Below are 115,343 nucleotides of genomic sequence, written 5' to 3' on the forward strand. Positions count from 1 at the left end.
CCTTTCAAGTGACCTTTCTCAGTTCCATCAAAGCAGCACACAATTCTATAATCGTCTTCCATTTTGTGAAATCGTTTCAAGTAAAATCATCGAATGGGATGAAGCAACAGATCGTAAATTGTTTGGTGATAATCCTGATAGTGAAGGTTATTTCTCTCATATGATTGAGAAAATGAATCTTCGTTTTACAGTTAGAGTGCTTCAAGAACAATTAATAACAGTAGACACAGCCTTTGCACCTACTGATAGCCCTGATGATTTTTAATCATCTTCAATGTAACTAGATTTATATAGTTATGGGCAACATTACCACTGCTTTTTATTGAAGCGTGTGTGATGTTGCCTATTATTCATTACTAAGTTCATTACAGTATTCATTGTAGTTGATAAACACAAATCGGTTAACTGTACATATATTAACAAATAGAATGAAATAGGAAGGTGAGATGAACTTGAATAAACCTCCGTTAATTTCCATTATCCTTCCTGCTAAAAATGAAGGAAAAAACATTAAAACAACTCTTCAATCATTATTCTCGGTTCAAACAGGATATCCTCTTGAGGTAATCATAATTGACGATGGTTCCGAGGACCATTCTATAGCCGGAATTTCCACATATCTTAAAAAGGAAAACGTTAAATTTTATCAAACAGAGGGAATTGGACCTTCAAGAGCAAGAAATTTGGGAGCTTTCCATGCATCAGGTTCGTATTTCATATTTTGTGACGCTCATTTATTATTTGAAAATTGGTGGATCGATCAGTTAATTCAGCCATTGGTCAATAATGATACAGATGTTGTAGCTCCAGCAATAGCGGATATTCGTGATCCAAAACGGATTGGATACGGTCAAACCTTGGATGAGTATTTAAGGGTTGTATGGAATAAAAAGCAGCCCCACCTGTTTTATTCCCCCATTATTCCCGGTGGGTGTTTTGCTATCTCAAAAAAGGTTTTCAACCAAGTCGGCGGCTTTGAAACCGGCTTTCGAAAATGGGGGCATGAAGACGTCGAACTCTCCATTAAACTATGGCTTTTTGGTTTTCGGTGTTCAGTATTACCCAATGTAACGGTCCAACATTTATTTAGAAGCAAGCACCCTTATATCGTTCGAACATATGATGTGCAGTACAATCAATTAAGGATGGCTCACCTACATTTTAACGATTCCAGAATAAAAAAAATAAAACATTTCATCAGAGATTCTAAACAATTGAAACACATTGTTGAGCAGCTCTTGAAAGAAGGAATCCAGGAACAAAGAGAAGAATACCTTGAAAAACGCATGCATGATGACGATTGGTATTTCAATAAATTCAGGATTGATTTCTAATATCAGCTTTAATCCCTTTATTCTGTTTGGTGAAAAATGACAGAATAAAGGGATTTTTATATGAAACTATATATGTATTATATGAAAACTCTTTCTATATTCATCCCCTATCTCATAAATAAAACCCCGGTACATCACCGGGGTTTCACTATTTGGATGTTACTTAGCATTTAATGAAGCTTTGATTCTATCCATGATTGTCATTGGCTCATCGGCAAAATCTTCATCTTCAAATCCATCAGCCATTGGTGTTCCAGTTGGGTATGGCGTGTCTCTAAATCTCTCTTGAGTTTGCAGTAGCTTGAACCATAGATTAATATCCATTTTTTCGGTGATCTTGTTAAAGCGATTAAATCTATCAAAGTCTTTAGACAAGTCTAGTTCAAATACATCTGCATATACTAATTTACACTCAATTGGCTCATTGAAGAATTCATATGTGAACGAACCAGTTTTACAGCGGTCAGAGCTGTGCATATCGTCTGCTAAGAACTTAAATTCAGCATTATCTGAGCTTTTTTGGCTCTTATGCTGATCGACATACTCAAAAATCTTAACATCATCGCTGCAAGTAAACGGTACATCAACGCTGTAGTCACGCACATAACCACTGCATGCATCTACATATTGAATATTTTTGTGAACGACTCCGGTTACATATACTTTTACTTTATCCAGGCTGTATGGATGTTTGATCACTTCGCATTGCTTCAATGATACATTTTTCTTGATTACCTTTACTTCTCTTGCCGGTGTAGGAAGATTAATGTTAGCTTCAACATTTGCTTGTAATTTTACATGAGATAATACTACCGGGACATCAATAGTAAGGGGAGGGATGTCAAAGCCTTTTGCTTCACAAGAAACGCTTATCGGTTTTACTTTGTCACATTGTGGTGCTGGTGGGCAGCCTTTTGTGTTGTGGCATCCTGTGTTTTTCTTCATTTATTTCACTCCTTGAATTTTTTTGTCAATGCAATTACGTTTGAAAACTACCGATCAAACATAATTACCCTTGACTACTATACTCTATGAATAAATCTTGAAATGGAATGGACTAGTGTCGATGGACTATAGCATATTTTTACATTTTTATGTGATTAATCAGGTGAATGATTACTTAATGCACATCAGAGAGATGATCCCTTTAAAATCCTATGCAGAATACATAATGAAATTACACAATGAATGTCCATACGTCCTTTTAGTCCTTTTAGCGTGACATATATCAATAACCAACATTCATTTAGGCCCTTCTTCAACATCTCAGAAGAATCTATTTTTAATGTCAACACGACTACCGGACAAGAGCCCTTTTATACTTTAATTAAGGATAATAGGCTGTATTATCAATCAAAAACATTGGAGATACGTATGATATTTTATGAAAAGACCAAAAAGGAGAGATTTCAAATGAGTTATCAAAAATCTTATTATGATAAAGATTACGACAAACAGTCTTTCAAAGATTGCTACAAATCCAATAAACATTATGAAAACTGTGTCGAGGAAGTTTTGGAAGCCATTTTAGAGGCGCAAAACAAAGTGAAGGAAAATCATGATTGTTGTAAATCTTCCTGTAAGGATTCCATTGATGAATTGCTGCACGAAAAAAAACCACCCAAAAAAAATACAATCCCATTTATACTCTATTGTGGATGTGAACCGTTCAAAGGCACAGGGGTGACGACCTATTCTTGTCATTCTAAGAAAAAGAAATTCAAGTGTGTGGAATCTTTTATCTTTAAAATCAAAGACCTTGACAAGGGCTGTGCCGTTCTTGAACTGCTGACTTTCAAAACTGATCACAAATATCATGAATCCGATGGAAAACATGAAGGGAAGGATTTACACTCTGTTTGTTCTCAAATCGATCATAAGTGTGTTAGCGATCTAGTTGAAACAGGTATATGTATAAATGTAGACCTTTCTTGTTTTTGTGCGATTTCATGTTTACCCCCAGTCCATTTCAAAAAATGCTAGTGTGATATATCTAAATTGGAACTGAATCATAATGGAAACAGGTGAACATTAGACATGTTCACCTCCATATCAAGACTATCCCCCAAAAGCTTCAAGAAGATCTTCTATTTCTTCCATATTCCACTCATCAGCTTCCTCTTGATGGCGGCCAGGAGTATAGTCTTTACTTTTTTCTTTTTGCATAAAAGATTCGTCTCGTATCATTTTTTTGATATTTGTCAGTTCTTTGAGTATTTCATTTGTTTGATCATTTTTCAAATGCTTTGAGTGAAAATAATGGTTTAGAGCCGAAAATAGTAAATGGCTTAATGTATTATTGGCGGTATGATACTCAATTTGACTTTGTATATAATCTGACACTGTAAGAGTATCCCCGGTCTTCACTTCAATAAAGTTGTCTGGAATCGTGATGCTCGTTTTATTCGTGTAGTCGGTGTATATTTCTGACATATACATCCCTCACTAACTTTTTGTGTATACAAGTTCTTCTGTATTTTTTTTCCTTAATTGATTCATCTTGGCTAACACATTCAAACCAAGTACATTTAATTTTTCCATATCTTCCGGAAAGTATAGTTCGATCGGTCGCCCTCTTTCAGCCCATCTCACTGCAGCTTCCTGTATTTGTCTCTGTGCGAGTTTCGCTGCACCCCCTACAGCGATATAGCGGACAGCACCTTTAATTTCACTGGAACTGTTGCGTATTCGGTCAAAATGCTCAAGGTATTTGATCGCCATTAACTTTAATTGCGGGATGATGTATTTGCTTATATCCTTCCTTACTCCTGCAAATGGTTCTACATACCACTCTGAAGGTCCGGCTGCAAGTTTCTCTTCAAGCTCGGCACGGGAATCAAATTTATACAATTCATTTTTACTTACTTTCTGGATGATATTATCCAGGAATGAATTTATACCGAATGGCTCACCTTCTACTGAAGCAACCGGTTTATTATTTTTTATTCCGACGAAATCTACCGAGTCCCCCCCTAAATCACCTATGATGATTCCCTTGGCAGAATCCTTCACCAGGGTTTCATCTTTGATACCGAGAGATTCCTGGTCCCGGGTCATCCCCAGGTAAGCACATGCTCCCTCTGCCCCAATGATGACATCTTCAATATGAAGCTTCACGACTATTTCTTTAGGCTCTTGTATTCCAGGCGCCTTATGAAGGATTATGGTGTGAGTGCCGATCAGACGGTTCCTCAGTAATTCTTTTTTTTCTTTATATTGTGTTGTCGGTAAAGATACAGCCAGCTGTTGGACCTTGTATTCGATTTCCGTGTTATCCTGCTCGGTTAGAATAGCGTGATAGGCTGCAATACCAAACAACAATGTATACGTTCTGACTTCATCCACCTTTTGATTATTAAAAGAGGTCAGGCTCACATTTTTTTGTCTTGTTGCAGACTTACCAATATAAAAAATTTCACGTTTATCAATAAAGGCCGGGCTTTTCACTTCTACAATTAAGTTATCCTCAAGTTCTACATCTTCTTCATCATAAGGCTTTTCATAAAATTCTTCATCGAATAAGGCAATGGCATTAGGCATTTGATATTCAGATATTTCCCCTTGCTGAGTGGCTAATACTTTATACCAGCTGTTACCTATATCAACCGCAAGAAAGTTATTTCGTTCCATAAAATCATCCTCCTCTTGTAGAAGTTTATGATTAAGAGGTCACAGTCTGTGCAAGTACTTTTTCATATTTATATATCTTTACTCTTTACAGATTACAATCACCGCTCATCGGACTCATCGTTACGAACCTTCAGCCTGCTTATTACAATATACTTCAAATAAGTACTTATTGATTCTCCAAACAAAAGCATAGCTTATTCACTCTGGTTCTCCATCTATTTGTAGTCTGCAAAAGCTCATAAAGAAGACAAAGCGTTTAGGTAAAAGTCTAATTTCCTGTAATTTTCCGTGATAAACGCCCAAACAATGCTCCACTTCCAGCATAGGATGCAATTATCTTGTGTTAGGAGGAAAGCCCAATGTCTGAAACAAATAAAAACCATGACTGTCATGTAACATCCAAATTAAATGAATGTGAATCTTATCCTCACCATCCACATGTTTCTTTAGGAAAGGTGATTTCAAAAATACCTGTAGTTCTAGCAGAACTAAAGCTTCAGCTGAATTTAGATGCCACGATCCATTTTCCAGAACCTGTACTTGAAATTAAAGATATAAAAAAACAAGTGAAATTGACTCAATGCCGCTTATTACTGCCTTCAAATAAGCTTTTCGTAAAAGGTTTCGTCCGAAAAAATATTCAATATGCCAGCCCATGTAACGATATTGACCAAAGCTCATCATGTTCAATATCTTCTGACTTGCATTCGTATACTGTAGATATCCCATTTGACTGTGTCACTGAAATTAAGAAATACTGTTCACTGCCTGTTATGCCTCAAGTAAATAATCGTCAAGAATTCGATTTTCTCGTTTCCAAATCATTACCTTCAGGCTATCCGGAGAGAGATGAGCTCCTTACAAGTGATCTTTCACAATATCATCAGGAAAGCAGTCAATACTACAATGAGCTTCCTTTCTGCGAGTTAATCTCCAGTAAAATAATTGAATGGGATGAAGCTGTGGATCGACTACCCCTGCCAAATTCTGCTCCACTTGGAGAAGGATATTTTACTACTATGGAAGAAAAAATGGTTCTGGATCTTTGCATAAAGGTTTTACAGCAACAACAAGTATGTATTTCATCCAGGCATCACGAGGATGATTGTGACTGATTCCTGATACCCTTTTTTCACAATACAAATTTCAAAAGTAAGGAGGGATTGGAGAGGATGCTTTCAAAGCAATGCCTTTCAAGGGAAAAATGAAAAACAGCCAACCAAACCTTTCGGGATTTTACCGATTTCATGGAAGAAATGACATTCATCAAGCTGGCAAATTTGAACATGATCACTCCTTCCCAAAGATGAACCAGACTGATAACTTACAAATGGATCATAAAAATACGACAAGAGAAAGTGATTCAAGAAACAAATTGGAAAGTACTGACACCTTCACCTCTCGTGAAGACCTGACCAAACCCAAACCTGTGCTGTTCCCACCCCCAAAGGTTCGGGATCATGCAGTATCCACAAATAAGATAAGAAGTGATCTAAGTGACCATGAACTGAATCCAGTCGTATTTAACGAAGCAGATGATGACGATGTTAATCTGAGGAATGAAGAACAGGAGTTGGAGCAAAGTAAGCGAATATCAAATCTTGCAAATGATTTTTATTCCTTGCTTGAAGACTCCTCTCCAATCCAGGAAAAAGATGAATCCATTGAAGAACCATCTAACCTGAATTTAGAACTTCCTGAATCCACACTTTTGATAAATCCAGGGGAAGAGGGAAATCCCATTCCTTCAAAAACGGAATTATTAAGGGAATTCCATTCGATGTTAGAGGATAAAGATTCATTGATTACTATGGATCATATTTCCCCAGTGGATAACCATCCAGATCAGGATGAAATCGTGTCTCCCATTGAAAACATAGATGTACCCAATAAGCGGAAGCATGATTTTAAGGATGAAGGGAAATATTCAGATGAGAAAGCTGCCTTGATAGATGAAATATCCTCGTTACTAAACTCTTACAATACAGAAGAATATAGCGAGAACCATTTTGAAAGGAATATTGAATTAAAAGATGAAAAAGGAATTGGTCAGTCAGATGAACGTCATTATGCTAAGAAAAAGTCAGTACTTGAAAAAGATGACTTACATGATGCTGGAGAAGAATCTGATTCAAAGCCAAACGCTCACACCGGCAAATTTGACGATTCATCTTGGGAAAAGTCAGAGGTAGAGAGTATAAATTCGAAAGATGACTTTCATTTCTTGAGTGATTTTTATGAAGATGACGAGGATGAATCAGAAAATCCTGGACTCACTTTAGACGAAGACAATACTATTGAACTTCAGGATGACTCTATAATGGCTGAACTACCCCAAGATCAAGACCATGAGGAGAAGTATAAAGAACCAAATTTAATTGATCAAGACTTGGATCACGGCGATTTTAATACAGGAGCTGACTTCACAACTGAACCTGAGAGTGAAGGAGATGGAGACTCAGACACAGATTATTCACCCTCTGCAGATGAATTCACCAACCTATTAATCGAAAATTTCTGTAAAAAAGAACAAAGCAGTGAACCTGAGGTGGGTGAGGACTTATTAACTGAGTCGTATGAATACTTACCTTCACTTGAAGAAGAAATTGTAGAAGCTAACCCTGAAGAGAATAGAAAATGTAAGAAACCCGGATCCCTTCTTTTAGCCAAACTTCCCGTATACCTCTCTACCACTAAGGTGGAGTTCACCTTTACTGATTCAATTGACTTACTATGGCCGGTAGCAGAAATTCTCAAGACGAATTGGTCCCTTTTCTCATTAGAGGCTAAAGTACTTCTTCCCCATTCACATGTATTTATAAAAGCACTGCTTATCGCGGAAATCGAGTATGTATGTGAAAATTTATCGAATACAATTCATTGCATTAAGGTGCCTATACATCTGGAGAAAGTGATGAATATCCCTTGGGAATCCTCCTTACCTGAATTACCTAATGAATATAAAAAAGAATATCTGTTCACTTCTCCGGGTGAAAACTGGATCACTTTCCACCATGAAACTTATAAAAGCACTGCTGAACCCATCAATCATACTAAAAGGAACGTTCATATAATCGCACACAACGAAATAGATTCCAGTCTGGAAAATACTACAATCCAGTTGCAGGGTACCGCAGATGTAACCATTGACTTTTATCAGAAGCAATATGTCCAGATTAAAGGGTCCGATTCAACTGATTAAGGGAAATGGGTCTGTCATGATATTTTTCATCAAAATGATTTCAAACAGGTTTAAGGACTATCGTCATAAAAACCCGAAAAAGGGGCCCTTCATAAGGGTCCCTTTTTCGTAAATTGAAGGATCGTTATTTTTTTACATAAATTCTTTCACTAATTCATCGAATTTGCTTTCATCCAGTTTTAAATCATGAGTGCTTAGGGGCTCTTCGGAATAGCCTGCGACAAGATCCTGATAAGATGGCTGTTCTTTATTTTGATAAATCAAACCTGTCACAAGGCCATCTTTCTCCATGAGTGTATTCATCGCTTGTCCTCGGTTAGAAGGATCATACCCTTCTACATCCGCAAGTTTTGTCAGATTCTCCTTGAACCAGTCGTACGTATTGATCTTATTGTAAGTGACGCAAGGACTGAATACGTTAATCAAGGAAAAACCTTTATGATTCAGCCCGGCTTCAATTAATGCTGTCAGCTCTTTCAAGTCAGACGAGAAGCTTTGGGCAACAAAGGTTGCTCCTGCAGTGAGTGCCATCTCCATTGGTGCAAGGGCCGGCTCGATCGATCCCTGGGGAGTAGACTTCGTTTTGAACCCGGAGGATGAACGTGGGGACGTTTGTCCTTTTGTTAATCCGTAAATCTGATTGTCCATGACGATGTATGTCACATCGACATTCCGACGGATCGCATGGATCGTATGTCCGAGTCCGATGGCAAATCCATCACCATCCCCTCCTGAAGCGATGACCGTCAAATCTTTGTTTGCCATCTTTAATCCTTGGGCAATCGGAAGGGACCGTCCATGGATTCCGTGGAAACCGTAAGAATTGATGTATCCGGATATACGTCCTGAACATCCGATCCCTGAAACGACCGCTAACTGTTCCGGATCCAGACCCACGTTGGCAGATGCCCGTTGAATCGCTGCTTGTACCGAGAAGTCTCCACACCCAGGACACCAGTTTGGTTTAACATTATTTCTGAAGTCTTTGAAGGTAGCCATGGATCAATTCAACTCCTTACATCTTGAATGGATTTCATTCGGCAAGTATGGTGTACCATCATACTTTGTCACTTTAACGATTTTATTCCCATAACCTACATTCATTTTGATAATGTTGGCTAATTGACCGGTAGCATTATTCTCGATCACGACCACTTTCTTCGCAGATTGCATTAACGGTTCCAATTCAGCTGCCGGGAAGGGATGGATCAAACGGACATGGGCATGGTTCACCTTTAATCCATCAGATTCCAAGCGACCCATCGCTTCTTCAATCACTCCTCGTGTTGAGTTGAATCCGACTAATAATAAGTCAGCCTCTTCATGAGGTGCATGGGTGTGAATCGGATTCTGAAATTTGATTTTCTCAAGTTTACGCATACGTTTATCCATCTGTGCTTGTCTATTCACAGGAGACTCAGATGGCTTTCCTGTTTCATCATGCTCAACTCCTGTTACATGATGAATACCATTTATCATCCCTGGGATGACGCGGGGCGATACCCCATCTTCTGTCACTTCGTAACGCTTATAATATTTCTTAGGCTCCAATTCTTCCAGTTCCGATTCATTTGCTGCAAGCTTTCCTCTGCGTATCTCCACTTTACTGTAATCAAGGGGCTCCACGGTTTGTTTCCCTAATGAAAGTTGAAGGTCGGAAAGTATGATGACCGGGCATTGATATTCTTCCGCCAGGTTGAAGGCTTCAACGGTATCATAGAAGGCTTCCTGAACGGTGCTTGGAGCCAGGACAATCTTAGGGATCTCACCATGTGTACCGTAAATCATCGCCATCAGGTCGGACTGTTCCTGTTTTGTCGGCAGACCCGTCGATGGCCCCCCGCGCTGCGTATCCACGACTACAAGGGGCTGTTCAGTCATTCCGGATAGTCCTATCGCTTCCATCATCAGTGACAAGCCTGGTCCGGCTGAAGCAGTGAACGAACGGATCCCTCCGTAGTTGGCTCCGATTGCCATCGTGGCCGCTGCTATCTCATCCTCGGTTTGAATGACGGTCCCACCAACCATTGGCAGTTTCTTAATGAGGTACTCCATGATTTCAGATGCCGGTGTGATCGGGTATGCCGCCATCAACCGAACACCGCCCGAGAGTGCACCAAGGGCAATGGCGTCATTACCGATCATGAACATGCGTTTGTTCCCGTCTGCTTCTTTCAGCTGCAGGGAACCGACTTTGTCTCCGAGTTCTGCCTTCATCGCCCCGAATCCCTGCTTAATGGCTTCCATGTTTTTCTCTACGACCGTATCACCTTTGCGACCGAAAATCTCTTCTACTACTTCCTTGAATACATCCGGATCGAGATTAAGAACGGCACAGGTCGCACCTACTGCCACCATGTTCTTCATGAGGGAAGTTCCCAGTTCCGTCGCTAATTGAGTGAAAGGAACGATATAAAGGGAAGCATCAGTATCCTCAGGCTTTACAGGCTTGAACTTCTCATCGGCTATGATCACACCATCGCTATGTAATTCCTTATAGTTCACATCAATCGTTTCCTGGTCAAAAGCGACCAGAATATCCAAATCGTCCGCAATCGCGCGTACTTGCGTAGTGCTTACACGAATTTTATTGTTTGTATGTCCCCCTTTAATCCGGGAGGAGAAATGGCGGTAACCATATAAGAAATACCCCAGGCGATTAAGGGCCATGGAAAAGATTTCACCTGTACTTTCAATCCCTTCACCCTGCTGGCCGCCGACTTTCCATGAAAGCTGTTCCTTCATTTATTACACCCCTTCAATCTTTTTTTGCAACATCTATCACTGATGCACGTTATCATCATTAGGTTCAATCATCTATTACTGTTGCATTCTTTTCATATCTTTCACTCTATCAGTTTATCACTTTTCTATATAAATCACTACTGTATTGAAGAGATTATGGGTATCTGCAAGCTCATCTTCACACAAATAAACCATTAAAGGTTTTCCCTTTAATGGCTTGGTCCTTTGATCACTGGGGAAATCTTTCGAAGAAGTTTTCAAATAGGAATCTCCTCACTTGCTTCTCAGTATAGTAGCGCAGAAGCGTATTGATTAAGTTGTCATAGTGACTGTACGTGGAAAGTCCCTGAACGGTATCTGTTATACCGTCAAAATCGGAGCCGAACCCGATATGGTTTTCCCCACCCAAACTGCATATATGTTCGATATGCCTGATGACATCGGATATCCCGGCTGTGCCTTTTTTATTTAAAAAAGGGGGCACAAAGGTGATTCCCATCACACTATCTTTCTTGATCATTGCTTGGATTTGATCATTTTTCAGATTTCGTGGATTGGGACAGATCGAATAGGCATTTGAATGGGAAGCAACCGGGTGATCAGCCGCTTCAATCACTTCCCAGAATGCATTTTCACATAGATGGGAAACATCAGTCCACAGTCCTTTACTGTTCAGGAATGAGACGATCTCGCGGCCGAAGTTGGTCAATCCCCCACCTCTTGGTTCAAGGGCACCATCCGCAGCAGCATTCGCCCAGTTCCACGTCAAACCGACGGAACGGACCCCCAGCCTGTACAGGATCTCAAGCTTCGTCAGATCCTCTTCCACTGCTTCTGCTCCTTCAAGTGTGAGCATCGCCCCTATCTCATCTTCTGAAAGGCGTTCTATATCCTTTTTGGAGGTGATGAATTTCAGCTTGGGGTTCGGATCAAGAATCTGTTGATGAAACAAGTTCACCATTTCAAGCGCTGCTTGGAAACGTTGTCCCGGCTTCAAGTACGATGGGATATAAATCGCAAACAGCTGTACCTTACTGCTGCTATGAAGAAGTTGAGGATATGTAATATGCAGACCGTTCTTTGATTGAAATGCTTTCTTACCCGGATCCAGGTACAGCTTCATCAAAACATCACAATGTGCGTCAAATATCATGAATGTCCTTCCTTTCCGTCCGTTATGAGAATATGTATGCTTTGTAATAGTATAAAGGCTGTCCACTAAAGAGTCCCCTTTAATGAACAGCCTATCGTTTATTATCTTGGTTCCACGATTAACTTTATCGCCGTACGTTCTTCTCCATCGATCAAAATATCCGTAAAGGCCGGGATGCATATTAAATCTAAACCACTGGGAGCCACAAATCCCCTTGCAATGGCAACAGCTTTAACAGCTTGATTTAAAGCCCCTGCACCGATTGCTTGAATCTCAGCTCCTCCTCTCTCACGAAGAACACCGGCGAGTGCACCAGCTACAGAATTAGGATTAGATTTTGCTGAAACTTTTAATATTTCCATTCCTTTTCCTCCTTGTCATTTCCCCCATACCGTATGTCCGTGGTAAAGAACAAACTTGGTATAAATGATTCCACTGATACTATATTCAGGAAATGGACAATTCATTCCGGTAACACCGAAAAAGGAAGGAAAACATTTAATATTCTGCCATGAACGGATGGTCCTCGTTGATTAAGATACGCTCAATTTTTTTCGCTTTTCCCGTTTTTTGATCGATATCAATTAAACAGGCACTCAAGATTTTACGGCCTGTTTTCGGTACTTCAAAACGCACAGGCAAGCTTGTCTGAAACCTTCTCAGCACAGAGTCCTTACTCATACCCAGTACCTCGTCATATGGTCCGGTCATCCCGACATCGCACATAAAGGCTGTCCCATTCGGGAGAATGCGGTTGTCTGCCGTTTGTACGTGCGTATGGGTTCCAATCACCGCCGACACACGGCCATCCAGGAACCAACCAACCGCCTGCTTCTCGCTAGTTGCCTCCGCATGAAAATCAACGAAGATAATGGATGTTCTCTTCTTCGCTTCGTCAACAAGCTCATCTAATGCCTTAAACGGATCATCCAGAGGGGGCATAAAGGTTCTTCCTTGTGCGTTGATGACCGCAACCTCTTTCCCGTACACTTCGGCAAACACCAATCCGCTTCCCGGCGTCCCTTCAGGAAAATTGGCTGGTCGTACCATTTGCTTAGAAGAATCGATGAAATTAAAGATATCTTTATTATCCCATGTGTGATTTCCCAAGGTAACCATATTGGCACCATCTTGTAAAAATTGTTTATATATTTTCTCCGTGATCCCTCTACCTGATGCCGCATTCTCGCCATTCACGATCGTAAAATCAGGTGAATGCTTCTTCTTTAGTTTAGGCAGGTATTCTGTGATCATTTCCCGGCCCATAGAACCGACAACATCTCCAACAAATAATATTTTCATGAAAATTCCCTTCTCTATATGTATTCAGTCTTGTCGTTATTGTATCACAAATAACTTCGAGTCTATTCATCCTTTCGTGCGAGTCTTATAAACGATAAAAAAAGCTGACTCGAAAAGGGATATCCCTTTTCGAGTCAACCTCTTATTTCGCGTATTCGACGGCCCTTGTTTCACGGATGACCGTTACTTTAATATGGCCTGGATAGTCCAGTTCATCTTCAATCCGCTTTCGGATATCCCTTGCCAAACGGTGGGATTCCAGATCATCAATGGCTTCAGGTCTTACCATGATACGGACTTCACGGCCCGCCTGGATCGCGAAGGATTTCTCAACGCCTTCATAAGACTCAGAGATTTCCTCAAGCTTCTCCAGTCGACGGATATAGTTCTCAAGCGTCTCACTTCTTGCTCCTGGCCTTGCAGCGGACAATGCATCAGCTGCTGCAACAAGGACCGCAATAATGGACGTTGGTTCTGTATCTCCGTGGTGTGAAGCGATACTGTTGACGACCACAGGGTGCTCTTTGTATTTTGTAGCAAGTTCCACACCAATTTCCACGTGGCTTCCTTCAACTTCATGGTCAATCGCTTTTCCGATGTCATGAAGTAATCCGGCACGTTTGGCAAGTCTTTCGTCCTCCCCAAGCTCTGCTGCGAGTAATCCTGAAAGATACGCCACTTCCATTGAGTGTTTCAGGACGTTTTGACCGTAACTTGTACGGTATTTTAAACGTCCCAGGATCTTGATTAAATCCGGGTGAAGACCATGAACGCCAACTTCAAAGGTTGTCTGTTCACCGATTTCACGGATATATTCATCCACTTCACGTCGGGATTTATCCACCATCTCTTCAATTCGCGCAGGGTGGATACGTCCATCCTGAACTAATTTCTCTAATGCAATTCGAGCCGTTTCTCTACGAATCGGATCAAAACCAGAAAGAATAACCGCTTCAGGAGTATCGTCAATAATCAGATCAATTCCTGTAAGTGTTTCCAGCGTACGAATGTTACGTCCTTCTCGCCCAATAATTCGACCTTTCATCTCATCATTCGGTAGATTCACAACACTAACCGTTGTTTCAGCCACATGTTCTGCAGCACAACGCTGAATAGCCAGTGAAAGGACTTCTTTCGCCTTCTTATCTGCATCTTCTTTCGCACGGGTTTCATGCTCTCTGACCATAATGGCGATATCATGGGAGAGTTCATTTTCAACGCGGTCAAGAATGATTCCTTTCGCTTCATCACGAGTCAAGCTCGAGATACGCTCAAGCTCTGTTTGCTGTGATCGTACCATCTCGTCCACTTTGCTTTCCATCTCTTCAATATGTTGTTGTCTCTCGTTAAGAGTCCCCTCTTTTCTCTCGAGTAAGCCTTCACGCTTATCAAGCGTTTCATCTTTCCGATCGAGGTTTTCCTCTTTTTGCATCAAACGATTTTCTTGTTTTTGCAATTCATTTCTTCGTTCACGAAGGTCATTTTCCATTTCAGTGCGAAGTTTATGATTTTCATCCTTTGCTTCCAAGAGTGCTTCTTTCTTCAGAGCATCTGCCTCGCGCTTCGCATCTTCTAAAATCTGCTCCGCTGAACCTTTAGCACCAGCAATCTTTGCTTCAGCAATGGACTTACGAATTAGGTATCCAACAACTACACCGACGATTAGGCCAAGCAAAATGAAGATGATTGTAATAGGTTGCATTATTTCACCTCCTCTTGCTATGAACTGTCATGTTTTTTTACATGTCGGCTTGTACATTGCTCACTTGAACAAAATATACAGCGCTAGGCTTTCAAATATTCATTCGAAAAATTTGTAAAATATACATGTTAATTTTAAATCTCTGAAAATTTATTGTCAAGGGGTTGAGCCCTCTATCACTAGATTTCTCAAGGGTTTTTTTGCAATCGACAATAATTGACACCGTCACAATGGGAATTACGAATACATTTTCTTCAAAACCATTTTTTAAATTTTTTTATCCTGTCGGAAGTCCAACTGAAAAAGCCGACTGGGTTAAACTGATTGCACCCCATATTTGAAAAAGGGGATTGTTACTATTTTCCACCAATATGTTCATCGTCATACATAATAAAGAGAAGCAAACCAAATCATGGCTGCTTCTCTATCCCACCTAATCTTCTAAAAGACTTAATTCACCTTGATCATCTGTTTCGGCACGGCCAGTATCCAATCCGTAATGTTCACGGATCTTAAGCATGATTTCGTTGCGGACCTCAGGGTTTTCTTTAAGGAAGATCTTCGCATTTTCACGACCTTGACCCAGACGCTCTTCGTTATAAGAGTACCAGGCGCCACTTTTTTGAACAATGTCCAGTTCAGATCCAAGATCGACGATTTCCCCTTCTTTGGAAATCCCTTCTCCGTACATGATATCGACTTCAGCAACACGGAAAGGTGGAGCCACCTTATTTTTCACGACTTTTATCTTCGTTTTGTTCCCTACCATTTCATTTCCCTGCTTGAGGGTTTCAGCACGACGGACTTCTAAACGGACAGAAGAATAGAACTTCAGTGCGCGTCCACCTGGAGTCGTTTCGGGATTACCGAACATGACCCCGACCTTTTCACGGATTTGGTTAATGAAGATCGCAATGGTCTTCGATTTGTTGATGGCACCGGAAAGTTTACGGAGAGCCTGTGACATTAGACGGGCTTGAAGACCTACGTGAGCATCTCCCATCTCCCCTTCGATTTCTGCTTTCGGTACAAGGGCCGCAACAGAGTCGACAACGATCGCATCCACTGCACCGCTACGCACAAGTGCTTCAGCGATTTCCAATGCCTGCTCACCTGTATCCGGCTGGGAAAGTAATAATTCATCTATGTTTACTCCAAGCTTTTGAGCATATTCAGGGTCAAGTGCATGCTCTGCATCGATGAAGGCTGCCTGCCCGCCTTGAGCCTGTACCTCTGCAATCGCATGAAGTGCCACTGTTGTTTTACCGGATGATTCGGGACCATATACTTCAATGATCCTGCCACGAGGATATCCGCCTATTCCAAGAGCAGCGTCAAGTGCAAGTGAACCACTTGGACATGTCACTACGTTTCTATCTGTTTTCTCCCCAAGCTTCATGATTGAGCCTTTACCAAACTGCTTTTCTATTTGTTTTAACGCCATATCTAAGGCTGCTTTACGATCGCTCACAAATCTTCCTCCTTTGAATATAGAACTTGAAATCGACAACTTATTAGCTTGTCTCAAATCCAACCTATCTATACTATAAACGTTTTTATGATAGAAAACAAGAAAAAAATCGAACATTCATTCGGTTTTTTTCTAAGGATGTGCCGAAGTGAATATTCTCGTTAACAGGAGCAAAATGGAAGCTGCCGGAGCATTCATGAAATCAGGGGGGAAGACTGTATGCATCAGGAAATAGTAAAAGCTGCCTTCTCCAGAAAGAAGACAGCTCATTCATAGTCTAGCTCAATTCCTTGATCAAATAATGCCAACCGTACTTCGCCGTTCTCATGCGGTTCCCATTCCGGCCGCCGCCAAGACTCAACCGGAACGCCTTGGTCGTTCCATCCTTCATAGACAAGCCGATCCAGACTGTACCGGCAGGCTGACCGTCAAGTGAATCGGGTCCGGCCACACCTGTAAAGCTGATCCCGATGTCGGTAGAAAAGAGCTCCCTTACGTTTTCCGCCAGTTCCCGGGCGCACTGCTCACTGACTGCCGTTTGCTGTGTCAACGTGCTTTCTTTAACGGATAAAATCTTCTTCTTGACCTCATCCTGATAACAGACCACCCCACCACTCAAAATCGCTGATGCCCCGGGTATCGATGTCAATTGAGCCTGAAACAGGCCTCCTGTTAGACTTTCTGCACAAGACAGGGTCAACCCTTTCTCTTTAACCAGATTGAACCCCACTTCAACCAGTGAATCCTGATTGTAGCCGTAGAAGTATTCCCCGACCGTACTAAGTATTTCCTCTTCCACCGAATCCAGCAGCGACATGGCAACCTCCCTGGACTCGTGCTTAGCCGTAAGTCTCAAGGTCACTTCCCCGTCTCCTGCCAGAGGGGCGATGGTTGGATTGGTTTGTTTATCGATCAACTCTTCTAATTCCGTTTCAAGCTGTGCTTCCCCGATTCCGAAGAAGCGAAGGACCCGTGAATAGATGACTTCCTTCTTCTTCATTAAATTTAAGACCGCCTGTTTTCCGTGCTTCTCGAACATCGGCCTCATTTCAGATGGCGGACCTGGAAGCAGCATGTAGGCTTTGCCATCCTTTTTCAATAACATCCCCGGAGCCATACCGTGTTCGTTCTTCAATACCTGTGCGCCCGTTAGAATGAGGGCCTGCTTTTCATTATTCGGTGTCATTTCACGATTGACTTGTTGAAAATAGCTCTTTATCGATACCAATGCATCCTGGTCCATACTGAGTGTCGTCCCTAATGCATTCGCAATCGTTTCTTTAGTCAAATCATCCTTCGTGGGTCCAAGCCCTCCTGTAAAGATCAATAAGTCCGCCCGTTTCTTTGCCACGTCAATGGCATCCAGTAAACGAGCAGGGTTATCCCCCACGCTTGTGTGATAATACACATCGACACCCATGTCGGCTAATTGCCCGGATATGAATTGAGCATTGGAATTGACGATTTGCCCAAGCAGCAACTCGGAACCAACCGCAATGATTTCTGCATTCATCATGATTCCCCCCTAAATGTAGTGAAAAGAAGGGGATGATTCATATTGAATCAATCCCCTGGTGCCCACTGTTATTTCGAATTTATAAATGCTTTTTTATTATGTTTAAAGTAGTCCCAACCTGACCAAATCGTAAAGAACATAGCCACCCAAAGAGCGATCGTCGCAAATGGAAGGTTGATCAATTCGAAAATGGCATTGTGGAGAAGCAGCGCTGAAATCGCAATGATTTGTGCCCATGTCTTGATCTTACCAAGTTGCCCTGCTGCAACCACTTCCCCTTCGCCTGCCAAAACAAGACGAAGTCCCGTTACGGCAAACTCACGACTGATGATGATGATCACGATCCATGAAGGCGCAAGGCCCAGCTCAACCAATACGATTAATGCAGCTGAAACAAGCAGTTTATCTGCTAACGGATCGAGGAATTTCCCTAGATTCGTCACAAGATCCAACTTCCTTGCATAGTACCCGTCGATCCAATCCGTCGTTGCCGCTATGATGAAAATCAAGGCTCCTACAAAATGTTTGACCGGCATTTCAGCCCCAAGAAACATCATCTCCCCCCAGTTTAAGGGTGCAAGCATGATGATTAAAAATAATGGAATTAGAAATATCCTTGATACAGTAATTTTATTAGGTAAGTTCACCTTTCTACCTCCAATGCTTAAAAAACACGTATTACCAATAGTATGTAAGAAAAAGGAGTTATTAAAACTCCCCTTCAGTCAATTATTGTGCCGTTTGCCCTTCGTAATTGATGATGATATCCTGCCTGACGACTTCAGTTGCAGAGATCTTATACTCAAGCGATTTCCCGTTCACGGTTATATCAGTATTCGATGCATCTCCTATAACAAGATAAGCCTGTTTATCTGAAGATAAGTCAAAGTCCTTTTTATTTCCCTGCTTTAGTAATCCTTCAAACAACACTTCATCCTTGCTGTTAAACACTTTTACCCAGGTGTCTCCCTTTGCAGACAATTGAAGCTTAAACTCTTCTGCATCTTTTAGTTGATACGTCGTTTTATAGCCTGATGAATCCACTGCTTCTAAAGACTGTTCAGGCTTATCTTCTTTCTTTTGATCTTCTTCCGCTTGTTGTTCATCTGAAGGTTTGGCTTCATCAGACTGTTTCTTGTCGTCTGCTGCTTCTTCCTCAGGCTGATCGCCTTCTGCACTCTTATTCTCATCCACATCCACCTGAGTCCGATTTTCCGATGGATTGCCCTCAGATGCCTTGTCCCCTACTCTTCCCTGCCAAAACACCCATAAAGCAATCAGTGCGCCTATGACAAATAAAGCGATTAGCAGCTTCGGGAGAAAGTCAAATACCTTCGTTGAACTTTCCGAAACACTCTTCCGGGACTGAACCCTTGAAAGGGAAACCGGGATTTCATCTTCATAGGTCGTAGGGATCTCTTCCTTATATTCATCAAAAATCACTTCTGGAGGAAGTCCAACCGCTTCACAATATTGCTTGATGAATGCTCGGACATAGAATTTACCCGGCATTGCATCATAATTTCCTTCTTCAATCCCAACCAAATAGCGTTTTTGAATTTTCGTTATCCTTTGTAGATCATCGAGGCTGTATTCTTTCGCCTCACGGGCTTCCTTTAAACGATTTCCTAATTCCGTCACCACTTAACACCTTCCAATATTAAAAATCAAAACCTCCAAAATCGGAATTTTGAAATAGATTATTTTGTTCAACTAATTCGTATGTAATTTCTTCATCAGGATCGTTTCTAAGTTCAATGATATAGTCAAAATCCTCGAGGGAATATTCAGAGTTTTGAACGAAAACATCAGGATGTTCGATGACTTTCACTGCAGGTAATCTCATGATTTCCCTTACAAGCTGCCAATGCTTCTCACTTGCACGGCGAGTCGATACGATTCCATCGATGATGAATAGATTTTCTGAAGAGTACTCGTCTTCGATCAACTTGCTCCTGATTGTCTGTTTTAATAAGGTGGAGGATACGAACAGCCATTTCTTATTGGCACATACACTTGATGCCACGATGGATTCTGTTTTCCCAACACGGGGCATTCCCCTGATCCCAACAAGCTTATGTCCTTCCTGCTTAAATAATTCAGCCAGAAAATCAACTAATAATCCCAGCTCATCCCGAACGAACCGGAATGTTTTCTTGTCGTCGGCATCCCGCTGGATATAGCGGCCGTGACGAACGGCAAGGCGATCCCTTAATTTCGGTTCTCTGAGCTTTGTCACATTGATCGTATCCATGGTTTGCAAAATGGATTCAAGCCTTGCGATCTGTTCTTCATTATTGGCGAGAAGGAGCATCCCCCTTCTTCCCTCATCCACACCATTTATCGTCACTATATTAATAGATAGCATACCTAATAACGAGGAAATATCACCTAAGAGGCCTGGACGATTCTTCTGGATTTCATATTCTAAATACCATTCTTTGCGTTCCATCGCTTACCTCCTGATAAAACTGTGACATCCCGTTTCGATAAAATTTGACATAATTCGAAAAGTTATTTAAACATCTAGGTATTATAATAAATGATTTTCAGGTAATAGAAAAGCAAAACCTACATAAATATGTACAATTTCTCGTTTTATACCTGTCGAGGTGTTTATTAGAAGCGATTAAATTTATTCTGCCATTTCGGATCCTTGTTGCATAAGAATCCTTGTATTAGAAAAAGGAGAGGGAAATCCCTCTCCTTAACGAGTACCATTGTTGTTAACAAGCTTAACCATCATGTTTGCGATGGCATGTTGCTCTTCGGGAGACGCGACAGACCATAAATCCGCTAATACCTTCTCCTGATCGTTCTTAGCTTCAACTTGATTCGCTAAGTAATCACCGATTTGGTAAGCCAAGTCATTTACCGTTTCATGTTCCATGCCGCCGTGCTCTGCCTGGTGAAGACGGTCCCCTAAAAAGTTTTTCCAATCAGACCAGTTATCTAATACAGACATTTGTCATGACCTCCTTTATTGAAATACAACCTTAGTTTGTATCCCGGAGAAAAAATTATGCGTCATAATCATTCGACTGAAAAAAGTTTTTCATGTATGCCATCCACCATTGACTGAAAGGGTCTGTCCGGTGATGTAAGCTGACCTCGATGAAAGAAGGAACTGAATGGAGTCAGCAATCTCAGCCGCTTGGGCAAAACGCCCCATAGGGATCTCTTCCCGGATAGCCTGTTTATCTTCTTCAGTAAAAGAAGACATCATAGACGTATCAACAGCCCCGGGAGCAATGGCATTTACCCTTACACCGCTTAATGCAAGCTCTTTACTTAATGATTTCACAAATGCCAATTGAGCGCCTTTGACAGTAGAATAAACCACCTCGCAGGCACCGCCTATCTGTCCCCAAATCGAACTTACCATGATAATGGAACCTTTTCGGAAGATCAACTTCGGAAGCAGTCTTTGAATAAGAAGTAAGGGACTTTTGACGTGAAGATTGATCATATGATCCATTTCCTCCTCGGAATGATCCTGAAACAGTCCCCATTTAGAGTTCCCACTGCAATAGATGACCGCATCGAGTTGAAATATACTATCCACAAGACTTCCCACTTCTTTTGGTATGGCAAGATTTGCACGGATCGGGATCGCCTCCACCCCTAATTTCTCAATGCTATGTACTAATTCTTTCATTTTCTCCTCATTGGAGTGGTAGTGCAAGTAGACATTCCACCCCTCTTCTGCCAAACTGAGGGCCGCACTGCTCCCAATTCCACCTGATGCACCGGTAATTAATGCATATTTCATCCGTTTCACTCCAAACTTTTAGTACATAAAGAGAGGAACCACCCTTAAAAAGGATAGCTCCCCACATGTCATGATTTAGGTACGACCTGACACACAGTGAATCGTTCTTCACTGATGATGGACTCAGCCACTGCCTGGATATCTTCATATTTCAAAGATTCAAGTGTCGGTACCACTTCAAATAAATCCATTTCATTAAACGCATACCGGGTGAATTGGTTCGCGATATACTCAGGGGAGTTAATCGCCCGTAAAAATGCACCGATCTTCTTCTTCTTCGTCCTCTCAAGCCCTTCTTCTGTAAAAAGGGATTCCTGTTTAGCTTTCAGAAGAAGGGACTGTACCTTCTCAGCAAGCTCATCAGGCTTCTCTGTGTCTCCACCCACGGTGAGGAAACCGAAGCCGTTTTCCTGAGTGTAATCATAATGGAATGTCTCATCAATCAAGCCATCATTGTACAGTTCCGAATAATACGTTGAACTCTTACCGAACAACATATCCAGGAAAACATTCATGGATAGCTCTTGTGTAAGCATTTCCTGCCCTTGCTGCTGTGGTTCAGGAGCTTTCAGTCCCACTAAGCATTTGGGGCTTTGTACGTTCATCTTGAGAACCTGTTTTTTCTCCGCAACCGTCTCTGGTTCATCCTCGAATTTGCGCTTGATCTCAGGCATTTTTTCATAATCTTTCTTCTCCTGATTCGAACGGATCTGATTCATGATTTGATCCGGATCCACCGAGCCCACCACAAACAAGAGCATATTGCTCGGGTGGTAGAATGTATTGTAGCACTGGTACAGCATATCTTTCGTGATCGGGGTAATGGATTCGATTGTTCCGGCAATATCGATTTTCACAGGGTGGTTTTTGTACATATTCTGGATCACCCCGAAGTATAGCCGCCAATCCGGATTATCATCATACATGGTGATTTCCTGCCCGATGATGCCTTTTTCTTTTTCCACCGTTTTTTCTGTAAAGTACGGCTCTTGAACGAAGTCGATAAGGGTTTCTAAATTTCGTTCTACATTGGTTGTACTTGAGAACAGATAAGCTGTCCGCGTGAAAGAGGTGAAGGCATTAGCCGATGCACCCTGGCGACTGAATTGTTGGAATACGTCCCCATCTTCTTTTTCAAACAGTTTATGTTCTAAAAAATGGGCGATGCCATCAGGCACTTTGACAAATTCTTTTTCATCAAGGGGCTTGAAATGATTGTCGATGCTTCCATATTGCGTCGTAAAAGTGGCATACGTCTTATTGAAACCCTTCTTGGGGAGGATGTATACGTCCAGTCCATTTGACATTTTTTCATAATACAAATTTTCTTGTAATTGATCGAAGGAAATTTTCTTCATCTTTATCCCTCCATTCCTGTTAGAAAGTAGATCGTATCAAGTTCAACTTTATTTGCAGCTTTCACGATGTCTTCTTTGGTTGTTTTCTCAATTTCATCAAGCCAATGTTTCAAGTCGATTTCTTCATGTGCTACAGCATTATGATAGAGAACCTCGACCAGCCCTCTTGATGTATCGATGGTTTCTAGAAGCTGGTTGCGGATGACCGCTTTCGTTTGGTCGATTTCCCCGTCTGTGAAATCTCCATCCTTCATTGCTTGCAGCTGTTCATTGATGATTCCCACCGCTTGATCATATTTCTCAAATTCAATTCCCGACATCACCATCAATAATCCTTTATGGCTCTCAATCCGGCTTGCAGCGTAGTACGCCAGGCTCGCTTTCTCCCTGACATTGATGAACAATTTAGAATGGGAGAAACCGCCGAATATTCCATTGAATACTTGAAGAGCAAAGTAATCCTCATCACCGTATTTAGTGTGGGTACGGTACCCCATATTGAGCTTCCCTTGCTTCACATCCTGCTTTTCTTTAACAACGTTTTCTTTCTCTTTTCGCTTCACATGGGAACCATCCACCACTTGAGGAGTGCGTTCCTTTAAATCAAGAAGCCGGTCACAGAGGCTTTCAACTTCCGTAACGTCTACATCTCCGATCACATAAAGGTCAAACTGATCTTCCGACATCACTTTTTGGTAGTATTCATACAGGCTTTCCGCTGTAATGGAAGCCACCTCTTCACTGACACCGTTTACATGAAGCGCGAACCGTTCACCTTTACACATTTCTTCCACAAGTCGTGAATTGGCATAACGCATTTTATCGTCATAGACTGCCTGAATTCTGACCTTTTGGTTCCGCTTTTCTTTTTCGACCGTCTTTTTGTCGAATTCATTATTTTCAACATGGGGGTTCTTAAGGACATCCGCCAGGAATTCGATTCCTTTTTGAAGCAAAGGCTCAGAATCCTTTAGAAACTTTTCGTTGGCGATTTCAACCGACATACTGACCACATGGTACTCACCTTTTTTCCCCAAGTCCACAAAAAAGTTCGCTCCATATAACTCATCCAGATAGGAACGTAATTCCGTTGTGCTCGGATAGGTTTTTGTACTGCTCTGCATGACGTGGGGCAGTAATCCGCGTAATGTGACTGTTTCAGGATCCAGTGGTGCTTTCATTTTTAATACGAGGCTGTTGGTTTTATACTTATCCGTTTGAACGATATGTAGCGTGTACCCATGTTTCTTCTTGACTATTTCGTTTATGGCTGTCATCGTACCGTCCTCCTTAGTTCCATACTTCCATCATTTTGTACCAAATAGTATAAACACCCTTATTGTGCGGTATTTATGTATAACTATACATGTAGTGAGAGATTGATTTCAAGCATCTTCCTCTATTGGAAAAATACCCATTCAAGTAAACTAATATATGCTTCAGGATTTTCCATTATGTTTCAGTGAGGTACTTCCTTGAAATCCCCTGATTACACCATAAAAAAAGGATATCCCGGCGTTCGGGATATCCTTCTGTTTTTTCATCTGGTTTATTAACGGTTTCCTTTGATGTACGGAGTACCTAAAGCTTTCGGTGCATCTGCACGTCCGATGAACCCTGTAAGAGCAAGGATCGTTAACACATAAGGTGCTATCAATAGGAAGACGCTTGGAATATTCTCAAATAACGGAATACTTGATCCGATGATACTTAAACTTTGGGCGAAGCCGAAGAACAGGGCCGCTCCCATCGCTCCAAGTGGATGCCATTTACCGAAGATCAAGGCTGCAAGGGCCATGAACCCTTGTCCACTGATTGTAGCATGACTGAAGTCAGAGGAAATGGCCTGTGCATATACTCCTCCGCCGACACCTGCAAAAGCACCGGAAATGATGACGCCGATATAGCGCATTTTCGTCACATTGATTCCCATCGTATCTGCAGCCATAGGATGCTCCCCTACAGAACGCAATCTAAGACCGAACGGGGTTTTGAACATTATGAACCAAACAATGAAAGATACAAGAATCGCAACGAATGGCGGCCAGTATGTGTTGGAAAAGAAGATATCTCCAATGACCGGGATTTTGTGAAGTAAAGGAACATCGACCTTCCCGAATCCTTCAGAGATGATATCCGTTTGACCCTTTCCATAGATACGTTTGACTAAGAACAGAGTCAACCCGACAGCGAGCAGGTTGATGGCTACACCTGATACAACCTGGTCAGCCCTGAATGTGATGGAAGCAACGGCATGCAGGATAGCAAGCAGTCCCCCCATCACCATGGCCACAATCAGCGCGACCCAAGGAGTCGCTGCACCGAAAGTATCTGCAAAAGCAAGGTTGAATACAATGCTTGAGAAAGCACCGATGACCATAAGGCCTTCGAGTCCGATATTTACTACACCTGAACGCTCTGAGAACGCCCCTCCCAAAGCAGTGAAAATAAGTGGTGTTGCCCAAAGCAATGTTGATGGGATGAGGATTGTCAAAATATCAATAAAACCCACTTATTTCACCCCCTTTTTACTAAATCGTTGAATCAGATAACGGATCATATAACCAGATGCTACAAAGAAAATGATAAGGGCAATGATAATATCTACCAGTTCATTTGGAATCCCTGCATCGAGAGGCATATTCAGTGCCCCTACTTTAAGTCCTCCAAATAGAAGGGCGGCGAACACAACTCCGATGGCCGCATTCCCACCAAGAAGGGCTACAGCGATCCCATCGAATCCGACACCTGTAAATCCTCCCTTGATTGAAGCATAGCCGAATGTGCCAAGCCCTTCCATCGCTCCTGCAAGGCCAGCAAACGCTCCAGAGATGACCATGGAAAGGATGATGTTCCCATTCACGTTCATACCGGCATATTGCGAAGCATGCTGGTTGAATCCTACAGAACGCAGCTCATATCCACGCGTTGTCTTTTCAAGCAGGAACCACATGATGAAGACACATGCAAGGGCGATGAAAATCCCCCAGTGCAATCGGGAGAAATCTGTCAAACTTTCAAAGAAAGGAGATTTCAATGAAGCTGTATCCGCAATCATATCTGTACGATCTTTACGGTCCGTAATGACATCACGGATAATGGCATTTGTTACATGAAGTGCAATATAGTTCATCATGATCGTGACAATGACTTCATGTACGCGGAATTTCGCTTTCAGAAGTCCAGGAATAAAGCCCCATAGCGCCCCTGCCAATGCTGCCGCAATGATGGCAAGGGGCAGATGGATCAGCTTAGGTAAATCATCAAAGGCAACCCCTACCCATACAGCTGCAAGCCAGCCCACAATCAATTGACCTTCCACACCGATGTTAAAGAGACCCGTTCTAAAAGCAAAGGCAACAGCCAGTCCTGCTAAAATGTATGGTGTCACTTGACGGATCGTTTCTCCTACATAATAGATCTCCCCGAAGATCCCATTCCATAATGCAGCGTATCCTGCAATCGGGTCATACCCGCTCACAAGCATGATGATCGTTCCGACAATGATACCTAAAAGGACTGAGATTACAGGGATTAATATATTTGTTAAGCGGTTAGACATGTGATTTCCCTCCCGTTTCCTTCCTCTTCGAACCAGCCATTAAAAGTCCAAGTTCTTGTTCGGTTGTTTCCCTCGGATTAACAATCGCCACAATTTGACCTTCGTAGATAACGGCGATACGGTCACTGACATTCATGATTTCATCGAGTTCAAATGAAAGTAGAAGAACCGCTTTTCCATTGTCTCTTTGTTCGATCAGACGCTTATGGATAAACTCGATCGCCCCTACATCAAGACCCCTGGTCGGCTGGGCAGCAATCAATAGATCCGGATCCCGGTCAACCTCACGGCCGATGATCGCTTTTTGCTGATTTCCCCCGGATAAAGCACGGGCAAGGGTGAATTCTGATGGAGTCCTCACATCAAATTCCGCTATCAATTTTCTTGCCTGATTGTAAATATTTTTATAACTAAGTACCCCTTTGTTGGAATACGGCTTCTGGTAATAGGTCTGAAGAACCATGTTTTCCCCGATAGGAAAATCAAGCACGAGGCCATGCTTATGTCTATCTTGAGGAATATGACCTACACCCGATTCATAGATTTTACGGGGTTTCATGTTCGCTATTTCTTTACCATTCAGTTTGACTGAACCACTGTCGACTTTATGAAGACCTGTAATGGCCTCAATCAACTCACTCTGTCCGTTTCCATCCACACCGGCTATACCAAGGATCTCTCCTGCTTTCACTTCAAGGTTCAAGCCTTTCACAACAGGGACATTCCGATGGTCTTTAACATTCAAATCACGGATCTCCAATACATTTTCCCCAGGGGTGGCTTCTACCTTCTCCGTCGTGAACGTAACTTCACGTCCCACCATCAGACTGGCAAGATGATTTGGATCCGTTTCAGTAACTTTTACGGTGCCAATCCCTTTCCCTTTTCTGATAACGGTTACATTATCACACACTTCCATGATTTCTTTCAGTTTATGGGTGATGAGAATGATGGACTTACCTTCTTTGATCAGGGTTTTCATGATTTGAATGAGCTCTTTGATTTCCTGAGGAGTCAATACAGCAGTCGGCTCATCGAAAATCAGGATTTCCGCTCCACGATAAAGTGTCTTTAATATTTCCACACGTTGCTGCATACCTACTGAAATTTCAGAAATCTTAGCATTAGGATCTACTTTCAGACCATATCGTTCAGAAATATCGAGAATATCTTTTTCAGCTTTTTTAATATCCACTGTTGCCCCGGATTTCGGCTCTCTTCCGAGAATGATATTTTCCGTTACAGTGAATGTATCGACGAGCATGAAATGCTGATGAACCATCCCGATTCCAAGATCATTGGCTATGTTTGGATTGGTAATATTCACTTTTTGCCCTTTCACACGGATTTCTCCCTGTTCAGGCTGGTACAAGCCGAATAAAACATTCATTAATGTCGACTTACCGGCTCCATTTTCACCAAGAAGCGCATGAATTTCACCTTTTTTGAGCTGGAGGGTAATGTTGTCATTTGCTACGATGCCTGGAAATTCTTTACGAATATTCAGCATCTCGATTACGTAATCCATTGCTATTCACTCCTTGCATAGACTAGGGATATTTATCTAGTAGTTAGAGGTCAGACCTTAACGCGCCAGAAAAAAAGGGGTTTCCCCGAATAAAAATCTAAATGAAAGATAGAAATGTTCTATACTTCAATTAAATTTCTATTAATATATGAATCATTTATTTTAAGAGGATGAGGGGCCAGATTTCCCTGGCCACCTCTAGTCCCTCATATTACATTAGTTAGCTGAGAAAGCTTCCGCGTCCTTAATCGTTTCAGGAACGGTTACTTCACCGCTAGTGATCTTTTCTTTCCATTCATCTACTTTTTTCATGACTTCATCTTTGTTGGAAAGCTCGGAATTCAGTTCAGCAAGCCCAACGCCGTCTTCTTTAAGACCGTAAAGGATTTGCTCTCCACCTGGGAAGTTTCCTTCTTTTGCTTTAGTGGAAAGATCCACTACTGCGTTGTCAACGCGTTTTAATGCAGAAGTAAGGATGATGTTGTGATCTCCTACTTTACCTTCAGCAGATTGATCAGAGTCTACACCGATTGCCCAAAGTTCACGTGAAGGATCTTTTTCTTTCAGGTCGCGTGCTTCTTTGAATAATCCATTACCCGTTCCACCAGCTGCGTGGAAGATCACATCTACATCTTGAGTGTACATTTTCGAAGCGATTGTTTGACCAAGTTCAGCTTTATCGAAAGCACCTGCATAATCTGCTACGATTTCTGCATCAGGGTTAACTGCTTTGACACCAGCGATGAAACCTGAATGGAAACGTTCGATTACCGGAATTTCCATACCGCCGATGAATCCGATTTTGTTCGTTTTAGTCGCAAGTCCTGCAGTAACACCAGCAAGGAAAGAAGCTTCCTGCTCCTTGAACATGATGCTTGCAACGTTTGGTTGATCTACAACAGCATCAACGATTGCAAAGTGTGAATCTTTTTGTTGTTTTGCAATTTCAGTGATCGCACCTTCCATAAGGAAGCCGATACCATATACTAAGTCAAAGTCTTGACGAGCTAATTTGTTTAAGTTCGTAGCATAGTCAGCATCAGATTGAGACTGTAAGTAGTCAAAACCATTTTTACCTTTTTCCAGACCATTTTCCTTACCGAATGCTTTTAACCCTTCCCAAGCCGATTGGTTGAACGATTTGTCATCCACTCCGCCGACATCTGTCACCATTGCTACTGTAAATTGATCTTCTTTGTTACCTTCACCACTAGATGCACCTTCTTTGTCCTCGCTTGTTCCACAAGCACCTAATAATGTACCTGCTGCCAGAACAAATGACAACGCTAAACCAAATTTACGTTTTTTCACCTAGAGTACCCCCTATTATTGTAATAAATTAGTAGTAAGATGGATTGCTGTTATACGCGCTTTCTTAATACCTGGAAGCTAAATTTGTCTGATCGGAAATAGTTTACGGAATACAGGATCGGTTCATCGTTTTCATCAAAGTGCATTTGCTTTAAAACGAGTAATGCCGTTTCCGGTTCACAATTTAGAATAGGGGAGATTTTATCGTGATACCCCATGGGTTCTATTTGTGCCACCGCATGAGTGATTCTCTTATTCTCCCGTTTTTCTAAAACGGTGAAAATAGAATTATCCTCATGGGTGAAATTCCTCGGCATGATCTTTTCCGGAATTTTGTCCACACAATATACAACCGGTTCTCCATTTGCAGTACGAACCCTCTCGATCAGTATCACGTCGTCCTCTTCATTGCACGTAAACCTCTTCGCATCATCCTCAGTAGCTTCTTGAGTTGTTGAGCTTAAGAAAATGGTCCCTGGCTCCATACCAGCCTGCTTAATCATGTTCGTTACACTGTTGAGCTGCTCGATACCGGAAGTAAAGAGCGGCTTGGCGTTTACAAATGTACCTACACCATGACGTCGTACGATGACACTTTCTTCCTCAAGAATTCTGAGAGCTTCCCTAAGAGTAGCCCTACTTACACCTAATTGTTTTGAAAGATCGAATTCAGAGGGGAGTTTCTCTTTTTCTTTGTATACTCCCGCTTCGATGTCTCTCTTCAAACGGTCAATTACTTGTAAGTATAAATGCCGATTGTCTGTTTTTATTGTCACTGGAACCACCACCAAATTTTCTCAAGACATCAGACCTCTGATGTATATCTTTCCTACTAATCGAAAATACTATAACACTTTTCTTTTGATAAATAAATAGCATTGTGTGATTTTGTCGAAAAAAATGATTAGAATGACAATTTAAAATCCTTTTCTGTAAAAAAATAGATAAATACACTGAATGAATGGGTTTTCATGGGATATATTAACTGTTTTTTTACAATCATACTGTTTTCCGTTATCGATCTTTACATGAACTCAACAAAGTCATGACGTTTGTAAACGCTTTTAATAGTATAACACATTCGTGGATAAATCAGGATCTCTTTCATAAAACCGGATACAAAAGGGGTTTTCACTTCATTTTCTATATAAAAAAAGGTGTGTCCCCCCCACTCAAACCGAATAGGGTAACACACCTTTCGTTATGAACTTTGCTCTTCTGACGGTTTACCGACCAAGACAGTTCGCGGCTTACTGCCCTCATATGGGCCAACCACTCCCCTTACTTCCATTTCATCAATCAATCTGGCAGCTCTTGTATAGCCGATCCTGAATCTTCTTTGGAGCATGGAAACGGAGGCTGTCTGCATTTCTGCAATCAACTGGACGGCATCGTTGTATAATTCGTCTTCCACTTCTCCTGTCTTCTCATCCTCCTGCACTTCATCTGGAATCATTTCCTCCTGATATTGTGCCTTTTGTTGAGAGATGACAAAATCAACGATCTCTTCGACTTCTTCATCTGATAGAAAAGCTCCCTGAACCCTCGTTGGTTTAGAGGCCCCTACAGGCATGAAGAGCATATCTCCCCGACCCAGCAGCTTTTCAGCCCCGCCGGAATCCAAAATCGTTCTGGAGTCGGTCTGGGAGGATACAGCAAAGGCGATCCTTGATGGAATATTCGCTTTAATGACCCCTGTGATGACATCCACTGATGGACGCTGCGTCGCTATGATAAGGTGGATCCCGGCAGCACGTGCCATCTGGGCAAGCCTGGTGATGGCGTCCTCCACGTCACTGGAGGCCACCATCATGAGATCCGCCAGCTCGTCTACAATGACCACAATGTATGGAAGAAGAGGCTGCTTATCTTCGTTCTCGATATTTTGTCTCTTAACGTAGTCGTTATATCCTTCAATATTCCTTGTACCCGTATGGGAGAAAAGCTCATACCTGCGTTCCATTTCACTTACGACCTTCTTCAATGCTTGAGAGGCTTTCTTTGCATCTGTTACAACAGGTGCAAGGAGATGGGGGACGCCATTATAAACATTCAGTTCCACCATTTTCGGATCGATCATCATAAGCTTCACTTCATGGGGCTTTGCCCTCATGAGGATACTTGTAATGATGCCATTGATACACACACTCTTCCCGCTACCGGTCGCCCCCGCCACCAGTAAGTGAGGCATTTTATTCAGTTCGGCGAGTACCGCTTCACCTGTTATATCACGCCCCAGGCCAATTTGCAGTTTGGCATCGGGTTTATTATGTTCCTTCGCTTCTAGTACCTCGCGCAGGGACACCATCGCCACTTCCGAGTTTGGAACCTCGATACCAATCGCGGATTTACCCGGAATCGGAGCTTCAATCCGGATATCCTTCGCTGCCAGTGCAAGAGCGAGGTCATCACTCAGGTTGACGATACGGCTAACTTTCACCCCTACATCGGGATGCACTTCATATTTCGTGACGGCCGGACCCAGATGGACCTGTGTCACTTTTGCCTTTACGCCGAAGCTTTGAAACGTCCTTTCGAGCTTTGCGGCGTTGGCATGGATCAATTGATATTCGTTACTCTGATCAGTCTTTTTAGGGCTCTTTAATAATGCAATGGAAGGAAGTTTATAATCTTTATTTTCCACCTCAGTGAAAGTGATTGGCGGAGCATCCGCTTCTCCTTCTGAATCGGGCTTATCCTCTGGTCCAGTCACCTCTTTTTCATTACCTATTACAGCTCCTGTAGATGCGGAGTCTTCTTTAGTCTGCACGCCGTAAGCACGCTCTGCAAAATTCGAGATGATTGGTTCCCGTGTTTCTTCTTCCTCGGGAAGCATCGGTTCAGCCGGTTCTTCTTTTTTCACCGGGGCATCCTGCTTCTTCTTTTCCCTTATTTCTTTTTTCTTTGATTGCTCTTCTTTCCAGTCACTCATATCCTGTTTGAAGGCTGACCATTGTCCACTCATGAATTCACCGAAACGTTTCCCGGCCCTTCCCAGGACATCGCCTATTGACTTGCCCGTCACTAAAATGATGCCGATCATGATGAAGGTCGCACTTACGATCCTGGCTCCCTGGGAATCGAAAAGGAAGTAGGAAACCGCGAACAGTAGACTCCCTATCATTCCTCCCCCAAGATCCGAGGTGCTGGTTTCACCGCTGACATCCATCCAATACAAATCCCATGTATTCATGATGACACTCGGATTATCAAATGACCCACCATTCGATAAAAGGTCAAATAACTTCACATGACTTAAGAGGAGAAAGCTTGCAATGATGATATAAACCCCTACCAGTCTGCGGCTGAATAACATGGGGACCTCCCGTTTAATCATGAGGTAGCCCGCTACATACAGCATCCAAAGAAGGGCGATCATGTACCATTCCCCAAGGAAGAAGCGGTAAAAATATACCAGTGCTTTCCCGACCGCTCCAAGCTCTATGATGGAAATTAAGCTTAATGCGGCCAGGATCAGTCCGATGATCTCATATTTAATCGTCTGTTTTAACGTCGAACCGGTTTGAGAACGTTTCTTTCTTTTTTTCCGTTTTGCCAATCCATTCACCTAAATTCTATTGAAGTCTATCCTAGTTATGTACAGAAAGATGAAGAAAGGGCTGACCCTTTGGGGCAATATGTGTGCCTAAGGTGTCAGACCCTTCCCGTGAACTTAACGTATCAGTATATTGTCTTCCAGTAATATTATAGCATAACCACTATTTCGGGAAAATCCTCTTTCTCACTTAATTGTTGATAAATTCCCCCGGGCATATGTGATCATTTAAGTAATGTGCGGGATCACTGCTCATGACCCTGATAATCCGATATTTGTTTTCCTCCTGCTGAACGAGAAGAGGTACGCCCTGATAATCCATCATCATTTGACCGCTGAATTCACTTCCATCTGTTGGAAACACAAGATCATTGGGAACCACTGTATATAGGATCATTGAACCAGCCCCTCTTGTTGATCAGCCTGTTTTTTCATCTCTATCAATTCATTGATCTTTCTGATTGCCTTTCCGATACCGCCGATTCCATCAATCAATCCGTACTCCACTGCATCATCCCCCACCACATTCGTACCTATATCCCTGGTGAGATTTCCTTTTGCAAACATGAGATCTTTGAAGTCCTCTTCTGTGATATTGCTGTGCTTGGTGACAAAGCTGACCACCCGCTCCTGCATTTTATCCAGATATTCAAATGTTTGCGGCACCCCGATGACCAAACCGGTTAATCGAACGGGGTGAATCGTCATGGTAGCCGTGCTCGCAATGAAAGAGAAGTCACATGATACAGCGATAGGCACTCCGATGCTGTGTCCTCCCCCGAGAACGACGGATACGGTAGGCTTAGATAAAGAGGCGATCATTTCGGAAATCGCTAATCCCGCTTCTACATCTCCGCCAACCGTATTCAGGATCACAACCAGCCCTTCAATTTTAGGGTTTTGCTCAATGGCCACAAGCTGAGGGATGACGTGTTCATACTTAGTTGTCTTATTTTGGGGCGGAAGCTGCATATGCCCTTCTATCTGCCCTACAATCGTCAGGCAATGGATATTTGAGTCTTGAGAAAGCTGTGGAACATTGGTTTGACCTAACTGCTGAATCTTTTCCATTAAACCGGATGGCTTGTCTTTTTGATCATCTTGTTCCTTATTCGGCTCGTCCTGCATATGTTCACGATTTTGTTCCATGAAAACATCTCCTTTTCATTCCCATTCTCTTGTTATTATTTTAATATGGGAGTGTTTTCATACTTCATTCTTCGGGTTCAAATAAATAAGAGGCTATTTGTTGGTCACAAATAGCCTCACATTTTACACTTCCATGATGATCGGTAGAATCATCGGTCTTCTTCGCGTTTTGTTGAATAGATAATAATTGAGTTGATCCCGGATATCCTGCTTGATGGTTGTCCATTCAAAGGATCCTTTTTGCAGATAGGAATGGACCACATCTGTCACGATTCCCCCTGCGCCTTCGATCAATTCCTCTGACTCCCTTACATAAACGAAGCCCCGTGAGATGATTTCCGGCCCCGATACGATGGATTTGGATCTTCTGTTTATGGTGACGACCACCGTGAATACACCGTCTTCAGATAATAATTTTCGATCACGAAGAACGATGTTTCCAACGTCCCCGACACCGATGCCATCAATCAAGACATTCCCTGCCTGTACCCGGCCGCTCATCCTCATCTTACCGTCCTTGTATTGAAGGACATCTCCCTTATCCATAATGAAAATCTGCTTATAAGGAAGTCCGGTATCATGTGCCAACTGGGTATGGGCGACAAGCATCTTGTATTCACCCTGAATGGGAATAAAGTATTTAGGCTTCATGATATTCAACATGAACTTCAAGTCTTCCTGACTTCCATGACCTGAAACATGAACCTTTTTATTGGCGGTCAATACATTGGCACCGGCTCTATACAGCATGTCGATCGTTCTTCCCACAATTACTTCCATGCCCGGAGACGGTGTGGCCGTAATGAGGACGGTGTCTCCATCTTCAATGTTTACGAGGCGATGGGATCGCTTGGACATTCGTTGAAGCGCCTCAAACGGTTCGCCCTGTGTACCAGTCGCGATGATGAGGATTTCATCCTTTGGATGATCACCAATCTCATCTATTCCGATGATCATTTCATCCCGTACATGAAGATACCCGAGTTTCAAGGCTACATCATACACTCTTTTCAAACTCTTCCCTACCACGGCCACTTTTCGATTATTCTGCTCTGCTGCATCAAATACTTGCTGAAGTCTGATCAGGTTCGAAGCGAAGCATGCGACAATCACCCTGCCTGATGCCGTACGCAAGGCGTCCGTGATATGTTGTTCGATGACTCCTTCCGATGTTGTATATCCCGGTCTCTCTGCCTCTTTACTGTCAGACAAGAGACAAAGGACCCCCTGCTCACCGATTTGCGCCATCTTGCCTAAATCGGGCCGGTAAAGATGTTTAGCGGATTGATCGAATTTGAATTCTCCAGTATGGACGATGACTCCTTCGGATGTATGTATGCAAACACCCACTGAATCGGGAATACTGTGTGTCGTTTTAAAAAACGTAACATTCACTCCATCAAAGGTCAGATAGCTATCAGAGTGAACCGTATAGAATTTCACATCTTCCCTGACATTTTCATCCTTCAGACGCGCCTTTACAAGGGCATTTGTCAGGCGAGTACCATAAACAGGCGCTTTGATCTTACTGAGAACGTACGGTATCGCACCGATGCTGTCTTCATGTCCGTGGGTCAAAAAGATCCCTTTTACCCGCTCTTTATTTTCAATCAAATATTGAATGTCGGGGATGACGATATCGATCCCGAGCATTTCATTCTCTGGAAACATCAGCCCTGCGTCGATCACGAATATTTCATGATCCACTTCAATCACGTACATGTTCTTACCGATTTCTCCCACTCCCCCGAGAGGGATCACCTTAATACTTTCATTCTTTATCTTACTCACCATTATGTCCTCCTATGCTGTTCCTTCCCCGATCTTCAATCAGTTATATCCATTATACTTGATACCATTTTGGGAGTACAACCAATTTTATCCTCCCTCATCAAGATTAGGAAAAAGACTGCAATCATTTCTACTACGTTACTATTTCGATACCGCAGGACTAAATCCTTCTTCTTTGGAGTAATAATATCTCTTTTAAGTGAAAGGAAAGGATCGTCTTTATTGAATGCTGCCCTTCTCGATCTTATTGCTTGTTATTAGCGGGTAGTGGTTGATTTTCCGCTCCACCGCGGGTCGTGAAACGACAAAAGACTGCGAAGGTCAAGGCTTCGCAGTCTTTTGGTTTTTTGAAGGTGGTTGATTTTATGATAAACCTTCGATGAGTTGGGACAGTTTTGCTCTTTCCACTTCTGTGAGAGGGATGAGTGGCAGGCGCACCGAGCCGACATCAAGGCCTTTCATCTGGAGTGCAGTTTTGACCGGGGTCGGGTTCGGGCTCGTGAACAGTCCTTTCATGATCGGAAGGAGCCTTTGATGCAGCTGTGCTGCATGTGCAAGGTTTCCACTTGAAAAGGCCGAGATCATCTCCTGCATTTCATTTCCGACCACATGGGAAGCCACAGACACGATTCCCGTCCCGCCGATGGATAATACCGGCAACGTGAGTCCGTCATCTCCACTATATAACATAAAATCGTCAGACGTATGAGAAATGATTTCAGTCATACTATCCAAATCCCCACTTGCTTCTTTTACGGCAACAATGTTCTCGACCTTTGAAAGCCGGATGATTGTTTCAGGCGATACATTGACGCTTGATCTTCCCGGAATATTATACAGCATGACGGGTAAATCAGTTGATTCTGCAATCACCTTAAAATGCTGATACATCCCTTCCTGGCTGGGCTTATTATAATACGGGGCCACAAGCATGATGGCGTCCACGCCTGCTTCTGCAGCCTTTTTTGTAAGCTCGATTGATGCATGAGTGTTATTGCTTCCCGTACCGGCAATGACAGGGATTCTTCCATCCACCACTTTCACGACATGTCGGAATAGGGCAACCTTTTCCTCTTTCGTTAAAGTAGGAGATTCCCCAGTGGTACCGGCTACTACTAACGAATCCGATCCATTGTCGATCAGATACTGAATTAATTGCGTCGTTTTAGTAAAATCAATATTTCCTTTACGGTCAAATGGCGTAACCATCGCCGTAGAAACGCGGCCAAAATTCAATCTAGTCACTCTCCTCGTAAGTTTATCCCACTCTGAATGTAGCATTTCTCTCTTGTAATTGAAACGTATCATGAAGTGCATTAACGGCTTGGATCAAGTCCATTTCTTTCACCAATACCCATATGGTCGTATGACTATCCGCTGACTGCAGTATGCGGATCCCTTCGTCGGAAAGGGATGAAACAATGGCAGAGGTGACACCCGGGACCCCGGTCATTCCCGCTCCCACTACTGAAATCTTCGCACACTCCGATTCCACGATGGGGTTATGTCCTAACTTTCTTAAAACTTTTATTGCATCATCGGCTACTGATGATCCCACGGTGTAGACTACGCCTCTTGGAGAGATGTTAATAAAGTCAACACTTATTCCCTCTTTGGCCATAGCCTTGAAAACTTGAGCCTGAAGATCGTATTCATCTTCCTTGGCGAATACTTTAATTTGGGTGAGGTTGGATACATGGGCAATCCCTGTGACAGGATGACTCCTGAACTCTTTATGTGCCTTTGTATTTTCCAGAGTCGTCACAAGAGTGCCTTCACCATTTGAGTAAGTTGAACGAATCCGAATCGGAACATTCGAATTCATGGCAATCTCGACCGCCCTCGGATGGATCACCTTGGCTCCCTGGTACGCCATATTGCATACTTCATTATACGAAACAACGGTGATGGGTCTTGCCTTTGTTGAAATACGTGGATCGGCGGTCATGACTCCTTCCACATCTGTAAAAATATCAATGTAGTCCGCTCTTAAAGCGACACCGAGAGCCGAGGCCGAGGTATCGCTCCCCCCCCTGCCGATGGTTGTCACATCCCCGTCTTTCGTTGCTCCCTGAAAGCCTGCAACCACCACGGCATCATGATACTCCAGTTCTTTAACCAATCGGCTGCATTTCATCTCGATGATCTTTGCATTGTTAAAATCATTATTTGTCCTGAACCCGGCTTGAGCGCCTGTCAGGGCTGTGGACCGGATACCATGCTCAAGAAGCATATTAGAAAATACCAGGCTCGATATGATTTCTCCACAGGACAAAAGAAGGTCCTGTTCCCGCTTACTGATTGAAGTGTTTCTGCCACCGATTAAGGATAAAAGGGAATCTGTTGCGTACGGTTCACCTTTTCTTCCCATGGCAGAAACGACTACCACCACTTTATAACCTTTATGAATCGCTTGTTTCGTATGGGCAATTGCCTTCAGGCGACTTGCTTCGTCACGTACCGAAGTTCCACCAAATTTTTGAACGATCACTTTCATGACTACACCTCATTGTCATATGTTCAAGAGGTATCTGGAAAACGGGTAGTGGATTTATACAAATATTCAGCTGGAATGATCCCTCTTCATTACTTAATTAGACCAAGCTTCATTAAACTTTCTGCGATTTGAACTGAGTTCCAAGCCGCTCCCTTCAGTAAGTTGTCAGACACAACCCACATATGGAAGCCTTTGTCTTCATCAAGATCTTTACGCACCCGACCTACAAACACATCCGGTTTTCCAACAGCATGGGCAGGCATCGGATATATTTGTTCTTCAGGGATGTCCTCAAGCGTTACCCCTGGTGCTTCCCGGAGAAGTTCATGGATATCTTTCACTGAAACAGATTCCTTCTCAATCTCAATATATACACTTTCGGAGTGACCTGTTACAACTGGTAATCTGACACATGTCGCAGATACCTTTAACGAAGGCATATGCATGATCTTTTTCGTTTCATTGATCATTTTCATTTCTTCAAAAGTAAAGCCGTTGTCCTGAAATTTATCAATTTGAGGAATGGCATTATAAGCAATTTGATAATGTTTTTTGTCCCCTTTGACTGGTAACACACCAGGCTCAAATGATTCACCGGATAAAATCGCCTGTGATTGGGCGTGAAGTTCATCAATCGCAACGGCACCTGCGCCTGACACAGCTTGATAAGTAGATACGATCACTTTCCCCAGGCCATATTGTTTACGGATGGGCTCCAGTGCGGCAACCATTTGAATCGTCGAGCAGTTAGGATTGGCAATAATTCCATTATGATTCTTAATATCCTCTTCATTCACTTCCGGTACAACAAGTGGTACATCCGGATCCATACGGTACGCACTTGTATTGTCCACAACAACTGCCCCGCGTTTTACGGCTTCAGGAGCAAGAAGTTTGGATACACTTCCACCTGCACTGAATAATGCGATATCGACACCTTCAAAGCTTTCAGGTTTCGCTTCTTCAACCGTCCATTCTTTCCCTTTAAATATAACAGTGGAACCAGCAGAGCGTGCTGATGATAATAAGGTCAATTGCTTTATTGGAAAATCCCTTTTTTCTAATGTTTGAAGCATTTGCTGTCCTACGGCACCGGTGGCACCGACAACAGCTACATGTAATCCCGTTGTATTCAAAATCTTCTCTCCTTCCAACCATTCAGTATTTTCATAGTACAATAGGTAAAATCATTTAGTCTATTACTATAATAAAGAATATTTTAACATAAACAATTATTCGACAATAGGAATTTTTTATTTATGTGTTCGTTCATTTCAGGGTACCAGTTTCTACATGCATGAAAAGAAGGTCATCTGAAATACCCCAAGGTGATGACCTTCTTCATGGATTAATCTAAATATCTTTCGATGACGACTGGTTGAAGCTGTCTTCCTTCCATGGCCGCTTCGATGGTTTCCTGAATTAACGTCATTCTGGCAACCATCGATTTCGGTTTACTGTCAGGGGCATCCTGCCCGAAAGGTATAAAATAAATATCTTTCGTCGAAATTAATCTCATCAGATTCACACCATTCAATCCAAGAGCATCATTTGTGGAAATACCGAGCACTACAGGGCGATGGTTGCGAATAGTCGCTTTGGCGGCCATCAACACTGGGGAATCGGTCATGGCATTGGCAAACTTACTCATTGAATTTCCTGTAAGAGGGGCAATCACCATGCAATCCAGCGGTATCTTTGGCCCAAGTGGTTCTGCTTTGACGATTGAATCAATCACTTTATGACCTGTAACATCTTCGATCCGCTTGATCCAATCTTCTCCTTTGCCGAATCTTGTTTCAGTATTCATAACGGTCGATGTCACAATCGGCATGACTTCCGCTCCATTATTCACTAAGCGCTCTATTTCCGGGAATACGGCATCATACGTACAATGAGACCCTGTAAGACCAAACCCGATACGTTTTCCTTTCACACTCATGATGAACTCTCCTTTCCTGAATCAAAATCTTCCTCTAATAATTGACAAAGAACATTCGCCAGGATCTGCCCTGCTGTTTTCGGTGCTACGATTCCCGGAAGCCCCGGGGCTAATAATGCTTTGATGCCCCGTTTTTCTGCATAACGGAAATCGGTACCGCCAGGCTTAGAAGCCAGATCGATAATTAATGTATGGGCTGGCATTTTGGCTATGACAGCAGCCTTCACTATATGCACGGGAATTGTGTTAATACAAATATCACAATTCACAACCTCTTTTTCCAAGTCATCCAAGTGGAATGGCACTAACCCCATTTCGGTCACACGGGCAAGATGCTCACTTTTGCGCACTCCAACCTTGACCCTCCCGCCTAAATGGTGAAACGTTCTAGCTACACTCATACCCACTCTCCCGAGACCCAATATGACAATATCAGATCCATGTATGGTAAAGTCTGTATGTTGAATAGCCATCATAATCGTTCCCTCTACTGTAGGAATGGAATTATAGATGGCAACGTCGTCTCTTTCAAACAACTGAACAAGTTTACGGTTCGTTGAAGACATGATTTGATCCAAGTACGCATTACTAATTCCTGAATAGATCGTACAGTGCTCTGGCGTTTCAGCTACAATTTCTTCTGTTAACATGATTTTCTCATTGGAAAAAATCGTATCTATTTCTCCTTGTAGATTCGTGCCGGGTACAGGTAAGATAATGGCATCCATCATCGAAAAATCCACTTCATCAAGTTTTTCCTTCGTAGCCCCTGTAAAGGCATGATCTAGTTGTTCAAAACCTACGAGTGATATTTTGGCATCCAACTCCGTAAGCTTCCGAATAATCTCAAGTTGACGAGCATCTCCGCCTAGAACTGCGATCTGCATTCCGGTCAGCATCACTGATTTCACCTACTTTTTACATAATCGCTATTCTAAATCCCTTTTCACTTCAACAGTGTATGTTGCACACACCCAATGGGTGAGAAGAAAAGCGGCAAATTACGGGGGTCAAAAAGAGGACAAAAAAAAACGGGTTAAGACCCGTTTTCATTTTGCAGCACTGATTCAGTTAGTCTTCAGATACTTCCAGAATGATCATGTCTGCCCCGATCGTCCTGATCTGATGCCAGGGCACCCGTATTTCTCCCCCTTGCTTTCTCAGCCATTTCCCGGTCGGTATGATAAGTGCATTGATGCTGCCTGACTTATCATTGAATTCAAGATCGGTCTGCCCTAAAATGCCCAGCCGTTCCGCTTTTTTATAATCGACGATTTCTTTCCCGCTTAATTCGCTTAATCTCATATCGGTGTCCCCCTAAAAAAGCTCTGTAGTACAATGTATACACTGTCCACATTTTTTAGAAGATAAAATTTCCCCATTACAAACCATGAAAAAAGCAGACCCTTCAGTCTGCTTTTACGTTCATTTTTTCATATTTTGAGGTAAGTTGCCGTCAGGGCTGATGAGTGCTGAAGCATAATCATCCGTAAAGATGTCCAGGGCCAACCGATTGACTTTATCCATGGTCACACCATCAATTTCCTCGACGATTTCATCCAGGGTCCGGTGTCGTTTCAACAGTAATTCATTCTTTCCGTTTCTGCTCATGCGGCTATTGGTGCTCTCCAGGCTCAGCATGAGGTTCCCTTTTAATTGCTCTTTGCTGTTAAGCAATTCTTTAGATGTAATTCCTTCTGCTTTAAGGGCTTGGAGTGTACTGTTTATGGTATCGAATAATTGATCTAACTGATTTGCCCCCGTGCCTCCATAGATGGTCACCATTCCGCTATCTTCATAAGCGGAGTGATAAGAAAAGACAGAGTAGGCAAGTCCTCTCTGTTCTCGCACTTCTTGAAACAGGCGGGATGACATACTGCCTCCCAACACGTTATTTAATACGATTAAGTTGTAAATGTCCGGATGACCGATCTCGAGGCCATCGAAACCCAGGCATAAGTGCGCTTGTTCAGTGTCTTTCTTACGCGCAAGTTTATTGTTATGAAAAACAGGCTTGAGCCGATCTTCAGGTCCTTTTCCGCCTTCATATGAACCGAATAACTTTTCAACCTCTTTAATGAAAGTTTCATCTACATTTCCTGCAACGGATACCACGACTTGATCTGGAGTATACATTTCATGCATGTATTCCTTTAATTTAGCCTGATTGAATGAGTTCAGTGTGTCTTCCGTTCCAAGGATCGGATACCCTAGCGGATGCTCTTCATAAATTGCCTTACTGAGTAAATCGTGAACGATATCATCAGGGGTGTCTTCATACATTTTAATTTCTTCATACACCACATTTTTTTCTTTATTCATTTCTTCTTCAACATATGTGGAGTTAAAGAACATGTCTGAAAGTGTATGTAGTGCATAATCCGCATGATTGTCCAATACTTTCGCATAATAGCACGTGTACTCTTTCGAAGTAAAAGCGTTGACCTGCCCCCCGATGCTGTCAAAGGACTCTGCTATTTCACGCGCTGTCTTGGTCTTTGTCCCTTTAAAGAACATATGTTCCAAAAAGTGGGAAATTCCATTGTTTTGTTCCGTTTCATTACGTGAGCCGGTTCCAATCCAGACCCCTATCGCTACGGAGCGAACGTGTGGAATTTCTTCCAACACGATTCGCAGTCCATTTTGGCATGTATATTTCTTAACCAAGAAATTTCCTCCTATTCATGATGCAAAGTTACTGCTTCTTCTTACTATTTCCTTGTTGTGACGAATTATCGGCGTCTTCTATAATTCGCTCTTCTTTTACCAGGCTGGAGATCGTACCGAGTCTCAAATTCTTTTCTTTTATTTGAAGGATCAGTGTATTTAATGAATTGGCTGTAGAGGCTGTAGGATGCATGAGAATGATTGCCCCTTTGTGCATCTTACCCATTACACGGTCGATCAGCACATGAGGCTCAGGCTTCTGCCAATCAATCGTATCCACACTCCACATGATTGTCCTCATATGCATTTCATCTGCAATATTCACAACTTCATCACGGTAGCTTCCACTCGGTGGAGCAAACCATTTCACTTTCTCCCCTGTCGTGACCTCGATGATCTCATTTGTCTTTTTCAGTTCTTCTCTCACCTTGGCCGTTTCCAATGTCTTCATATCGGGATGTGAATAGGAATGATTCCCCACCTCATGTCCGGCATCGACAATCATTTGTGCCAAGTCCGGGTTATTCTTCACCCATCTCCCCTCTAGAAAGAACGTAGCATATACCTGGTGTTTTTTCAAAGTTGCAAGCATATCAGGGATGTATTCATTCCCCCATGCCACGTTGATAATAAAGGACACCATCGGTTTATCAGGGTTTCCCCGATAAACAGGGGAGGCAGGCAGATCGGGCAAATGTTTTTCGGGTGAGATTTGTTTGTAAACCAGTTTATCTTCATCAAACGATTTTTCTTTCTTCATATTTTGCAATGACGCCTCTACATCCACTTTTAAGCCATTATATCCTGGTGTAGCTTTCCAAACTGTATCTATCACAGCATCCTGTGCCGGGACCTCTCTCAATTTAGCTTCCTCTTTTATTTTACGGGTCAAGTCAGTTGGCTCGCTTATCCCATTCACTTCCAAGGCGTCTTGCTTTAAGCCCGTCACATATTGATTTGATAAAGGATTTTCTACCGCTACTAAAGTCAGAATAGCAATTAGACCCATTCCAATCAAGTATTTTTTTTCCATCCCTGTCCACCTTCCTTCTCCTACATGCATATGAAGGAAAAAGGGTTAGTAGAACATTGAGGCTTAGACCCGTTCAACAGAAAAAAAGCCGTCCCGGAGGAGAGTTTGCTCCTTACAGGACAGCCTGCCAATCGTAAAGATTAACCTTGGTTTTGTTCTTCCTTTTCACGCTGTTCCTTAAGAACCGCTTTTCTTGATAAGTTGACTCTTCCTTGATTGTCGATATCAAGAACCTTCACAAGGATTTCATCACCGATCGCCACTACGTCTTCCACCTTACGGATACGTTCTTCGGCAAGCTCTGAAATATGAACCAGACCATCTTTACCACTGAAGATCTCTACAAATGCCCCGAATTTCTCGATTCGTTTCACTTTACCAAGATACATCTGTCCGGCTTCCACTTCTCTGACGATATCTTCAATCGTTTTCTTCGCCACTTTATTCATCTCTTCATCAGTGGAAGAAATGAAGATCGTACCATCCTGCTCGATATCAATCTTGACGCCTGTTTCATCAATGATCTTATTGATTTGTTTCCCGCTTGGTCCGATAACATCACGGATCTTATCAGGATTGATATGCATCGTCAGGATTTTTGGTGCATATTGAGAAAGGCTCGTTCTTGACTCACCGATGGTCGCTAACATGCTATCAAGAATCTGCATTCTTCCCTTTTTCGCTTGTTGAAGGGCTTCTTCAAGGATCTCGCGTGAAAGCCCGTCAATTTTAATATCCATTTGAAGGGCGGTCACTCCTTTTGAAGTACCTGCCACTTTAAAGTCCATGTCACCCAGATGATCTTCCATACCTTGAATATCCGTCAAGATGGAATAATTTTCACCGGATTTGATCAGACCCATGGCAATTCCTGCTACAGGTGCCTTGATCGGAACACCGGCATCCATCATCGCTAATGTACTTGCACAAATACTTGCTTGAGAAGTTGAACCGTTTGATTCAAGCACCTCAGAAACAAGACGGATTGTATAAGGGAAGTCCTTTTCATTTGGAATGATTGGATCAAGGGCCTTTTCTCCCAGTGCTCCATGTCCGATTTCACGACGGCCCGGTCCTCTGATCGGTCCTGTTTCCCCTACACTGAATTGAGGGAAATTGTAATGGTGCATGAATCGTTTTGATTCTTCGATTCCTAAACCATCGAGAACCTGAACATCGCCTAAAGCACCCAGCGTACAAATGCTTAGCGCTTGAGTCTGTCCACGAGTGAATAATCCTGAACCGTGTGTTCTTGGCAATAAACCGACCTCTGATGACAGTGGACGGATTTCATCTACTTTACGACCATCCGGACGTACTTTATCTTCTGTGATCAAGCGGCGGACTTCATTTTTCACAAGTTTGTCCAATACTTTTTTCACTTGCTTCAATGTGGCTTCATCCGCTTCTTTCTCTTCTTCATAGACAGCCATCACTTTATCCTTTACCGCTTTGATGGCTTGTTCCCGTGCATGCTTTTCCTGAACCTGGATAGCCGGGATCAGTTCGCTTTCACATAATGAACGGACTTCTGCTTCAACATCCTGATCGAGTTCAACCAGTTGAATATCCAATTTCTCTTTACCGACTTTAGCGACGATTTCCTCTTGGAAAGCGACTAAACGCTTGATTTCTTCGTGACCGAACATGATCGCCTCAAGCATTGTTTCTTCCGGAACCTCATCTGCACCGGCTTCTACCATGTTGATGGCATCTTTCGTACCGGCTACGGATAAATGGATCTCACTCTTCTCTAATTCCTCGACTGATGGGTTGATGATGAACTTTCCATCAACAAGTCCAACAATGACTCCGGCAATCGGACCTTCAAATGGGATATCCGAAACAGAAAGAGCAAGTGAAGATCCAAACATTGCTGCCATTTCAGATGAACAGTTTTGGTCTACACTCATCACAATGCTGATTACTTGAACTTCATTACGGAATCCATCTGCGAATAATGGACGGATCGGGCGGTCGATTAAACGGCTGGCAAGGATCGCCTTTTCACTCGGGCGACCTTCACGCTTAATGAAACCTCCCGGGATTTTACCTACTGCATATAATCTTTCTTCATAGTTGACCGTTAATGGAAAGAAATCCAAAGGTTTTGGCTCTTTTGAAGCTGTAGCACTGCTAAGTACCGCGGTATCTCCATAACGTACCATTACCGCTCCATTCGCCTGTTTGGCAAATTGTCCAACTTCGACCGTTAATTCTCTTCCGGCCCAATCGATGGAAAAGGTTTGTTTAGTTTGTTCCATAAAGTGTACCCCTCTCTTTATATATCACAAAAGGTTCGGACTGTACCCAACCCGGATAAATACTGTAAATAATCTATATCATGCACATCTGCGCTGTTATATTCGTTTGATTGTATCCCTACTGACTATGTAAATACAGGATGTTGTCTTAAAGCGGATGCCTGGACCCAAGCCCGTGGCCACCACTCTATGTACATATTATGTATTTTAGACAAAAACGATAAAAATGAATACGTTAAATGGTGAAAATGTATAAAAAGAAGTGGAGGATCATACAAAGATTTCCACTTATGAAAGCTAAAGAAAAAGCGGGACATAATCCCGCTTCCTTTGTCTGTTTATCGACGTAAACCTAATTTGTTAATTAACTCACGGTAGCGTTGTACATCTTTCTTACGTAGGTAAGATAATAGATTACGACGGTGACCTACCATTTTAAGAAGACCGCGACGAGAGTGGTGATCTTTCTTGTGAACGCGTAAGTGATCGTTCAGATTGTTAATTTCTTCAGTTAGGACAGCAATTTGAACTTCTGGAGATCCAGTATCGTTCTCATGTACTTTGTATTCACTGATAAGTTCGTTTTTACGCTCTTTAGTGATAGCCATCCTTTTCACCTCCTAATAATTTCTTTCAAATCCCCTGTTACTGAGCAGCCGTTGGTGAATCGTGATGCCAAGCAAAGGTTCATTTCATACGCTATTTAGAATACTACTCTTTTTAATAAAAATCAAGGGTAATCCTCAAATTTTCGTAAAGTAGTCTATCGCGAGGTCCTTATCTTTCTGGATTTGAGAGATTAGTTCCTCTATTCCTGAAAACTTCTGTTCGTCCCTGATTCTATCATACCATTCAATGAAAACTTCTTCCCCATAGATGGAAGTGTGAAAATCAAAAAGATGGACTTCGATTGTGAGGGAGTAGTCATCCGGGTTTTTAAAGGTCGGCTTATACCCGATATTGCATACCCCATTGAACCATTGATCATGAATCTTCATTTTGACCGCATAGACACCTACCCTAGGCGTTAGATAGTCATCAGAGAGTTCGATATTAGCTGTAGGGAATCCGATTTTCCTTCCTCTTTTATCCCCGTGTATGACCGTTCCCTTCATTTTGAACGGTCGGCCAAGGAGCTTGTGCACACGGCTTACATCGCCTTCTTTCAGACTTTCCCTGATCAGCGTGGAACTCACCTTCATATCCATGTCATCGTCAGTCAGCTTGGAAATGGTCGTAGAGGTGAACATATCCCGGGAATGGAATGGCAGGGTTTCCATCGTTCCCTTACCAAGTCTTCCATATGAATAATCATACCCTGCCACCACATGTTTCACGTTAAGCCCGATAATATATTGATCAACGAAGTCCTGCGGGATCAGACTTGCAAATTCTGATGTGAAACGGACAATGAATAAATAATCCACACCAAGTTCCTTTATGATTTCTTTCTTATCTTCCAAAGGTGTTATGTAGTGTATATGCTTATGTTTGTGCCCGAGCACTACAGAGGGATGAGGATCAAATGTCATGACTGCGCTGCAAATGTCCTTCTCCTTCGCTTCTTCTACTGCTGCCCTGATCACCCTTTGATGTCCTCTGTGCACTCCATCGAAATATCCAAGAGCCATCACTAGGGGCGGGAGATCATTCTTACTAATTGAATGTGGATGATGTACAGTTATTACTTTCACAGTATTTCACCTTTTTCACTAGTCGTTGAAAAGCACTTTGACAGGCTTGATAATCCCAGGCTTGTCCGGATGCCGCTGATAGATGGCAATGGCCTTACCTTGATACTCCATCACTGCCTCGGGGCCTTCTGGCCAAACCTCAGGCTCTTCTAAGCGTGCTCCATTCTTCACTTTCTCTGCTAATGTATCACTAATTGTCATTTTCGGCAAATGAGAAAGCCCCAGTTCCGGTGGAAGAAGAAGACCTAGAGGATCATGATCGTGGACGTATTCCTGTATCTGTTCGAAAGTGAAACAGTCTTCTTCTCGAAAGCTCGAAGATTGAGTACGTGTAAGAGCGGACATGTGGGCCGGGAAACCAAGTCTATTACCGATTTCGACAGCAAGGGTCCTGACATACGTGCCTTTACCACAGACGACTTCAAAAGAGAATGACGGAGCATCATGGTTCAACACATCCCAATCCTCCAATAGTCGAAGTTTATGGATCTGTACCTTCCGTGAGGGTCTTTCCACCTCTATCCCCTGCCTTGCATACTCATATAAACGTTTTCCATTCACTTTGACTGCTGAAAACATCGGTGGTATCTGGGTGATCTCTCCGGTCATACTCTGAAGGATTTCCTCAACTTCCGTTCTCGTTATCACCCGGTCTACTTTCTTTTCCTCTACCTTCTCTCCCCATGCATCTTCGGTTGTAGTGGAAAATCCGATTGTGACTTCCCCTTCATAGGTCTTTCCGGATGCCGTAATATACTCCGCTATCTTCGTTGCTCTTCCTATGCAAATGGGCAGGACTCCTGAGACTTCAGGATCCAATGTTCCGGTATGGCCTACCTTTTTCGTTTTGAGGAGTTTTCTCAATTTAAAGACACAATCATGGGACGTCATTCCCCGTGGCTTCCATAAGGGCAGGATTCCATTCATCTGTATTACCTCCAGTATGTATTGTGGGATGTTTCATTATGGAAAACATAAAGGGCTGATCCATGGGAATTGTACTTCCGTCCGGATCAGCCCTTACACATTACTCTTTTGTATCTTTAGACTCTTCTGGTTCATCTTGAACTTTTCTTAATAAAGATTCAATATGATTACCATAATCAATCGATTCATCAAACTCAAAAATAATTTCAGGTGTTTTGCGCAGGCGGATCCTCTGTCCCACTTCAGAACGGATGAATCCTTTTGCCTTCGCGAGGCCCTTAAGAGTGTTTTCTCTCTGGTCTTCCCCACCTAGAACGGTAATATACACTTTTGCCTGTTGTAAGTCCCCGGATACTTGTACGTCTGTAACCGTTACAAAGCCAATGCGTGGATCCTTTATTTTTCGTCCGATAATATCGCTGAGCTCTTTCTTCATTTGCTCGCTAACACGATTCGCACGATGGCTCATCAATATCACCTCTTATATTTCGTTAATGGTTATACGTTGAGACATAAGCCGTTCATAACGACTCGACTTGGGTTTCAAGCCGTTCCCACTCAGGAAAAGAATCCATGAATTTCAATGCATGTTCGATCTCTCTTTCACTCGCTGCTTTGGAGGAAGCGACGGCGACGATGGCGATCCTGGTCCGCTGCCAAACATCCTGATGCCCGATTTCAGCAACGGATACATTGAATTTTTGTTTAAGGCGGGACATGATCCTCTGCAGGACAGCCCGCTTTTCTTTTAATGAGTGAGAGTCATGAATCATGCACTCACATTCAACATATGTGATCATTTACGTGTGATTTCCTCCATGATGAAGGCTTCGATGACGTCGCCTTCCTTCACATCATTAAAGTTCTTAATCGTAATACCACATTCGTACCCTCTGGCTACGTCTTTTGCATCATCCTTAAAGCGCTTAAGGGCATCGAGTTCGCCTTCAAAGATAACGATTCCGTCACGGATGAGACGAACTCCGCTATCGCGAGAAATCTTACCTTCTGTTACATAGCTTCCCGCAATCGTACCAACTTTAGACACCTTAAATGTTTGACGGACTTCTGCCTGACCAATGATTTTCTCTTCAAACTCAGGATCAAGCATCCCCTGCATAGCAGCTTCGATTTCTTCCATGACCTTATAGATGATACGGTGTAAACGAATTTCCACACCTTCTGCTTCGGCCGTACGTTTTGCATTGACATCAGGTCGCACATTGAAGCCGATCACAATGGCATTTGAAGCAGACGCCAGTGTAATATCCGATTCATTGATCGCACCCACGCCTGTGTGGATGATACGGATATTGACACCTTCCACTTCAATCTTCATTAACGAAGCGGCGAGTGCCTCAACGGACCCTTGGACGTCCGCTTTCAGCACAAGGTTAAGGTCCTTCATTTCTCCCTGTTTCATTTGTTCGAACAGGTTCTCAAGGCTCACCTTGGACTTCTCTCCACGCTGTGCCTGAAGCGCTTGGGATGCACGTGCTTCCCCGACGGAGCGAGCGGTTTTCTCGTCTTCGAATACGACGAAACGATCCCCTGCTTGTGGAACATCATTCAACCCTGTGATTTCAACAGGAGCAGATGGACCGGCTTCTTTCACACGGCGGCCAAGGTCATTGACCATAGCACGGACACGCCCGAATGTATTACCTACTACAATTGGATCCCCTACTTTTAACGTTCCATTTTGAACGAGTAAAGTCGCAACTGAGCCACGGCCTTTGTCCAATTGAGCTTCAATGACTGTTCCTTGTGCAAGACGATCCGGATTTGCTTTAAGCTCTTCCACTTCACTTACAAGAACGATCATTTCAAGTAGGTTGTCGATCCCTTCACCAGATAATGCAGATAATGGAACGAAGATTGTGTCTCCACCCCATGCTTCAGGAACCAATTCATACTCTGTGAGCTCCTGCATTACACGATCCGGGTTGGCAGCTTCTTTATCCATTTTATTGACAGCGATGATGATCGGAACTTCAGCCGCTTTCGCATGATTGATTGCTTCAACCGTTTGAGGCATCACACCGTCATCGGCAGCTACTACAATGATAGCAATGTCCGTTACCTTGGCACCGCGTGCACGCATAGTCGTGAAGGCAGCATGCCCAGGAGTATCAAGGAAAGTGATTTTCTTTCCGTCCACTTCTACTTGGTAAGCCCCGATATGCTGGGTGATTCCGCCAGCTTCGCCTGCTGTCACTTTCGTGTTGCGGATTGAGTCAAGAAGCGTTGTTTTACCATGATCGACGTGACCCATGATGGTTACGACAGATGGACGTTCCACTGTTTGCTCTTCTGTATCTTCAGTGAAATACACTTCAAGATCCGTAGCATCTACCTTAATCTCTTCTTCCACTTCCACTCCGTATTCCCCAGCAATCAATTCAATCGAATCTTTATCCAGTTCCTGATTGATGGTTGCCATGACACCAAGCATGAACAGTTTTTTGATGATTTCAGATGGTTCTTTATGAAGCTTTTTGGCAAGTTCTGAAACCGTCAGTGATTCTGAGAATGTGATCTTTGATGGAAGCTCTTTTTTCTTCGCAGGCGTTTGCTGTTGTGGAGCCTGTTTGAAATTTTTATTCTGCTTATTATTTTGTTTGTTGTTTCTGTTTTTGTTGTTGTTGTTATTATTATTGAAGACCTTCTTCTCCTTTGATTGGTTCTGTTGATCGTGTTTTTTTCCTTCACGGCTTTTCGGTGCTGTCTTTACTTTCTCCTTGTTGGGAGCTTCTTCTGACTTCGCACTTGTTTTCGAATCTTTTTGGGCTGTTTTATTCCCCTGCCCTTTAGAATCACCTTTGTACATTGCGTCTAATTTCGTTACTGCGTCGTCTTCTATAGTTGCCATATGGTTTGATACCTCAATATTCAGTTGCTTTAATTTTTCGATCACATCTTTGCTTGAAACATTGTATTTTTTCGCATATTCATATACACGCATCTTGCTCATATGTTCACCCCCACTGAGATTCATCGAGCAGTTCGGATAATTTCCTGGCAAAGCCTGCATCCATGATGGCCACGACTACCCTGGCCTCTTTTCCGATGGCTTGACCTAAATCATGCCTGTTTTCCACTAAGCATACCGGGACATGATACGATTTACATTTGTCCGTGATTTTCTTGTTTGTATTAGCAGAAGCATCTTTGGAAAGAATGACAAGTTTCGCTCGTCCACTACGAACTTCTTTAATAACAAGCTCTTCACCTGAAATAATCTTACGTGCCCGATTCGCCAATCCTAAAAGTGACATCCAACGATTTTGATTCATACGCTAAACGTTACTCCTTTTCCACAAGGCTAATCAATTCATCGTAAAGAGATTCATCTATTTTCGCTTGTAATTGATTGGCTAAAGTATTTTTCTTTTTAGCTTGTAAAATGACGTCTTTATCCTTTGAGAGATAAGCCCCACGACCCGATTTCTTTCCCGTCGGATCGATGGAAACCTCCCCTTCTTTCGATCTTACAATACGTATCATTTCTTTTTTCGGTTTCATTTCACCCGTTGCCACACATTTGCGCAACGGGATCTTTTTATTTACACCCATCTTACCCACCTCTTAATCTTGATTTTCGAAATCAATATTTAAAGGCTCGTTGTCATACTCTTCCTCTTCATCCTGAGGCAAAAAGGCCTCTTCGCGAGGATATAGCCCTAGTTCGCGGGCATCTGTTTCACTCTTGATATCAATCTTCCAGTTTGTCAATTTAGCTGCAAGGCGAGCATTTTGACCACGTTTACCGATTGCAAGTGAAAGCTGATAGTCGGGAACCACGACTCTGGTTGCTTTGTCTTCTTCATTCACCTGGACATCCAATACTTTGGATGGACTCAAGGCATTGGCTACAAACGTCACAGGGTCCTCTGACCACTGGACGATATCGATCTTCTCGCCCTTTAATTCATTGACGATTGCCTGAACGCGCGCTCCTTTGGTTCCGACACATGCACCTACCGGATCGACTTCAGGATTTTCCGCATGCACGGAAATCTTAGAGCGGTCACCGGCTTCACGGGCAACTGATTTGATTTCCACTGTTCCGTCAAAGATTTCCGGAACCTCGATTTCAAATAATCGCTTTAATAATCCAGGGTGAGTTCTTGAAACAAAGATCTGAGGACCTTTTGTCGTCTTCTCCACCTTGGTGATGAATACTTTGATCCGGTCATGAGGTTTGTAAGTTTCGTTAGGCATTTGCTCACTCACCGGTAAGAGGGCTTCGATCTTCCCTAAAGCCACATAGATGAAACGATTATCCTGACGTTGAACGATACCTGTCATGATATCCTCTTCACGGTCCACAAACTCGGAATAGATGATTCCTCTCTCTGCTTCCCTCACTCGCTGAGTCACAACCTGCTTGGCTGTCTGAGCTGCGATCCGGCCAAAATCTTTTGGCGTCACTTCAAGTTCCACAACGTCCCCGACTTCATAGCTTGGATTGATTTCTGCGGCATCTTCAACTGAAATCTCAAGGCGGGAATCAAATACTTCATCCACGACTTCCTTCCGGGCGAAGACTCTCATCGTACCCGTATCAAGGTTAAGGTCTACACGGACATTCTGTGCTTGGTTAAAATTTCGCTTGTAAGCTGACACCAGGGCCGCTTCGATTGCTTCTATGATGACATCTCTTGCAATGCCTTTCTCTTTCTCTAAAACAGTAAGAGCATCTAATAACTGAGTGCTCATGGTGGTTTCATCCCCCTTTATAATGCGGTTAGTTCCTATGAAAATGTAACAGCCAAACGTGCGATGGCTATCTTATCTGTTGGAATTTCAACCTTCTTTTTTCGAGTCTTAATGGTTACTTCCAATGATAACTGGTCTGAAGTATAGGAAAGAAGTGTCCCTTCGAAGGCTTTTTCGCCGTTCAACGGCTCATACGTTTTTACATAAACGTTTTTGCCTATGGCTTTCTCGAAGTCCTTGTCTTTCTTTAAAGGACGTTCAGCCCCCGGTGAAGAAACTTCTAAAAAGTAATTATGAGGAATTGGGTCAATTTCATCTAACTTTTCACTAAGTCTTTCACTTACTATTCCGCATTCTTCAATGTCAACACCTGAATCTTTGTCGATGAATACACGAAGAAACCAATTGGATCCTTCTTTTACATATTCCATGTCGATGAGTTCCAAAGACATGTCATCTAAGATTGGTGTTACAATTTCTTCTACAAGTGTGGTTATTTTGCTCATACTTACCTCCTGGTCTATAGGAAAATCTTGCACCAAGACTAGAAATGATAGTTCAAAAAATCTCCATGTAATAACGAAAGAGTGGGGTGCGACCCCACTCTTCTACCTTTAGAGCTATCTTTAGTATTTCCAATAAAAATATACCATAATCAACATTTTTATGCAAACAATTCCCGTGATAGCGGTCTTAGAACAGGGATAATTGGTTCTTATCCGGCAAAGCTTCCAGGCAGCCGTGATTATCCAGATACTCAATGATGGTCTTTGAAACACGGCCCCTTTGCTGCAGGTCTTCCTTCGATAGAAATTCCCCATCCCCTCTTGCATTCACAATATTGATGGCAGCATTGGTACCAAGCCCCGGGATAGAGTTGAACGGCGGAATCAATGTGTCTCCATCGATCACAAATTCGGCTGCCTCTGAACGATACAGGTCTACTTTCTGGAACTTATAGCCCCGTTCGCACATTTCAAGGGCCAATTCCAGGACCGTTAACGTATTCTTTTCTTTCGGAGAGGCATCGAGGCCTTTACCATTGATTTCCTCGATCTTGGCTCTGACCGCCTGTGATCCCCTTACCATCGCTTCGATATCGAAATCCTCTGCACGGACGGTAAAGTAAGCGGCATAGTACAGGAGTGCATGATGCACTTTAAAGTATGCAATCCGTACAGCCATCAATACATAAGCGGCAGCATGGGCTTTCGGGAACATATACTTGATCTTCAAGCAGGAATCGATATACCAGTCAGGTACTCCGTTCTTCTTCATCTCTTCCACCCATTCATCCTGGAGGCCTTTTCCTTTACGCACAAATTCCATGATTTTAAAGGCAAGGGAAGGCTCAAGTCCTTGATAGATTAGATACACCATAATATCATCACGACAACCGATTACTTCGCTCAGATTACAGATGTTGTTATGGATGAGCTCTTGTGCATTTCCAAGCCACACATCGGTACCATGGGAAAGGCCTGAAATTTGGACCAGCTCGGAGAACGTTGTCGGTTTTGTATCCTCTAGCATCTGCCGGACGAATCTCGTACCGAATTCAGGGATTCCGAGTGTCCCGGTCTTACACATGATTTGATCTTCAGTCACACCAAGGGATTCAGTACCGCTGAAAATTTTCATTACCTCAGGGTCGTCTGTTGGAATCGTCTTGGGATCGATCCCGGATAAATCCTGAAGCATGCGGATGACGGTCGGGTCATCATGTCCCAGAATATCCAGCTTCAAGAGATTATCATGGATGGAGTGGAAGTCAAAATGCGTCGTTTTCCATTCCGAACCCGAATCGTCAGCCGGAAACTGTATCGGTGAGAAATCATAGATATCCATATAATCCGGTACTACGATGATCCCCCCTGGATGCTGTCCGGTCGTTCTCTTCACACCGGTGCATCCACTGACCAATCGATCAATTTCCGCCCCCCGGATTTGAAGCTGATTGTCATTCGCGTACCCTTTCACATACCCGTAGGCGGTCTTTTCCGCTACTGTACCGATTGTACCTGCCCGATACACATTATCCTCACCGAACAGAACCTTTGTGTAGTTGTGGGCATTCGGCTGATACTCCCCTGAGAAGTTCAGATCGATATCCGGAACCTTGTCCCCTTTAAATCCAAGGAAGGTTTCAAAAGGAATGTCGTGCCCGTCTTTTCTATAAGGAACGCCGCAATCAGGGCAGTCCTTATTTGGCAGGTCGAATCCTGATCCCACCGATCCATCATCAAAGAACTCGGACTTCTTGCAGGACGGACAAACATAATGAGGAGGCAGTGGATTCACTTCCGTGATTTCCGTCATCGTCGCTACAAAAGAAGACCCCACCGATCCACGTGAACCGACCAGATATCCGTCATCCAAAGATTTCTTCACCAGCTTATGCGAAATTAAATAGATGACAGCGAAACCATGTCCGATGATACTCTTTAATTCTTTTTCAATTCTGGCTTCGACGATCTCTGGAAGCTCTTCTCCGTAGATGCTCTTCGCCATGGCATAGCTCATCCGGCGCATTTCTTCGTCTGCACCTTCAATCTTCGGCGTATAGAGGTCATCTCTGATCGGTTTGATGACGTCTACCATATCGGCGATCTTATTGGTATTATCGACAACGATCTCTTTAGCCGTATCTTTCCCGAGGAAGGAGAAGGCATCCAGCATTTCATTCGTTGTTCTGAAGTGAACGTCAGGGAGCTCATGGCGGTTAAGCGGGTTGGCTCCTCCCTGTGATCCAACGAGAATCTTCCTATAAATCTTATCTGTCTCATTTAAATAATGGACATTTCCTGTAGCCACTACAGGCTTATCCAGCTTTTTGCCAAGTTCGACGATATTTCCGATGATATCTTCAAGGTTCTTCTCGCTCTGTACAAGGTCTAATTCGATTAAATGCTGATATACCGCTTTCGGATGAACTTCGAGATAATCATAGAATTGAGCCGTTTCCTCGACTTCTTCTTTACCTTTCTGCATCATCCCTTCGAAAACTTCCCCTTTATCACAACCGGATCCGACCAGGATCCCCGTACGGTACTTCTGCAGTTGGGATCGAGGGATTCTTGGAACGCGGAAGAAATAATTCATATGAGATATGGAGACAAGCTTATACAGATTTTTCAATCCTTCTTCCGTCTGGGCAATCAATGTACAGTGATACGGCCTTGATCGCTTATAGGCATCGCCTTTTCCCATATAGTCATTGAATTGATTATGATTCGTGATCCCCTTTTCCACGGCGTCTTTCAGCATTTTAAGCAACAGGTACCCGGTCGTTTCTGCATCATAGATCGCTCTGTGATGCTGGGTCAATTCGATATCGAATTTCTTGGCTAATGTATTCAGCCTGTGATTTTTAAACTGTGGATATAGAAGTCTTCCCAGCTCCAGTGTGTCAATGACGGGATTGGTTGCCTTCTGGATACCGGCTTTTTGATAGCCGGCATTCAAGAAGCCCATATCGAATGATGCATTATGGGCGACCAGGATATCATCCCCCACCCATTTATGATATTTGTGAAGGACGTCATTTATCTCTGGAGCCGTCTGTACCATGTCATCGGTAATCCCCGTTAATTCGATCGTTGTAGCAGATAACGGATGATGAGGATTGGCGAATGACTCGAATTTATCAATGACCTCTCCATCCTTTATTTTCACCGCTGCGAGTTCTATGATGGTGTCGTATACAGCGGAAAGTCCGGTCGTTTCCACGTCAAATACAATATAGGTGCTGTCTTCAAGTGGAAGGTCCCTGTCATTATAGGCGATCGGTACACCGTCATCGACAAGGTTCGCTTCCACTCCGTAAAGAAGTTTAATATCGTTTTTCTTACTTGCGTTGTAAGCTTCAGGGAATGACTGTGCCACTGCATGATCGGTTATCGCAACCGCTTTATGCCCCCATCTCTTCGCCTGGGCGACCAGGCTTGCCACTGAAGAAACAGCATCCATTTGACTCATTGGGGTATGCATATGAAGCTCTACTCTTTTTTCATCTGCAGGGGCGGTGTCGAGTCTTAGAACCGGCTTGATTTCATTTACATCATTGGCAATCATCACGAGGTCGCGTACAAAGGTATCGTTTTGAATGCTTCCACGGCAGCGGACCCACATCCCTTTTTTCATATTGTTCATAACCGCTGCGTCCTCTTTATCCCTGGAGAACATCTTGACCAGGATAGAGCTTGAGTAATCGGTCACTTTAAAGGTAAGCAGGGTACGTCCGCTTCTGAGTTCCCTTGTCTCACAATCGAACACATACCCTTCAATAGCGATACGACGCTCCTCATCATAAATTTCTTCAATTTTGCGGAAGTCGGCATCGTCTTTAATTGTAAGACCGAGCATGAATGGTCCGCTTGGTGCATCACTTGCACCCTCTTTTTCGGCTTTTTCCATTTCAATTAGAGCCTGTTTCGCTCTTTCCTGGTCCTCTTTCAGCTTTTCTTCCAAAAATTTCTCATACTCATTGCTCTGTTCCTCAACCTGACTTACCTCTGCATCCAGGACCAACTTGGGAAAACCGAAGTTTTCAAATGTCGAGGTGATCATCTCACCATATTTTCTTTTCAGCTGAGTAGCTTCTGTATCATTCGAAGCCTGAACGATGATTTTGTTTCCATTGATCTTAGGCTTTTGAGTATTTAATAATTTTAATAAGGGCGGAGATATTCCCTGGATCTCCTTCACACAGTCCTGCCAGTAATCCAAGATATGCTGATCCGTCACATTGGGATTCAACACTTTAATCGTATAGCCCACATTTGCGATATGTTTAAAGGATGTTTGAAGTGCAATGGAAAATTTACTCCACACGTTACAAGGGATGATTTCTTCAAACGTGAAATGAAAATGCCATTTCTTTTCCTTTCGGTATACAGCCAATTTTTCAATCTCAGCGTGCCTGAAATACTGAACAAAGGCATCCTCCGTTAAGCCTAACTGTTGAAGCAACAGTTGAAACCTTTCTCTTTTGCCCAGGGGCTTTTCTTCCATAGTCGTTTTCCCCCATTTCTACTCGTATATCATTTTGTTTACAGAATAAAAAGGGCTGACAGCAAAAGGATTGCCTCCTTTAAAGTCGAGCCCTTTTTAGATTTAAAAATCAAGAAAGAGTTTTGAATAGTTCTTGCAGCTTGGATGACAGTTCATCTTTATGAACCTCGAACATTTCTCCGGTTTTTCTTACCTTTACTTCAACAATTCCCTCTCCCGCTTTCTTCCCGACCGTTATGCGGATAGGAAGGCCTATCAGATCTGAATCAGCAAATTTCACTCCTGGACGTTCAGCTCGATCATCCATTAATACATCATATCTGTTTTCTTTGAAAGAGTCATATAATTCGTTTGCAAGTGCCGCTTGTGCTTCATCCTTCATATTAATCGGGATTAAATGAAGATCATATGGAGAGAGATTCGTTGGCCATAGTAGACCTTTATCATCATTGAATTGCTCTGCCACGGCAGCAAGTGTACGGGAAACTCCGATTCCATAACAGCCCATGATGATGGATTGAGACCGGCCATTTTCATCCAGGAATGAGCTTCCCAGAGCGTCGGAATATTTCGTTCCCAGTTTGAAAACATGTCCTACTTCAATCCCTTTTGCGAAGACAATCGTGCCGTTTCCGTCCGGTGAAGGATCCCCTTCCTGAATGAAACGGAGATCTGCATAACTGGATACCTCAAAATCACGTTCAGGGTTTACATTTTTGAAATGATACCCTTCTTCATTGGCACCTGTTACCCCATTGCGAATGTATTTGACTGCCTGGTCCGCTACGATCTTCACGCCTGGTGCAGAAGGACCGATCGAACCAATTTCGCATCCCGTGATTTCTTTCGTTTCCTCGGCTGAAGCTAATTCGACCACATCGGCACTTAAAAGATTCTTCACTTTGATATCATTAATTTCGTGATCACCACGGGACAACACCAATACGTACTCATCGTCGACTTTAAATAAAAGCGATTTAATGCATTGATCCTTTTCGACAGATAAGAAGGTGGCCACTTCTTCAATGGACTTACTCTCCGGTGTTGAAACCTTTTCTAATGGGAGCATCTCTTCGGATGATGTGGTGTATGAATCCGAGACTTCTGCCATTTCGATATTCGCTGCATAATCCGATGAATCAGAGTAGGCAATCGTATCTTCTCCAACGTCTGATAACACCATGAACTCATGTGTATCCTTACCACCCATGGCACCGGAATCAGCGATGACCGCCCTGAAATTCAAGCCGAAGCGACTGAAGATGTTAGAGTAGGCTTGAAACAATGCGTTGTATGTTTCGTCCAGGCTTTCAAATGAAGAATGGAAGGAGTATGCATCCTTCATGATGAACTCTCTTCCCCTTAAAAGACCAAAACGCGGACGTTTTTCATCCCGGAATTTCGTTTGGATCTGATACATGGTGAGGGGAAGGCGCTTGTAAGATTTGATTTCGTCCCTTACTAAGCTTGTTATGACTTCCTCATGAGTGGCTCCAAGGGCAAACTCCCGATCATGACGATCATTCATTCTCATCAATTCCGGTCCATATGTGCCCCAACGACCGGATTCCTTCCAAAGCTCGGATGGTTGAAGTGCTGGCATAAGCATTTCAACAGCACCGGCCGCATCCAGTTCTTCACGGATGACCTCTTCTACTTTTTTCAATACTTTTTTTCCTAGCGGTAAAAAGCTGTATATACCACTTGCATTTTGTCTGATGTACCCTGCACGCAAGAGAAGCTGATGACTCTTGATTTCTGCATCAGCAGGCGTTTCTCTCAGCGTAGGGATGAATGTATTTTGCTGCTTCATTTACTAGCACCTCAGTTACCCTATATATTATTTATGTAGTGTAGGAATTTCCTTCTCACTATTTTAACTTAAATCAACAGGCAGTGACACCCTCATTTTTTGATTACTGAGGGAGAAACTGCCTGCTTTGTTTAATAGGATTGATTTAAAAGCGGTTTTATAATTCTGTTACTTTAAAGCAGCGAGTAGAGGTTGATTTCCACTCCAGGTGCTCGCTTTCCGNNCTTCCGCTCCAATCAACTTTAAAGGTTAAACTTATTACTATTTACAACCAAAATCCTTAAATATGACATCTTTTGAAAGTGTACAATGCAGAATTCACTTTTTTTCATATTATAAGACTCTATAATGACAGCCTAATAATTAGGTAAGCGTAACTGCCCAGACTCCATTTGGTCTGAGCATGGTCCACCAGCTGAACAGGCATCCTACACTTCCAATACAAATTAATAAATCTGCTCAGTACATCCATTAAAGGAAAACTACTTTTATAAGAAAAATCTTTGTATGTCATTCCATGTGACGACGAGCATGAGGACCATGAGGAGGGCAAATCCGACGAAGTGGACCATGCCTTCCATTTGTCGATCCACAGGCTTTCCTCTTACCGCTTCCACGGCGAAGAATAGAAGTCTTCCTCCATCAAGTGCTGGGATCGGTAATAGATTCATGATTCCCAGGTTGATGCTAAGGATGGCTGCCCATCGCATTAAATAGTATATTCCCGATTTCGCCACTACATCTGTTGACTGATAGATCCCGACAGGTCCCGATAGGGCATCGATGGAAAATTCTCCCGACACCAGCTTTCCTAGTAATACAAAAATCATTTTGGTCCATTCGTAGGTTTGCTGGGCGCTGTTCGATACGACTTTGAGCGGTGACTTCTCCACAGGACTGTGGACCCCGATGATTCCAATTTCTTCCCCTTCGATTTCCTGAGGCTTCGGTGTAACAGGAATCTCAGCATTCGAGCCATTACGGTCGACATTGAATCGAAGCTCATCCCCCGGATGCTTCTGGATGATCGTCACGATATCATCCCAAGTGGAAATTTCTTTCCCGTCGATGCTCAGGACGACGTCATTCTTTTGGAGCCCTGCCTCTTTCGCTGCCCCGTCTTCTGTCAATTCACCAAGGACAGGATCGTTTGTCGGAACACCTTGTAACAGGCCGACAAGGATAAAGATGAAGAAGGCCAGAATAAAATTAAATAACGGACCGGCAAAGATGGCCAGCGCCCTTTGGGGGAGGGACTTGGAAGCGAATTGTCGATCCCATGGGGCTATCTGGGTTTCTACGCCATCTTCAATGAATACAGCGTCCCTTGAAATAGAGAAGGTTTTTAAGTCTTCCCCGTCTTCCTCATATCCACGGATATGCAGTTTATGTTCAAGGTCTGCTTCTTCTACTTCAACGACACGGATATTCGGATAGCGATCTTTGTTATTCAAGACAATTTTCACAATCTTCTCGTTCTGGTCCAGTACAAGACCCACACGATGCCCTGCCTTGAGTTCCACCATTTCCGGATCTTCCCCTGCCATTCGTACAAATCCCCCGAGAGGCAATAAGCGAATGGTGTAGGTTGTCTCATTCTTCTTATAAGAAAACACTTTAGGACCGAATCCTATGGCAAATTCGCGGCACAGAATGCCGGCACGTTTGGCGAAAATCAAATGCCCCAGCTCGTGAAAAAATACTAAAGCACCGAAAATAACAATAAAGGCAATCACCGTTTGCAAATAAAAAACCACCTTTTTAATAACCTGTTGATAACAGATTTAAATGTTAAAGTATACACGCAAAAAACATGTCCACTATCATTCTACGTTTCAGATACTGTAAACATGCGCAGTTCCTTCCCTACACCCAGCTCGAAACGAGTCTTCGGGTCTGCCTGTCTATTTCATGTATGGTTTCGAGATCAGGTCTATGTATAACCTGGTGGGCACTCATAGCCTTCTCAATATATGTTTCAATATCGAGGAAGGATATTTTATTATCCAGGAACAGGGCAACGCTCGCTTCATTTGCAGCATTTAAGACCGTCGTCATACTGCCACCGATCCGTCCTGCTTCATAGGCGAAAGCGAGACACCGAAAGCGATTCAGGTCCATTTCTTCAAAATGAAGCTTTCCGATTTCGACCAAATCCAGTCTCTTTCCCTTTCTCTGAAGTCTGTCAGGAAACGTCAGGGCATATTGGATCGGCACACGCATATCCGGTGTGCCCAGCTGTGCCATGACAGAAGAGTCGTGGAATTGTATCATCGAGTGGATGATGCTTTCTCTATGCTGTACGACGTCTATTTGATCGTAAGGAATATCAAATAACCAATGAGCCTCGATGACCTCCAGTCCTTTGTTCATCATGGAGGCTGAGTCGATGGTGATCTTCGCCCCCATTGACCAGTTTGGATGATTCAACGCTTCATGTACCGTCACTCCAACCAATTCATCCCTTGTCCGGTCCCTGAAACTGCCACCTGATGCCGTAATGATCAACTTTTCGATATTCTTTTCCTTTTCACCTTGAAGTGCCTGGAAAATGGCGGAATGTTCACTGTCAACGGGCAGCAGTGGCGTCCCTTTTTCCCTTGCCGCTTCCATTACAAGGTGGCCGGCTGTCACCAAAGTTTCCTTATTGGCAATCGCAATCGTTTTCCCTGCCTCAATGGCTTGTAGTGTAGGGTATAAACCGACACTGCCAAGTACTGCATTCACGAGGACGTCTGCATCCTGGTGACACGCTACTTCCACAAGGCCTTCTTCCCCATGGAGAACCTTCACCTTGGAAGGGAATTCCCTGGATAATGCATCAGCATCTTCCTTGTGCTGAACAGAAACGAGCCGGGGACTGAATTCCATGATCATCTTTCTGGCTTCTTGTATATTTTTGCCAACAGACATGGCCGTTAGTTTGAATTCTTCTGGATGCTCCCGGATCACATCCAGGGTCTGAATCCCAATCGAACCCGTAGCACCCATCAAGCTGATTTTCTTCAACTGCCTCACACCTCCCAATTGAAACCTTTCACTTTTATCAGTCTACGTTATAACAAAAAGTGAAGAAGGGGTAATACGAATAGTAAACTATCGAATCGATCAAGCATACCACCGTGTCCTGGCAGTAAATGTCCTGAATCCTTCACTTTATAATGTCTCTTTAAGGCAGATTCCACTAAATCCCCTACTTGTCCAAAGACAGAAAGAATGGCCGTCACGATAACAAGCTTAGGGATGGACATTTCAAGGTCTGTGAAAAACGTCATGATGACTCCGACTATGACGGCACAAACAATGCCTCCAACGAAGCCTTCTATAGTTTTATTCGGACTGATTTCAGGCCAGAGCTTCTTTTTCCCCATTGCCCTGCCGATAAAATAAGCACCGGAATCAGTTGCCCAAATGATAAATAACGCATAAAAGACAAACTGTACGCCTTCTTCCAGTCTGATTTCCATGAAGTAATAGAAACCGATCCCAACATATAAAACACTTAATAGTGAATACGCCACATCATCGTAATTAAAACGATTCTTTGTCGCCACCGTATACGTTAAAAATAATAACACGGCCAGAAATGCCAACTCAATCTTGGAGTAACCGAAATCTGCTATGATCCCGATTGTTTCCGTCGGAATGAGGAACACCCATAAAAGAGCGAGGGATAGTAAGCCCGGAATGGTAAAAATCCATTGCCCCCTCATCTTCAATGCTTCATATAAACTGATAGAAGCGATCAGATACATCAGAATGATGAATGGTGTTTCACCAAAAATGATGATTGGTAAAAATATTGCTGCCGCTACCACTGCGGTAATGATTCTTTGTTTCATCAGGATTCCTCGCTTTGTAACCCACCAAATCTTCTTGAACGACCTTGATATGCTTCTATGGCTTCCGTTAAATGTTCCTTGCCGAAATCCGGCCATAGTACATCTGTAAAAAAGAACTCCGTATAGGCCAATTGCCAAAGCATAAAGTTACTTAAACGGATTTCTCCACTCGTTCGAATAAGCAGGTCTGGATCTTTTAAATCTTTTGTCATCAAATAATTTGAAAATACTTCTTCATTTATTTCGTTCTCATCTAGTATTCCATTCTGCACATCTTTTAAGACATGTTTCATGGAATCGATAATTTCTGACCGGCTGCCATAATTCAAAGCAAAGTTCAGGATAAGCCCGTCATTATGCTTTGTCGCTTCCATGGCCTTTGTAACGGCTGCCTTCGTATGATTTGGCAAGGCATCCGGTGAACCCATCATTTTCACTTGTACATTTTCTTCAACTAATTCAGGAAGAAACGTGCCTAAAAATTCCTCTGGCAATTTCATAAGAAACTCGACTTCCATTTTAGGGCGTTTCCAGTTCTCTGTCGAAAAAGCATATAAGGTCAAGGCTTCGAGTCCCAGTTCATTTGCCAATTTGGTGATCCTCCGAACGCACTTCATGCCTTCATGATGTCCGGCCACCCTTGGCAAAGCCCTCTTTTTGGCCCATCGCCCATTACCATCCATAATGATTGCTATATGACCCGGAATCGGGTGTTTGAGTAGTTCTTGAAATCGACCATCCACTTCCTCTGAAGTTTGTTGTCGTTTCCATTGCTTAAGCTTGTTTAGCATAAAAAATCCTCCACCAACAATCCAAAAAATATTTGCCCTTACTATCATATCAAAAAACAGGGAAGATATCTTTAAGAAAATAGATTATGTATATCCATATAAGCATTTGAACATTTCGGTCTGGTCGTTCGCCCCGTCCCGAAAAGACCAAAACGTTCTATCAGAGAAAAGGAAAACGATTTTGGGTTAAAGTAGAGCGTTCCTGTCCATAAACAAAAACAAAGGGACCGGCCCATAAGGAATATGAGTTCACTTATTGGCCAGCCCCTTAGGATTCGTTTATGAAAGATTAAACTTCCAGCATTTCTTGTTCTTTATCTTTTGCGATGTTATCGATCTTGACGATGCTTTCGTCGGTTGCTTTTTGAACATCATCAGAGTATCCACGAAGATCATCTTCAGTGATGTCGCCGTTTTTCTCTTTTTTCTTAAGTTCATCGTTGGCATCGCGGCGGATATTCCGGATGGCGACCTTGGCATCTTCGGCTTCTTTTTTCACAAGCTTTACAAGTTCCTTACGGCGCTCTTCCGTTAAAGCAGGTACGACGATACGGATGATATTCCCATCACTTGTCGGCGTGATCCCAAGATCTGACTTCATGATCGCCTTTTCAATATCTCCCAAAGCCGATTTGTCGTAAGGCTGTATGACAAGCATGCGGGCTTCAGGAATCGAAATACCTGCTAATTGATTGACCGGTGTCGGTGCACCATAGTAATCAACATTGATCTTATCCAGCAGTGATGCGTTAGCTCTACCCGCGCGGATACTTGCTAACTCACGAGAAAATGTTTGAATGGCTTTTGTCATTCTTTCCTTTGCATTTGCAATGATCGTACTTGGCATTATGATTTCCCCCTAACGATTGTACCAATATTTTCACCAGTGATGGCTCTCTTGATATTCCCATCCTCCATAATAGAGAATACAATAAGTGGAATATCATTGTCCATACATAGAGAAGACGCTGTTGAATCCATTACAGCTAAACCTTCTTTCAGAACATCTAAATAGGAAAGTTCTTCATATTTAACAGCCGTTTCATCCTTCTTAGGATCTGCTGAGTATACACCATCTACGTTGTTCTTAGCCATAAGGATCACTTCTGCCTCGATTTCAGCCGCCCGGAGCGCTGCCGTCGTATCTGTCGAGAAGTAAGGATTACCGGTACCTGCTGCAAAAATCACAACACGCTTCTTCTCTAAGTGACGGATCGCTCTGCGTCTGATATAAGGCTCTGCCACCTGACGCATATCAATCGATGTTTGAACCCTTGTCTCGATACCCAACTGTTCAAGGCTGTCTTGAAGGGCCAAAGAGTTCATAACGGTAGCAAGCATGCCCATGTAGTCTGCAGATGCACGATCCATCCCCATTTCACTACCTATCTTACCACGCCAGATATTACCTCCGCCAACGACAACTGCCACCTCAACATCAAGTTCAGCAATTTCTTTTACTTCTTCTGCTACATTTTTAATGACAGTAGGGTTGATTCCGAAGCCATCATCACCCGCTAATGCTTCTCCACTAAGTTTCAGAACGACACGTTTATATTTTGGAACGCTCATGGGAACCTCCATAAAATAGAATTTTTCTTGAAAAATAGGGAACACGCTAGGTGTTCCCTACTAAGAATTGTTTAACTTTAGCTGTTCTTATTTGTTTACTTGGTTCATTACTTCTTCAGCGAAGTTTTCTTGACGCTTCTCAAGACCTTCTCCTACTTCGTAACGCGTGAAATCAGTCAAAGTAGCTTTATTTGCTTCAAGGTATTGACGTACTTTTTGATCTGGATTCTTAACGAATGTTTGATCTAAGATACAGATATCCTCAAAGTATTTCCCAAGACGGCCTTCCACCATTTTTTCAACGATGTTTTCAGGCTTTCCTTCGTTTAATGCTTGTTGCTTAAGCACTTCACGCTCACGCTCTACTTCTTCTGCAGAAACTTGATCACGTGACACATACTTAGGATTCAATGCTGCAGCATGCATGGCAACATCTTTCGCGACGCTTGCATCAGTAGTGCCTTCAACTACTGTAAGTACCGCGATGCGGCCACCCATGTGAAGGTATTCACCGAACGCAGCGTTATCACCTTTTGTACGGATTTCAAAACGGCGAAGCGTGATTTTTTCTCCGATTTTTGCGATGGCAGCATTGATGAATTCATTTACAGTTGAACCATTAGCCATTTTTTGCTCAAGTGCTTCTTCAACAGATGCAGGCTTGTTTGCAAGAAGGTGGTCAGATAGTTCTTTAACAAGGTTTTGGAAGTTTTCGTTTTTCGCAACGAAATCTGTTTCTGCGTTCACTTCAAGGATGATTGCAGTGTTTCCTTCACTTGCGATGTAAGTAGTACCTTCTGCTGCGATACGATCAGCTTTTTTAGCGGCTTTTGCAATTCCTTTTTCACGTAGGAAGTCAATTGCTTTGTCCATATCTCCGTCAGTTTCTGTTAACGCTTTTTTACAATCCATCATTCCAGCGCCAGTTTTTTCACGAAGTTCTTTAACCATTTGTGCAGTAATTGCCATAGTGGGTTTCCTCCTTAGTTTGACTATGTAGACTTTGATCACCGTTTGGTGAAAGTCATAAAATTTACTGCCTCTGTAGTAGAGTGCAGTAGATGTGAATACTCTTTAAAAAAAGGTGATAAGGGTAAGCCCTCTTATCACCTTTCATTCATTACTCAGCTGCTACAGCTGCTTCTTCACCTTGCTTAGCTTCTAGGATAGCGTCAGCCATTTTACCTGTAAGAAGCTTTACTGCACGGATTGCATCGTCATTCGCAGGAATGACAACATCGATTTCATCCGGATCACAGTTTGTATCAACGATACCCACGATAGGGATATGAAGTTTACGCGCTTCAGCTACAGCGATACGCTCTTTACGAGGGTCGATGATGAATAATGCATCAGGTAGCGTGTTCATATCTTTGATTCCGCCTAAGAATTTAACTAAGCGTTCATGTTCTTTTTTAAGTTGTACTACTTCTTTCTTCGGAAGTACTTCAAACGTTCCGTCTTCTTCCATCTTCTCGATGTTTTTAAGACGTGTAATACGTTTTTGGATTGTTTCGAAGTTTGTAAGTGTTCCACCTAACCAACGTTGGTTGATGTAGTACATACCAGCACGTTCTGCTTCTTCTTTAACAGACTCTTGTGCTTGTTTCTTTGTTCCAACGAAAAGAACTTTACCGCCGTTACCAGCTAATTCTTTCACGAAGTTATAAGCTTCTTCAACCTTTTTAACTGTTTTTTGAAGGTCGATGATGTAAATGCCGTTACGCTCAGTGAAGATGTATCTCTTCATTTTTGGGTTCCAACGGCGAGTTTGGTGTCCGAAATGTACACCAGCTTCTAGCAATTGTTTCATAGAAATTACTGACATGTGTGTTTCCTCCTAAATGGTTTTTGTTTTCTCCTCCGTTTCCGTCATCTTGTAGTAGAAACTATTCAACTTAAATAGCACCATCTACCTCAATCGAGAAACGTGTGTAATAACACCATGAATACTATAGCATACCTGCTTCAGCCAATCAAGGACTTCCTACATGATTTGACGAAATTTTAGCAGCAGCTCGATTTCTGTCTTACCTTTCCCAACAGATTTAGCTATTTCTTCGATTGACATCCCCTTTTTCTTCATAGAGATGACCTGTTGAATAAGTGGATCTTGATCCGGTTCCACCGGCATTTCAACCCCTCGGTCGGTGAGTACCGTTTTATCTTCATGCATCTGTTGATAAGCTTGTGAAGCGCGTTTATAACCTGTACCCGTCCATTTTGTGGTCTTTGTATACTGGGGAGAATCATGCTGATCATTCTCTTCAGTTGGGCGAGCCACCTGTTTGCTTTTATAATCCTGTGTTTTAAAACTTCGTATGAATTCATCGTTTTGTTCTTTCATCTCGACCAAATATGTTGAAATGACATCTTCCATTTCAGCAAGGATCTTTTTTTGATCTTTTTCCATGTTTAGAAAACGATTTTGCCTTGAGTATAAAATGACGACCGAAAGCAAGGAAATGATATTGAGAAGAAAGGATATAAAAAGCAGGAACGTAACCATGTCATCACCTTCGTTTGTTTGATTTCACTTCATGTTTTACCATTTCCGATTATTCCGGAGAAGTAAAAGGACTGCTCCCATCAGTATGTTCAGGGACAGTCCATCAGTCGATAGTTTCAGGGTCCTTTTAGATATATTCATCTACACATTATTTAAGAGCCCAGGAGATTTCGTAATTTAAAAACGGATTTTGAATGGATTTGTGAGATTCGGGAAGTGGATAACTTCATGACTTCTCCGATTTCAGTCAGTGTAAGTTCTTCCTTGTAGAATAAACTTAACACAAGCTGCTCTTTCTCTGAAAGAGTCAGGATCGTTTTCTCTAATTCGTTCAGTTTTTCACTCTTCAATACTTCTTCTTCAGGTGAGATCGTTTTGTGATCTTTAATAGAGTAGTTTTGAGATTCGTGGTCGTCATCAGTCAATTGCTCATCCATAGAAAGGACATTGGCAAAGAAATGCTCATTTGTGGTTTGGTAAACTTCTTCAGGCGTCATTTCCAAAGAAGCAGCAACTTCTTCTGCGGTCACATGGCGTAAAAGTGTTTGTTCGAGTTCCACGGTCTTTGCCTCTATTTTCTTCGCCCGATCCCTTGTAGAGCGTGGGAGCCAGTCTTCTTTTCTAAGCCCGTCCAGAATGGCGCCCCTCACCCGGAACGAAGCATATGTATCAAACTTTAAATCTCTCGTAGGGTCAAACTTCTGAAGGGCATCCAGTAATCCCATCAACCCAAGACTCTTAATATCTTCTCTCGAGACGTTCCTTGGCAGCCCAACGGAAATTCGCTGAACATGATACGACACAAGGGGCATGTATTTTTTCACTAACATGTCTCCGGCTTCGGTATCACGACTGTTAATCCATTTCTCCCAATATTGTTGTTCATCTGTTCGAGTGGGTTGTTGAGACATAAGAATCCTCCTTGCTAACTATTTTCGTCCATGGAAACATGTGGCTTCTTTGTTGATTCGACTGAATATTATCCATTACTCCTGCTTCACAAATCCTTTGTACCTTCATTGACCGTCCGGACTTTAAGAATCCCAGTGGAAGTGAAGAATTCAATGGTTCTCCCTTTGTTGCCCCCTAAATCCTCTGCCACAACCGGCACTCCGTATTTCAAGAGGACTTGCTTTACGGCTTCTGCATTTCTTGGACCGATCCTCATCACGTCACTCTTGGATTGAAATTGAAACATCTGGGCACCGCCGGCCATTTTGCATTGAAGTCTTTTCATACTGGCTCCCTGTGCTTTGAGCTGCCGAATGAGCTCTTCAATACCTGTGTCGGCGTACTTGGCAGGATTCGGCACCGCTTCATTTCCAATCGATGAATGCGGAAGCATCACATGCACCATCCCGGCCAGTTTGATGAACTCATCGTACAGGACGACTCCGATGCACGATCCAAGGCCCGAGGTACGGATCGATCCGCTTGCAACAATATTCATATCTGCAATCCCGACCTTTACAACGGTGCTGGTATCTATCATAGCTCTACACCCAGGGATTGAAAAATGATTTCAAACGAATCCGGATCAGGCAAGAGGAAAAAGTGCCCCTTTACACTTTCGGACTCTTCTACTTCGTCTTCCTTCAAGGCAGTGTCTATGACAATGGCATAATCGCTTACCTGGGATATTTCCAATAATCCGAAACCGATGATCGCACCTGCCATGTCAACGGATAAAGCAGGAACAGACGGGAAAAGCTTCAGATGTGTAAAGTCAGACAGTGAAGACAAATATGAACCCGAAAGAATATTCCCAAGTTCCTGCATGGCAGACAACCCCAGTTCTGAATAAGGAGGGTCGCTAAAAGAAAAGGAACGATCATGAATCATCGTCCTGATATACATGGACGCCTGTTCAAGTGGCAATAAAAAGAACATACTTCCCGGCGCTTCCCCTTCAATCCGTAAGAACACGCTTACGACAACATTGTCAGGTCCGCCTGCCATGTCCATCATTTCATCAAATGAAACGACTTGAACGCTCGGTACTTTCATATCTATTTTTTTGTCAAGAAGGGTGGAAAGGGCCGTCGCTGCATGACCAGCCCCGATATTTCCTATTTCTTTCAATATATCCAAGTGCATCGACGTTATCTTTTTTTCATAACCCACACGATTCGCCTCCCTCAGATGGATTGAAGTATTTTATCTAAATGAAGGAGAATCAGAAGCCTTTTGTTTTGCTTTACGACTCCACCGATGTACTCAGCTTCGACGACACCCACTACATCAGGTGAAGGTTCGATCGATTCTTTGGAAACATCCAGCACATCATTGGCAGCATCGACGATCAACCCGACTTCTTTATCCTCCAATCCTGCGATGATCACACGCGTGCTCTCCGTAGGCTCCGAGGCTGGTAATTCAAACCTGCTCCTCAAATCAATGATTGGTGTTACCACCCCGCGCAAGTTGATCACACCCTTAACATAGGAGGCGGTTCTTGGAACTCTTGTAATATGTTCGAGCTTCTCGATTGATCGTACCTGATTCACTGGAATCGCATATTCCTTATCCACCAATTGAAATACGATAAGCTTTAAGTCTTCTGCTGTATCTGTCACAACACTCATTACCCTTACCCCCTATTTTATTAACGCATTACAATCAACGATCAGCGCTACCTGTCCATCTCCCAAAATGGTCGCACCGGAAATGGCAAATACATCATTTAAATAATTCCCTAAGGATTTCAATACAACCTCTTGCTGACCAATAAAGGAATCAACGACCAATCCCGCCATTTTCTCACCTTTTCGAACGATGACGACAGAATATAATTCTTCCTCCGTTGAATGTTTCGGTACTTCAAATACATCTTGAAGGAACAGTAACGGCACAACTTTCCCTCTGAAGTCGATCACACTCTGATTGTGCGCCTTCATGATTTCTTCCTTTTTCACAATCGCTGTCTCGATAATGGAAGAGAGAGGGATGGCATACTTTTCTTCTTCGATTTCAACAAGCATGACAGAGATGATGGATAAAGTGAGTGGTAACTGGATAGAGAACAGCGATCCCTGTCCTACTGTGGAGTCAATTGTAATGGAACCACCTAAGGACTCAATCGTCGCTTTCACCACATCCAATCCTACACCCCTGCCGGAAATATCGGAAATCTGTTCAGCTGTAGAAAATCCCGATGCCAATATGAGCTCGTAGATTTGTCGATCTGATAACGTCTGGGCCGTTTCTTCCGACACAATCCCTTTTTGGATCGCTTTCGTTAGGACCCTCTCTTTATTGATTCCTGCTCCATCATCTTCAAGTTCAATAAAGACATGATTTCCACTGTGATACGCTTTAAGCTTGACGGTTCCCTGTTCGGGCTTTCCGTTTTTCACACGGACTTCAGGCATTTCAATGCCGTGATCCAAGGCGTTCCGTATTAAATGGACGAGGGGATCGCCGATTTCATCAATCACCGTGCGGTCAAGTTCCGTTTCAGCACCGATGATTTCCAATTCGATTTTTTTATTCAAATCTCTTGCAAGCTGCCTGACCATACGTGGAAAGCGGTTAAATACGGTTTCTACAGGTACCATGCGCATATTGAGGATAATGTTTTGCAGGTCTCCTGAAATCCTTGTCATTCTTTCCACGGTTTCATTTAGCTCGGGGTTATTCAAGTCCTTGGAAATTTGTTCTAACCTGCCTCGATCGATGACAAGTTCCTCGAAAAGATTCATGAGGACATCCAGCCGTTCAATGTTGACCCGTATCGTCTTGCTGGAAGGATTGGCAGGCTTTGATGCGTTGGCGGCAGGTTTAGATGCTTGGATTTCTCCCTGTCCTTTTTCTTCAATGACTTCCACTGTTGATTCTGGAGGTGTATCCTTTATTTGATTCTGGTCCTGAAGATGGCGGGCAGTGAGTTCCAGAACAGAAACTTCTTCAACTTCAGAGACTTTACGGATGTGATTTTCTATATGAATGGCATCTTCCTTTGATACAACGGCAATCACGAAGGAATGATCGAATTGCTCTTCTTCAAGCTGCTCTACCGCAGGAAGTGACTTAATGACCTCTCCCAATTTCCCCAGTACCTCAAATACCATATAGACCCGGGCAGCTTTAAGCAGGCAATCCTCCCGCAGGGAAACCGAAATTTCATAGCAGCGGAACCCTTGCTCATAGGATTGTTGAATGACTGTTTCCTCAAAGGCTTCATACTGCATAGATAATGTCTCTATTTCAGGAGTGGCGGTAGCTGCAGCCACCTCATTGGCTGCGAGAGTCGCCGGTATACTTTCCCCTTTTTCAATGGCCTGAAGCATCCCTACGACTTCACTAACATCCCGTTTCCCATCTCCTCCATCCGCAATGGAAAACACCATGGCTTCGAGATCATCGACTGATTTAAACACAACGTCCAAAATTTCTGGAGATACGGTTATTTTTTCATTGCGGATGGCATCCAGCACATTCTCCATTTTGTGGGTAAGATTAGCTAAATCTTCATACCCCATCGTCGCTGACATTCCTTTTAAAGTATGAGCTGATCGGAAGATTTCATTGACAATCTCAAGATCTTTCGGGTTTTTCTCCAGTTCAAGCAATTGCTCATTGCACGTTTGCAGATTTTCTTTACTCTCTTCTATAAACACTTCTAAATATTGACTCAATTCCATGTGCTCCACACCTCTCTACACCATGTAGGTCATTATTGATCGAGGAATATCCCCGATATGTTCCACCCTATCCACTAACTTTGTGGAGATAGCCGCTTTCGGCATCCCAAACACAATACAAGTCTCTTTTGATTCTGCAATGGCCTTCACTTCGCCCCGTTCTTTAAGCTTGATCAGTCCATCTGTGCCATCAGAACCCATTCCTGTCATGATGACAGCTATCTTCCCATAGTCAGGGATGAGGCTTGCAGACTCGAACAATATGTCGACTGAAGGTCTATGACCATTTCTGGGTGCTTCATCTTTTGAAAGTTGAATCGATAAATTCGCTCCGGACTTTACCACCCTTGTATGAAAACCGCCGGGGGCAATATAAGCTGTCCCATTTTGAAGGACTTCCCCATCCTCAGCTTCCTTCACACAAATGGCAGATTGACCATCCAACCGGTTGGCGAGTGATCTGGTAAAACCTGGGGGCATATGCTGCACTACAACGATGGGGGCAGCAAGATGACGTGGTAACCCTGTCAATACGCTCTGCAAGGCGCGCGGACCTCCCGTAGATGTTCCTATCAGGATCATTTTAGGGGGATTCGTGAATCCTGCATGATCAAAGGATGACGGTCCTGTCACTTCGTGTGAGCGCCTCAATGGTTCACATGTCGCTTCCTTTCGGTAAACCTTCGTCATTTTCGTCACATTCACTTTGCTTGCCGCCAATACTTTATCTACCATTTCATGCTGGACCTTATGAAGATCCAATGAAATGGTCCCTGAAGGTTTCGCTATGAAATCAACGGCTCCAAGCTCCATTGCCGTAACAGTCTCCTCCGCGCCTTCCCGGGTTGTAGAAGAAAGCATGACGACTGGGACGGGACATTCCTCCATGATCCGTCGTAAGGCTTCGATCCCATTCAGCAACGGCATTTCTACATCAAGGGTCACAACATCGGGCCGAAATCTTTTAATCTTTGCAACCGCGTCTTCTCCATTCCTTGCGATTCCTATTACTTCCAGCTGGTTGGAGGCTGTTAAAAAATCACTGATAAGCTTTCTCATAAATGCAGAATCATCTACAACCAGAACCTTTTTCATTCAGGACTTTTACCTCCCAAAAAATAATTTTCGAATACTCTTTACAAACCCTGTGCTTTTACTGTTTGGGTACTCGTCAGTACCCATCAGGTGATGAACCATCGTCCGAAGGCTCAAAGCCATGGCTGATGCAGGATAACCGACGACTATGGGCGTTTGATGAATGACTGCCTTCCTGACAGTTGAATCCTCAGGCAGTACCCCTAAAGATTCGATTTCCTTATGAAGGAATTTTCTCATCGTTTCTTGTAATCTAGTGATGGTATCAAGACCTTCATTCTGGTATTCCGCCCGATTACATAAAAGATAGAACGGTTTATCCCCATCCCTGAGGTAAATGTATTTCATCATGGAATAAGCATCCGTAATGGATGTCGGCTCGGGAGTTGTAACGACTATGATTTCATCCATCGCGAGCAGAAATTCCAATGTTTCCTTTGTAGCGCCAGCGCCCATATCAAATAGAATGTAATCAAACTTATGGATGGCATATTCCATCACTTCAAAAAAGCGTTCAATATGCTTTTCTTTCCATTCAACGATATTTTTTAGGCCATTACCCCCACTTATGTAGGAAATACCATGAATATTTTCACATATAATCGTTTCGATTTCTAGTTCTTTTTCCTCAATATAGTCCATGATGGAGTAGGAATGATGACTTCCCAGTAAAATATGAATATTTCCCATTCCTATATCAAGATCGAATAAAAGTACCTTCTTATTTTCTTTCCCAAGCAGAATGGAAAGGTTTGTCGATATATTCGATTTCCCAACCCCTCCCTTTCCACTGACAATCGCAATGGTCTTGGCAGGTTCGGAATCAGCCAGGAGCATCTTTCTCCTCAGGTTATATGCTTGATCTTTCATGGCTGTATCCTTTCATTAGCAATCGGACGATTTCATCCACATCCATCTCCGTTATGTCTTCGGGAACATCCTGTCCATTCGTCACATAGGCTGCTCCGATTTTCATTTCTGACATGACATTAATCATGGAACCGTAGCTCACGGTCTCATCCAATTTCGTGAAAATAAAACGGTCAATATCAATAGAAGAAAACTGTGAAATAATTTCCTTCATATCCTGCTCTTTGCTCGTCAATGATAGAACCAGGTAGGTTTCCATTTGATGGGTAAAATCAATGATCTCTTTCAAATCCTCTACGTATTTCTTTTCCCTGAAGTTACGACCTGCTGTATCAATGAACACATGATCGTAGTCACTGAACTTTTCGAGTGCCTTTTTAAAATCTTCCATCTTATAGACGACTTCAACGGGGACATTCAACAGACCCGCATAGGTCTTCAATTGTTCGATCGCTGCGATCCGGTAGGTATCGGTTGTGATGAAGGCGATTTTCATCCTTTTCTCTATCACTGCTTCAGCAGCCATTTTGGCAAGCGTCGTGGTTTTTCCCACACCTGTTGGACCGATGACATTGATATATTTCCTTTTATAACTCACACCGCCGAGTTCAATCCCTTTTAAGTGGTCGCGGAGGAAGCGTTTAACTTCATTGTTGGCCCATTCATCCCTTCCTTCAGCTGAAAGGGATCCTGGTTCGATTTTCTTTTCCAACTCCCCCCCGAGTTGAAACAGAGTGGAATCATTTACGCCATGTTCCTTAAGGTAATACAGGATTTCTTGAACATCTTCAGGGAATTTTTCAAATTGGCTTTTTGATTTCATGGTGAATATCATTTGTTTTAATTCCTTTAATTCCGCTTCTACCGATCTGGTAGATTCTTGCCCCATCTTCTTTTCATTGGCAGATCTTTTGAGCGGTTGTGAAGCAGCTTTTGTTTTCAATCTGCTGATTTCCAGCTTTTCGTTTTCAACCTCAGGGTCGATGGCTGCGATCACTTCAATCATCTTCTTCTTAAACAATCCCATAAAGCCGCCTGAGTATGTGACTTTGGAATTTAGAATGACGGCATCTTCACCGAGTTCAGCCCTTACCCTCTTCATTGCTTCATTCATGGATGGAGCCGCATATTTCTTTACTTTCATCCTACATTCACCACCCCTAAACTTTGTACTTCTACATTTGCCTCTAATTCGTTATACGAAATGATGGGTACCTGCGGAAAATATCTTTCAGTCAACTGCCTTACGTACATCCTTACTGCAGGTGAACATAAAATCACGGGGGATTCCTCCATAAGGGACAGCTGTTCCACTTGAGAAGCGACAGCTTCCAATATGCCTTGAGAATCATTGGGATCCATGGATAAATAATTGCCGTGCTCCGTCTGTTGAATGGCATCCGCAATCATTTTCTCTACCTTTCCACTCATGGTGACCACCTTTAACGAATCGTCTCCTTGGACATATTGATTGGTAATCTGTCTTGCGAGTGCCTGCCGGACATATTCTGCCAAAAGGTCGGTATCCGAACTCATCTTTCCATAGTCGGCAAGTGTTTCAAAAATAATAGGCAAATTTCGGATCGATACATTCTCTTTCAATAACTTGGAGAGTACCTTTTGTACTTCTCCCACGGTTAACGGATTGGGTGTCACTTCCTCCACCAGGATCGGGTAAGATTCCTGCAGATGATCAATGAGCTGCTTCGTTTCTTGTCTGCCAAGGAGTTCGTGAGCATTGTTCTTAATCATCTCCGTGATGTGGGTTGATACCACTGATGGGGGATCGACTACAGTATATCCGAAAATCTCTGCCTGCTCCTTCATATCTTCTGAAATCCATTTAGCAGGAAGGCCGAATGATGGCTCAATCGTATCGATCCCTTCTATGGAATCATCCTCCACCCCTGGACTCATCGCCAGATAATGATCTAAGAGGAGCTCACCCCGGGCCATTTCATTTCCTTTGATCTTCAAGCGATATTCGTTCGGCTGAAGCTGAATATTATCCCGGATCCTTACGACCGGAATGACAAGGCCAAGTTCGATGGCCAATTGACGTCTGATCATCACGATCCTGTCAAGAAGATCTCCCCCCTGGTTCGTATCTGCCAGTGGAATCAATCCGTATCCAAATTCAAATTCAATCGGGTCGACATTCAGAAGGTTCACGACGCTTTCAGGACTTTTCATTTCGTCCTGCTCCACCTCTTCTTCCATTTCCATCAAGTCTGTTTCATTTTCTTTAGGCGACCTGGAAAGCATATAACCACCGACCCCTAAAAGGGCTGCTACCGGGATCGTTAATATGTCATTGATTGGTGTCGCTACCCCCAACATGAAAATGGTAAACGCGGATACGTAGAGCATGACAGGATAGGCAAGGAGTTGATTCATGATATCCTGTCCGAGATTCCCTTCAGATGCTGCCCTTGTTACAACGATACCCGTAGCCGTGGAGATTAACAGCGCCGGGATTTGACTGACGATTCCGTCCCCGACTGTCAGAAGTGAGTAACGGGTTGCAGCCTCTGCGATAGGAAGTCCCTGCTGGGTCATGCCGATGATGATTCCGAATATTAAGTTGATCATGACGATGACGATCCCGGCGATCGCGTCACCTTTTACAAACTTGGACGCACCGTCCATCGCGCCATAGAAATCGGCTTCTTTTCCCACTTTTTCCCGTCGATTCCTGGCATCGTGTTCAGAGATCATTCCTGCATTCAAATCGGCATCTATACTCATTTGTTTTCCCGGCATGGCATCCAGGGTAAAGCGTGCCGCAACCTCAGATACACGTTCGGATCCTTTCGTGATGACGATGAATTGAATGACGATCAATATGATGAATACCACAAGTCCGACGAGTATATTTCCACCTACAACGAATGTTCCAAAGGTTTCCACAACGTCCCCCGCTTCACCCTTACTAAGGATCGATCTCGTTGTGGAAACATTTAGACCCAATCTAAAAAGCGTCAATAACAACAATAGGGAAGGAAAAATAGAAAATTGCAAAGGTTCATTCATATTCATGGAAATTAGGAGCACAAGTAATGCGAGTGAAATATTAATAATGATCAATAAGCTCAATAACCAGGATGGGAATGGAATGATAAGCATGGCAACGATTAATATGACACTGGCTAGTACGGATAAATCTCTTGCTGACATTATTTCTCTCCTAACTGCTTACATCTTGTTTTTTATACGGTAAACATAAGCTAAAATTTCTGCTACGGCCTTGAAAAACTCTTCCGGAACGGCATCTCCGATTTCTGCCGAGTCATAAAGTGAACGGGCAAGCGGCCTGTTCTCCACCATGACGATATCATTTTCTCCTGCAATGTATTTTATTTTTTGCGCCATGTAATCGACACCCTTCGCTACGACAAATGGGGCATCCATTTTATCCTCATCATATTTAAGCGCAATGGCAAAGTGAGTGGGATTGGTGATCACCACGTCTGCCTCCGGGACTTCCTGCATCATCCGCCTCATGGCCATCTCCCGCTGCCTTTGCTTAATTTTGGATTTGATGAGGGGGTCCCCTTCAATATTTTTGTGTTCATCCTTCAGATCCTGTTTTGACATCCGGATATTCTTTTCGAAATCATATTTCTGATAAAGAAAATCGAAAAGAGATAAAAATAATAAAGCCAGGGAGGCTGCAATCCCCATTTGGACCGTCAGGCTTGCCATCGTGGTTAACGAATCTCCCACCGATTTAAAGGACAAGCTTAACACCCGGTCGATGTTCATCCAGAGGATGACAAACGTAATGGCCCCTACAAAGGAAATTTTCAGTATTGATTTTAATAATTCAACGATTGCCCGTAATGAAAAAATCCTTTTGAATCCTTTGATGGGATCTATTTTCTCCAGTTTAGGCTGTAAAGGCTCTGTCGTGAACATCACACCCACTTGTATGTAGTTTGAGAATAAGCCGGCAAGGAGTGCAACGAGCATGATGGGACCAAGAAGCAAGGCAATCTCCTTCATCAGGTCCATCGTGATCACTTGAACGGTATTTTCAGTGAGATCCATGAGCATGTATTCCTGAAACGTTTGATGAAACAAATTAAACACGATATCCCCTATATAGGAAGCACTGAAGGTCATAAATAAAAATACAGCTAGAAGAATAATGGCCGTATTGACGTCCTGGCTTTTCGCTGTTTGGCCTTTTTTCCTGGCGTCTTCCCGTTTTTTCGGGGTTGCTTTTTCTGTCTTCTCCCCGCTGAAATACTGTAGGTCTAATGATAGCCACTGCAATTTATGTGCCTCCAATAATTTTCATTAAATCTCTCATGGTTACAAACATCATTTCAAACAACTGCTGCATGACAGCAAACGTAACCCCCATGACAATGAATAATACGATAAATGCCACGGCAATCTTAATGGGAAACCCCACGACAAAGACATTCAGCTGGGGGACGGTCCGGGCCACGATCCCAAGAGCCACGTCTACCAGGAATAATGTAGCTACTACGGGAATGGACATCTGAAAAGCGATGATGAACATGGAATTAAAAGCCGTGATGACATAATCGGCCAGGTTCTCATTTCCAAATGGAATCCATGGACGATCGATGGGAATCAATTGATAACTGTAAAAAATGCCATCGAGCAGTAAATGATGCCCATTTATGGCGAGCAATAACAGCAGGGCGAAAGTATACAAATATTGTCCCGTCAATGGACTCTGGGCCCCCGTTTGTGGATCGATCACGTTGGCAATGGCAAAACCCATTTGAAAGTCGATGAATCCCCCCGCTATCTGAATGGCCGTCACGATCATGTAGGCAACAAAACCGATCAACAGACCGACCATGGCTTCCTTCATGATTAATAGAAAGTATTGTCCGTTGATGTCAAATGCCTTTGAGTCAATCGTATAATACATCACCCAGGAGAGAACCACTGAAAATGCAATTCGATGCTGTGCAGGTATATTCCGGTATGAAAATAAGGGCATCGTGACAAAAAAAGCCGAAACCCTTACAAATACAAGGAGATAAACCGATAGAATAGGAACCAGTTCTTCCATCCTCTTAGCCTACGAACCTTGTTAAATCTGAAAAAATCTGTGATGTATACGTCACAAGCTTTGTTAACATCCATGGCCCAAAGAAGACGATGCCGATCATCACGGCAACAATTTTCGGAATGAACGCAAGGGTCTGTTCTTGTATTTGTGTCGTCGCCTGGAAAATACTGACGATCAACCCGACGACAAGGGCCAACAGCAGCAGCGGGCCCGATACGATGAGGGTAACGTAGATTCCCCTCTCTGCTATAGCAATTACGGATTCAGCATTCATTGAAACTCACCTACTTAAAAGCTTTGTAAAAGAGATTTTATTACTAAATACCAGCCATCCACTAACACAAACAATAAAATCTTGAACGGCAGGGATATCATGACAGGGGGCAGCATCATCATACCCATGGACATCAAGACACTCGCTACGACCATATCGATGACCAAAAATGGGATAAAAATCATAAATCCTATCTGAAAAGCCGTCTTGATCTCACTCAATGCGAAAGCCGGCACTAAGGATGTTAGAGGAATATCTTTCACTGATGCGGGACGCTCTGCCCCTGAATATTCCAGAAACAATTCCAGATCCTTCTGTCTCGTCTGCTTACTCATAAATTCTTTAAAGGGAATCGAAGCTTTCGTGTATGCTTCTTCCAGATTGATCTCTTCGTTAAATAGAGGTGTCAATGCTTCATCATTCACCTCTTGAAAAGTAGGAGCCATGATAAAGAATGTCAGAAATAAAGAAAGTCCGATCAATACCTGATTCGGAGGCATTTGCTGAGTGGCAAGGGACGTGCGGACAAAAGACAGGACGATCATGATCCGGGTGAAGGATGTCATTAAGATCAGAATACTCGGTGCCAGTGATAAGACAGTAAATAATAATAGCAGCTTAACACTTGTCGACACATTATCAGCAGAACTGCTATTAAAAAACTCCATGAATTCATTCATCTGAATGATTCCCCTTATTTTTTAACTCCTCGAGCATCTTTTTTCTTCCCTTGTTCATTTCCTCGAGCTGGGATTTGAATTGCGCTTGAAACGAGCTCGGAGCCTTTTCGGGAGAAGAGCCTTTGACCCTGGTCAACAAGCTTGATACCGCAGATTTAGCATCGGGGTATTGGGATTCCTCATAATAGGAAAGAATCTCTTCTTTTTCACTTTCATCCCTTACCTCTTTCAAAAGCTGAATATCTTCACCCACACCTAATACGAGCACCTGTTTGCCTACCTTCACTATCTGCACGGAACGGTTCCCACCAAGGGGGGCTCCGCCTAAATGATTGATTAATTTTGTTTGTTGGAAGGATCTTCCTTTTTGATTAATAAACTTTAATAGAAAATATATGAGTGCTACTACAAAGACAAGAGCGACGATCATCTTTAGGTAATCGACAAACGTGACGGAAGTGGCAAGTCCTGATTCAGAACCTTCCACTTCATTCGTTTGCTGCCCCTCGCACTTATCTGGATGCTCAATGCAGTCTTTCACATTATTCACTTCAGCAAATGCTGTCAGATCCCCGGCCGCTGCCGTGATGATGAATAGCATCATACCTAATAGAATTTGAAACTTTTTCAATCACATGCACCTTCTTATTGATCTGTTAGCTTAATGCTTTCTGGATTGCTTCAATGACACGATCTGCCTGGAATGGTTTCACGATAAAGTCCTTCGCCCCGGCTTGAATGGCATCGATGACCATGGCTTGTTGTCCCATGGCTGAACACATGATAATTTTCGCACCGGCATCGATCGCCTTGATTTCCTTCAAGGCTGCTATTCCATCTTTTTCAGGCATCGTAATATCCATGGTGACAAGGTCCGGTTTTAACTCCTTGTATTTATCCACAGCCTGACTTCCATCCGCTGCTTCCCCGACTACATCAAACCCATTTTTCGTCAGGATATCCTTAATCATCATTCTCATAAAGGCTGCATCATCTACGATTAAAATTTTATTCGCCATTACCCTCATCCTCCATCATCTAATTAGAAATACTTCTTATTTTAGTTTTTTTATGCGATCACTTTGACTTACGATATCTGTGATCCTGACACCAAAGTTCTCGTCGATGACTACGACTTCACCTTTAGCCATCAACTGGCTGTTCACAAGGATGTCCACCGGCTCTCCCGCTAACTTATCAAGCTCGATGATCGAGCCTGATGATAATTCCAGGATGTCTCTGACAGATCGATTTGTTCTTCCAAGTTCCACTGTCACTTGAAGCGGAATATCCAACAGCATATTTAAATTTTTGGTCTCTTGTTGACCAAGAGTGGCAGGCTCAAAGCTAGAGAAGGAGGCAGGCTGTACATTTACAGGTTCAGAGAATCCCCCGTGTCCTCCCAGATGCTGAGGCTGTGATGGCTGAGAGTTGGTCGTCGTTTCCACACCATATTCCGGTTCAGGATCAGCTTTTGGTGCCTCCATACCCGGAGCGGACGTTGCCGCCACTTCCTCCGTGGCACTTCCATTCATTAATTCATCTACAAGACTTCTAGCAAAGGAGAGCGGTAGGAGCTGCATAATATTAGAATCGATAAGATCCCCAATTTTCAATGAAAACGATACCTTTACCAGCAGGTCTTGATCCGGAAGATTCTCTTCTCCTTCACCTTGTGGGATATACATGAGATCAATGGTTGGCGGTGATATATCGACTTTCTTGCTGAATACAGTCGACATGGATGTAGCGGCGGATCCCATCATCTGATTCATGGCCTCTTGTACAGCACTGAGCTGAATCTCACCCAGTTCACCAGATGGATTTCTGCCATCACCACCGAGCATCAAATCAGCAATGATCGACGCATCCGATTGTTTGATCACCAGCAAATTCACCCCCGAGAACCCTTCGGTATATTGAACCTGTATGGCTACATAGGGATGAGGAAATTCCTCTTCTAAATAGTTCTTGTTAATTATGGTTACTTTAGGGGTCGTTATTTCTACCTTCTGGTTCAGTAAAGTGGATAGTGCAGTTGCAGAACTTCCAAAAGAAATGTTCCCAATTTCCCCTAAAGCATCTTCTTCCATGGAGCTGATGTAATCACTCATATTTATCTCTTTACGGCCTTCTATTTCCTCTTCAGGCTCTGCAGAACCGCGAAGCAACGCATCTATTTCATCTTGAGATAACATGTCATCACTCATCATCGTCGTCTCCCCCCTTCAACGAATCTAAAATTTGTACTGCCATTTTTTTATTTGATTTACCCGGCTGAGCGGTAAATTTAGGAATCTCACCCACTTTAATAATTAAAGGGTCATCGATTCGGGAATTCATTTCGATTACATCACCTATCCCTAACATAAGGAATTCCTCAATGGTGATATCCGATTGTCCTAATTCAGCCACGATCGGAACTTGTGCTTGTTTGATTCTTCTTTCCAGAAGAGCAGTTTCTTCCGGGTTGCTTTCTTTCCGTTTTGATTCCATCCAATAACTGCCTGATAATTTCGGAAGAATGGGTTCCAATACCACGTGAGGAATGCAAATATTGATCATTCCACTCGTTTCACCGATCGTTGTATTCAATGAAATCACCACGACTGTCTCATTTGGAGAGACCATTTGCAGAAACTGAGGGTTCACTTCAAATTCAGCAAAAAGTGGATCAACGTCCACCACTGTGCTCCAGGCCTCCCTTAGATTCTCAAACGCCTTTTCAAATAATTGACTCATGATCCTCGTCTCGATTTCTGTCAAACTCTCGACTTTATTGACACTGACCCCTCTACCACCCATGACGCGATCCATCATGGAATACGCAATATTCGGGTTGATTTCCATCAGGATCCTTCCATCCAACGGAGGCAGTTCATAGACATTCAAAATCGTCATTTTCGGAACGGAACGTATGAATTCCTCATATGGGATTTGATCAGCAGAAGCTACGTTAATTTGAACATATGTCCTTAACTGAGCAGAGAAATACGTGGTTAAAATCCTTGCGAAGTTCTCATGTATCCTTGTTAAACTCCTGATCTGATCTTTTGAAAACCGTAACGCCCTCTTGAAATCATATACTTTGACTTTTTTTTCTTCTTCTTCTTTTTTGAAATCATCCGCGCTCATCTCCCCAGTATTGAGGGCAGATAATAGAGCATCTATTTCACTTTGAGACAGAATTTCGCTTGCCATCCCTTCACCTCCAAACCTTCCGTTATGGGCTGCCTTATTGAATCATCATAGAGGTGATATACACTTTTTCTACCGCGCCTTCCTGCATAAGGGAGTTCACTTTGTCTTTAACCTTAGTCTCGACCAATTCTTTTCCTTTTTTCCCTTGCAGTTGTTCTGCTTTCAATTCTGAAAGCTCTTCTATGATGATATTATTCACTTGAAAATCTCTCTTTTCTAATTCTTCCTTCGCTTTTTTACTATCCGTTTGGATTTTAAATGAAATCCGGATAAAGTCATTGCTCATTAAATTCGTTGTCGTTTCAGGTATGTCCACCGAGTTTTCTATCACTTCTTCGATGGTAGGATCTTTTGCTTTTTCCTCCCCGGAAAATTTCAGTACAACGACCAGGGCTATGACACCGACAAGGGTAATGGTCACCAATGAAATCATCATGATGGTTATGGCTTTACTCTTCAACTTGTACTCCCTCCCTCCTGGGCCAGATTAAGCAGGTTTACTTTTTGAAAGAAGGAAAGTGATAGGGCGTTGACCTCGTGCACCGCTTCTTTCACAACATACCTTCTACCATTTGTTAATAGAATGGTAGTATCGGGAAACGCTTCAACTGTTTCTATGTATAGGGCATTTAACGTAAATGATTTACCATTCAATCTGGTCAATGCAATCATTGGTATTCGGGACTGACATAACCGTTTGACAGCTTTGTCAGTCCCTTCCTCCCTTTTTTAGGAATTAACGTTTCAAGTTTACAAGCTCTTGCAGGATTTCATCAGACGTTGTGATGATACGTGTATTTGCCTGGAATCCACGCTGAGCTGTGATCATCTCTGTGAATTCTTCGGATAGATCTACGTTGGACATTTCAAGTGAACCTGACTGGAGTGATCCCCTTCCCTCTCCGGCAACCCCCTGATTTGGAAGACCTGAGTTATTGGAAGCCTGAAACAGATTATTTCCGGCTTTCGTCAAACCGCCTGGATTGGAAAATGTGGCAAGCGCCAACTGACTCAATACTCGTACTTCTCCATTCGAAAATACTCCGTTCACCTCACCGGAAGAACCGATATTGAAGCTTTCCAGATATCCTTCTGAGTTTCCATCAACCGTATCGACATTCGCGGAGGAGGAGCTGTCAAACTGAGTGATTTTAGAAAAGTCCAAATCTATCGTTTGACTCGGGTTTGCCCCTGTTGAATTATTTAATGTGATTGGAAAAGGCACATAGCCTGAAGCCGGTGATTGCACTTTCCCGGCGTTGTCAAAAGTGATTGTTGTATTCTCGTTGACGGTTACTCCCGGAGTCAAACTGGATACAGTAGCATTCCATTGATTTAAACCTGTCTTCTCCATCAAGATTTTCAAACTAATGTCCTGCCCCAACGAATCTTTCACTTTTGTCTCTAATTCTACTTGAGTATTATTAGGTGCACTGGACTTCAAGTTACCATTATAAGCAGCGACACTAGTGGCTTGAGGAGCCATTGTAGTATTGGTATCGATCTTGATATCAGCAGTACCGCTCTTATTGACAACACCACTTGCATCGACTGGATAACCCTGCACAAGATTCCCCTGACCTGTCACCAGATTTCCGTTTGAATCCAGGTAGAAATTCCCGGCACGGGTGAACATTTCGTTATTTCCTTGTCTGACAACGAAGTATCCATCTCCAGAAATGGCGACATCCAATGAGCGTCCAGTAGTCTGGAGGCTTCCCTGGGTCTGGATAGTATCAATGGATGATAGGGAGGATCCAAGCCCAACTTGTTTGGCATTTTGTCCTCCACGGTCAGCAGTTGCCCTGCTGGCACCGGAAACGGTTTGGTTCATGAGATCCTGGAACGTCACACGGCCTTTTTTGTATCCGTACGTATTCACATTGGCGATATTATTACCGATAACATCCAATTTCGTTTGAAAGTTTTTCATTCCACTTATACCTGAATACATTGAACGTAGCATGAATTTTTTCCCCTTTCGTATGAGCTGCTTCTGTCATTCCGCAGCGTTTAGGCTTCCTTCTTCAGGTCCGGCCTATGAATCGATCAATATGGTTCCGTTTATATTAGTAAAAATTTGAGTTTGGGCTTCTTCACGGTCCATTGCCGTGATCACCGTTCGGTTTTTCGCACTTACAATCAATGCGGCATCCTTCAGTATCACCAGAGAATCCTGTACACCCTTTGTTTTAGCTTCATTCACTTTCTCCCCGATCTTCTCCCAGGTTTCAGGAGGAATGGAGATTCCTCGTTGTTCCATTCTTGTCCTTGCATGTTTACTGACCTGTAAGTGCTGAACCGCTTTGTCCAATTGGTCTTGAAATGAGGTAGATGGACGGGTAGTTGGTTTTGCTGCCTTAGTATGATAATTGGGCGTAATAGGTTGCGGTGAACGATGAAAGAATGTCTTTTCCATACAACCACTCCCTAAGATTCAATCTTCATTAAACGATCACTGGAAACTTTCTCTCCATCTTCTGTATGAACCCAGATTTGTGAATCTTTCTTAGAAACGGACTGGACCACCCCGCTCACTTCTCCTTCTTCTCCACTCCAGGTTACTTTCTTCCCAATCAACATGGATGCACTTACGAGAGAAGAATCCCCGCTTCCGGTTGTATTCACTTGAGATATATTCCCTGGGCTCAAGATCGTCCCATCCTCCATGATGAATTCGACGGAGTCCCCTTTGAAACGGACACCTTTAACGAGTCCTTGCCCTTCTTGTATTTCAGGTGCTGCATCCGAATCAGATTCAGTGATTTTATGCCAGGTCACTTGCTTCCCTACAAATTGATTATAAGAAATCAGCTGTGACTGACTTTGATTATCTACAAACTTTTCCATAGTCTTGGTTAGATTGGTCATTTGCTCCAAGGAAGAAAACGTAGCCATTTGTGCGATAAAGTCTTTGTCCTGCATGGGATTTAAAGGGTCTTGATTTTGCAATTGTGTCATCAGGATTTTGAGGAAATCATCTTTCCCTAAGATATCCCCCGATGCCTCACGCTTAGCCTGAACGGTGGAATAAAGTAAACTCGGATCTATTTTCGTCATATCATCACCTATATTTCGGTATTTACGAGGTAATCCTTAAAGGATTGATTTCCCTCTTCCTGGTTCGAGTCCGGTTGGTCGGAATGTTGCTGTTTTTGCTGCTGTGAAGACTGCTGTTGTGATTGTCCCTTAAACGGTCGCTCTGTATCCGCAAGTGCCTGTGAGATCTCTATCTTCTCAACATGGAGGTTTTGGGACGAAAATGCATGCTTTAACCCTTGAATATGTGAATCCAACATGTCTTTGGCACTTGCCGTAGAAGCCAGGATCTTCGCTGTCATGACCCCATTTTGCTGCAGAAGCTCTATTCTCAATGATCCCAATTGTTCCGGGTAAAGTTTAATCAATAATTTACTCATGTTAGGTTGAACCATCATATTCGATTTACTCAAGATATTCTGGAATTCTTTAACAAACTGCTCGTATTGAACGGAGCGACTGGTCGATGTCAGGCTCATTGAGAAAGTATCGGTCTTTGACAGTACAAAAGGAAAATTGGTTCCTTGATTTGACAGAATATGTTTCTTATCCAGGGTGGAAGCATCCGCCTTAGGATTCTTTTCAAGGGTTTCGTCAGGTAATCGACGTGTATAGGCTTCTCTTAGAACCCGGGACCACCCACCGGGGGGTTGACCCATTTTCGATACCGATCCTTCTATTCCTGTTTGGATATTCTTCACCATCTCTTTTAGCTCAGAAGCTTTCGAAGCATCCGTAACATGCATGTCCCGGTTACGAGCGAATAATTCCATTACCTTTGAGAGCTTCAGGGCATCCTCAATTCGTCCCTGAGTGTTCATCCCTTGCAGTGCGTTCTCAATCACAGACTTTAACCCTTTGACATCCTGGGTAAGGGCAGATTGCAGGAGTTGCAGTGCACCAAGAAGGTTATCATAAACGTCTTTACTGGAAGCAGGAGAGGCCAAGGTCCCTAACAGGACGGACTTCATATCAGAGAAAAGTGTTTGGATTTCCCCTGTATTCACACCGATCACGTCAGCGATTTGCTCAATATCAAGTTCTTTCACTTTGGATAATTCGTCAATCTGCGCTTGGGACAGGCCGAGCTCTTCCATCTCATCCGCCGCAAGAATGGCTTGGAGGTTAGCGAGAAGTGAGAGGGCACCATCCTGTTCTTTTATTTCTTCCTTCCCACTAACCTGATTGGAGACAAAGCCCAGAAGTTGTCTAGAAAATCCTTCCATTCCTTTTTTGTGCAGGGCCGTTCCCTTACTCATCGATGTCAGAGTGCTTGCCTGTGGAGTACCGATTCCGATTTCCATTATTTCACCTCCCTTTCATAGAAGAGATTCGATCATTCACCTGCAGATAGAAGACCAGTATACTTCGCCGCATCCTCTGGAGGCATTTTTTCCAAGATATCAGCCAGGGTATCAGGTTTGATATTTGATAGAATCTTCATCGCCTCTTCATCTTCCATATTCATAAGAACCGGAGCGGCACTCTTTGCTGACATCGATTCAAATGTACTGACTACTTCTTTAAATGCGCGTTTGTTCTCTTCCCCTATTTGCCGTAATTCAGCCAGTTCCTCTTTCTGCTGCTGGATGGTAGCCTGGAGTTGTTCATTTTCAGTGTCTTTTTCATCCATTTCACTTTGAAGCCTGGCCATTTTAGCCTCTTGATCTTCCATTGAAGCTTTTAATGAAATGATTCTCTCTTGTAATTGTTTACGGTCCACCGCATCATCTGAAGGAATGACCTTGGCCAAAAAAGGAATATCAGAGCTTAATGATTGTGCTTTCTCAAATACATTGATCCCTGAAAACGTCATGATGACCAAAGCGAAGGTGATTGCAAACAAGAGAGGAATGACGATGATAAAAATAAATCTTTGGAAACGATTGTGTGACTCTTTCTTTTCCTCTTCGATTACCTTTGCCATGAAATCACCTTACTCCCCGTTTCATATATTGGACGACGGACACTTCGTCTAACTGTTTATTTTCATTGAATTGGATATTTTGAAGGAAACGTCCGAAATCTCTTTCTTTCATTTTTTCGTACTTTTTCACTTCAACATTCATATCCACAAGCTTTTCTTCGTACCAGTTCATCCGATTGCGCGCTTGTATCACCAGGTCCTGGTAGTACGAAATGGTCTTCTCAAGGTTGGTGATGAACTGTTGATGATGACGAATATCCTGAACGGATAAGCCCCCTTGTAATTTAGTTTCCTGATGGAGTTCAAGGGTTTCTTTCTTTTTCAAGAGTTCATATAGCTTCTCGGCAACTGTTTCGAACTTTTCGATAGAGCTTCTATACATCTCTTGGACTTCATCTTTTTCTTTTTCTTTTAACGACAGTATTCGCTGAAATTTGTACTGATAACTCATCCGATTCATCCACCTTTTTCCGATAGCTCAATAAGTTCATCAACACTTGCGGGAAGAGAGACCTTTTCGTAAACACCCTGTTTCAAAAAGGAAACGATACCTGGATAATATTGAATGGCCTCATCGACTTCACGGGATGTTCCCTTTTTGTAGGCCCCAATCTGAATCAGGTCTTCAGAGTTCATATACGTACTCAATAACTCCCTTATTCTGGTTGCCGCATGTAAATGTTCCTTTGAGGCCAGGTGATTCATTAAGCGGCTGACACTTTTCAAGATATTGATGGCAGGGTATTGGCCCCGATTAGAGATTTGGCGGTCCAACACGATATGACCGTCAAGGATCCCCCTCACTGTGTCTGAAATAGGCTCATTCAGATCATCACCATCTACAAGAACGGTATAAAACGCTGTAATGCTTCCATTCAGGTTGGTCCCTGTCCTCTCCAGTAACTTCGGTAATATGGCGAATACAGATGGGGTATATCCTTTGGTCGTAGGTGGTTCTCCGACTGCTAAACCGATTTCCCTCTGCGCCATGGCTACCCTTGTGGCTGAATCCATCATCAGCATGACATTCAGCCCTTTATCACGGAAATATTCCGCAATCGCGGTGGCCGTGAAGGCTCCTTTGATTCTCATAAGGGCGGGCTGGTCAGATGTGGCAGCCACTACAATCGTTCGTTTCAACCCCTCTTCACCTAAATCTCTTTCAATGAATTCCCTTACTTCCCTGCCACGCTCTCCGACCAGTGCGATGACATTCAGGTCCGCTTTTGTATTCCTGGCGATCATACCAAGCAATGTACTTTTCCCAACGCCGCTCCCGGCAAAAATCCCTACCCTCTGTCCTTTACCGACCGTCAACATGCTGTCGATGGCTTTTACACCAACCTCCATTTTTTCATCGATTGGAGGTCTTGATAATGGATTGGGTGGCTCCTGTTCCGTGTAGGCGGTACTTAATCCTGACGGCAATTGACTGCCATCAAGGGGGTTCCCCAAGGAATCGATCACTTTCCCGATCAACGATGGTCCTATTTTAATTTCCAACGGCTTTGCAGTCGCTTCCACTAAACTGCCCGGAGAAATATCCTGCATGTTCGTGTATGGCATAAGGATGACTAAATCATCATTAAACCCGACGACTTCCGCTTGTATCACTTTTTGCTTGCCGCGGGAGAAAATATGAATATGACATACCTCACCAACAGAGCTTTCCGGGCCTTGTGACTCGATCATCAACCCGACAACCCGCTTCACTTTCCCGAACTTCTTAAAAGTAGGGATGTGTGGAATATGAGAGATAAGATCTACAGCCTTCATTCCTCTTCACCTTCCAGGAGGTGGTGCAGCTTCAACTTTAATTCTCTTAATTGGGAGTCGATGCTGACAATGACCCGCCCCTGATTCGTTTCGATATAGCACTCTTCAGGCTCTAGATCATCGTTGGCGTAAATGAAACATTGAATATCTGTCGGGAACATCACTTCGAGTTCGGATTTATTTTCTGCGAGAAGCTTATGCCTGGAAGGGTGAACATGAATCTGGATGTGCGGCAGATCTCTCACTTCCTTCAACCCCCGTTCCACGATGGAAAGGAATTGCTCCGGTTCTTCCTCGAGCTTCCGATTCAAGATTTTCTCAGCACATGCGATCCCCAGATCGACAATGACTTTCTCTGCCCTCTGAATATAACCGTCATACTGTTCCCTATTACTCGCGGTTATCTCATTTGCTTCCTGCAGTTTGTCCAGGTATTCCCGGTAGCCTTTATTCCTGCCTTCTTCTTCTCCCTGAAGGTATCCGGTATTATAAGCCTCCTGCATGAGCTTCTCACGTTCTGTTATCCAACTTTCTTTTTCATGATTCAATCGTTCTTCTTCCTGACGAATCATTGCTTGTGCTTCCTGGATGAGTCGTTCCGCTTCACTGGTCGCCTGTTCTATGATTTGATCTCTTCGAAAGGACGCATGGCCTAAAAGTAATTCTTCCTGTGCGGGTACTTCTTCCATCTGGCTCACTCTCTTAAGAGATATGACCTTTTGGTTCTCCTCAATGGTTTGAGCCAAGGTAGACTTTATGATCCTAGACAATAATATCGTCTCCTCCACCACGGGCGATGATGATTTCACCTGAATCCTCTAATCTTCTAATGACGGCTACAATCCGTGACTGAGCTTCTTCCACATCCCGTAATCGAACCGGCCCCATGAATTCCATTTCTTCTTTGAGGGTTTCAACCATCCTGTTGGACATATTCCTGAATACCACTTCTTTCACTTCATCGCTTGACACTTTAAGCGACAGTAAGAGATCTTCATTATCACAATCACGGATGACGCGTTGGATGGAACGGCCGTCAAGTGTGACAATATCCTCAAACACAAACATTCTCTTTTTGATTTCTTCGGCTAATTCCGGATCTTGAATTTCGAGGGCATCAAGAATCGTTTTCTCAGTAGAGCGATCCACTCCATTTAACACTTCCACTACAGCTTCCACTCCGCCGGTTTGTGTGTAATCCTGGGTAACCGTAGCAGAAAGTTTTCGTTCTAAAATGGCTTCCACTTCACTGATCACTTCCGGAGAGGTACCATCCATCACCGCGATCCGCCTTGCGATATCTGCTTGAACTTCCTGCGGAAGCTCTGAGAGGATCTGCCCTGCCTGCTGCGGTTCCAAGTAAGATAGAATAAGCGCGATTGTTTGAGGATGTTCATTCTGGATGAAGTTGAGAATTTGAGCAGCATCCGCTCTCCTTGCAAAGTCAAAAGGTTTGACCTGTAAGGATGAGGTCAGTCGATTGATGATGGCTGAAGCTTGCTCTGATCCCAGTGCCTTTTCCAAAACGGTTTTGGCGTAGCCGATCCCCCCTTGGGAAATATAGTCCTGGGCAATGGCGATATTGTGGAACTCTTCTAAAATATCTTCCTTCGCTTCCGTTTCCACCTTTTTCACCCCGGAAATCTCTAATGTCAATTTCTCGATTTCCTCTTCTGACAAATGCTTATACACAGATGCCGATACATCAGGACCAAGAGAGATCAGGAGGATGGCCGCCTTTTGTTTTCCCGTTAAACCTTTCTCTCTTCTCACCATGTTCATTCCTCCTAATCCTCTGCTAACCAGGTGCGTAACAGTTTCGCAAATTCTTCTGGTTTATCTTTAGCCATTCTCTCCAGCTGCTTACGTCGTATCGAACCTTCTGTTTCTTCTTTCGGTTCAATATCAGGGATATGGACGGGCTCTCTTGTTTCTTCATATTCCATTTCTTCCATTTGCTCTTTCTTTCGTGAACGCATTAAGAAGAATACCAACAGAAGAATCACTACAAGGAGAATGCCTCCAACAACATATATCCACCAAGGCAGGACAGGTTTCTGTTCAGATGCGACGTCTACTTTCCCATTGAATGGTTGAATCGAAACGACTACCTTATCTTCAATTGCCGCATCAGTCAGCTCAGGGTTTGCTTCCTTATCGATGGACGTTCGGACGATCGTAGACAGTACTTGGCGTATATCATCAACTCTGCCTTGAGGTAATGACGACTCCTCTTCAGGATTAGGAGGCTCCACCATGACCTGTATACCAAGATCTCTTATTTTATAAGGACTTTCTACTATTTCTTTTTTAATGCGGTTCACTTCGCTGTTGATCGTTTCTTCCATTCGCTCATAATCACCATTCGATTCTGAACTCGAGCCATATGTAACCCCGCTATTGGTAGGTTCATTGGCATCTCCTGCTCCCGGTGTCCCCCCCGGATTTGCGCCTTCACCCGAGAAGGTTTCGGTTATTCGCTGAGCACTGACAGCAATTCCTTCAATATTTTCTTCATCAACGGGAGTCACGAGGTTTTCTTCACGGTTTTCTTGGGTAAAGTCAATATCAGTTGTAACGGAAACGACTACCTTGTTAAAGCCGATCAGCGTACCGAGCATATTTTGAACCTGCCGTTGAATATCCCGTTCGACTTCTTTCTTTACATTCATTTGCTGGGCAAAATTCCCGCTTCCCATGGAATCATTTTGTGATTCTAAATCAAAATACTCAAAATACTGGTTCATGATGACGATATTCTCAGTAGGCAGGTCAGGCACACTTTTGGATACAAGATGATAAAGTGACTTGATTTGCTTTTGGTCAAACGAAAAGCCGGGCTTCGTATCCAATACGATGGAAGCAGATGCATTCTGAACATCATCATCTAAGAAAATCTGTTTCTCAGGTAGGTTGATCATGACTTTTGCATCCTGTATCCCATCTATCCCTTTCATCAGATCAGCTAATTCCGTTTGCATGGCATCCAGTTTCATCACATTGAATTCATTATCTGTCATACCAAATCCGGCATTTTGACTAAAAAAGCTGTAGTCGATGCTTCCAGAGTTAGGAATTCCCTCTGCCGCAAGTTCAACTTTCAATGTATCCACTTGCTCATTAGGGACCATGATCGTCGAACCGCCTTCGGTGATCTCCGAAGGAATGCCTCTGCCATCCAGATTTTCTTTGATGGTACCCGTTTCTGAAGGTGATAAATTACTATATAAAGGTACGAGGGTAGTCCGTGTTGAAAAGTAACTTACCGCACTGATCAGAATGACAGATATCAGGAAGATGGCTCCCATGCTTATTTTTTGTTTTTTGGTTCTGCTTGTCCAATACGTTTTTATCTGTTCTGTATACTTCTTAAACGATTCATTCATTACAATCCTCCGGTACTCGACTGCATGAGTCTACTACATTGGCATTCTCATTATCTCTTGATAGGCTTCCACTACTTTATTTCGCACTTCCATTGTCGTTTGCAGGGTGATGCTCGCCTTTTGCGAAGCAATCATCACTTGATGGAGATCAACATTTTCACCACGCACAAGCTTTGCCGTTAATTGATCCGACTGAACCTGCATCTGATTGACCTCATCGATGGACTTTTTAAGCAATTGACTGAAATTACCCGTCGCTTCTTGAGGAGAATTATTTTTTTTTACAAATGACGGACTTATAACACTTGGATTTACCGAACTAATATTATGTATTGCCATAGAACTGAAACCTCACTTTATTTACCAATTTCCAGTGACTTCATTAACATCGCCTTATTTGCGTTAAATACCGTTACATTTGCTTCATAGGACCTTGTAGCTGAAATGAGGTCCACCATTTCCCGCAGTGGATCTACATTCGGCAACCGGACATACCCGTCATCATTTGCATCGGGATGCTCCGGGTCATAAACCATTTTGAACGGTGTATCTTTATCCTCCTCGATGCGGGATACCTTGACTCCATTGCCCACAGAGTGATCATCTCTCGTATTCATTGCCTTATTTAGAAAAGAGGAAAACTGATTTTCCTTCGGCGCCATCACTACAGACTTCCTTTGGTAAGGCTGCCACTCACCATTCACCATCCTCCCTCTCGTTGTGTCCACATTTGCCATGTTGGATGAAATGACATCCATCCTTAAGCGCTGGGCAGTCAGAGCAGAAGCGGTTGTATTCATACCTGTAAACAATCCCATGCCTACTTACCTCCCCTTATGACTGTTTGCAGACTGTTAAACTTCCCGTTAATACGGTCTGACAGGGCATTAAAATAAATTTGGTTTGTTGCCATCTCCGACATTTCCTGATCCAGATCTACACCATTTCCATTATGATTATACTGATAATTTGACTTCGTCTTTACTGCTGGATGTTCACTGTTTGAATGAAAGGTAAAATGACGTTGATCGGTTCTTTTCGCTTCAAGTTGTTGAAGGGATTGATCTAACATCGACTTAAATTCTACCTTTTTTGCTTTATAATTCGGTGTATCGACGTTCGCGATATTTTGAGATATGACTTTCTGATTTAAAGAGGCATAATTCAGCCCGTTTTCTAGAGTTGTGAACGTGTTGGAAAAAAGTTTCACTTTAGGTACCTCTATCCGTTTTTTGACATGTTTCAACTATTTTTGACATATTTAGCATACAACAGTATTTATTGTAATGTTTAGCAAGATTAGTGTCTATGAATATTCCGTAAATTTTCAAGAAAGAGGGCGATATTCATTGAATTCGTGACTTTTCATTCACTTTTTAACCTAATATTCCCATGGTTATTTTTACAAATAAATAGGTTTTTTCTAAAAATGTTACATTTATATTACAACAAGCGCGTAATGTTAAAAACGTTTCTTCCATTGGCAGTCGATTCCCGACAAAAATATGCTAATGAAGCGGAAGATTATATAATCATTTCATCCCCTGCATAAGAAAACTTCACCTGTAATCAGGTGAATACTTTAATATCCCCTATCATTTTCACTCTATAACGTGCAGTTGTCGAAATAGGTCGTAACATTGTTGTAACTTTATTGTACTATCCACATAAAAGATGACAATACCAAAAGGACGATTGCCAGTAGTCCATTCGGCTTATTTTCCCTAAACAATCTGACATTTCCCTTCATTCTTCACATAAAAGCTGTGCTGACCTGAACAAGATGATTCAGCCCCATTATAAACAAAAAAAGCTGCTCCCCCGATAAGGGAAACAGCTTTTCACATTGATTAGTTTGTACGCAATTTATCCAGTTCAACGAGGAACTTGTTATTTAAGACTTTAATGTAAGTACCTTTCATCCCAAGAGAACGAGATTCGATTACGCCGGCACTTTCCAGTTTACGAAGGGCGTTGACGATTACTGAACGTGTAATACCGACTCTGTCGGCAATCTTAGAAGCAACCAATAGACCTTCATTTCCATCTAGTTCTTCAAAAATATGTTCAATCGCCTCGAGCTCACTATACGACAATGAACTGATGGCCATCTGTACAACTGCCTTGCTTCTCGCTTCTACCTCGATCTCCTCGGCTTTTTCACGAAGAATCTCCATACCTACTACGGTTGCACCATATTCGGCAAGAATCAGATCATCGTCTTCAAAGCTTGCTTCAAGTCGCGCAAGGATCAACGTTCCCAGTCTTTCCCCACCACCAATGATAGGTACGATCGTCGTTAGACCATTTTTGAAGAACTCTCTATTTTCCACAGGGAAAGCAGTATATTCACTATTCACATCCAGATTTGGAGATGTTTCTTGTACATTGAATAAGTTTTGAGTATACTCCTCGGGAAATTGACGGTCAGCAAGCATTTGTTTCATACGCTCGTTTTCAATTTGCTGATTGATGGCATACCCCAATAGTTTACCACGACGGCTCACAACGAACACATTCGCTTCGATCACCTTACTCAGTGTTTCTGACATTTCTTTGAAATTCACCGGTTTACCGGCTGCTTTTTGCAGCATGGCATTAATCGTTCTTGTTTTACCTAATAAATTCATTACTTTTCCTCCTACTACAACTTAAGTGTATCTATTATTTAATTTAATATTATCTTGAATCCATCTATCTTTACCCAATAGAGGGTAAGTGAAAACTCATAGGATAAACTGACTGAGATCCTTATCTTTTGAAATGGCACCTAACTTATCATCCACGTATTGCGGGGTGATCTTCACCATTTCCAGAGTGATATCGGGTGCTTCGAAGGATAGGTCCTCAAGAAGTTTTTCCATAATGGTATGAAGTCTTCTAGCCCCGATATTATCGGTATTCTGATTGACATCATAAGCAATTTCAGCGAGTCTACGAATAGCATCGTCAGAAAATTCAATTTGTATACCTTCTGTTTCTATTAAAGCAATATATTGTTTAATGATGGCGTTATCCGGTTCAACTAGAATCCTCACGAAGTCGTCTGTAGACAACTTCTGAAGTTCCACCCTGATCGGAAAACGCCCTTGTAATTCAGGGATAAGATCAGAAGGTTTACTCATGTGAAAGGCACCGGCAGCAATGAAAAGGACATGATCTGTCTTCACCGAACCATATTTAGTGACGATGGTCGATCCCTCTACGACCGGGAGAATATCACGCTGGACCCCTTCCCTGGATACATCCGCTGAAGATTGACCCGAGCTCTTGCTTGCGATTTTGTCGATTTCATCAATGAAGATGATCCCTGACTGCTCTGCACGGATAATTGCTTCTTGCGTTACTTCATCCATGTCAATGAGCTTCTGGGCTTCCTCATTGGTCAGAACGGTCCTTGCTTCTTTTACCTTCAATTTACGTTTTTTCTTTTTTTTCGGCATGAAATTACTGAGGGCGTCCTGCATGTTCATGCCCATTTGTTCCATGCCTGAGCCTTGAAGCATATCAAACATGGAGGCTTGCTGCTCCTCTACTTCAATCGTGATGAATTCTTCTTCGAGTTCACCGTTTTCAAGTCTCTTTTCCATCCTTCTTCTTTGCTCCTGAAGGGAAATCTCTTCCTGCTTTTCTTCTTCTTCTTCAGAAGACCCTTGAGCTCCGTTACCCCCGAAGATCATTTCAAATGGGTTCTTATAGGAAGAGGATTTCTTCTTGGAAGGCACAACGAGTTCCACTAGGCGGCGGCTGGCATTTTCAGCCGCTCTTTCTCGTACCCCGACCATTTTTTCCTCTTTTACCAGACGGACGGAGGTTTCCACCAGATCTCTGACCATTGATTCAACATCACGTCCGACATAACCTACTTCCGTAAACTTCGTCGCCTCCACCTTAACAAAAGGGGCACGAACCAATTTCGCTATCCTTCTGGCAATCTCCGTTTTACCGACACCGGTCGGTCCCATCATCAAAATATTCTTAGGGATGACTTCATCTTTCAACACATCTGTCAGGAGGCTCCGTCTATAGCGGTTTCTAAGTGCAACAGCGACAGCTCTCTTTGCATCCTTTTGACCTACAATATATTGATCAAGGCGTTCTACTATTTGCCTCGGCGTTAACTGATCAGTGCTCTTCATCAAGTGGCACACTCCTTACTTTCCTATAGTGTGGGAGAATCAAATCAAACCTGAAGTTTCACGTTAAAGCTCTTCTACGATAATCTGATTATTGGTGTATACACATATGTCGGCAGCAATTTGAAGGGAAGACCGGGCGATTTCCTTTGCTGACAAATGGTCGCCGGCGTATTGCTTCAGCGCCCTGCCGGCAGATAATGCGTAATTTCCACCGGAACCAATGGCAAGGATCCCATCATCCGGTTCAATCACTTCCCCCGTACCGGAAATCAATAGAAGATGATTTTCATCCATCACAATCAACATCGCTTCAAGCTTTCTCAGCACCTTATCGCTTCGCCACTCTTTCGCAAGCTCAACTGCCGCTCTCGGAAGGTTTCCGTTGAACTCCTGAAGCGTTCCTTCAAACATTTCGGACAAAGTAAATGCATCGGCAACCGACCCTGCGAATCCGGCCAATACTTTTCCATTAAATAGTTTTCGTACTTTTTTTGCAGTATGCTTCATGACGACTGAGTTGCCGAATGTAACCTGCCCGTCACCGGACATTGCACAACGGCCATTATGCTGAACGGCAAAAATAGTGGTTGCGTGGAATTGTTCCATATCCTAAACCTCCAACTCTTCTAGGCACGTGGGTGATGTGCTAAATACGTTTTTCTCAATTGATCCTTCGATACATGGGTATACAGCTGAGTCGATGATAGATGAGAATGTCCAAGAAGTTCCTGAACCGTCCTTAAATCGGCACCATTATTCAATAAATGGGTAGCGAACGTGTGTCGCAGCATATGGGGGTGTATCTTCCCCGTCAAAGATGCTTTCTCGATAATCTTATTCAAGATCAGACGCACGCCTCTTTGGGTTAATGCTCCACCACGGTGATTGACCAGCAATTGATTATGGGACACATCCTTCGCAAGCTTCGGCCGGGACTGTGTTATGTATTGTTCCAGGGCATCGTGTGCAAAGCTTCCAAAGGGGACATACCTCTCTTTATTCCCTTTTCCTTTGACCAGGATCGTAGACATCCCAAGGTCAACGTCACCCATCTGTATATTCGTACATTCACTAACGCGGATTCCTGTCGCATAGAGAAGTTCAAATATAGCCCGGTTACGTATTTCCAAAGGTGAGTCACCGACACAGGCAGCAAGCAGCGCCTCTATTTCCTCCTCATAAAAAAAGGTAGGCAGCCGCTTTTCTTTTTTGGGAAGATTGACAAACGAAAAGGGGTTATCGAGCAACTTTTTTTCCCGATTCAAATAACGGTAAAAGCTTCTTATACTGGAAACCTTCCTTGATATGGAAGACCTCATCAAACCCTGATCATGCAGCTTAGTTAAAAAAAGTCTCGCATCAGAATACTCGACATCTTTTAATGAACTTAAACCTTGTTCTTTCATAAATACGTAGAACTCTTCGATATCATGACGATATTGTTCAAAAGTATGAACGGAATAATGCTTTTCTATTTGTAAATATTCAGTAAAGGAATGTAATTGTTCATCTAATTGATTTTTCATGTTTAACACCTCACAAGGGCTACTAAATAGTAACACAACCGGACAACCCTTGCAACGAATTTTACACTTTTTTCACAAAGTTCTGAATTGTTTCCAACGCCCTGTTCGCATGTTGCTCATTGCGCTCTTTCTTTCCTTTTACCTTTTTTGGCAGATCGGGGAAAAGGCCGAAATTGGCATTCATCGGTTGAAAGTTATGTTTGTTCGCTGTCGTAATATATCTGGCCATACTTCCAATCGCCGTATCATGCGGAAACACAAGAGGCTCTTGTTTCATGGCAAGTTTTGCCGCATTGATCCCGGCAATCAATCCGCTTGCAGCAGATTCCACGTACCCTTCCACACCTGTCATTTGACCTGCAAAAAACAGGTTTTCATGACTCTTCAGCTGATACGTATCCTTTAGGACATTGGGTGAGTTGATGAACGTATTCCTGTGCATGACGCCGTAACGGACAATATCGGCGTTCTCAAGTCCCGGGATCAATTGAAGAACCTCTTTCTGCGGCCCCCACTTTAAATGAGTTTGGAATCCGACAATATTATAAAGGGTCCCTGCAGCATCATCTTGTCTTAATTGTACTACAGCGTAAGGCCGTTTTCCTGTTTTAGGGTCTTCGAGTCCCACCGGCTTGAGAGGTCCGAATAACATTGTCTTCTTCCCGCGTGAAGCCATGACTTCAATCGGCATACATCCTTCAAAGAACACTTCTTTCTCAAATTCTTTCAACGGAACCGTCTCAGCGGAAATAAGGGCTTCATAGAAACGATTGAACTCACTTTCGGTCATCGGGCAATTCAAATAAGCCGCTTCCCCTTTATCATAACGTGATTTCAGGTATACTTTTTCCATGTCTATGGAGTCCTTCTCAATGATCGGGGCAGCTGCGTCATAGAAGTATAAATGTTCTTCCCCAGTCAGGCGCTTGATCTGTTTTGACAGGGCCTCACTTGTCAATGGTCCGGTGGCTACAATGGTAATACCCTCTGGTAAATCAGTGACTTCTTCATTAAATACCGTCACGTTCGGGTGATGTTTCACTCTGTCCGTAACCAGTGCTGCAAATTCATGACGATCGACCGCCAATGCTCCCCCAGCCGGGACGGAACTGGCATCCGCTGCCGAGATGATGACTGAATCCAACTGTCTCATTTCTTCCTTTAACACTCCTACTGCATTCGTCAGAGTATTTGCCCTAAGTGAGTTACTGCACACAAGCTCTGCAAACTTATCTGTATGATGGGCAGGCGTTTTGGTAACGGGTCTCATTTCGAAAAGGTTGACTTGTATCCCCCTTTTCGCAATCTGCCAAGCGGCTTCACTCCCTGCTAATCCTGCTCCAATGACATTTACCGTCATAACGATTGACCTCCTACAGTCTAAACACGTTCTTTATCCAATCAGTATGGTACAAAAAGGGGAAATGCAAAAAAGATACATGTATATTGAAAATTTGTTAGTTTGTTACAAAAGTATATGACAACACAAAAGGGCTGACCCAATAGGCAATAGAGAAATCACCTGTTGGGACAGTCCCTCGTTACATTGTATAAGTTCATTGTTGAACAATCAATCGTTTTTTATCGACTATGACAACAATTATTCCTTAATGATCAGATTTATCAGGAAAACGCCTTTTTCCCAACACACCTATCAGACAGGAATTATTTCTGCGGTTCCTCTTTATAATCACAATTCGTACATTGAATCTGATTACCTTTTTTAAGCTTCTTCTCTACGAGCAATTCAGAACATTTCGGGCATTTCCGTTCTATCGGCTTATCCCATGATAAGAAGTCACATTCAGGATACTGATCGCATCCGTAGAAAATACGCTTTTTCTTGCTTTTACGTTCGATGATATTCCCTTTTTCACATTTAGGGCATTTCACACCGATTTCCTTGACGATCGGCTTCGTGTTGCGACAGTCGGGAAAGTTACTGCAGGCCATGAACTTTCCGTATCTTCCCATTTTGAACACCATCGGATGACCGCATTCCTCACAATCTTCACCGGCAGGTTCATCACGGATTTCAATTTTCTCCATTTCATTTTCGGCCTTTTCAAGATGTTTTTCAAAATCCTGATAAAAGCGTTCTATGATTCTTTCCCATTTTTCATTGCCGTCTTCGATGTCATCAAGGCTTCGTTCCATGTTCGCTGTGAACTCGACATCGATGATATCCGGGAAGAATTCCCTCACCAATTCCAGCACGATTTCGCCAAGCTCCGTTGGGACAAAACGCTTGTTATCCAGTGTCACATACCCTCTCCGCTGAATCGTATCCAGGGTGGGAGCGTACGTGGAAGGTCTGCCGATACCCAGTTCTTCCAATGTTTTAACAAGTCGGGCCTCCGTGTACCTTGGCGGTGGCTGAGTGAAATGCTGACTCGGATCGATGTCTTCGCTTTTCACCTTATCGTTTTCTTCCAAAGCAGGAAGGAAATTATCCTTTTCTTCTTTTTGATCATCAGAACCCTCGACATATACCTTCATAAAGCCGGGGAATTTCACTTTTGAACCGGTCGCTCTGAACATGACGGAACCGTTTACGATATCAACACTCATCGTGTCCATAATTGCCGGTGCCATTTCACTGGCTACAAAACGTTCCCAAATCAATTTATACAGACGATATTGGTCCCTGGAAAGAAATTCTTTTACCGACGAAGGATCCCTTAGAGTACTCGTAGGACGAACGGCTTCATGGGCATCCTGAGCTTTTTGTTGTTTTTTCTCTTTACGATCTGACTGCTTGATAAAATCCTGACCATACTTATTCACGATGTATTCATTCGCTTCTTTTTGTGCAACTTCAGAGATTCTGGTGGAGTCCGTTCTCATATAGGTGATAAACCCAACGGTTCCTTGTTTCCCCATCTCGATTCCTTCGTATAGTTGCTGAGCGAGCATCATCGTTTTCTTCGCACGGAAATTTAATTTCCGGGCTGCTTCCTGCTGGAGGGAGGAAGTTGTGAACGGAGGTGCGGGATTTCTCTTTCTTTCCTTTTTCGTCACTTTGTTGACTTCGAAGGATTTACCCTTTATTTTCCCGAGGACATCTTTTACGTCCTCTTCGGTTTTCAACTCCACCTTTTTACCGTCGATTCCATAAAAAGATGCTTGGAATGTATCGTTGTCTTTGGTGAATTCTGCTTCGATCGACCAATACTCTTCCGGCGTGAAGGCTTTGATTTCATTTTCCCTGTCAATGATCAACCGGACTGCAACCGATTGAACCCTGCCGGCACTTAGTCCCTTTTTCACCTTTTTCCATAATAATGGGCTGATGTTGTACCCCACTAATCGGTCTAAAATCCTTCTGGCCTGCTGCGCATCGACCAAGTCCATATTAATGGCACGCGGGTGCTTGAAGGACTCTTTGATCGCATCCTTCGTGATCTCGTTGAATACCACCCGACACTCCGATGTGGTATCCATATCCAGGCTGTGAGCCAGGTGCCAGGCAATCGCTTCCCCTTCCCTGTCGGGGTCGGCTGCAAGAAAGATTCTTTTCACTTTTTTTGCAGCGGTTTTTAACTCTTTTAAGACAGGGCCCTTACCGCGTATTGTGATGTATTTCGGTTCGAATTCATTCTCAACATCGACGCCCATTTGACTCTTTGGCAAGTCCCGGACGTGGCCCATTGAAGCCCTGACCTTATATTTTTTCCCTAAATAACGTTCAATTGTTTTCGCCTTAGCCGGCGATTCCACTATTACTAAATAATCTGCCATCCAATTAGCCTCCTTAAAGAGGAAAATAATCACTGTTTTATAGCACCTTGGAATGTTCCTTTTAAAAGCACAAACGGAAACGTTTACACTAACATTCTCATAGGTGTGAAATTGATTTCAGTGTAGAGAAGTACTGCTATTATCTATTTATTTCTCTTATATACAGTTTTTGATACCTGTTGCAAAATGTATAACAGTTTTACTATAATTGCAACCATTTTGTATAAATTACTTGTAATTATTCAAACCTTGAGGGGTGAAAACCTGCCTTATTTAGAGAGTTTATATCATATTTTTCAACTTTATACCTGGAGTTCTGAAACAATGTCTTCTACTGATAAGACCATTTTGGCTCCTTCTTGTATGAGGGTGTTGGTTCCTTCTGCTAATGGATCGAGGATGGATCCGGGGAGACACAGGACTTCTCTGCCTTCATTCAATGCATAGTCAGCCGTGATGAAGGTCCCGCTCTTTTTCCTGGCTTCTGTCACGAGGACTGCATCGCTGAGACCGCTTATGATTCGATTTCGTAAGGGGAAGTGCCATTTCTCGGGTTTCATATAAGGAGGATATTCGGATATGAGAAGATGATGTTCCATCATATGATGGGCCAAATCGAGATTTTGTTTCGGGTAGATGTGCTGGAACCCTCCCCCAAGCACACCTATCGTTTTACCACCTGACCGGATCGCTTCTTTATGGGCAATCGTATCCGCCCCTTTCGCAAGCCCGCTTACGATCAGGACCTCTCGTTTGACTAGTTCTGGAATCATGGTTTGAAGGACATTATCTGTGTAAGAGGTGGCGTTTCTGGAGCCTATCACGGCCAATTTCCTAGAAGCCTGAAGCAGTTTTCTATCACCCTTTAAGAAGAGTAGAAAGGGGGGATCATAAACGTTTTTCAATAGGACAGGATACTCCGCATCCAACAGGGTGATCCACTGTATATCGTTCTTCGCATAAAGGTCAATGTAACGGTCTGAAGGAAAGGAGTGAAGGTCTCTGTAGAAGAGTTCAATATTCGTGGAAGTTGCAGTGGTCACCTGCTGAAGCTTAGATGGGGATAGCTCGAAGACAGCCTTAAGATCCTGACATGTTTCCACCAGCCGTTTGGTGCCTTTTAATCCAATTCCACGGCAGTGATGAATATGAAAGAGGAATTGACGATTTCCTTTCATTTACAGCCTCCTAAAATAGTATTTTTACAATAGTTAAAAGTGAGACTGATAGCATGGCTATCAGTCTCACTTCAAGATTAATGTGTTTTACATTTATCGAGGATTCCCTCTTCTTTCAAGACCTTGATCAATGTTTCACCCATATCGGATGGTGTCGGTGCAACTTGAATTCCACACTCATTCATAACGCGGATTTTCTCATCTGCCGTTCCTTTACCACCTGAAATGATCGCACCGGCATGACCCATGCGTTTTCCTGGAGGTGCCGTACGTCCACCGATGAATCCTACTACAGGCTTCGTCATATTGGCTTTGATCCACTCAGCTGCCTCTTCTTCTGCCGTACCGCCGATTTCACCAATCATGATGACCGCATACGTATCTTCATCTTCATTGAAAGCTTTCAATACATCGATAAAGTCTGTACCGTTGACAGGGTCCCCACCGATACCGACTGCCGTTGACTGTCCGATTCCAGCTTGTGAAAGTTGGTGTACAGCTTCATACGTCAGTGTACCGGAACGGGAAACAACCCCAACGTGACCTTTTGTATGGATGTAGCCAGGCATGATCCCGATCTTACACTCGTCAGGAGTGATGACTCCAGGACAGTTTGGCCCGACAAGGCGAGTTTTCTTACCTTCCATATAACGCTTTACCTTCACCATATCCAATACTGGGATATGCTCTGTGATACAAATAGCCAAATCAAGCTCGGCATCTACCGCTTCCATGATGGCATCTGCTGCAAATGGTGCAGGAACATAAATGACGGAAGCATTTACGCCAGTTGCTTTCTTTGCTTCTTCAACAGTATTGAAAACAGGTACGCCTTCAACCTCTGTTCCGCCTTTTCCAGGTGTAACACCTGCCACGATTTGTGTACCGTATTCAAGCATTTGTTTCGTATGGAAAAGAGCTGTTGATCCTGTAATTCCTTGTACAACAACCTTGGTATCTTTATTAATAAATACGCTCATTAGTCCCCCGCCTTTCTCAGCCTACTTGCTCAACGATTTTTTGTGCGCCGTCTGCCATGGATTCAGCTGCAATGATATTCAATCCTGATTGATTCAGGATTTCTTTACCTAAGTCAACATTCGTACCTTCAAGACGTACGACAAGAGGTACTTGAAGCCCGATTTGCTTAGCTGCTTCTACTACACCTGTCGCAATGACGTCACACTTCATGATTCCACCAAAGATATTGACGAAAATACCTTTAACGTTTTCATCAGAAAGGATGATTTTGAATGCTTCTGTTACCTTTTCTGCCGTGGCACCGCCCCCAACATCAAGGAAGTTAGCGGGATCTCCGCCATAATGCTTCACGATGTCCATCGTAGCCATGGCAAGACCTGCACCATTAACCATACATCCGATATTACCGTCAAGTGAAATATAGCTCAGGTCATATTTAGAAGCTTCGATCTCTTTCGCATCTTCTTCTTCAAGATCTCGTAATTCAATGACATCCTTTTGACGGTATAGTGCATTTGAATCGAAGTTGAACTTCGCGTCAAGTGCCATGACGTCTCCATCGCCTGTCACCACTAATGGATTGATCTCAACGATAGATGCATCCTTTTGGATGTACACATTATAAAGACCCATCATGAACTTAGCTGCTTTTCCAACCAGTTTTTGAGGGATATTGATATTGAATGCAATCCGTCTTGCTTGGAATCCTGTTAATCCCACTACTGGATCGATGTACTCTTTAAAGATTTTTTCAGGTGTTTTTTCTGCTACTTCTTCGATTTCTGTTCCGCCTTCTTCAGAAGCCATCAGGACAACCTGTGAAGTCGCACGATCGAGTACCAGTCCTACATAATATTCTTTCTTGATATCACAGCCTTCTTCGATAAGTAAGCGCTTTACTTCCTTACCTTCAGGACCCGTCTGGTGAGTTACTAAAGTTTTACCGATTAACTCATCTGCATATGTACGCACTTCGTCCAGGCTTTTAGCGATTTTAACTCCGCCAGCTTTACCTCGACCACCTGCATGGATTTGAGCCTTCACTACATACACGCTGGAATCTAACGTCTTCGCCGCTTCTACTGCTTCTTCAGCTGTAAAAGCCACTTTACCATTTGGTACGGACACCCCGTAATTTCTGAGGATTTCTTTACCTTGATATTCATGGATATTCATTTTCCATCCTCCTATCAAACTCTTCAAAAAATAGACTGCGCTTTCATTGTATAAAATGACAGTATATATGTCTACCATTATGCTAAAAATATTATATTAATTTAAAAATTCTGAACATATTTTGATAGAATTCCTCTTCATCATCCTATGTTTATTGAGTGTTACATTCATAAATTATTATACTTAAAAAATATATTTGGTATCTTAATCTGGCCATTCCAGAAGATCGCACGGGGTTATTCCCTATTGGAGATACCTCTGTCCAGACGGTATATAAACGCAAAGACTTCTGCTACGGCACCGTATAATTCCTCCGGGATGGATTCTCCGGTATCCAGGTTTCCAAGAAGGGACAACAGACTCTTATCTTCCTGAACAGGTATCCCGTGTTCTTCTGCTCTTGAAAGAATATTTTCAGCTATGATCCCCTTACCTTTCGCCACGACTTTTGGCGCTGATCCTTCATGCTGATTATACCCCAAAGCAATGGCTTCTTTCCGTTCTTGCGGGTTTTTCATATCTTTACATCAACTCCGGTAAATATTGGCTCGGACTGTTCCCCTAAGATCTTTCCTGAAAGCTCGGACTGTTTATCCGGCTCCTTCACCTTTATGGCGGATAACTGATAGTCAAGCTTCTCAAGCCCTTCTTTCAAATCGGGAATCAGTGACCGGGACAAAGCTTCGACAGCAGGATGTTCATTCCATACAGTTAGGGAGATCACACGGTTTTGAACTTGCATATCGATCAATGTCTCCTTTAACCCCTCCAGGTTCAAATAAAATAATACTCGGCAGTAATCACCATCTATTACACCGTTTTCCTTCTCTTTTCCTGTCCATTGCAGGGTAATATCCGTGTTTCGACCAAATAAATAGAGGGGAAATTGTTGCACGATCGTAAGAAAAGGGGAGTGATCCTGTGAATGAAGCACCTGGTGGTTCATTTTCAGAACAATTTCGTCAGCTAGTTGGCGGATGTCCGATGCCGGGTGATTCATGCTTATCCCGATGAGGTGCTCCTTCAGTGACTGGCCCTGGATTTCATATCCTTTGTTGATCCGTGCCTCGTAATTGATACCGAAATCCCCAATCACCCTTTTTAATGCCTTGGACAATTCATCTCCCGTAAGCTGTTGTGTGAGTGCCAATACCGCCTGATGATGAAGCTTCTGAAAGATCTTCTCCTGATTGGATGAAGGAACCCCCTCCCCCCACATCTCTTTAAGCCTGGTGAAGTTCATCTCAAGCAGTTTCTCTTTACCCGCTAATTCCACCAGCTGTTTGGCCGCGTATTCAGGAGTTTCTTCCTTCTTTCCATTGATGGGATTTTCTGATGTCGTCAGGATGCTCAGCCATTTATCAACAAGTGCGGCAGCGTTTTTCCCCTGTACGATGCCTGTATTAGCTGTAGTCTGGTTCCGCTCATCCGGAAGCCCCCCGGCAGCAGGGGTAGAAGGTGACATCACACCGTTCCCCTTCCGCTGATTTTCAGAAGTTTGCCCATTAATAAGCATACCGGTTACCGCTTCTTTCCATTGGTGCATGAGTGCATCTTTCGAAAAGAAACCAAGGGACTTTAATAAATCGAAGTGTCCCAATCGATTGGAAAATGGTTGGGAAGGATCCGCTAACCCTGTCAACGCTTTACTGACAAGGTTAGCGGAAAGGTTCATCCTCATTGGCTCCTGAAGCTTTTGAAGTATATGAAGAGTGGGGGCATCCCTCCCTGTATCGCTTAACTTAGAAATGAGTGTGTCCAACATGGAAATAAAATCACTTTTTTCTCCGGATTTAATCGATAAGAATATCCTGTCTGTAAACGGCATGTTCCTCCTTGCCATTTCAACGATGATCTTTGCATTCAGAGTAGCTTCTTTGCCCTTTACATGCTTCTCAGCAAATATCAGCATTTCTTTATGAATGGGGATCTGATTCTTTACAAGATCCCTAACCAATGAAGTCATTTCCTTTTCTTTACTCGAAATGGAAAGATGGTGTAAAAGCTTAGATGCTATATCCGCCGCATCTGCCTCTCCATGTTGAGAAGGTATCAAGTGGAGGCTAACTCCACTCTCTGATTGCTTCACTTCCACCCAGTATCGCCCTTCTGCCTTCAAAGGAGCTTCGAGCTTTGCCACGAACCGCTGACCACTCGCAGATACTTCTGCAATGTCATCACCCAACAGCTTATGAACCTTAATATAAAGCACCTTCCCACTTTGCAGTGAAAAGGGTTTTCCGCCCCCGGAGGACAGCGGTTGATTGCCTGAGGTTCCATGAATGTGGGTCATTACCCTACCCCCCGTTCCATCATTTAAATACTGCAAATCTTATATAAAAACAGTCACCTATTGATCGGACTCGTGAAGTTCTTTCACCGGTGAAAAGCTCTTTCGATGAAGTGGGGTCACACCGAGTTTTTCCAATCCCATTAAGTGTTCTTTTGTACCATAACCAGCATTTTTCTCGAAAGCATAGCCGGGATATGTTTCAGCATACTCCTTCATCAATCTGTCCCTTGTCACCTTTGCGACAATCGAGGCTGCCGCGATCGATATACTTTTCGCGTCACCTTTTATGATGGACTGACTCGGATATGGGGATTGAATGTTCATCGCATCTATCAACAGGTAATCAGGCTGAACTTCCAGATGGACGACCGCTTCATTCATCGCCTTTTTCGTCGCCTGATAAATGTTGATGGAATCAATTTCAGCTGCATGGACCATCCCAACGCCGAGCGCAATGGCATGCTCTTCTATATATGCATAAAATTCTTCCCTTTTCACTTCTGAAAGCTTCTTGCTATCATTCAAGCCAGCTAAATAGAAGTCAGAAGGCAGGATGACGGCTGCCGTGACGACCGGTCCTGCAAGCGGTCCCCTTCCCACCTCGTCTATCCCTGCGATACGAGTGAAGCCTTGCAGGCGCAGCTCATTTTCATATCGGGTGAGGGTTTGAAATTCTTCTTTCTCCTTGGCCTTTTTCAACCGTTCCCGTTCCCGTTGTAACAGAAGCTTCTGAACACCTTTTCTATCATCCTGTTTCAATTCTTCCAATATCGGATCAGAATCTGACAGGGTATCGATCCATTCTTTCATTTCTTTGATTGTTCTATGTACTTTCGTCACCATCATTCCTCCTTGTATATATCGGATAGAACCCGCAAAAATAAAGAGGCTGTGTAAAAGGGATTCCTCCCATTATACAGCCTCTTCGTTATTCACTATCTTTTTCCGCTTCATCGATGAAATCAAACGTCATGGGTCCCAATTGCACATTACGGATGTCCCTTACGATGATTTCAGATGTCTTATCATAATTCACTTCTCCACCAGCCATCAGACAGCCTCTTTTAGCACCGATCTTGTCAAAGCTGTCCACTACCTCTTCGGATAGCGAGTCGAGGCCGTAGCGCTCTTCTAGTCGCTCTGGATAGTGCTCTGAAAGAAACCGCAGACCATATACGGCAATATCCTGTAAATTCAGGATGGTATCTTTGATCGCTCCCGTCAAAGCCAGTTTATAACCCACCTTGGGATCTTCGAACTTCGGCCACAATATCCCCGGAGTATCGAGCAGTTCAAGCTCTTTCCCGACTTTGATCCATTGCTGGGCCTTCGTCACACCGGGGGTATTTCCCGTTTTAGCGATATTCTTCTTCGCCAGCCTGTTGATCAAAGTGGATTTACCCACATTGGGAATTCCCACGATCATGGCCCTGATAGCACGGGGTCTCATTCCTCTCGACTTCATACGGTCAAATTTATCTTTCAGGATCTCTTTAGCAGCCTGCACGATGACTTGAAGACCCTTGCCGGCCTGTGCATTTACCGAAAGCGCCGTAATGCCCTGTTCTTTAAAGTAGGCTATCCACTGATTCGTCCTGTTAGTGTCGGCCATGTCTGCTTTATTTAACAATACGAGACGGGGCTTCTGTCCGATGATTTCTTCAATCATCGGATTTCTTGACGATAATGGGATTCTGGCATCTACTAATTCGATCACAATGTCCACAAGTTTTAATTTCTCGGTCACTTGCCTACGAGCTTTAGCCATATGCCCCGGAAACCATTGAATTGTCATATGACCACCTCCAAACACCTTTTTTCTATTATTTCACCAAACCGAAATCTTTAACAGGCCAATAGATCACTTTTGTGTCCCCGATCACTTCATCGGTCGAGACTGTTCCGATATGCCGGCTATCCTTACTGAATCGACGGTTGTCACCCATGACAAAGATTTCGCCTTCAGGGACCGTTTCTTTCCCGGTAAGGTCCTTCAATGTGAAATCTTCAGTTAAGACGCCGCCATTCAATTGATCTTTGTATTCTTTAAGGTATGGTTCAGCATATGCTTTACCATTAATATATAATGTGTCATTTTTATACTCTACTTTATCCCCGGGAAGCCCGATGACCCGCTTGATATAATCCTTGTGCTCAGGGGCATGGAATACGACGATATCGAATCGCTCCGGCTCACCCAGTTTACTTACAATCATACGGTCACCATTATGTAAAGTAGGCATCATTGATAATCCGTCAACCACAATGGGTGCAAATAAAAAGAATCTGATAATAGCAGCTAAACCCACTGCAATCAACAGCGCCTTCATCCACTCCCACCACTCGTTTTTTTCTTTAACCACATCTCCACCACCCATGATTATTTCTATCTTTTTCTATTCTACTAGAATTTCATTTAATTCTCATTAAAAATTGGTGGTTTCTCTAAAATAGTTGAAATCACTAAATGTAACAAAAGCTTTTAAAAAAGGAAAAGGAGCTTGTCTCCAAGCTCCTTTTCTTACGTTCTTATCGAATTTCTTTAATACGAGCCGCTTTACCGCGAAGGTTACGCAGGTAATAAAGTTTCGCACGACGGACTTTACCGCGACGAATAACTTCTAATTTAGCGATTTTAGGTGTGTGTACAGGGAAAGTACGTTCAACACCTACACCGTAAGAAATTTTACGAACAGTAAATGTTTCGCTGATACCGCCACCACGGCGTTTGATTACTACTCCTTCGTATACCTGAATACGTTCACGAGTACCCTCAACGATGTTAACGTGTACACGTACTGTATCACCAGGACGGAAAGATGGTAGATCAGAGCGAAGTTGTTCTTTCGTAATATCTTCGATTAATTTGTGCATCTTTTTCAACTCCTTCCAACAGATGCTCTTACAAAAGCGATAGATTGCAGCGGAACATCGGGATCCATGACTCAATGAGATATCTCCTCAAGCCACAAAGAATATAATACCATACAGGCATCCAGTATGCAATAGCCTATTTAGACTTTTCCCATTCCTCTATCCATGCCTTCTGCCGATCTGTGAGGGAATAGCTCTTTAATAGATCGGGTCTTCTTTCAAAGGTCCTCCTCAGACTCTCTTTCTCTCTCCATTCCTCTATAAGACGATGATTTCCTGAAATCAATTCCCCGGGTACCTTCATCCCCCTGAAATCCGCAGGACGGGTGTAATGTGGATGCTCAAGGAGTCCTGAAGAGAATGAGTCCTGAATCGGTGAATCTTCGTTACCAAGGACCCCTGGCAGGAGTCGGACGACACTGTCGATGACCACCATGGCCCCAAGCTCCCCACCAGTCAGTACATAGTCACCTATGGAGATCTCGTCCGTTACAACATGCTCCCTGATCCTCTCATCATAGCCTTCATAATGACCACAAATAAATACGAGGTGGTCTTCTTTCGCAAGCTCCTCTGCCTTGTGCTGGGTGAAGCGTTCTCCCTGTGGGCACATGAGGATGACCCTCGGTTTTGATTTCTCTTCTTTTTTCAATGCATCAACCGCATCAAATATCGGCTGAGGCTTCAAGACCATACCTGCTCCCCCACCATAAGGGTAATCATCTACCTGATGATGTTTATTGTCGGCATACTCCCGAAAGTTGATCACATTGTAGGAGACGGCTTCTTTTTCTGCAGCTTTTTTCAGGATCGAATCACCAAAGATCCCCTCGAACATGCCCGGGAATAATGATAGGACGTCAATTCTCATCATGATAATAGACCTTCCATCGGTTCAATGGTAATGAGTTGATCTTCTATATCGACACTTATCACGATATCTTCAATGTAAGGGATGAGGTACTCTTTTCCACGCTCACCTTTCACTACCCATACGTCGTTCGCCCCAGGGCTCAAGATCTCTTTGATAGTACCCAAATCCTCCCCTGCCGTCGTTACCACCTTACAGCCAACGATTTCGTGGAAGTAGTACTCCCCTTCTTCGAGGTCCTGCAACTGATCTTCCTCTACCTTCAGGATCCCTCCCTTGAACTTCTCGACCTCATTGATATTTTCATATCCTTCAAAGGTAAGCAGGTCAAAGCTCTTATGGTTTCTATGGGATTTGATCACGAGACTGATGGGATCTTGACTTTCTGTCCGGAACAAGTGAAGAGTGTTCCCCTTCTGATAACGCTCTTCAGGGAAATCGGTTGTTGAAACGACCTTCACTTCCCCTTTCACCCCATGTGTATTGACAATCTTACCTACTTTAAACCACTTTTCCATTGCATCCACCTCTTGCATTATCGAATTTCTTTCACTATGCCGTCTTCTATCACAATTGTCTTTGAAAGTGTTTCTTCTTCCCAATTGTCACCAACTTGAATGTTCATCATACCTTGGACTTCCTTTTCCTTCAGTTCGCTTCCGATCGGCAGGATATTCAGCTGTTCCATTTGAAAATCCAGCAATTTTATTTTTTCAGCCCGTTCATTCAATTCTCTTTCAAAATGCTGATTTAATTTATGTGCCGGGTATTTCTTGCCCCGTTCAATCTTCTTCATTTCGAACTGCAGCTGGTCGCATTCCTTTTTTAATTGAAATTGTTGATTTTCATAACGTTTCATCAATAAGTCCTTACTCTTTTCTGTCAGAACCTGTTTAATCGTAATCGTATGTATCACATTCACAACTTCTTCCTCCTCCTTTTATTCACCCCACACTGAAGTAAGGATCTTAAGGGTGTTCTTAGGGGAGTGGCGGCTTGTATGGGGGCTTCTGGATCCTCTGACTATATCATACCACTTTACGATGAGTAATCCCTATGAAAAAGGGGACTGACGGGTTAAGGCTATGTAGTAACCTTTGTGGGTCAGTCCCCTGAATTCATAGAGCCGGTGTCCGAGGCCATAAGACCTCATGAGAAGGTGAACCTTTGAAGGCTTCCTTACTCCACTATCTCTAAAAAGATTTTCTTTTGTTGTGAAGATCCTGCTGCAGCGTATACCACAGTTCGA

At 43.1% G+C, this 115,343-nt stretch carries 113 protein-coding genes (2 of these 113 running past the window's edge); 5 read left to right on the plus strand and 108 right to left on the minus strand.

Annotation, left to right across the window (positions count from 1 at the left end; genetic code table 11):
- Together CN378_RS09790 and CN378_RS09795 are read left to right on the plus strand one after the other, a co-directional pair.
- Positions 1-265 carry the final stretch of a CsxC family protein gene (locus CN378_RS09790; RefSeq protein ID WP_098351701.1) on the plus strand. 536 nt of this gene lie to the left of the window's left edge, so the window shows 265 of its 801 coding nt (coding positions 537-801); its start codon lies off the left edge, out of view; the stop codon is at positions 263-265.
- A 181-nt stretch (positions 266-446) separates the two neighbouring features.
- Positions 447-1,334 (plus strand): glycosyltransferase family 2 protein, encoded by an 888-nt coding sequence (locus CN378_RS09795; protein ID WP_098351702.1) that lies wholly within the window; start codon positions 447-449, stop codon positions 1,332-1,334.
- Between the two features lie 159 nt (positions 1,335-1,493).
- Here the strand turns inward: CN378_RS09795 and CN378_RS09800 are convergent, their stop codons facing one another.
- Positions 1,494-2,279, minus strand: coding sequence for a CsxC family protein (locus tag CN378_RS09800; protein ID WP_098351703.1), 786 nt, complete (start codon positions 2,277-2,279; stop codon positions 1,494-1,496).
- Positions 2,280-2,747: 468 nt separating this feature from the next.
- On the opposite strand from CN378_RS09800, the gene CN378_RS09805 reads away from it, so the two are divergent.
- The gene (locus tag CN378_RS09805; RefSeq protein WP_179884864.1) at positions 2,748-3,317 is read left to right on the plus strand and encodes a CotY/CotZ family spore coat protein; all 570 of its coding nucleotides are present in this window, start codon (positions 2,748-2,750) and stop codon (positions 3,315-3,317) included.
- 75 nt (positions 3,318-3,392) lie between these two features.
- On the opposite strand, the gene CN378_RS09810 is transcribed toward CN378_RS09805, so the two are convergent.
- Both CN378_RS09810 and CN378_RS09815 read right to left on the minus strand, forming a co-directional pair.
- Entirely contained in the window at positions 3,393-3,767 is a 375-nt protein-coding gene (locus CN378_RS09810) for a hypothetical protein (RefSeq protein WP_098351705.1), read from the minus strand.
- Positions 3,768-3,779: 12 nt separating this feature from the next.
- Entirely contained in the window at positions 3,780-4,964 is a 1,185-nt protein-coding gene (locus CN378_RS09815; RefSeq protein ID WP_098351706.1) for a ParM/StbA family protein, read from the minus strand.
- A gap of 359 nt (positions 4,965-5,323) precedes the next feature.
- Between CN378_RS09815 and CN378_RS09820 the strand changes: the two genes are divergently transcribed.
- Positions 5,324-6,079, plus strand: a complete 756-nt coding sequence (locus CN378_RS09820) for a CsxC family protein (protein WP_098351707.1) — start codon at positions 5,324-5,326, stop codon at positions 6,077-6,079.
- A 71-nt stretch (positions 6,080-6,150) separates the two neighbouring features.
- The gene (locus CN378_RS09825; protein WP_098351708.1) at positions 6,151-8,166 is read left to right on the plus strand and encodes a hypothetical protein; all 2,016 of its coding nucleotides are present in this window, start codon (positions 6,151-6,153) and stop codon (positions 8,164-8,166) included.
- Between the two features lie 132 nt (positions 8,167-8,298).
- Here CN378_RS09825 and CN378_RS09830 read toward each other — a convergent pair whose 3' ends face one another.
- From CN378_RS09830 to CN378_RS10350, 105 genes are all read right to left on the minus strand, one after another.
- Positions 8,299-9,165 (minus strand): 2-oxoacid:ferredoxin oxidoreductase subunit beta, encoded by an 867-nt coding sequence (locus tag CN378_RS09830; protein ID WP_098351709.1) that lies wholly within the window; start codon positions 9,163-9,165, stop codon positions 8,299-8,301.
- A gap of 3 nt (positions 9,166-9,168) precedes the next feature.
- Entirely contained in the window at positions 9,169-10,911 is a 1,743-nt protein-coding gene (locus CN378_RS09835) for a 2-oxoacid:acceptor oxidoreductase subunit alpha (protein ID WP_098351710.1), read from the minus strand.
- Positions 10,912-11,140: 229 nt separating this feature from the next.
- Entirely contained in the window at positions 11,141-12,064 is a 924-nt protein-coding gene (locus CN378_RS09840) for a dipeptidase (RefSeq protein WP_098351826.1), read from the minus strand.
- Between the two features lie 101 nt (positions 12,065-12,165).
- Complete coding sequence (gene spoVS / locus CN378_RS09845; RefSeq protein ID WP_034760060.1) at positions 12,166-12,426, minus strand: stage V sporulation protein SpoVS; 261 nt, start codon at positions 12,424-12,426, stop codon at positions 12,166-12,168.
- A 136-nt stretch (positions 12,427-12,562) separates the two neighbouring features.
- The gene (locus CN378_RS09850; protein WP_098351711.1) at positions 12,563-13,366 is read right to left on the minus strand and encodes a TIGR00282 family metallophosphoesterase; all 804 of its coding nucleotides are present in this window, start codon (positions 13,364-13,366) and stop codon (positions 12,563-12,565) included.
- Positions 13,367-13,508: 142 nt separating this feature from the next.
- Positions 13,509-15,068, minus strand: a complete 1,560-nt coding sequence (rny, locus tag CN378_RS09855) for a ribonuclease Y (RefSeq protein ID WP_098351712.1) — start codon at positions 15,066-15,068, stop codon at positions 13,509-13,511.
- 433 nt (positions 15,069-15,501) lie between these two features.
- Complete coding sequence (recA, locus tag CN378_RS09860) at positions 15,502-16,539, minus strand: recombinase RecA (RefSeq protein ID WP_098351713.1); 1,038 nt, start codon at positions 16,537-16,539, stop codon at positions 15,502-15,504.
- 277 nt (positions 16,540-16,816) lie between these two features.
- A complete protein-coding gene (locus CN378_RS09865) occupies positions 16,817-18,052 on the minus strand; it encodes a competence/damage-inducible protein A (protein ID WP_098351714.1) in 1,236 nt (411 codons plus the stop codon).
- A gap of 71 nt (positions 18,053-18,123) precedes the next feature.
- Complete coding sequence (gene pgsA, locus CN378_RS09870) at positions 18,124-18,702, minus strand: CDP-diacylglycerol--glycerol-3-phosphate 3-phosphatidyltransferase (protein WP_098351715.1); 579 nt, start codon at positions 18,700-18,702, stop codon at positions 18,124-18,126.
- A gap of 82 nt (positions 18,703-18,784) precedes the next feature.
- Positions 18,785-19,696 (minus strand): helix-turn-helix domain-containing protein, encoded by a 912-nt coding sequence (locus CN378_RS09875; protein ID WP_098351827.1) that lies wholly within the window; start codon positions 19,694-19,696, stop codon positions 18,785-18,787.
- 19 nt (positions 19,697-19,715) lie between these two features.
- Positions 19,716-20,507 (minus strand): DUF3388 domain-containing protein, encoded by a 792-nt coding sequence (locus tag CN378_RS09880; RefSeq protein ID WP_098351716.1) that lies wholly within the window; start codon positions 20,505-20,507, stop codon positions 19,716-19,718.
- A 255-nt stretch (positions 20,508-20,762) separates the two neighbouring features.
- Positions 20,763-21,020, minus strand: coding sequence for a DUF3243 domain-containing protein (locus tag CN378_RS09885; protein WP_098351717.1), 258 nt, complete (start codon positions 21,018-21,020; stop codon positions 20,763-20,765).
- 90 nt (positions 21,021-21,110) lie between these two features.
- Positions 21,111-21,827, minus strand: coding sequence for an elongation factor P 5-aminopentanone reductase (gene ymfI / locus CN378_RS09890; protein WP_098351718.1), 717 nt, complete (start codon positions 21,825-21,827; stop codon positions 21,111-21,113).
- A 68-nt stretch (positions 21,828-21,895) separates the two neighbouring features.
- Positions 21,896-23,185: an EF-P 5-aminopentanol modification-associated protein YfmH gene (gene yfmH / locus CN378_RS09895; protein WP_098351719.1), complete on the minus strand. Its 1,290-nt coding sequence runs from the start codon at positions 23,183-23,185 to the stop codon at positions 21,896-21,898.
- A 2-nt stretch (positions 23,186-23,187) separates the two neighbouring features.
- A complete protein-coding gene (gene yfmF / locus CN378_RS09900; RefSeq protein WP_098351720.1) occupies positions 23,188-24,462 on the minus strand; it encodes an EF-P 5-aminopentanol modification-associated protein YfmF in 1,275 nt (424 codons plus the stop codon).
- Between the two features lie 275 nt (positions 24,463-24,737).
- Positions 24,738-25,697, minus strand: coding sequence for an ABC transporter permease (locus CN378_RS09905; RefSeq protein ID WP_098351721.1), 960 nt, complete (start codon positions 25,695-25,697; stop codon positions 24,738-24,740).
- Complete coding sequence (locus CN378_RS09910; RefSeq protein WP_098351722.1) at positions 25,698-26,747, minus strand: ABC transporter permease; 1,050 nt, start codon at positions 26,745-26,747, stop codon at positions 25,698-25,700.
- Complete coding sequence (locus tag CN378_RS09915; RefSeq protein WP_098351723.1) at positions 26,740-28,275, minus strand: ABC transporter ATP-binding protein; 1,536 nt, start codon at positions 28,273-28,275, stop codon at positions 26,740-26,742. Before CN378_RS09915 ends, CN378_RS09910 begins: the two co-directional genes overlap by 8 nt.
- Before the next feature lie 216 nt (positions 28,276-28,491).
- Complete coding sequence (locus tag CN378_RS09920; RefSeq protein WP_098351724.1) at positions 28,492-29,586, minus strand: BMP family lipoprotein; 1,095 nt, start codon at positions 29,584-29,586, stop codon at positions 28,492-28,494.
- 50 nt (positions 29,587-29,636) lie between these two features.
- Complete coding sequence (locus tag CN378_RS09925) at positions 29,637-30,362, minus strand: GntR family transcriptional regulator (RefSeq protein ID WP_098351725.1); 726 nt, start codon at positions 30,360-30,362, stop codon at positions 29,637-29,639.
- A 425-nt stretch (positions 30,363-30,787) separates the two neighbouring features.
- Positions 30,788-33,145: a DNA translocase FtsK gene (locus CN378_RS09930; protein ID WP_098351726.1), complete on the minus strand. Its 2,358-nt coding sequence runs from the start codon at positions 33,143-33,145 to the stop codon at positions 30,788-30,790.
- 187 nt (positions 33,146-33,332) lie between these two features.
- Positions 33,333-33,539: a YlzJ-like family protein gene (locus CN378_RS09935; RefSeq protein WP_098351727.1), complete on the minus strand. Its 207-nt coding sequence runs from the start codon at positions 33,537-33,539 to the stop codon at positions 33,333-33,335.
- Positions 33,536-34,270 (minus strand): ClpP family protease, encoded by a 735-nt coding sequence (locus CN378_RS09940; protein ID WP_098351828.1) that lies wholly within the window; start codon positions 34,268-34,270, stop codon positions 33,536-33,538. The genes CN378_RS09935 and CN378_RS09940 overlap by 4 nt, the downstream gene beginning before the upstream one ends.
- A gap of 144 nt (positions 34,271-34,414) precedes the next feature.
- Positions 34,415-36,082, minus strand: a complete 1,668-nt coding sequence (locus CN378_RS09945) for a ribonuclease J (protein ID WP_098351829.1) — start codon at positions 36,080-36,082, stop codon at positions 34,415-34,417.
- Positions 36,083-36,445: 363 nt separating this feature from the next.
- Positions 36,446-37,318, minus strand: coding sequence for a 4-hydroxy-tetrahydrodipicolinate synthase (gene dapA / locus CN378_RS09950; protein ID WP_257141094.1), 873 nt, complete (start codon positions 37,316-37,318; stop codon positions 36,446-36,448).
- Positions 37,319-37,340: 22 nt separating this feature from the next.
- Positions 37,341-38,579, minus strand: coding sequence for an aspartate kinase (gene dapG, locus CN378_RS09955; protein ID WP_098351729.1), 1,239 nt, complete (start codon positions 38,577-38,579; stop codon positions 37,341-37,343).
- An 89-nt stretch (positions 38,580-38,668) separates the two neighbouring features.
- Entirely contained in the window at positions 38,669-39,715 is a 1,047-nt protein-coding gene (asd, locus tag CN378_RS09960) for an aspartate-semialdehyde dehydrogenase (protein ID WP_257141095.1), read from the minus strand.
- 212 nt (positions 39,716-39,927) lie between these two features.
- Positions 39,928-40,524 (minus strand): dipicolinate synthase subunit B, encoded by a 597-nt coding sequence (dpaB, locus tag CN378_RS09965; protein ID WP_179884867.1) that lies wholly within the window; start codon positions 40,522-40,524, stop codon positions 39,928-39,930.
- Complete coding sequence (gene dpaA / locus CN378_RS09970) at positions 40,518-41,420, minus strand: dipicolinic acid synthetase subunit A (RefSeq protein ID WP_098351731.1); 903 nt, start codon at positions 41,418-41,420, stop codon at positions 40,518-40,520. The genes dpaB and dpaA overlap by 7 nt, the downstream gene beginning before the upstream one ends.
- 172 nt (positions 41,421-41,592) lie before the next feature.
- The gene (locus CN378_RS09975; RefSeq protein WP_098351732.1) at positions 41,593-41,826 is read right to left on the minus strand and encodes a YlmC/YmxH family sporulation protein; all 234 of its coding nucleotides are present in this window, start codon (positions 41,824-41,826) and stop codon (positions 41,593-41,595) included.
- A 120-nt stretch (positions 41,827-41,946) separates the two neighbouring features.
- Positions 41,947-43,188, minus strand: coding sequence for a M16 family metallopeptidase (locus tag CN378_RS09980; RefSeq protein WP_098351733.1), 1,242 nt, complete (start codon positions 43,186-43,188; stop codon positions 41,947-41,949).
- A 28-nt stretch (positions 43,189-43,216) separates the two neighbouring features.
- Positions 43,217-44,221: a polysaccharide deacetylase family protein gene (locus CN378_RS09985; protein ID WP_098351734.1), complete on the minus strand. Its 1,005-nt coding sequence runs from the start codon at positions 44,219-44,221 to the stop codon at positions 43,217-43,219.
- A gap of 140 nt (positions 44,222-44,361) precedes the next feature.
- Entirely contained in the window at positions 44,362-46,485 is a 2,124-nt protein-coding gene (pnp, locus tag CN378_RS09990) for a polyribonucleotide nucleotidyltransferase (protein WP_098351735.1), read from the minus strand.
- Positions 46,486-46,823: 338 nt separating this feature from the next.
- Complete coding sequence (gene rpsO, locus CN378_RS09995; protein ID WP_034760125.1) at positions 46,824-47,093, minus strand: 30S ribosomal protein S15; 270 nt, start codon at positions 47,091-47,093, stop codon at positions 46,824-46,826.
- Between the two features lie 135 nt (positions 47,094-47,228).
- Positions 47,229-48,179, minus strand: a complete 951-nt coding sequence (ribF, locus tag CN378_RS10000) for a bifunctional riboflavin kinase/FAD synthetase (protein WP_098351736.1) — start codon at positions 48,177-48,179, stop codon at positions 47,229-47,231.
- An 18-nt stretch (positions 48,180-48,197) separates the two neighbouring features.
- The gene (gene truB, locus CN378_RS10005) at positions 48,198-49,106 is read right to left on the minus strand and encodes a tRNA pseudouridine(55) synthase TruB (protein ID WP_098351737.1); all 909 of its coding nucleotides are present in this window, start codon (positions 49,104-49,106) and stop codon (positions 48,198-48,200) included.
- Positions 49,107-49,206: 100 nt separating this feature from the next.
- Positions 49,207-49,575, minus strand: a complete 369-nt coding sequence (rbfA, locus tag CN378_RS10010; protein ID WP_098351738.1) for a 30S ribosome-binding factor RbfA — start codon at positions 49,573-49,575, stop codon at positions 49,207-49,209.
- 52 nt (positions 49,576-49,627) lie between these two features.
- The gene (locus CN378_RS10015) at positions 49,628-49,906 is read right to left on the minus strand and encodes a DUF503 domain-containing protein (protein ID WP_098351739.1); all 279 of its coding nucleotides are present in this window, start codon (positions 49,904-49,906) and stop codon (positions 49,628-49,630) included.
- Positions 49,903-52,080, minus strand: a complete 2,178-nt coding sequence (gene infB, locus CN378_RS10020; RefSeq protein ID WP_098351740.1) for a translation initiation factor IF-2 — start codon at positions 52,078-52,080, stop codon at positions 49,903-49,905. The genes CN378_RS10015 and infB overlap by 4 nt, the downstream gene beginning before the upstream one ends.
- Before the next feature lie 4 nt (positions 52,081-52,084).
- A complete protein-coding gene (locus tag CN378_RS10025; RefSeq protein WP_098351741.1) occupies positions 52,085-52,402 on the minus strand; it encodes a YlxQ family RNA-binding protein in 318 nt (105 codons plus the stop codon).
- 10 nt (positions 52,403-52,412) lie between these two features.
- Positions 52,413-52,682: an RNase P modulator RnpM gene (gene rnpM / locus CN378_RS10030; RefSeq protein WP_098351742.1), complete on the minus strand. Its 270-nt coding sequence runs from the start codon at positions 52,680-52,682 to the stop codon at positions 52,413-52,415.
- A 12-nt stretch (positions 52,683-52,694) separates the two neighbouring features.
- Positions 52,695-53,828, minus strand: coding sequence for a transcription termination factor NusA (nusA, locus tag CN378_RS10035; RefSeq protein ID WP_098351743.1), 1,134 nt, complete (start codon positions 53,826-53,828; stop codon positions 52,695-52,697).
- Positions 53,829-53,863: 35 nt separating this feature from the next.
- On the minus strand, positions 53,864-54,334 hold the full coding sequence (gene rimP, locus CN378_RS10040) for a ribosome maturation factor RimP (RefSeq protein ID WP_098351744.1): 471 nt from the start codon (positions 54,332-54,334) through the stop codon (positions 53,864-53,866).
- Between the two features lie 187 nt (positions 54,335-54,521).
- Positions 54,522-58,841 (minus strand): PolC-type DNA polymerase III, encoded by a 4,320-nt coding sequence (locus CN378_RS10045; protein WP_098351745.1) that lies wholly within the window; start codon positions 58,839-58,841, stop codon positions 54,522-54,524.
- A gap of 109 nt (positions 58,842-58,950) precedes the next feature.
- The gene (locus CN378_RS10050; protein ID WP_098351746.1) at positions 58,951-60,654 is read right to left on the minus strand and encodes a proline--tRNA ligase; all 1,704 of its coding nucleotides are present in this window, start codon (positions 60,652-60,654) and stop codon (positions 58,951-58,953) included.
- A 488-nt stretch (positions 60,655-61,142) separates the two neighbouring features.
- On the minus strand, positions 61,143-62,399 hold the full coding sequence (rseP, locus tag CN378_RS10055) for an RIP metalloprotease RseP (protein WP_098351747.1): 1,257 nt from the start codon (positions 62,397-62,399) through the stop codon (positions 61,143-61,145).
- 121 nt (positions 62,400-62,520) lie between these two features.
- A complete protein-coding gene (gene dxr, locus CN378_RS10060) occupies positions 62,521-63,663 on the minus strand; it encodes a 1-deoxy-D-xylulose-5-phosphate reductoisomerase (RefSeq protein ID WP_098351748.1) in 1,143 nt (380 codons plus the stop codon).
- A gap of 47 nt (positions 63,664-63,710) precedes the next feature.
- On the minus strand, positions 63,711-64,496 hold the full coding sequence (locus tag CN378_RS10065) for a phosphatidate cytidylyltransferase (RefSeq protein WP_098351749.1): 786 nt from the start codon (positions 64,494-64,496) through the stop codon (positions 63,711-63,713).
- The gene (locus CN378_RS10070; RefSeq protein ID WP_098351750.1) at positions 64,496-65,287 is read right to left on the minus strand and encodes an undecaprenyl pyrophosphate synthase; all 792 of its coding nucleotides are present in this window, start codon (positions 65,285-65,287) and stop codon (positions 64,496-64,498) included. Before CN378_RS10070 ends, CN378_RS10065 begins: the two co-directional genes overlap by 1 nt.
- Before the next feature lie 289 nt (positions 65,288-65,576).
- Entirely contained in the window at positions 65,577-66,134 is a 558-nt protein-coding gene (gene frr / locus CN378_RS10075) for a ribosome recycling factor (RefSeq protein WP_098351751.1), read from the minus strand.
- Positions 66,134-66,859, minus strand: a complete 726-nt coding sequence (gene pyrH / locus CN378_RS10080; protein ID WP_098351752.1) for a UMP kinase — start codon at positions 66,857-66,859, stop codon at positions 66,134-66,136. Before pyrH ends, frr begins: the two co-directional genes overlap by 1 nt.
- An 87-nt stretch (positions 66,860-66,946) precedes the next feature.
- Entirely contained in the window at positions 66,947-67,828 is an 882-nt protein-coding gene (tsf, locus tag CN378_RS10085) for a translation elongation factor Ts (protein WP_098351753.1), read from the minus strand.
- Positions 67,829-67,979: 151 nt separating this feature from the next.
- Complete coding sequence (gene rpsB / locus CN378_RS10090; RefSeq protein ID WP_034760179.1) at positions 67,980-68,687, minus strand: 30S ribosomal protein S2; 708 nt, start codon at positions 68,685-68,687, stop codon at positions 67,980-67,982.
- A gap of 159 nt (positions 68,688-68,846) precedes the next feature.
- On the minus strand, positions 68,847-69,368 hold the full coding sequence (locus tag CN378_RS10095) for a hypothetical protein (RefSeq protein ID WP_098351754.1): 522 nt from the start codon (positions 69,366-69,368) through the stop codon (positions 68,847-68,849).
- A gap of 152 nt (positions 69,369-69,520) precedes the next feature.
- Positions 69,521-70,279, minus strand: coding sequence for a FliA/WhiG family RNA polymerase sigma factor (locus tag CN378_RS10100; protein ID WP_098351755.1), 759 nt, complete (start codon positions 70,277-70,279; stop codon positions 69,521-69,523).
- A gap of 86 nt (positions 70,280-70,365) precedes the next feature.
- Complete coding sequence (locus CN378_RS10105) at positions 70,366-70,860, minus strand: chemotaxis protein CheD (protein ID WP_098351756.1); 495 nt, start codon at positions 70,858-70,860, stop codon at positions 70,366-70,368.
- Complete coding sequence (locus CN378_RS10110; RefSeq protein WP_218924817.1) at positions 70,857-71,465, minus strand: chemotaxis protein CheC; 609 nt, start codon at positions 71,463-71,465, stop codon at positions 70,857-70,859. The genes CN378_RS10105 and CN378_RS10110 overlap by 4 nt, the downstream gene beginning before the upstream one ends.
- 41 nt (positions 71,466-71,506) lie before the next feature.
- Positions 71,507-71,953 (minus strand): chemotaxis protein CheW, encoded by a 447-nt coding sequence (locus CN378_RS10115; RefSeq protein WP_098351758.1) that lies wholly within the window; start codon positions 71,951-71,953, stop codon positions 71,507-71,509.
- Positions 71,954-71,965: 12 nt separating this feature from the next.
- Positions 71,966-74,011, minus strand: coding sequence for a chemotaxis protein CheA (locus CN378_RS10120; protein ID WP_098351759.1), 2,046 nt, complete (start codon positions 74,009-74,011; stop codon positions 71,966-71,968).
- Between the two features lie 15 nt (positions 74,012-74,026).
- The gene (locus CN378_RS10125) at positions 74,027-75,106 is read right to left on the minus strand and encodes a protein-glutamate methylesterase/protein-glutamine glutaminase (RefSeq protein ID WP_098351760.1); all 1,080 of its coding nucleotides are present in this window, start codon (positions 75,104-75,106) and stop codon (positions 74,027-74,029) included.
- Between the two features lie 9 nt (positions 75,107-75,115).
- Positions 75,116-75,976: a MinD/ParA family protein gene (locus tag CN378_RS10130; RefSeq protein ID WP_098351761.1), complete on the minus strand. Its 861-nt coding sequence runs from the start codon at positions 75,974-75,976 to the stop codon at positions 75,116-75,118.
- Entirely contained in the window at positions 75,957-77,120 is a 1,164-nt protein-coding gene (gene flhF, locus CN378_RS10135; protein WP_098351762.1) for a flagellar biosynthesis GTPase FlhF, read from the minus strand. Before flhF ends, CN378_RS10130 begins: the two co-directional genes overlap by 20 nt.
- Positions 77,117-79,153: a flagellar biosynthesis protein FlhA gene (gene flhA, locus CN378_RS10140; RefSeq protein WP_098351763.1), complete on the minus strand. Its 2,037-nt coding sequence runs from the start codon at positions 79,151-79,153 to the stop codon at positions 77,117-77,119. The genes flhF and flhA overlap by 4 nt, the downstream gene beginning before the upstream one ends.
- Before the next feature lie 18 nt (positions 79,154-79,171).
- Positions 79,172-80,254 carry a flagellar biosynthesis protein FlhB gene (gene flhB / locus CN378_RS10145; protein ID WP_098351764.1) on the minus strand — a complete coding sequence of 361 codons (1,083 nt, stop codon included), beginning with the start codon at positions 80,252-80,254 and terminating at the stop codon, positions 79,172-79,174.
- A 1-nt stretch (position 80,255) separates the two neighbouring features.
- Positions 80,256-81,032 (minus strand): flagellar biosynthetic protein FliR, encoded by a 777-nt coding sequence (gene fliR, locus CN378_RS10150; RefSeq protein ID WP_098351765.1) that lies wholly within the window; start codon positions 81,030-81,032, stop codon positions 80,256-80,258.
- Between the two features lie 4 nt (positions 81,033-81,036).
- Entirely contained in the window at positions 81,037-81,306 is a 270-nt protein-coding gene (fliQ, locus tag CN378_RS10155) for a flagellar biosynthesis protein FliQ (RefSeq protein WP_098351766.1), read from the minus strand.
- A 14-nt stretch (positions 81,307-81,320) separates the two neighbouring features.
- Positions 81,321-81,986: a flagellar type III secretion system pore protein FliP gene (fliP, locus tag CN378_RS10160; RefSeq protein ID WP_098351767.1), complete on the minus strand. Its 666-nt coding sequence runs from the start codon at positions 81,984-81,986 to the stop codon at positions 81,321-81,323.
- On the minus strand, positions 81,979-82,617 hold the full coding sequence (locus tag CN378_RS10165) for a flagellar biosynthetic protein FliO (RefSeq protein ID WP_098351768.1): 639 nt from the start codon (positions 82,615-82,617) through the stop codon (positions 81,979-81,981). The genes fliP and CN378_RS10165 overlap by 8 nt, the downstream gene beginning before the upstream one ends.
- Before the next feature lie 25 nt (positions 82,618-82,642).
- The gene (locus tag CN378_RS10170) at positions 82,643-83,005 is read right to left on the minus strand and encodes a response regulator (RefSeq protein ID WP_098351769.1); all 363 of its coding nucleotides are present in this window, start codon (positions 83,003-83,005) and stop codon (positions 82,643-82,645) included.
- A gap of 36 nt (positions 83,006-83,041) precedes the next feature.
- Entirely contained in the window at positions 83,042-84,199 is a 1,158-nt protein-coding gene (gene fliY / locus CN378_RS10175) for a flagellar motor switch phosphatase FliY (RefSeq protein ID WP_098351770.1), read from the minus strand.
- Positions 84,189-85,187 (minus strand): flagellar motor switch protein FliM, encoded by a 999-nt coding sequence (fliM, locus tag CN378_RS10180; RefSeq protein WP_098351771.1) that lies wholly within the window; start codon positions 85,185-85,187, stop codon positions 84,189-84,191. The genes fliY and fliM overlap by 11 nt, the downstream gene beginning before the upstream one ends.
- Positions 85,188-85,221: 34 nt before the next feature.
- Complete coding sequence (gene fliL / locus CN378_RS10185) at positions 85,222-85,647, minus strand: flagellar basal body-associated protein FliL (protein ID WP_098351772.1); 426 nt, start codon at positions 85,645-85,647, stop codon at positions 85,222-85,224.
- Positions 85,644-85,859 carry a flagellar FlbD family protein gene (locus tag CN378_RS10190; RefSeq protein WP_098351773.1) on the minus strand — a complete coding sequence of 72 codons (216 nt, stop codon included), beginning with the start codon at positions 85,857-85,859 and terminating at the stop codon, positions 85,644-85,646. The genes fliL and CN378_RS10190 overlap by 4 nt, the downstream gene beginning before the upstream one ends.
- Positions 85,860-85,923: 64 nt before the next feature.
- The gene (flgF, locus tag CN378_RS10195; RefSeq protein ID WP_098351774.1) at positions 85,924-87,153 is read right to left on the minus strand and encodes a flagellar basal-body rod protein FlgF; all 1,230 of its coding nucleotides are present in this window, start codon (positions 87,151-87,153) and stop codon (positions 85,924-85,926) included.
- A 72-nt stretch (positions 87,154-87,225) separates the two neighbouring features.
- Positions 87,226-87,606, minus strand: a complete 381-nt coding sequence (locus CN378_RS10200) for a TIGR02530 family flagellar biosynthesis protein (RefSeq protein ID WP_098351775.1) — start codon at positions 87,604-87,606, stop codon at positions 87,226-87,228.
- Positions 87,607-87,617: 11 nt separating this feature from the next.
- Positions 87,618-88,247, minus strand: a complete 630-nt coding sequence (flgD, locus tag CN378_RS10205) for a flagellar hook assembly protein FlgD (protein WP_098351776.1) — start codon at positions 88,245-88,247, stop codon at positions 87,618-87,620.
- An 8-nt stretch (positions 88,248-88,255) separates the two neighbouring features.
- Entirely contained in the window at positions 88,256-89,530 is a 1,275-nt protein-coding gene (locus CN378_RS10210) for a flagellar hook-length control protein FliK (RefSeq protein WP_098351777.1), read from the minus strand.
- 32 nt (positions 89,531-89,562) lie between these two features.
- Complete coding sequence (locus CN378_RS10215; protein WP_098351778.1) at positions 89,563-90,153, minus strand: MotE family protein; 591 nt, start codon at positions 90,151-90,153, stop codon at positions 89,563-89,565.
- A 4-nt stretch (positions 90,154-90,157) separates the two neighbouring features.
- Entirely contained in the window at positions 90,158-90,604 is a 447-nt protein-coding gene (fliJ, locus tag CN378_RS10220; protein ID WP_098351779.1) for a flagellar export protein FliJ, read from the minus strand.
- Positions 90,605-90,609: 5 nt separating this feature from the next.
- The gene (gene fliI / locus CN378_RS10225) at positions 90,610-91,929 is read right to left on the minus strand and encodes a flagellar protein export ATPase FliI (protein WP_098351780.1); all 1,320 of its coding nucleotides are present in this window, start codon (positions 91,927-91,929) and stop codon (positions 90,610-90,612) included.
- Positions 91,926-92,699 (minus strand): flagellar assembly protein FliH, encoded by a 774-nt coding sequence (fliH, locus tag CN378_RS10230; RefSeq protein WP_179884865.1) that lies wholly within the window; start codon positions 92,697-92,699, stop codon positions 91,926-91,928. Before fliH ends, fliI begins: the two co-directional genes overlap by 4 nt.
- Entirely contained in the window at positions 92,692-93,705 is a 1,014-nt protein-coding gene (gene fliG, locus CN378_RS10235) for a flagellar motor switch protein FliG (RefSeq protein ID WP_098351782.1), read from the minus strand. Before fliG ends, fliH begins: the two co-directional genes overlap by 8 nt.
- 11 nt (positions 93,706-93,716) lie before the next feature.
- A complete protein-coding gene (gene fliF / locus CN378_RS10240) occupies positions 93,717-95,315 on the minus strand; it encodes a flagellar basal-body MS-ring/collar protein FliF (RefSeq protein ID WP_098351783.1) in 1,599 nt (532 codons plus the stop codon).
- 33 nt (positions 95,316-95,348) lie between these two features.
- The gene (gene fliE, locus CN378_RS10245; protein WP_098351784.1) at positions 95,349-95,654 is read right to left on the minus strand and encodes a flagellar hook-basal body complex protein FliE; all 306 of its coding nucleotides are present in this window, start codon (positions 95,652-95,654) and stop codon (positions 95,349-95,351) included.
- 17 nt (positions 95,655-95,671) lie between these two features.
- On the minus strand, positions 95,672-96,133 hold the full coding sequence (gene flgC / locus CN378_RS10250) for a flagellar basal body rod protein FlgC (protein ID WP_098351785.1): 462 nt from the start codon (positions 96,131-96,133) through the stop codon (positions 95,672-95,674).
- A gap of 2 nt (positions 96,134-96,135) precedes the next feature.
- Positions 96,136-96,525: a flagellar basal body rod protein FlgB gene (flgB, locus tag CN378_RS10255; protein ID WP_098351786.1), complete on the minus strand. Its 390-nt coding sequence runs from the start codon at positions 96,523-96,525 to the stop codon at positions 96,136-96,138.
- Between the two features lie 640 nt (positions 96,526-97,165).
- Entirely contained in the window at positions 97,166-97,945 is a 780-nt protein-coding gene (gene codY / locus CN378_RS10260) for a GTP-sensing pleiotropic transcriptional regulator CodY (RefSeq protein ID WP_098351787.1), read from the minus strand.
- Between the two features lie 96 nt (positions 97,946-98,041).
- Positions 98,042-99,454: an ATP-dependent protease ATPase subunit HslU gene (gene hslU / locus CN378_RS10265; RefSeq protein ID WP_098351788.1), complete on the minus strand. Its 1,413-nt coding sequence runs from the start codon at positions 99,452-99,454 to the stop codon at positions 98,042-98,044.
- Between the two features lie 63 nt (positions 99,455-99,517).
- The gene (gene hslV / locus CN378_RS10270) at positions 99,518-100,060 is read right to left on the minus strand and encodes an ATP-dependent protease subunit HslV (protein ID WP_098351789.1); all 543 of its coding nucleotides are present in this window, start codon (positions 100,058-100,060) and stop codon (positions 99,518-99,520) included.
- A 20-nt stretch (positions 100,061-100,080) separates the two neighbouring features.
- Positions 100,081-100,980, minus strand: a complete 900-nt coding sequence (gene xerC / locus CN378_RS10275; protein ID WP_098351790.1) for a tyrosine recombinase XerC — start codon at positions 100,978-100,980, stop codon at positions 100,081-100,083.
- A 61-nt stretch (positions 100,981-101,041) separates the two neighbouring features.
- Positions 101,042-102,340 carry an FADH(2)-oxidizing methylenetetrahydrofolate--tRNA-(uracil(54)-C(5))-methyltransferase TrmFO gene (gene trmFO / locus CN378_RS10280; protein WP_098351791.1) on the minus strand — a complete coding sequence of 433 codons (1,299 nt, stop codon included), beginning with the start codon at positions 102,338-102,340 and terminating at the stop codon, positions 101,042-101,044.
- 305 nt (positions 102,341-102,645) lie between these two features.
- Complete coding sequence (gene topA, locus CN378_RS10285; protein ID WP_098351792.1) at positions 102,646-104,721, minus strand: type I DNA topoisomerase; 2,076 nt, start codon at positions 104,719-104,721, stop codon at positions 102,646-102,648.
- Positions 104,722-105,023: 302 nt separating this feature from the next.
- Positions 105,024-105,899, minus strand: a complete 876-nt coding sequence (gene dprA / locus CN378_RS10290) for a DNA-processing protein DprA (RefSeq protein WP_098351793.1) — start codon at positions 105,897-105,899, stop codon at positions 105,024-105,026.
- Between the two features lie 77 nt (positions 105,900-105,976).
- Positions 105,977-106,879 carry a succinate--CoA ligase subunit alpha gene (gene sucD, locus CN378_RS10295; RefSeq protein ID WP_098351794.1) on the minus strand — a complete coding sequence of 301 codons (903 nt, stop codon included), beginning with the start codon at positions 106,877-106,879 and terminating at the stop codon, positions 105,977-105,979.
- 16 nt (positions 106,880-106,895) lie between these two features.
- Positions 106,896-108,056 (minus strand): ADP-forming succinate--CoA ligase subunit beta, encoded by a 1,161-nt coding sequence (sucC, locus tag CN378_RS10300; protein ID WP_098351795.1) that lies wholly within the window; start codon positions 108,054-108,056, stop codon positions 106,896-106,898.
- 236 nt (positions 108,057-108,292) lie between these two features.
- A complete protein-coding gene (locus CN378_RS10305) occupies positions 108,293-108,574 on the minus strand; it encodes an EscU/YscU/HrcU family type III secretion system export apparatus switch protein (protein ID WP_098351796.1) in 282 nt (93 codons plus the stop codon).
- Positions 108,571-110,349 carry a flagellar hook-length control protein FliK gene (locus tag CN378_RS10310; RefSeq protein WP_098351797.1) on the minus strand — a complete coding sequence of 593 codons (1,779 nt, stop codon included), beginning with the start codon at positions 110,347-110,349 and terminating at the stop codon, positions 108,571-108,573. The genes CN378_RS10305 and CN378_RS10310 overlap by 4 nt, the downstream gene beginning before the upstream one ends.
- A gap of 57 nt (positions 110,350-110,406) precedes the next feature.
- A complete protein-coding gene (locus tag CN378_RS10315) occupies positions 110,407-111,159 on the minus strand; it encodes a ribonuclease HII (RefSeq protein ID WP_483295077.1) in 753 nt (250 codons plus the stop codon).
- Positions 111,160-111,277: 118 nt separating this feature from the next.
- On the minus strand, positions 111,278-112,144 hold the full coding sequence (gene ylqF / locus CN378_RS10320) for a ribosome biogenesis GTPase YlqF (RefSeq protein ID WP_098351799.1): 867 nt from the start codon (positions 112,142-112,144) through the stop codon (positions 111,278-111,280).
- Between the two features lie 28 nt (positions 112,145-112,172).
- Positions 112,173-112,712, minus strand: coding sequence for a signal peptidase I (lepB, locus tag CN378_RS10325; RefSeq protein WP_098351831.1), 540 nt, complete (start codon positions 112,710-112,712; stop codon positions 112,173-112,175).
- A 166-nt stretch (positions 112,713-112,878) separates the two neighbouring features.
- Positions 112,879-113,223, minus strand: a complete 345-nt coding sequence (gene rplS / locus CN378_RS10330; protein WP_032088854.1) for a 50S ribosomal protein L19 — start codon at positions 113,221-113,223, stop codon at positions 112,879-112,881.
- 136 nt (positions 113,224-113,359) lie between these two features.
- The gene (trmD, locus tag CN378_RS10335; protein WP_179884868.1) at positions 113,360-114,094 is read right to left on the minus strand and encodes a tRNA (guanosine(37)-N1)-methyltransferase TrmD; all 735 of its coding nucleotides are present in this window, start codon (positions 114,092-114,094) and stop codon (positions 113,360-113,362) included.
- The gene (gene rimM, locus CN378_RS10340; RefSeq protein WP_098351801.1) at positions 114,094-114,612 is read right to left on the minus strand and encodes a ribosome maturation factor RimM; all 519 of its coding nucleotides are present in this window, start codon (positions 114,610-114,612) and stop codon (positions 114,094-114,096) included. The genes trmD and rimM overlap by 1 nt, the downstream gene beginning before the upstream one ends.
- Before the next feature lie 17 nt (positions 114,613-114,629).
- The gene (locus tag CN378_RS10345; RefSeq protein ID WP_098351802.1) at positions 114,630-115,016 is read right to left on the minus strand and encodes a YlqD family protein; all 387 of its coding nucleotides are present in this window, start codon (positions 115,014-115,016) and stop codon (positions 114,630-114,632) included.
- A gap of 257 nt (positions 115,017-115,273) precedes the next feature.
- Positions 115,274-115,343: the 3' portion of a KH domain-containing protein gene (locus CN378_RS10350; RefSeq protein WP_098351803.1), read on the minus strand. Its footprint extends 164 nt past the window's final position; 70 of the gene's 234 nt are visible here — the last part of the coding sequence; its start codon lies off the right edge, out of view — the gene reads right to left on this strand; the stop codon is at positions 115,274-115,276.

The organism is Bacillus sp. AFS015802, assembly GCF_002561455.1.
Lineage (GTDB): Bacteria > Bacillota > Bacilli > Bacillales > Bacillaceae_B > Rossellomorea.

Excerpts from the sequence above, each read along its gene's own strand:
- fliP (WP_098351767.1), bottom strand. The coding sequence starts at position 81,986 with ATGAATGAATTCATGGAGTTTTTTAATAGCAGTTCTGCTGATAATGTG.
- CN378_RS09830 (WP_098351709.1), bottom strand. The coding sequence starts at position 9,165 with ATGGCTACCTTCAAAGACTTCAGAAATAATGTTAAACCAAACTGGTGT.
- flgC (WP_098351785.1), bottom strand. The coding sequence starts at position 96,133 with ATGGGATTGTTTACAGGTATGAATACAACCGCTTCTGCTCTGACTGCC.
- CN378_RS09840 (WP_098351826.1), bottom strand. The coding sequence starts at position 12,064 with ATGATATTTGACGCACATTGTGATGTTTTGATGAAGCTGTACCTGGAT.
- dprA (WP_098351793.1), bottom strand. The coding sequence starts at position 105,899 with ATGAAAGGAAATCGTCAATTCCTCTTTCATATTCATCACTGCCGTGGA.
- CN378_RS10305 (WP_098351796.1), bottom strand. The coding sequence starts at position 108,574 with ATGAAAAACCCGCAAGAACGGAAAGAAGCCATTGCTTTGGGGTATAAT.
- dpaA (WP_098351731.1), bottom strand. The coding sequence starts at position 41,420 with ATGCTGACCGGAATGCAGATCGCAGTTCTAGGCGGAGATGCTCGTCAA.
- CN378_RS10170 (WP_098351769.1), bottom strand. The coding sequence starts at position 83,005 with ATGGCGAATAAAATTTTAATCGTAGATGATGCAGCCTTTATGAGAATG.
- CN378_RS10210 (WP_098351777.1), bottom strand. The coding sequence starts at position 89,530 with ATGGAAATCGGAATCGGTACTCCACAGGCAAGCACTCTGACATCGATG.
- CN378_RS10215 (WP_098351778.1), bottom strand. The coding sequence starts at position 90,153 with ATGGCAAAGGTAATCGAAGAGGAAAAGAAAGAGTCACACAATCGTTTC.
- frr (WP_098351751.1), bottom strand. The coding sequence starts at position 66,134 with ATGCCAAGTACGATCATTGCAAATGCAAAGGAAAGAATGACAAAAGCC.
- CN378_RS10065 (WP_098351749.1), bottom strand. The coding sequence starts at position 64,496 with ATGAAACAAAGAATCATTACCGCAGTGGTAGCGGCAGCAATATTTTTA.
- CN378_RS09985 (WP_098351734.1), bottom strand. The coding sequence starts at position 44,221 with ATGGAAAAAAAATACTTGATTGGAATGGGTCTAATTGCTATTCTGACT.
- rbfA (WP_098351738.1), bottom strand. The coding sequence starts at position 49,575 with ATGAGCCATCGTGCGAATCGTGTTAGCGAGCAAATGAAGAAAGAGCTC.
- CN378_RS10310 (WP_098351797.1), bottom strand. The coding sequence starts at position 110,349 with ATGACCCACATTCATGGAACCTCAGGCAATCAACCGCTGTCCTCCGGG.
- CN378_RS10190 (WP_098351773.1), bottom strand. The coding sequence starts at position 85,859 with ATGATTGCATTGACCAGATTGAATGGTAAATCATTTACGTTAAATGCC.
- topA (WP_098351792.1), bottom strand. The coding sequence starts at position 104,721 with ATGGCAGATTATTTAGTAATAGTGGAATCGCCGGCTAAGGCGAAAACA.
- CN378_RS10100 (WP_098351755.1), bottom strand. The coding sequence starts at position 70,279 with ATGTCTCAACAACCCACTCGAACAGATGAACAACAATATTGGGAGAAA.
- CN378_RS09885 (WP_098351717.1), bottom strand. The coding sequence starts at position 21,020 with ATGTCTGTATTAGATAACTGGTCTGATTGGAAAAACTTTTTAGGGGAC.
- CN378_RS09810 (WP_098351705.1), bottom strand. The coding sequence starts at position 3,767 with ATGTCAGAAATATACACCGACTACACGAATAAAACGAGCATCACGATT.
- dapG (WP_098351729.1), bottom strand. The coding sequence starts at position 38,579 with ATGAAAGTGATCGTTCAAAAATTTGGTGGAACTTCGGTACGTGACGAA.
- trmD (WP_179884868.1), bottom strand. The coding sequence starts at position 114,094 with ATGAGAATTGACGTCCTATCATTATTCCCGGGCATGTTCGAGGGGATC.
- codY (WP_098351787.1), bottom strand. The coding sequence starts at position 97,945 with ATGAATTTATTAGGTAAAACAAGAACGATTAATGCCATGCTGCAAAAA.
- CN378_RS10095 (WP_098351754.1), bottom strand. The coding sequence starts at position 69,368 with ATGGTTACGTTCCTGCTTTTTATATCCTTTCTTCTCAATATCATTTCC.
- CN378_RS10110 (WP_218924817.1), bottom strand. The coding sequence starts at position 71,465 with ATGCACTTGGATATATTGAAAGAAATAGGAAATATCGGGGCTGGTCAT.
- CN378_RS10315 (WP_483295077.1), bottom strand. The coding sequence starts at position 111,159 with ATGAAAGAATGGATCGATACCCTGTCAGATTCTGATCCGATATTGGAA.
- CN378_RS09805 (WP_179884864.1), top strand. The coding sequence starts at position 2,748 with ATGAGTTATCAAAAATCTTATTATGATAAAGATTACGACAAACAGTCT.
- hslV (WP_098351789.1), bottom strand. The coding sequence starts at position 100,060 with ATGGAACAATTCCACGCAACCACTATTTTTGCCGTTCAGCATAATGGC.
- CN378_RS10120 (WP_098351759.1), bottom strand. The coding sequence starts at position 74,011 with ATGGAATTGAGTCAATATTTAGAAGTGTTTATAGAAGAGAGTAAAGAA.
- yfmH (WP_098351719.1), bottom strand. The coding sequence starts at position 23,185 with ATGAAGAAAATTTCCTTCGATCAATTACAAGAAAATTTGTATTATGAA.
- fliG (WP_098351782.1), bottom strand. The coding sequence starts at position 93,705 with ATGGTGAGAAGAGAGAAAGGTTTAACGGGAAAACAAAAGGCGGCCATC.
- fliM (WP_098351771.1), bottom strand. The coding sequence starts at position 85,187 with ATGGCAAGCGAAATTCTGTCTCAAAGTGAAATAGATGCTCTATTATCT.
- CN378_RS09940 (WP_098351828.1), bottom strand. The coding sequence starts at position 34,270 with ATGCAGGACGAGCCGAATAAGGAACAAGATGATCAAAAAGACAAGCCA.
- trmFO (WP_098351791.1), bottom strand. The coding sequence starts at position 102,340 with ATGACGGTAAATGTCATTGGAGCAGGATTAGCAGGGAGTGAAGCCGCT.
- CN378_RS10200 (WP_098351775.1), bottom strand. The coding sequence starts at position 87,606 with ATGGAAAAGACATTCTTTCATCGTTCACCGCAACCTATTACGCCCAAT.
- CN378_RS09820 (WP_098351707.1), top strand. The coding sequence starts at position 5,324 with ATGTCTGAAACAAATAAAAACCATGACTGTCATGTAACATCCAAATTA.
- CN378_RS09915 (WP_098351723.1), bottom strand. The coding sequence starts at position 28,275 with ATGGATTACGTAATCGAGATGCTGAATATTCGTAAAGAATTTCCAGGC.
- pnp (WP_098351735.1), bottom strand. The coding sequence starts at position 46,485 with ATGGAACAAACTAAACAAACCTTTTCCATCGATTGGGCCGGAAGAGAA.
- CN378_RS10015 (WP_098351739.1), bottom strand. The coding sequence starts at position 49,906 with ATGATCACATATGTTGAATGTGAGTGCATGATTCATGACTCTCACTCA.
- rpsB (WP_034760179.1), bottom strand. The coding sequence starts at position 68,687 with ATGTCAGTAATTTCTATGAAACAATTGCTAGAAGCTGGTGTACATTTC.
- CN378_RS09865 (WP_098351714.1), bottom strand. The coding sequence starts at position 18,052 with ATGAATGCAGAAATCATTGCGGTTGGTTCCGAGTTGCTGCTTGGGCAA.
- rplS (WP_032088854.1), bottom strand. The coding sequence starts at position 113,223 with ATGCACAAATTAATCGAAGATATTACGAAAGAACAACTTCGCTCTGAT.
- sucC (WP_098351795.1), bottom strand. The coding sequence starts at position 108,056 with ATGAATATCCATGAATATCAAGGTAAAGAAATCCTCAGAAATTACGGG.
- CN378_RS09975 (WP_098351732.1), bottom strand. The coding sequence starts at position 41,826 with ATGAGATTAAGCGAATTAAGCGGGAAAGAAATCGTCGATTATAAAAAA.
- rimM (WP_098351801.1), bottom strand. The coding sequence starts at position 114,612 with ATGGAAAAGTGGTTTAAAGTAGGTAAGATTGTCAATACACATGGGGTG.
- infB (WP_098351740.1), bottom strand. The coding sequence starts at position 52,080 with ATGAGCAAGATGCGTGTATATGAATATGCGAAAAAATACAATGTTTCA.
- fliR (WP_098351765.1), bottom strand. The coding sequence starts at position 81,032 with ATGGAAGAACTGGTTCCTATTCTATCGGTTTATCTCCTTGTATTTGTA.
- fliF (WP_098351783.1), bottom strand. The coding sequence starts at position 95,315 with ATGAATGAATCGTTTAAGAAGTATACAGAACAGATAAAAACGTATTGG.
- fliI (WP_098351780.1), bottom strand. The coding sequence starts at position 91,929 with ATGAAGGCTGTAGATCTTATCTCTCATATTCCACACATCCCTACTTTT.
- CN378_RS10050 (WP_098351746.1), bottom strand. The coding sequence starts at position 60,654 with ATGAAGCAGCAAAATACATTCATCCCTACGCTGAGAGAAACGCCTGCT.
- CN378_RS10070 (WP_098351750.1), bottom strand. The coding sequence starts at position 65,287 with ATGCTAAACAAGCTTAAGCAATGGAAACGACAACAAACTTCAGAGGAA.
- CN378_RS09815 (WP_098351706.1), bottom strand. The coding sequence starts at position 4,964 with ATGGAACGAAATAACTTTCTTGCGGTTGATATAGGTAACAGCTGGTAT.
- CN378_RS10125 (WP_098351760.1), bottom strand. The coding sequence starts at position 75,106 with ATGAAAAAGGTTCTGGTTGTAGATGATTCTGCATTTATGAGAAAGCTT.
- yfmF (WP_098351720.1), bottom strand. The coding sequence starts at position 24,462 with ATGACAGCCATAAACGAAATAGTCAAGAAGAAACATGGGTACACGCTA.
- rnpM (WP_098351742.1), bottom strand. The coding sequence starts at position 52,682 with ATGGGTGTAAATAAAAAGATCCCGTTGCGCAAATGTGTGGCAACGGGT.
- CN378_RS10115 (WP_098351758.1), bottom strand. The coding sequence starts at position 71,953 with ATGAGTGTTGTGACAGATACAGCAGAAGACTTAAAGCTTATCGTATTT.
- tsf (WP_098351753.1), bottom strand. The coding sequence starts at position 67,828 with ATGGCAATTACTGCACAAATGGTTAAAGAACTTCGTGAAAAAACTGGC.
- xerC (WP_098351790.1), bottom strand. The coding sequence starts at position 100,980 with ATGAAAAATCAATTAGATGAACAATTACATTCCTTTACTGAATATTTA.
- fliY (WP_098351770.1), bottom strand. The coding sequence starts at position 84,199 with ATGATGAGTGATGACATGTTATCTCAAGATGAAATAGATGCGTTGCTT.
- ylqF (WP_098351799.1), bottom strand. The coding sequence starts at position 112,144 with ATGACAATTCAATGGTTTCCGGGGCATATGGCTAAAGCTCGTAGGCAA.
- flhF (WP_098351762.1), bottom strand. The coding sequence starts at position 77,120 with ATGAAAGTAAAGAAATATGCGGCTCCATCCATGAATGAAGCAATGAAG.
- rpsO (WP_034760125.1), bottom strand. The coding sequence starts at position 47,093 with ATGGCTATCACTAAAGAGCGTAAAAACGAACTTATCAGTGAATACAAA.
- fliJ (WP_098351779.1), bottom strand. The coding sequence starts at position 90,604 with ATGAGTTATCAGTACAAATTTCAGCGAATACTGTCGTTAAAAGAAAAA.
- fliQ (WP_098351766.1), bottom strand. The coding sequence starts at position 81,306 with ATGAATGCTGAATCCGTAATTGCTATAGCAGAGAGGGGAATCTACGTT.
- CN378_RS10025 (WP_098351741.1), bottom strand. The coding sequence starts at position 52,402 with ATGAATCAAAATCGTTGGATGTCACTTTTAGGATTGGCGAATCGGGCA.
- truB (WP_098351737.1), bottom strand. The coding sequence starts at position 49,106 with ATGAATGGAATCCTGCCCTTATGGAAGCCACGGGGAATGACGTCCCAT.
- sucD (WP_098351794.1), bottom strand. The coding sequence starts at position 106,879 with ATGAGCGTATTTATTAATAAAGATACCAAGGTTGTTGTACAAGGAATT.
- CN378_RS09795 (WP_098351702.1), top strand. The coding sequence starts at position 447 with ATGAACTTGAATAAACCTCCGTTAATTTCCATTATCCTTCCTGCTAAA.
- flgD (WP_098351776.1), bottom strand. The coding sequence starts at position 88,247 with ATGACGAAAATAGATCCGAGTTTACTTTATTCCACCGTTCAGGCTAAG.
- flgF (WP_098351774.1), bottom strand. The coding sequence starts at position 87,153 with ATGCTACGTTCAATGTATTCAGGTATAAGTGGAATGAAAAACTTTCAA.
- CN378_RS09935 (WP_098351727.1), bottom strand. The coding sequence starts at position 33,539 with ATGATCCTATATACAGTGGTTCCCAATGATCTTGTGTTTCCAACAGAT.
- rny (WP_098351712.1), bottom strand. The coding sequence starts at position 15,068 with ATGCAACCTATTACAATCATCTTCATTTTGCTTGGCCTAATCGTCGGT.
- CN378_RS10045 (WP_098351745.1), bottom strand. The coding sequence starts at position 58,841 with ATGGAAGAAAAGCCCCTGGGCAAAAGAGAAAGGTTTCAACTGTTGCTT.
- hslU (WP_098351788.1), bottom strand. The coding sequence starts at position 99,454 with ATGAAGAGCACTGATCAGTTAACGCCGAGGCAAATAGTAGAACGCCTT.
- fliE (WP_098351784.1), bottom strand. The coding sequence starts at position 95,654 with ATGGCAATACATAATATTAGTTCGGTAAATCCAAGTGTTATAAGTCCG.
- nusA (WP_098351743.1), bottom strand. The coding sequence starts at position 53,828 with ATGAGCACTCAGTTATTAGATGCTCTTACTGTTTTAGAGAAAGAGAAA.
- ymfI (WP_098351718.1), bottom strand. The coding sequence starts at position 21,827 with ATGAAATATGCATTAATTACCGGTGCATCAGGTGGAATTGGGAGCAGT.
- rimP (WP_098351744.1), bottom strand. The coding sequence starts at position 54,334 with ATGAGCAAAATAACCACACTTGTAGAAGAAATTGTAACACCAATCTTA.
- CN378_RS09825 (WP_098351708.1), top strand. The coding sequence starts at position 6,151 with ATGCCTTTCAAGGGAAAAATGAAAAACAGCCAACCAAACCTTTCGGGA.
- CN378_RS09835 (WP_098351710.1), bottom strand. The coding sequence starts at position 10,911 with ATGAAGGAACAGCTTTCATGGAAAGTCGGCGGCCAGCAGGGTGAAGGG.
- CN378_RS09880 (WP_098351716.1), bottom strand. The coding sequence starts at position 20,507 with ATGGAACGCAAAGAATGGTATTTAGAATATGAAATCCAGAAGAATCGT.
- spoVS (WP_034760060.1), bottom strand. The coding sequence starts at position 12,426 with ATGGAAATATTAAAAGTTTCAGCAAAATCTAATCCTAATTCTGTAGCT.
- CN378_RS10130 (WP_098351761.1), bottom strand. The coding sequence starts at position 75,976 with ATGAAAGATCAAGCATATAACCTGAGGAGAAAGATGCTCCTGGCTGAT.
- pyrH (WP_098351752.1), bottom strand. The coding sequence starts at position 66,859 with ATGAGCGTTCCAAAATATAAACGTGTCGTTCTGAAACTTAGTGGAGAA.
- CN378_RS09800 (WP_098351703.1), bottom strand. The coding sequence starts at position 2,279 with ATGAAGAAAAACACAGGATGCCACAACACAAAAGGCTGCCCACCAGCA.
- CN378_RS09910 (WP_098351722.1), bottom strand. The coding sequence starts at position 26,747 with ATGTCTAACCGCTTAACAAATATATTAATCCCTGTAATCTCAGTCCTT.
- CN378_RS09850 (WP_098351711.1), bottom strand. The coding sequence starts at position 13,366 with ATGAAAATATTATTTGTTGGAGATGTTGTCGGTTCTATGGGCCGGGAA.
- flhA (WP_098351763.1), bottom strand. The coding sequence starts at position 79,153 with ATGTCAGCAAGAGATTTATCCGTACTAGCCAGTGTCATATTAATCGTT.
- CN378_RS10105 (WP_098351756.1), bottom strand. The coding sequence starts at position 70,860 with ATGATAGATACCAGCACCGTTGTAAAGGTCGGGATTGCAGATATGAAT.